We start from the raw sequence: 113,081 nt of genomic DNA on the forward strand, positions 1-113,081 counted from the left end.
GGCCGCTGGCCGGCAACCCCGAGGAATGCCGGCCAGCGGCCGGCACTACCGGGGAACAAAAAAAACCCGGCCGAAGCCGGGTTTTTCGCATGGAACCACAACAGCATTAACGCGCGTCGCGGGCTTCCTGCTCTTCTTCCTTCTGGCGATCGAAGAAGGCCATGATCCGGCTCATGATCGGGAAGGTGCCTTCGCGACCCAGCGCGGAGACCAGGAACCACGGCTCCTTCCAGCCCAGCTCGGCGACGATCTGCTCGGCCGCAGCCTTCGCTTCATCCTCGAACATCAGGTCAGCCTTGTTCAGCACCAGCCAGCGCGGCTTCTGCAGCAGTTCCGGATCGTGCTTTTCCAGCTCGCGCTCGATGGCGCGTACCTGCTCGACCGGAGAAATGCCTTCCACCCCACCCTCCATCGGCGAGATGTCCACCAGGTGCAGCAGCAGGCGGGTGCGCTGCAGGTGGCGCAGGAACTGCGCACCCAGGCCGGCACCGTCGGCCGCGCCTTCGATCAGGCCCGGGATGTCGGCAATCACGAAGCTGCGGTAGTTTTCCACCTTCACCACACCCAGGTTCGGGTACAGCGTGGTGAACGGGTAATCGGCCACCTTCGGCGTCGCCGCCGAAACGGCACGGATCAGGGTGCTCTTGCCGGCGTTGGGGAAGCCCAGCAGGCCGACGTCGGCCAGCAGCTTCAGCTCCAGCTTCAGCGTGCGCTCCTCACCCGGCTCGCCCGGCAGCGCCTGGCGCGGCGAGCGGTTGGTCGAGCTCTTGAAGTGCATGTTGCCCAGGCCACCGCGGCCGCCCTTGGCCACCAGCAGGCGGTCGCCGTGCTGGGTCAGGTCGCCGATGACTTCATCGGTGGCAACGTTGATCACTACGGTGCCGACCGGCACGGTGATGGTCAGGTCTTCGCCGCCCTTGCCGTAGGCCTGGCGGCCCATGCCGTTCTCTCCACGCTGCGCCTTGAAGATGCGGTCATGGCGGAAGTCGACCAGGGTATTCAGGTTTTCGTCGGCGCGGATGTACACGCTGCCGCCCGCACCGCCGTCGCCGCCGTCCGGGCCGCCGAGCGGAATGAACTTCTCGCGACGGAAGCCAATGCAGCCGTTGCCGCCGTTGCCGGCGAACACTTCGATTACTGCTTCGTCTACCAGTTTCATTGTTTCGATGCCTGCGATGGGCGCGGCCTGCCGGCCGCCACCTTGAATGTTATGCCTGCCGATGGCCGGCAGCCCGGCCTGGCCGGTCTTGCTTCAACTCTAACGAAAAGCCCCGCCGAAGCGGGGCTCTTCATGCAGCACCCCCATGCCGAGGCACGGGCGCCGGCGATGCCTGGATCAGGCGTCGGCCGAGACGATGCTGACGGTGCGACGCTTCTTGGCGCCCTTGACCGAGAACTCCACCTTGCCGTCCACGAGGGCGAACAGGGTGTGGTCACGGCCCAGGCCAACGCCGGTGCCCGGGTGGAACTGGGTGCCGCGCTGACGCACGATGATGTTGCCGGCTTCGATGGCCTGGCCGCCGAAGATCTTGACGCCCAGGTACTTCGGGTTGGAGTCGCGACCGTTGCGCGAGGAGCCTACGCCCTTTTTATGTGCCATGACTGCTTCTCCTGATGCTTAGCCGGCGATGCCGGTGATCTCGATTTCGGTGTAGTACTGACGGTGACCCTGACGCTTCATGTGGTGCTTGCGGCGACGGAACTTGATGATCCGGACCTTGTCAGCACGACCCTGGGACAGGACCTTGGCGGTGACGGCAGCGCCCTTCAGCGCATCGCCCAGCTTCACGCCGTCGCTGTCACCCAGCATCAGGATGTTGTCAAACTTGATCTCGCTGCCGACTTCGACTTCGAGCTTTTCAATGCGGAGCTTTTCGCCCTGCGCCACGCGGTATTGCTTACCGCCGGTGACCAGTACTGCGTACATGACCAGGCCTTCCTCTGTAGTTATTGTGGTCTGAGCTGCCGCCATCGAGGGCGGACAGGAGCGGAATTTTACGCAGATCAGCGGGCGCGGGTCAAGTCAACCCCTGAACGTCGAAGGAGACGGCACCGGAAAGGGGTCAGAACCCTTTTCACGCCGTCAGCCAGGGATCTGCCCCCTGGCTGACGGCCTGTCTCACAAGGTGAGACACCGGGCTGGCAATGTCGCCCATTGCCCCCATCTGGTCACCTCGGTAGGCTGACCGATTGCCGTTCCCTGCTGGCCCGGCACCCAGCCAACGCCCCCACAACCGGATCCCCCATGGCGATGGATTTCATCCGCATCCGCGGCGCGCGGACGCACAACCTGAAGAACCTCGACCTCGACCTGCCCCGCGACAAGCTGATCGTGATCACCGGCCTGTCCGGCTCGGGCAAGTCCTCGCTGGCGTTCGACACCATCTATGCAGAAGGCCAGCGCCGCTATGTCGAGTCGTTGTCGGCCTATGCGCGCCAGTTCCTGAGCGTGATGGAAAAGCCGGACCTGGACCACATCGAAGGCCTGTCCCCGGCCATCTCGATCGAGCAGAAGTCGACCTCGCACAACCCGCGTTCGACCGTCGGCACGATCACCGAGATCTACGACTACCTGCGCCTGCTGTACGCCCGCGTCGGCACCCCGCGCTGCCCGGACCACGGCTATCCGCTGGAAGCGCAGACGGTCAGCCAGATGGTCGACCAGGTGCTGACGCTGGACCCGGAACAGCGCTACATGCTGCTGGCGCCGGTCATCCGCGACCGCAAGGGCGAGCATGCGCAGGTGTTCGACCAGCTGCGTGCGCAGGGCTTCGTCCGTGTGCGCGTGGACGGCGAGCTGCATGAAATCGACGCGGTGCCGCCGCTGGCACTGCGCCAGAAGCACACCATCGAGGCGGTGATCGACCGCTTCCGCCCGCGCGAGGACATCAAGCAGCGCCTGGCCGAGAGCTTCGAGACCGCGCTGAAGCTGGGCGACGGCATGGCCTCGGTGCAGAGCATGGACAACACCGGAACCGCGCCGACGCTGTTCTCCTCCAAGTATTCCTGCCCGGTCTGCGATTACTCGCTGCCGGAGCTGGAACCGCGCCTGTTCTCGTTCAACGCACCGATGGGCGCCTGCCCCGGCTGCGATGGCCTGGGCATGGCCGAGTTCTTCGACCCCTCGCGCGTGGTGGTGCATCCCGAACTGTCGCTGGCCGCCGGTGCGGTGCGCGGCTGGGATCGTCGCAACGCCTATTACTTCCAGCTGATCGCCTCGCTGGCCAAGCACTACAGGTTCGACGTCGACGCGGCGTGGAACTCGCTGCCGGCCAAGGTGCAGCAGGCCGTGCTGTACGGCAGCGGCGACGAAGCGATCACCTTCACCTACTTCACCGAAGCCGGTGGCCGCACCCAGCGCAAGCACCGCTTCGAGGGCATCATTCCCAACCTCGAACGCCGCTACAAGGAAACCGAGTCGCCGGCGGTGCGCGAAGAACTGTCCAAGTACATCAGCGAGCAGCCGTGCCCGGAATGCCACGGCGCGCGCCTGAACAAGGCGGCTCGCAACGTGTTCGTGGCCGACCGCCCGCTGCCGGACCTGGTGGTGCTGCCGATCGACGAGGCGCTGAAGTTCTTCAGCGAACTGAGCCTGCCGGGCTGGCGTGGCGAAATCGCCGCGAAGATCGTCAAGGAAATCGGCGAACGCCTCGGCTTCCTGGTCGACGTCGGCCTGGATTACCTGACCCTGGAGCGCAAGGCCGACACCCTGTCCGGTGGTGAGGCGCAGCGCATCCGCCTGGCCAGCCAGATCGGCGCCGGCCTGGTCGGCGTGATGTACGTGCTCGACGAGCCGTCCATCGGCCTGCACCAGCGCGACAACGAACGCCTGCTCGGCACCCTCACCCGCCTGCGCGACCTGGGCAACACGGTGATCGTGGTGGAGCATGACGAGGATGCGATCCGTCTGGCCGACTACGTGCTGGACATCGGCCCGGGCGCGGGCGTGCACGGCGGCGAGATCGTCGGCCAGGGCACCCTGCAGGACATCCTGGAAGCCCCGCGCTCGCTGACCGGCCAGTACCTGTCCGGCAAGCGCGCGATCGAGATTCCGGCGCGCCGGCACAAACCGAACCCGAAGATGACCCTGCACCTGCGCGGGGCCAGCGGCAACAACCTGAAGGGCGTGGACCTGGCGATTCCGTCGGGCCTGCTGACCTGCGTGACCGGCGTGTCCGGCTCGGGCAAATCGACCCTGATCAACGACACCCTGTTCTCGCTGGCCGCCAACGAGATCAACGGTTCCTCGCACCCGATCGCCCCGTACAAGGAGATCGATGGCCTGGACCTGTTCGACAAGGTGGTGGACATCGACCAGTCGCCGATCGGCCGCACCCCGCGTTCCAACCCGGCCACTTACACCGGCCTGTTCACTCCACTGCGCGAACTGTTCGCACAGGTGCCTGAAGCGCGCGCGCGTGGCTATTCGCCGGGCCGCTTCAGCTTCAACGTGCGCGGCGGCCGCTGCGAAGCCTGCCAGGGCGACGGCCTGATCAAGGTCGAGATGCACTTCCTGCCGGACGTGTACGTGCCGTGCGATGTCTGCCATGGCAAGCGCTACAACCGCGAAACGCTGGAGATCCTGTACAAGGGCTTCAACATCAACGACGTGCTGGAAATGACCGTCGAGGATGCGCTGAAGCTGTTCGAGCCGGTGCCGTCGATCGCGCGCAAGCTGGAAACGCTGGTCGACGTCGGCCTGAGCTACATCAAGCTGGGCCAGAGCGCGACCACGCTGTCTGGTGGTGAAGCGCAGCGCGTGAAGCTGTCCAAGGAACTGTCGCGCCGCGATACCGGCCGCACCCTGTACATCCTCGACGAGCCGACCACCGGCCTGCACTTCCACGACATCGAAGCGCTGCTGGGCGTGCTGCACAAGCTGCGCGACGAGGGCAACACGGTGGTGGTGATCGAGCACAACCTGGACGTGATCAAGACCGCCGACTGGATCGTCGATCTGGGCCCGGAAGGCGGGCATCGCGGTGGCACCATCCTGGTCACCGGCACGCCGGAAGACGTGGCGGCCTGCCCGCAGTCGTACACCGGCCAGTTCCTGGCCCGCATGCTGCCATCCACCAGCGCGCGCCCGGAACAGCCGGCCGCCGTGGCCAACAAGCCCGATGCCCGCCCGCCGCGCAAGGTGAAGCCTGAGAAGCCGGCCAAGGTGGCGAAGAAGGCGGTGGCTACCAAGAGCACCGGCAAGGCCAGCAAGAGCACGACCAAGAAGAAGGACGCCTGATGAGCAGCGAACACAAGATCCTGGCCCGCATCCCGATCAGCGTGCGCTGGCGTGACATGGACAGCATGGGCCACGTCAACAACGCCAAGTACATTTCCTACCTGGAGGAAGCGCGCGTGCGCTGGATGCTGGGCGTGGACGGCGTATCGATGACCGACCGCATCGCACCGGTGGTGGCCGCGACCAACGTCAATTACCGGCTGCCGATCGTGTGGCCCAACGACATCGTGGTCGAACTGTTCGTCGAGCGCCTGGGCAACAGCAGCGTGACCATCGGCCACCGCATCGTCGATCAGCAGGACGATTCGAAGCTGTATTCCGATGGCAACGTGGTGGTGGTCTGGATGGATACCCAGACCGGCAAGAGCGCACCGCTGCCGGAGGCGATCCGCAGCGCCTCTACCTGACGCGCCCTGGTGGGTGCCGACCTTGGTCGGCACGCTTTGGCTGCAATGAGGTTGCCGGCCAGCGGCCGGCACGACCGACACTGATCAAAGGACTGACATGATCCACAAGACCGAACTGCGCGACCTGCTGCCCGGCATGGTCCCCTTCCCCACCGACGTCTTTCCCGCCGACCAGGCCTGGCTCGGCCAGCACCTGCTGCCGCTGCTGAAGATCGACCTGGGCGTGCTGCGCCCGGAACTGGCTGGCCAGGTGGCAACGATGCTGTGCCCGATCGAGCCGTACGACGGCTGCATCGGCGAGACCACCGAAGAACACCACAACGATTTCACCGGCACCAACTGGATCGCCTTCGAACTGACCGCCGGCAACCAGATGCGCTTCCTCGGCAACGAGGGCTATTTCATCGGCGATGCGGTACAGGACAAGGACGCACAGGAACACATCGCGCAGATGCGCGAGAGCTACGCCAAGGCCCGCGACTACCATGCCACGCACGGTCGTCTCGCCTGCTACTCGCGCTACGGCAAGGGTGAGGCCAGCGAGCGCGATTATCTGGATACGCTGGGTGGCCCCATTGGTTTCGGCAACTGGACCGAGACCGCGGAGATTCCCGCAGCCTTCGAACTGGGCTTCACCGAGGCGGCCGATGACCCCAACGCTGCGGACGATGCCGAAACGGTGATCATCACCCGCAATGGCAACAAATTCTTCGCCGTGGCCGACGTAGCCGGCTACAACTGGTGCGCCACCGGTGCCGACGCGATCGTGATGCTGTACGAGCCGGTCAGCCGCACGGTGCTGTTCTCTTACGACTGGTCGTAAGCCTGTTTGGTAGTGCCGGCCGCTGGCCGGCATACCGAGTTGCCGGCCAGCGGCCGGCACTGCCATCCCGCTACGGCGCGGCCTTGCGCACGGTCAACGTCGCACTCGCTTCGCTACCACCTTCCAGCTGCAGCCGCAGCGGCAGCACCTGCCCTTCCTTCAACGCACCCTTGCCCTGCATCAGCATCAGGTGCAGGCCACCGGGTTTGAGCTCGGCACGCGCGCCGGCTGCCAGCGGCAGGCGCTCGATCGCGCGCATCCGGCTGACCCCGTCGACAATCGTGGTCTCGTGCAGCGACACATCACCGAAGCTGCTGCTGGTCGCGCCGGTGATCGCCACCGCCTTGCTGCAGCCGTTGTGGATGACGCCGTAGCCGGCGGTCATCGGCATTGCCGGATTCGGAGGCAACCGCGCCCAGCCCTGCTCCACCGTGACGCACGCCGGTTCGGCGGCCGAGGCCGATGCTGCGGTCGCACACAGGACCCACAGTACGCCAACGAATGGTTTGGTTATCATCGCCCAGGTTCCTTCTTCGCAACGAGACCGCAGCATGACGACGCTCATCGAGGTGATCAACCATGGCCCCATCCGCGAACTGCGCCTGGCACGGCCGCCGGTCAACGCACTGGACACCGAACTGTGCCGGCAGTTGATCCATGCCATCGAGCTGGCCATGGCCGAAGACGCGCATGGCATCGTGCTGTCGGGCAGCGAGCGCGTCTTCACCGGCGGCATGGACGTGCCGCACCTGCTCTCGCATGGCGATGACAAGCACAAGTTGCTGGACACCTGGAACGCCTTCTTTGGCGCCGTGCGCACGCTGGCCGAGAGCCGCATTCCGGTGGTCGCGGCGATCACCGGCCACGCCCCGGCGGGTGGCTGCGTGCTGGCCCTGTGCTGCGACTACCGGGTGATGGCGCGCAGCGCCGATCCGTCGCGGCCGTATGCCATCGGCCTGAACGAGGTGCAGGTGGGCCTGATTGCGCCGGAGGGCATCCAGCGCCTGCTGCGCCGCGCGGTGGGCGTGCACCGCGCCGGCGTGCTGCTGACCACCGGTTCGCTGGTGCCGGCCGAACAGGCGCTGCAGATCGGCCTGGTGGATGAGCTGGCCGAGGGAGACCTGGTGGTGGCACGCGCCATTGCCTGGCTGCAGAACCTGCTCAAGCAGCCGCGCCAGCCGATGTTGCTGACCCGCGCGATTGCCCGTGCCGACCTGCATGAGGCGCTGCACCCGGACCTGATCCAGCTGGACCGCTTCGTCGAGGCCTGGTTCGCCCCGGATGCACAGAACGCGCTGCAGGCCCTGGTAGCCCGGCTCGGCAAGTAAACGGTAGTGCCGGCCGCTGGCCGGCAACCAGGCAATCCTTCCGGGACGCCTGTGGCTGCCGGCCAGCGGCCGGCACTACCGATGATGGGCTGGCCTGCACCGGTATAATCGGGGCCTCTTCACTGCTGTGGCCGCCCCCCTTGAACGACACGCCCGAACCCGTCGTCTCCGAGCTGATCGACCTGCTCACGCTGGAGCGGCTGGAGGACAACCTGTTCCGCGGGCAGAGCCGCGACATCGGCACCAAGTACGTGTTCGGCGGGCAGGTGCTGGGCCAGGCGCTGGCCGCGGCGCAGGCCACGGTCGACAACGGCCGCCACGTGCACTCGCTGCACGCCTACTTCCTGCGCGCCGGCAACATCGACCACCCGATCGTCTACGACGTGGACCGCACCCGCGATGGCGGCAGCTTCTCGGTGCGCCGGGTCACTGCGATCCAGCACGGCAAGGTGATCTTCTTCTGCGCGGCCTCGTTCCAGCAGGCCGAAACCGGCGCCGAGCACCAGCACAAGATGCCCGAAGTGCCGCAGCCGGAAGACATCGAACCGAACCGTCCGCTGCCGGCCGAAGTGCTGGAGCGGCTGCCGATCAAGGTACAGCGCTGGCTGTCGCGCGGTGGCCCGTTCGAGTTCCGCCACGTGTACCCGCGCGACGAACTGAACCCACCCAAGCGCCCGCCCTACCACCAGGTGTGGCTGCGCCTGAGCGAACCGGTGGGCGATGCGCCGGAGCTGCACCAGGCGCTGCTGGCCTACGCCTCCGACTTCCACCTGCTGGGCACGGCGACCTTCCCACACGGTATCAGCTACTACCACCCGCACGTGCAGATGGCCTCGCTCGACCACGCGATCTGGTTCCACCGCCCGTTCCGCGCCGACGACTGGCTGCTGTATTCGCTGGACAGCCCCAGCGCGCAGGATTCGCGCGGCCTGGCCCGCGGCCAGTTCTTCACCCGCAATGGCGTGCTGGTGGCCAGCACCGCGCAGGAAGGCCTGATCCGCGTCGTTCCCGACCAGGCCACGGCCGCTGCCGTGCCAGCCAAGGAGTAACCCCATGCGCCAGATCTTCAGCAGCCAGCGCGTGGAAACCGTCGAAGGCGTGGCCGAGCTCCTGCGCGAGCATGGCATCGACGTCAAGGTGACCAACGGGCGCTCGTACAAGACCCGCCGCCGCGGTCAGTTCAGCTATACCGACCTGGGCAACGCCAACGCCTATCCGGCGGTGTGGATCGTACGCGCCGACGACCAGCCGCGCGCGCGTGAAATCCTGCGCGAGGCGCGCCTGCTCGACACCACCCGTCGCGACCACCCGACCGCCGAGTTCGCCTTCCGCGACGCGCCGGAACCGGGCAGCGGCGGCCGCAGCTGGGCCTGGCGCATCCGCATCGCCCTGCTGGTGGTGATCGCCGGCGTGGCGCTGGTGATCGGCCTGCGCCATCGTGGTGCCCCGGCACCGGTCGCACCGGCCCCTGCCCCGCAGGCCCAGCCGCAGCGGGCACAGCCGGCACCGCAGGCCGCGCCGGAAGAGGAAGAAGTGCGGGTCCGCATCCAGCCCTCCAAGTAACGCACGGGTAGTGCCGGCCGCTGGCCGGCACTACCGCACAGAATGTCGGTCACATTGGGCGCGCGGCTCCGTCATGGGACACAATCCCCGCAGGAGAGCCGCCGCCATGACGACGTTCGCCGCATCGATCGACCAGACCCTGGAACGCGAACTGCCGGCCGCCGCCAGCGGTTGCCAGCACGCCTATGGCCGCATCGTGCTGGCCTGCCAGAACACGGTCACCGCCATCGCGCTGGCCATCACCCGCGACCGCCAGGCCAGCGAGGACATCGCGCAGGAGGCTTTCGTCAAGGGCTGGCAGCAGCTGCACCAGCTGCGCAGTTCGACCAGTTTCCTGCCCTGGCTTCGGCAGATCACCCGCAACCTGGCCCGCGATTGGCTGCGTGCACAACGTGGCCGGCCGCTGACCGGCGAGGCCGCCGAGGTGGCGATGGGCATGGCCGCCGACCCTTCACCGGGCGCGGCCGACCGGCTGCAGCGGGTGGAAGAAGAGATCGCCGCCGAGGACATCATCTCCGCGTTGCCGGCCGACAGCCGCGAAGTCCTGCTGCTGTACTACCGCGAAGGGCAGCGCTCGCAACAGGTCGCCGATCTGCTCGGGCTCAGCGATGCGGCCGTGCGCAAGCGCCTGTCACGTGCACGTGCCCTGGTGCGCGACGGCCTGCTGCAGCGCTTCGGTGAGTTCGCGCGCAGCAGCGCGCCGAGCGCCGCATTCGCTACGGCGGTGGTTTCGATGGTACTGGTGGCCGCGCCCGGCACGGCCAGCGCAGCGATCCTGCTCGGCACCGGTGTCGGCGTGGGCGGCAGCAAGCTGGGCCTGGGCGGCGTCAGTGCCGCAGGCGGGGCAGCCATGGGTTCACTGACGGCCGCCGCCAGCCAGCTGCACCTGATTCCCGCCAGCGACTGGGCCACCGTTGCCGGTGGCGTCATCGGCGGCATCATCGGCAGCTACCTGGGTGGCCGCTTCCTGCTGCGCTTCGCAGACACCCAGCAGGAACGAACAGCAGTGCGACGCTTCGTGCACCTCAATACGTTCACCGCGATGGTCGTCTGCACCAGCCTGCTGATCTCGCTGATGCTGCAGGTGCCAATCTGGCTGCAACTTGCGATTCTCGTCATCGGCCTGGGTACGGTGAGCTACCAGTGCCTGGTGCCGCTGCAGCGCGTGATGGCACCCATGATCGCGCGCGATTCAGCGCGGCGCGGCCGCAGCGGAACCAACTGGAAATACGAATCCGTGTACGGGCGCACCGGCATCATCGGGGCGAACGTATTCGTGATCGGCCTGGTGGTATATGCGCTGATGCGCAACGGAAACGCGTAACGGACAACGCCGGCAGTACGCCGGCGTTGTCATCGATCACTGCATTGAACCTCAGCGCTGCGGCTTCGGCGCAGCGCCATCACGCGGACCGCCATGGCGCGGGCCACCGTGCATCGGGCCCTTGGCGGCGTCGAACTCGGCCTTGCTCAGCTGGCCGTCCTTGTTGGTGTCGGCGGCAGCGAACCAGGCGTCACGATGCTGCTTCATGCGCAGCTCGCGGTCGGCCTTGTCCAAGTAGCCGTCCTTGTTCAGATCAAGCTGGTCGAAGCGCGCGGCCAGGCGCGGATCGGCCTTGGCTTCCTCGCGGCTGATGCGGCCGTCCTTGTTGACGTCCAGCTTGGCCCAGCGCTCACCGCCGTGGCCACGTCGTCCATGCTGCCAGCGCGGCAGCTCATCGCGCGAGAGCTTGCCGTCCTTGTTCTTGTCCAGCTCGTCGAACTTCGCGGCCAGGCGCGGGTTGGCGGCGGCCTCGCTGCGGTCGATGACGCTGTCGCCGTTGGTGTCCAGCCTGGCCGGGCGCTGCGCGGGCGTGGTCGGGGTGTCGGCCGCGAGCGCGATACCGGAAGCGGAGGTGCCGAGCAGCAGGGCCAGCAGCAGGGGGGTACGGATCATGAGGTCACTCCTGGGGATGGGAACAGCGTCGGGGTGATCACTTCACCCTCGGGGGACAACAACGCCCGGGCGCGACGTCGGTTGACGCTACTGCCGATTCCATTCATCCGCCGGACAGTCGCCGCCACTGCGACAACCTGGGGCTATGCTGTGCCCATGGCGATACATGGCGACAGAGACGACGAACTGCGACTTTTCCAGACCGGCGAGCACCCCTGCGGGTACTGGTCGGACCGGGTGGCACGCGACCTGGTGCTGGACCCGAACGACCGCCGCCTCGGTGCGCTCTATCCGCTGGCACTGAGCTGGGGCTTCCGCCGCAGCGGCGACCTGGTCTACCGGCCGCATTGCGCGCACTGCCAAGCCTGCGTGGCCGTGCGCATCCCGGTGGCGCGCTTCGCCCCGGACCGCAGCCAGCGCCGGTGTGCCGCCCGCAATGCCGACCTGGAGGTGCGGATCACCGCCGCCACCGCCCGCGACGACCTGTTCGCGCTGTACCACCGCTACCTCACCCACCGCCACGCCAACGGCGGCATGGACGACCATGGACCGCACGAGTTCGAGCAGTTCCTGATCGGCAGCTGGTCGCACACCCGCTTCATGGAAATGCGCCTGCCCGGCCACGACGGCCAGCCCAGCCAGCTGCTGGGGGTGGCGGTGACCGACGTCACCGAGCACGGCCTGTCGGCGGTCTACACCTTCTTCGACCCGGACCACGCCGCGCGCGGGCTGGGCACCTTCGCGATCCTGCAGCAGATCGAATGGGCGCGCCGCGAGGGGCTGCCGCACGTGTATCTGGGCTACTGGATCCGCGGCCACCAGAAGATGGACTACAAGCGTCGCTTCCATCCGCTGGAAGCCTACGATGGCCGCCGCTGGCACGATTTCGACAACGATCTGGACGGGCGCTGACAAACCGCTGACACCGGGCCGGGTGCACAATACGGCCCATGAACATGACCCGCCGCCATCCCCTGATCCTCGCCCTGGCCCTGCTCTGCGGCGCCACGGCCCCCGCCTTCGCCACGTCCCCTGCGATGACCGAAAAGCCGTCCGCTGCGCTGCGCCTGGCCACCTACAACACCTCGCTGTACTCCGATGACGCCGGCGGCCTGATCAAGGAGCTGGAAGGCGACAGCGAGCACGCGCGCAAGATCGCCGCGGTGCTGCAGCAGGTGCGCCCGGACCTGGTGCTGCTGAATGAGTTCGACTTCGACGACGCCCATCGCGCCGCCGACCTGTTCCAGAAGCGCTACCTGGAAGTGGCCCAGCCCGGCGGCGGCAAGCCGCTGCACTTCGCCTACCGCTACCTGGCACCGGTCAATACCGGCGTGCCCAGCGGGCTGGACCTGGACAACAACGGCGTGGTCGGTCGCGAAGGCCGCAGCCGCGGCAACGATGCATGGGGCTACGGCCTGCACCCGGGCCAGTACGGCATGCTGGTGCTGTCGCGCTACCCGATCGATGAAGCCAAGGTGCGCAGCTTCCAGCTGCTGAAGTGGAGCGCGATGCCCGGTGCGATCCGCCCGGTCGATCCGCGTACCGGCAAGAGCTTCTACAACGACCACGTGTGGTCGCAGCTGCGCCTGTCGTCGAAGTCGCATTGGGACGTGCCGGTGAAGACCCCGGCCGGCGTGGTGCATGCGCTGGTCTCGCACCCGACCCCGCCGGTGTTCGACGGTCCGGAGAAGCGCAACGCGGCGCGCAACCACGACGAACTGCGCCTGTGGCAGGAATACCTGTCCAAGGGTGACAAGCCATGGCTGTGCGACGACAAGGGCCAGTGCGGCGGTCTGGCGCAGGATGCGCGCTTTGTGATCCTCGGCGACCTCAACAACGACCCGGCCGATGGCGATGGCCGCCATGAGGCGATCGTCGAGCTGATCGAGAACGCCCGCGTGCTGCGCTACCCCACCCCGCGCAGCGTCGGCGGCGAGCAGACCAGCCTGGCCTATGCGGCCAAGGGCATCGAGCGCAAGGGCGCACCGTTCCACGCCACCGGCGATTTCGGCCCGAAGTCCGGCACGATGCGCCTGGACTACGTGCTGCCCTCGACCGGTTTCGAGTACGTGGGCAGCGGCATCTTCTGGCCGGCCAATGAGAGCCCGGAAGCGAAGATCGCCGACGGCAGCGACCACCACCTGGTGTGGGTGGACGTGCGGTAGCGTCGACTGGGTAGAGGTGACTGTTCGTCGACTGCACGGTGGAAAAAGGGGACGGAGGGGATTAAGTCGTTTGTGCCACAAACGACTTAATCCCCTCCGTCCCCTTTTTTGGTTTACGGGCGCAGTTCGACGCCGATGGCGTCGGCGGCATCACGCGCGATGGCGCGTGCTTCGTCGATGGTTACCGCGCGCGCCAGGGTCACGCCCACGCGGCGGTGGCCATGCACGCTCGGCTTGCCGAACAGGCGCACGGCGGTGTCCGGCACCTGCAGCGCGGCAGCGACGTTGTTGAAGTACGGCACGCCCTCGCCGTGCGCCAGCAGCGCGCACGAGGCCGACGGGCCGCTCTGGCGGATCACTGGAATCGGCAGGCCGAGGATGGCGCGCGCGTGCAGCGCGAACTCGCTCAGTTCCTGCGATACCAGCGTCACCAGGCCAGTGTCGTGCGGGCGCGGCGACACTTCGCTGAACCACACTTCGTCGCCCTTCACGAACAGCTCCACGCCGAACAGGCCCCAGCCGCCGAGGTCGTCGGTGATCGCGCGCGAAATCTCTTCGGCACGCGCCAGTGCCGCGCTCGACATCGGCTGCGGCTGCCAGCTTTCGCGGTAGTCGCCGTCCTTCTGCAGATGGCCGATCGGCGCGCAGAACGAGGTGCCACCGGCATGGCGCACGGTCAGCAGGGTGATCTCGTAATCGAAGTCGATGAAACCTTCGACGATGCAGCGGCCGGCGCCAGCGCGGCCACCGGTCTGTGCGTACTCCCACGCCGGGGCGATGTCCGCCTCGCTGCGCAGGGTGCTCTGGCCCTTGCCCGAGGACGACATCACCGGCTTGACCACGCACGGCAGGCCGATGGCGGCCACGGCAGCACGGTACTCGGCCTCGGTATCAACGAAGCGGTACGGCGAGGTCGGCAGGCCCAGGGTCTCGGCGGCGAGGCGGCGGATGCCCTCGCGGTCCATGGTCAGGCGTGCGGCACGCGCGGTCGGAATCACCCGCAGGCCCTGCTCCTGTTCCAGCTGGACCAGGGTTTCGGTGTGGATGGCCTCGATCTCCGGCACCACCAGGTGCGGCTGCTCCTGGGCGATCAGCGCGCGCAGCGCCATCGCATCGAGCATGTCGATCACGTGCGAGCGGTGCGCGACCTGCATGGCCGGCGCATCGGCATAGCGATCGGCGGCGATCACTTCCACGCCCAGCCGCTGCAGCTCGATGGCCACCTCCTTGCCGAGTTCGCCCGAGCCCAGCAGCAGCACGCGGGTGGCGGAGGGGGACAACGGAGTTCCAAGCTTGGCCATGGCGGTTCCAGCAGCGATGTGAAGGCGGGTGGGCATTCTAGCTGGCCGACCGCCCCGGCCACGGCATCCGACGAACGGTAGCCGACAAGTGATATCACTTTGATATCTTCATTCCGAACCCTCAAGGACGTACCGCCATGAAAGAGAAGTCGCTGTCTTCCCTCAACGGCCTCGGCACGCTGGCCGGCGCCCTGCTCGTCGCCCTCGCTGGCGCCGCCCTGTTCGTACTGGGAGTGGCAGCCAAGGCCAGTGCCGGCTCGCCCAACCTGCTGCTGATGCTGCTGGGCGCCCTGCTGGTGGTGCTGGGCGTGTTCATCCTGGCCGGCCTGTACACCATCCAGCCCAACCAGGCCGCCGTGCTGAGCCTGTTCGGCAAGTACGTGGGCACGGTCAAGGACAACGGCCTGCGCTGGAACAACCCCTTCTATGCCAAGCGCCGGGTCAGCCAGCGCGTGCGCAACTTCGAGAGCGGCAAGCTGAAGGTCAACGAGCTGGACGGCAGCCCGATCGAGATCGCCGCGGTGATCGTCTGGCAGGTGGTCGATGCCTCCGAGGCGGTCTACAACGTGGACGACTACGAGAGCTTCGTGCACATCCAGTCCGAATCCGCGCTGCGCGCGATGGCCACCAGCTATCCCTACGACCAGCACGAGGATGGCCAGCTGGCCCTGCGCAGCCACGCCAGCGAGATCTCCCAGCACCTGAAGAACGAGCTGGCCGAGCGTCTGGCCGACGCCGGCGTGCAGGTGATCGACGCACGCATCAGCCACCTGGCCTACGCCGCTGAAATTGCCCAGGCCATGCTGCAGCGTCAGCAGGCCAACGCGGTGATCGCCGCTCGCACGCGCATCGTGGCCGGTGCAGTCGGCATGGTCGAAATGGCCCTGGCCGAACTGCAGAAGAATGGCGTGGTTGAACTGGACGAGGAACGCAAGGCGCACATGGTCAGCAACCTGCTGACCGTGCTGTGCTCGGACCGCGGCACCCAACCGATCGTCAACGCCGGTTCGCTTTACTGAGCCATCCTCGCAACGGGGCGCCCCACCGCCCCGCCAGGAGTTTTCATGAGTGAGAAGAAAGCCTATCCGCTGCGCATCAATGCCGAGGTCCTGGCCGCGGCACAGCGCTGGGCTGACGACGAGCTGCGCAGCCTCAACGCGCAGATCGAATACGTACTGCGCGACGCCCTGCGCAAGGCAGGACGCCTGCCGAAACCCACGCCATCGCCGGAGGACAAGGAATGAGCAAGCGCTGGAGCTACCAGACCATCGAGGTCAAGACGTCCATGATGGGTGTACTCAAGCCCGAGGACATCCAGGCCGAACTCAGCCGCCAGGGCCAACTGGGCTGGGAACGGGTCAACATCATCATCCCGGCGCCGATGCGCCCGGCGATGCTGGTGTTCAAGAAGGAGGCCTGAACCATGGGCGGCAGCGACCCGAAACCCTTTGACGTGGCCGAGAGCTCGCCGCTGCGCGTGCTCTGGATCGTGCTGCCGCTGCTGGCTGCCTTCGTGGCCTGCCTGTATGCACAGCTGTACAAGGCACCGGCGAGCGCACCCTGGATCGAAGTAACGCTGTCGCCGCCCTGGTTCCGGATGGGCGGCAGTGCGGCATGGAGCCTGCTGGTGATTGCCCTGCTGGGCATTGGACTGGGCACGGCCTTCTTCCGCCGCCGGGTGGAACTGGCCGGCGATGTGCTGGACGTCCGTTCAACGATGTACCGGCGGCGGGTGCCGGTGGCGCAGTTGCGGCTGGACCAGGCCGAGGTGGTCGACCTGCAGCGTGACCGCCGCTATGGCATCCGTGTCAAAACCAATGGCTATTCAATGCCGGGCTTCTACTCGGGCCACTTTCGCCTGCAGGGAGGCGGCAAGGGCTTCGCCCTGGTCACCGACCGTGCGCGGGTGCTCGCCCTGCCGGTCAGTGATGGCAGCACGCTGCTGCTCAGTGTGGACCGGCCGCAGGCGCTGCTCGATGCGCTGCGCAAGGTGGCCGCGTCGGCGCCGCGGCAGTAAGCTGCGGCGATGCAACGACGCGCCCCCCTGCTGATCAATACCGAGGCCATCGAGCTGTGGCCCGCCCACCTGTTGCGCGCACGCAGCAACCTGGATGCACGCCTGCTGTCGCAGGCGCAGTGGGTGCTGCGGCGCAAGCGTGATGGCCGCTATCTGGCGGTGGTACTGGCGCAGGGTGTGCACCCCATGGTGCCGCGCCTGCCGCGCGAACCCGGGGTCGAGGAAGCACTGGCACTGCTGGATGCCGCGGCTGCACGGCCCTTCGGCGCCGGACTGGAAGATCAGTGGCTGCCGCTGGCCGGGTTGCAGCAGCGCCTGCAGCAGCTTGGCCTGGATGGACAGCGCTATGCCGACGACAGCGGCCTGCCGCTGGAATCCGAGCCGTGCCTGCTGCACTTCGCCGGTCGCGACCGCTTTGCACGTCCATTGTGGCTGCGCCGTGGCGCCGCGCAGGGCTGGCGACGGATGCGACTGCACGCGGCACGGGATGGAATTGCGCTGGATGCCATCTCCGGCTTCCGCAGCCATGCCTACCAGTTGGGCATCTTCGAACGGAAGCTGGCGCGCGGCTTGAGCGTGGCAGAGATCCTGAAGGTGAATGCCGCACCGGGTTTCAGCGAACACCACAGCGGCCACGCGCTGGACATCGGCACACCGGGCGACGCCCCGGCCGAAGAGTCGTTCGACGCCACCGATGCGTTCGCGTGGCTGCAGGCGCATGCCGGCGGGCACGGCTTCCATCTGAGTTACCCGCGCGACAACCCGCACGGCATCGTCTACGAACCGTGGCACTGGTGCTGGAGACCGGCCAACGGCTGAGCCCCTCATGGCGAAAGCCTGGAGCGGTCAGCGCATGGCCGCGGGATGGAACAAGAAGGCAAAGACAGAAGCCGGTCGCTTCACTCAAAGCCTCTATAAGGGATCAGCGCGCGGCTGTTGGGTCCGCCTTCAAGCGAGCCGAGCACCGCAGGTCCGGCGAGGGCGAAGAGGTGCGGGTGTCTGAGCGCAGCGAGTTCCCGCACCGCCCCTCGACGGGCCGAGGAGCGCAGGGGACCGGTGCGCAGCGCCGGCTCGCGGCCGGCGGCGCGTTTCTTTTGGTTACTTTTCTTTTCGCGCGAAAAGAAAAGTAACGCCCATGAACCATCACGATCGCATCGGCATGGATCGGAGCGACAGCCCTGCGACCGTCACCGCCTCAACGCATTGATCGCCAGCAACACCCATCCGGCCATCATGCTGGTGCCCCCGATCGGCGCCATCCGCGTCGGCCACTGCCACAAGGCACCGCCCACCAGGCTGCCGGAAAACAGCAACACGCCCAGCAGCAGCACGTACAGCGCCAGGTGCGCGGTCGCCCCCTGCGCACGCGGGCCAAGCGCCACCAGCACCGCGCCATGCGCGAACGCATACAGTGCCGCCATGTTCAGGTGCTGCTGTGAAAGCGGGTCAGCCACACCGTGCGATGCGTAGGCGGACAGGCCGATCGATGCCGCCGCCAGCAGCGCACCAAGGCAGGCCAGCAGGGAAGGCTTACGTGCGCGACGTTCCAGGTTGAACATGGGGGCTCCTTGCACAGCGCCCTTTCCGGGCGCCAGATGAAAAAAAACGCGCCGCAATGAGCGGCGCGTTTTCGTGTCCAACACTACATGGGTCAGCCGAGGCTTACTTGACGGCCCAGTAGATGTCGTAGGTACCTTCCGGGGTGAACGACTTGTCGATGCCATCCTTCCAGGTTTCGTACGGACGGTCGATCACTTCGTTGCCGGAGGTCACAGCCCAGGCGCGCAGGCCGTTGCGGGCAACGTCCAGACCCGCCATGTGGCCGGTGTAGGCCGCATGTGCCGAGCGGTGCGGAGCCACGTGCACGTACTTCACCGGAGCGCCACCGTCGATCTTGACGGTCAGGGCCTCAGCGGTGGCACCTTCAGCACCCTTCTTCTTCACCGGCTGGGCGATGTCGAAGGCGTACTTCTCCTGGCCGAAGTCGGTGGTGATGATGCGGAACGGACCGGCGGCTTCAAGGCCATTGGCCTCCATCACGCGCTTGATCCACTCCTGGTTGTCCTTGATGGACTTGGTGATCGTGTCCTGACCGCGGTCCACGTTACCGGCGTTGACGACCAGCAGATCCTCAGCCGGCACATCGACGATGGCCAGATCGGTCAGCGGGGCTTCCGGCGTGCGGTAGTCGACGTTCGGGACGGTAGCCAGCATGTTGGCCATGCGCGACAGGCCCATCTTGATGTCGTCGCCGATCTGGCGGCTGACATACAGGCCTGCATAACGGCCGAACAGGTCGAAGCCGTACTTCACCGAGTAGTCCTGGGTGATCTTCACGTTGCGGCCACCCTTGCCGGTCGGCTCCAGGGTGAAGGTGGTGACCTTGTCGTGACCCTTGGTGGCGTCTTCGATGGCGATCGCAACGCGCTTGTTCTCTTCGGCGTCGGTGATCTTCCAGGAGCCGGTGCCCAGGTCCTTGGAGGTGAAGTCCAGGGTGGCACCCTTGCCGGAGGCCGGGCCGGACAGCTTCAGTTCAACGGCGGGATCGCGCAGTACCAGCGGGTTCCAGTCCTTGAAGCGGCGCAGGCTGCTGACCGTGTCGTACACGATCGTCATCTTGCGGTTGGTCTCGATGCTTTCGGTGATGTGACGCTCGCCCGGCAGACATACGCCAATGATGACGAACAGGCCAGCCACGATCCCCAAGGCGATCAGGAACTCGATAATACGGGTCATTCAGAGAGTCTCCGGGGCCGATCCCACGGCCGGGTTGATTGAAGCGAAGCGCCAATCCTAGCAGGCTTCGCGGGCATTGTTTATCGGGATTGGCGCACCGGTTTCCCTGCCGGCTGCGTATTTGTATGGACAAAGAATTCGAAGGGTAACGCATACCGCTACCCGGCAAGTAGGGGGGCACCTTGGCCGGAACCCCCTGCCACCACCCAAGTCTTTGTACCGAAACGATTTTCCTCAGACCAGCTGGAGTTCGAACGCCTTCAGTACCGCGCGCGTACGGTCGCGCACACCCAGCTTGGAGAGGATGTTGGACACGTGGTTCTTGATGGTGCCCTCGGCCACGCCCAGCGAGTTGGCGATCTCCTTGTTGGAGAAGCCGCTGGCCATCAGCCGCAGGATCTCGGTCTCGCGGTCGGTCAGCGGGTCCGGGCGGTCCAGGCTGACGAACTCGTTGCGCATGTGCTCCAGGCCCGACAACAGGCGCTGGGTCACCGCCGGCTGTACCAGCGAACCCCCTTCGGCCACGGTACGGATGGCACCGACCAGCTGTGCCAGGGTCACATCCTTGAGCAGGTAACCCTTGGCACCGGCCTTGAGGCCAGCCAGCACCAGCTGATCGTCATCGAAGGTGGTGAGGATGATGGTCGGCGGCAGCTGTTCCTGCCGCGACAGCACCTGCAGCGCTTCCAGTCCGGACATCACCGGCATGCGCATGTCCATCAGGACCACGTCGGGGCGCACCTGCGGGATCAGCTCGACCGCCTGCCGGCCATCGCCGGCCTCGGCCACTACCTCGATGCCATCGTCGAGCGCCAGCAGGGAGCGGATTCCCTGCCGCACCAGGGTTTGGTCATCGACCAGGCAGACGCGAATCATCAACGTACTCCTTCAGGAACCTTGGTAAGGGCGGCCACCAGCACCGTTGCCGGCACCGTTGCCCGCAGGCGGAAGCCTTCACCGGGACGGGTCTCGATCTGCAGCTGGCCACCACATTGTTGCAGGCGCTCGCGCATGCCGCGCAAGCCATTGCCCACATTGACCATGTCCGCGCCGACACCGTCGTCGCGGGCCTCCACCACCACCCGGTCCGGGGCTTCACGGTACACCTTGATCCACAGGTGGCGCGCACCGGCGTGGCGCACCGCGTTGGTGATGATCTCCTGGGTACAGCGCAGCAGGACGTGGGCCCGCTGGGGGTCCTCCACGTTCAGCGGATCCTCGATCTCCAGCTGGATGTCCAGCGAGGGCACGTTCTCGGTCAGCGGGCGCAGCGCCGCGGCCAGGTCGATCGCGCCGGTCTCGCGCAGCTGGCTGACCACCTCGCGCACGTTGCCCAGCAGCAGTTTGGCCAAGGTATGGGAGCGCTTCACGTGCTCCAGCGCCTGCCCTTCGGCCAGGTGCCCGGCCACTTCCAGGTTCAGGGTCAGCGCGGTCAGCTGGTGGCCCAGCAGGTCATGCAGCTCGCGCGAGATGCGGGTGCGCTCATTGACGCGGGCACTCTCGGCAAGCAAGGCGCGGGTGGCACGCAACTCTGAATTGAGCCGGCGCTGTTCGTCGCGCGCCTCGGTCTGCTGCCGGGCAACCAGGCTGGTCACGAAGATGAACATGGAAAAGCCGCCGTACAGCAGCGACTGCATCACCGCTTCGAACAACGGGAAGCGCAGCAGCAAGTAGTAGACCGGGGCCACCGCCAGTTGGCTGACCAGCAGCCACAGCACGCCCAGCCGCACCGACAGCATCCACGGGATGACCCCGGCGGCCACCATCATCAGGATGCTGCCCAGGCCCGAGCCGCTGAGGAAGCTGACGCCCAGCGCCGAAATCGTCAGCAGCAGCAGCAGGCCGCGGTCCAGCCAGCTGGTGGGGCTGTCGCTGCGCAGGATGCGGGTCAGCCAGTAATAGGAGGTGCCGAAGGACAGGTAGGCGACGAACAGCAGGACCGCCCAGCCACCCATGTCACCGCGGCTGTGCAGGTTCTCGAACTGCGAGTACGCCAGGGGCAGACCGACCATGACCCAGGTGAACAGGCCGGCCAGGCGAAGGACGCGGGTATGGCTGAGGACTCCCAACATGCCAGCACTCTACGGGCCCGGCCTGCACACCGCACCCCACGGAAGTCATGCCTGCCCGGTCGCCTGTTCATGCCGCAGCCCACCCCGGGCATGCAATAATCGTGCGCAGGGTCCCTTGATGGACCAACCGCGTTACCCCACGGAGTCACAATGTCGATTGTCATCCGCGACGTGCGCGAGCACGAGCTCGATTCCGTCCTGGCTTTGAACAACAACGCTGGCCTGGCCATCCTTCCCCTGGATGCGGCCCGTCTGCGCCTGTTCTATGAAACCGCTGAGTATTTCCGCGTCGCCGAGCGCGACGGCAACCTGGCCGGCTTCCTGATCGGCTTCGGCAGCGACAGCCAGCACGACAGCAGCAACTTCGCCTGGTTCAAGCAGCAGCTGGACACCCCCTTCTTCTACATCGACCGCATCGTGGTCGCCAGCCGCCGCCGCGGCGGTGGCGTCGGCCGTGCGTTCTATGCCGACGCGCAGAGCTTTGCCGAGCTGCGCTACCCGCAGATGACCTGCGAAGTCTTCCTCGACCACGGCGCCGATGCCGCCCTGCTCTTCCACGGCAGCTTCGGCTTCCGCGAGCTGGGCCAGAACACCATGGCCCAGGTCGATGTGCGTGCCAGCATGCTGGCCAAGGAACTGTGCAGCTACCCGTGGGTCCAGGAGACCTACGGCGGCAAGCTGCCGGATGTGGCATGGACACGCGCCCGGCAGCTGCCGGCGCAGGCACAGCGGCCGACGGGGACCTGAGCGTGGCGGTGAATTTCGATTACGAACAGGCCGGTGAACTGAAGATCGGCCAGGTGGGCATCGCCAACCTTCGCATCCGTACCCTTGATGTCGAACGCCTCGTGCAGGAAATGCGCGAGCGCGTGACCCGTGCGCCGAAGCTGTTCGGCCGCGCGGCGGTGATCCTCGATTTCGGCGGCCTGAGCCAGGTTCCGGACGTGGCCACTGCACAGGCGCTGGTCGATGGCCTGCGCAGCGCCGGCGTGCTGCCGGTGGCGCTGGCCTATGGCACCAGCGCGGTCGACCTGCTCTCGCAGCAGCTCGGCCTGCCGCTGCTGGCCAAGTTCCGCGCCCAGTACGAACGTGCCGAGGCCGAAACGGCCCCGCCGCCGCCCGCACCGGAACCGCGCCGCGCCGCGCGTGCCGAACCGAAGCCAGCCCCGGCCGCACCGGTAGCCAAGATCGCCGATGCAGCCGCGCCGCAGCCGGGCCGCATGCAGCTGGGCAACGTGCGTTCGGGCCAGCAGCTGTACGCGGAGAACTGCGACCTGACCGTGATGGCCACCGTCGGCGCCGGCGCCGAGGTCATCGCCGATGGCAGCATCCATATCTACGGCACCCTGCGCGGCCGCGCGCTGGCAGGGGCCCAGGGCAACACCGCGGCACGCATCTTCTGCCGTGATTTCCATGCGGAACTGGTGGCCATTGCAGGCCACTACAAGGTACTGGACGATGTTCCGGACAACCTGCGCGGCAAGGCCGTGCAGGTGTGGCTGGAACAGGACCAGATCAAGATCGCTGCGCTGGACTGACGCAGCCCCAAACTAATGCAGAACCAGGAGAAGTCCTTTGGCTGAAATCATCGTAGTCACCTCCGGCAAGGGCGGCGTGGGCAAGACCACTTCCAGCGCGAGCCTGGCCTGTGGCCTGGCGCGGCGCGGCAAGAAGGTGGCGGTGATCGACTTCGACGTCGGCCTGCGCAACCTCGACCTGATCATGGGGTGCGAACGCCGCGTGGTGTACGACTTCGTCAACGTCGTTCATGGCGAAGCCACCCTCAAGCAGGCCCTGATCAAGGACAAGCGCTTCGACAACCTGTATGTGTTGGCCGCCTCGCAGACCCGCGACAAGGACGCACTGACCCAGGAAGGCGTGGGCAAGGTCCTGAAGGACCTGGCCGCCGATGGCTTCGATTACATCATCTGCGACTCGCCGGCCGGCATCGAGAAGGGAGCATTCCTGGCGATGTACTTCGCCGACCGCGCCGTGGTGGTGGTGAACCCGGAAGTGTCCTCGGTGCGCGACTCCGACCGCATCATCGGGCTGCTGGACTCGAAGACCCACAAGGCCGAATCCGGCCAGAACGTGCCTGCCTTCCTGCTGCTGACCCGCTACACCCCGCTGCGCGTGGAAACCGGCGAGATGCTCAGCATCGCCGACGTCGAGGAAGTGCTGGGGCTGAAGGCCATCGGCGTGATCCCCGAATCGGGCGACGTGCTCAATGCCTCCAACAAGGGCGAACCGGTGATCCTGGATGTCGAATCCGCTGCCGGCCAGGCGTATGACGACGCCGTCGCGCGCATCCTCGGCGAAGATCGCCCGATGCGCTTCACCAGCGTCGAGAAGAAGGGCTTCTTCAGCAAGCTGTTCGGAGGGTAAGCATGGGCCTGTTCGATTTCCTCAAAGCGAAGAAGACCACCGCCGAAACCGCAAAGAACCGCCTGCAGATCATCATCGCGCAGGAACGCAGCCACCGCGGTGGCCCGGACTACCTGCCGCTGCTGCAGCGCGAGCTGCTGGAAGTGATCAAGAAGTACGTGAACATCGACGTCGATGCGGTGAAGGTCGACCTGGTGAAGGATGGCCAGCACGATGTGCTGGACATCTCCGTGGCGCTGCCTGAAGGCCCGGACAAACCCTGATGCCCCGCCCCGCCCGTGCCTGCATGGGCGGGGCCGCGTGACCTGCATGACCGATACGACAACCGCCGTGGACATCACCTGCGTGGGCGACATCGCCTTCGCCGACGCGCAGTGCCTGCTCGCCGCGCATGGCCTTCGCCTGCACCACGTGGCCGCAGGCGAACCGATTCCCGGCAGCTACTGGGGCGAGCCCGAGGCGGGCATCATCGCCAGCAATGTCTATGTGCGCGATGACACCCCGGTGCATTCGATGCTGCATGAAGCCTGCCACCTGATCGTATTGCCGCCGGAGCGGCGCGCGCAGGTGCACACCGACGCCACCGATTCGGTGGCCGAGGAAGATGCCACCTGCTACCTGCAGATCGTGCTGGCCGGGCGTTTGCCTGGTGTCGGCAGTGCGCGGTTGATGGCCGACATGGATGCCTGGGGGTACACGTATCGGCTGGGGTCGACACAGGCGTGGTTTGAGCAGGACGCCGAAGACGCGAAGGCGTGGTTGATCGAACGCGGGTTGCCGGTGGCGTAACGCATCGGTAGTGCCGGCCGCTGGCCGGCAACCTCATGAACCCGTGAAGCATTACCTGGTTGCCGGCCAGCGGCCGGCACTACCCCATCATCCCTGCCCTGCCAGCGCGCGCAGGGTGATGCCGACGATGTAAGCCAGGTACGTGCCGGTGGCGTAGCCCATCGTGCCCAGCAGCACGCCCACCGGCGCCAGTGCCGGATGGAACGCCGCGGCCACCACCGGCGCCGAGGCCGGTCCACCGATGTTCGACTGCGAACCGATGGCGAAATAGAAGAACGGCACCTTCAGCAGCTTGCCCAGGCACCACAGCAGCACGATGTGCACGGCAATCCAGATCAGGCCGAGCAGGAACAGCCACGGGCGGTCCAGCAGCGCCAGCAGATCCATCTGCATGCCGATGCAGGCGATCAGGAAGTACAGCAGCAGCGAGCCCAGGCGCGATGCGCCCGCGCCTTCCAGCGTGCGCGCACGGGTGAAGCTCAGGCTCAGGCCCAGCGTGGTCGACAGCACCACCACCCACACGAACGGCGCGTCCAGGCTGAACTGCGAGGCCCAGCTGACGTTGGCCTTGAACCATGCTGCCAGCGGCGCGCCGATGGCGTGCGAGAGGCCCACGCCGCCGAAGGCCACCGCCACGATCAGCATCAGGTCGGTGAGGCTGGGAATGCGCTCGTGTTCGGCCTGGAAGCGCGCGATGCGCTCCTTCAGTTCATCGATGGCCGAAGTATCGGCGCCACTGCGCGCGTCGATCTTCGCTGCCCGCCCCGCCAGGAAGATCAGTGCCGCCATCCACACGTAGCCGACACCGACATCGACCACCGCGAACTGGCCGAACGTGGTCGCATTGACGTCGAATACTTCGCGCATTGCCAGCATGTTGGCACCGCCACCGATCCAGCTGCCTGCCAATGCGGCCATGCCGGCCCAGGTGTCACCGGCCACGGTTTCCGGATGCAGCGCGCGCATCGCCAGGAACGCCACCACCGCACCGAGCATGATGCTGGCCGAGGCGCCCAGGTACATCAGCACCAGCTTCGGGCCCAGCCGCAGGATGCCCTTGATGTCCACCGCCAGGGTCAGCAGGATCAGCGCTGCCGGCAGCAGGATGTCGCGTGCGATCGGGTTGTAGAGCTTGGTGTTCTGCCCATCGATCAGGCCGCCGGTGTTGTAGATGCCGGGAATCAGGTAGCACAGCAGCAGCGCCGGCACGAACGTGTAGAAGCGCTTCCACAGGCCCTGCTCGCGCGACGCGGTCCAGAACACGGCGCCAAGGGTGGCGGCGATCAAACCGAAGACGACGATGTCGTTCTGGATCATGCAGGTGCTCTGGGTAGAGCCGGCCGCTGGCCGGCTGCTGTTGGCGGCGGATCATGAGGGTGTGCCGACCAACGGTCGGCCCCCACCGGTAAAGCAGATGGCGAAACAAAAGCGCCGCCCCGAAGGGCGGCGCTGCAGTCATCAGTTGCCGATGTGCTGCTTCAGCCAGGCATTGACGGTGTCATGCCACAGGATGCTGTTGTTCGGCTTCAGCACCCAGTGGTTTTCATCCGGGAAGTACAGGAACTTCGATTCGATGCCCTGACGCTGGGCAGCGGTGAACGCGGCCAGGCCCTGCTCGACCGGAATGCGGAAGTCCTGCTGGCCGTGGATGACCAGGATCGGCTTCTTCCAGTCCGCCACGTGGTTGACCGGGTTGAACTTCTCGTAGTTCGCGGCCTTCTGGTACGGCGTGCCGCCCTGCTCCCACTCGGTGAACCACAGCTCTTCGGTGGCGTAGCCCATCATGCGCTGGTCGAACACGCCGTCGTGGTTGACCAGGCACTTGAACGGGCTGTTCCAGTTGCCGGCGATCCAGTTGACCATGAAGCCGCCGTAGCTGGCGCCCAGCGCACAGGCCTTGTCACCGTTGAGGAAGGAGTACTTCTTCAGCGCCGCGTCCCAGCCCTTCTGCAGGTCTTCCAGCGGGCGGTCGCCCCAGTGCTGGCTGATCGCATCGGTGAAGGCCTGTCCGTAGCCTGTGGAACCGTGGAAGTCGATCATCACCACGGCGTAGCCCTGGCCCGCGTAGGTCTGCGGATTCCAACGGTAGCTCCAGCCATTGCCGAAGCTGCCCTGCGGGCCACCGTGGATCAGGAACGCGACCGGGTAGGACTTGCCTTCCTGGTAGTTGTGCGGCTTGACCACATAGCCATGCACGGTGTCGTTGTTCCAGCCCTTGAACTCGAACTGCTCGTAGTCGCCGAAGCTGACCTCCTTCAGCACCTCACCAGCGGCCGGGGTCAGCGCGCGCAGTTCGCCGATGGCCTCGCCCGCAGCCGGCAGCAGGCCGACCAGCACCTGGTCGTTGCTCTTCAGGCTGTTGCGGGTGATCGCCACGCTGTTGCCGGCCACATCCACCGAGGTCACGCTGCCGTCGCCGATCAGCCTGGTGGCCTTGCCGCTGGCCACGTCGATCTGGAACAGCGGGTGTTCGCCAAGGTCATCGGCCGTGGTGTAGATGCTGGCACCATCGGCGGACAGGGTGATGCCGCCCGCCGAGCGATCCCACTGCGGCGCAATTTCGCGGGTCTTGCCGCTGGCCAGGTCCATCGCCATCAGGCCGAAGCGGTCGGCCTCGAAGCCCGGGCGCTTCATCGCACGGTAGAACAGGGTCTTGCCGTCCGCACTGAACACAGGGCCGGCATCCCAGGCCGGGTTGGAGGCGGTCAGGTTGACCGGTGCCTGCTTGCCGGCGGCGTCGAAGCGGTACAGGTCGAAGTTGGTCGACCACGGCTCCTGCTTGCCGGCCACGCGGATGCTGGCCACCACGCTGGCGCCGTCCGGCGACCACGCGAAGTCATCATTGCCGCCGAACGGCTTGGACGGCGCATCACCATCGATGGTCGCGCTCAGCGCCGACGCGCCCTTGACCGCACCGGCCTTGGCCGTCGGCAGCGGAGCGACGAACAGGGTGTTGCGGCGACCGTCGTTCCAGGTGTCCCAGTGGCGCACGAACAGCGAATCCCACACCTGGCCGCTGGCCTTGGCGTCCTTCTTTTCCTTCAGTTTCTTCTCGGTGCAGGCCAGGTCCGAGGCACAGTCCTGGAACACGCCGGCGCTGAACAGCACGCGGTCGTCCTGCGGCGACACGTGGTAGCTGTCCACGTCGACCGGGAAATCGGTCAGCTGGCGCGGAGCACCGCCGCTGATCGGCTGCGCGTACAGCTGCTGGCTGCCGTTCCTGGCACTGAGGAAATACACGGTCTGGCCATCGGCCGACAGCGAAGCGGAATTGACGTTCCAGCCGGCCGGGGTGATCTGCTTCGGCGGCGCTGCATCGCGGGTGCGCAGGCTGCGCGCGAACAGCGCGGTGGAGGCCTTCAGGTTGGCATCGACGCTGCGCTTGGCGAACACCACGGTGCCACCGTCAGCGGTCAGCACCGGCGCGGAGACGCGGTCCATGGCCACCATGTCGCGGACTTCCAGGCCACGGGCAGCGGCGACGCTGGGCAGGGCGGCCAGCAGGCTCAGTGGCAGCAGGGCATGACGCAGTTTCATCGGGGTCTCCGCAGGACGGCAAAAAACCGATGGTAGGCCCGTGCGGCCGGGGCTGCCAAGGCCATCGGTCATGGCTGCAGACGGACAATCGCCAGAAACAGCAAACCGCGCCGAAGCGGGGTCTGCGGTAGTGCCGGCCGCTGGCCGGCAACCAGGGGTATCACGGGATTCCGGGATTGCCGGCCAGCGGCCGGCACTACCCGTTGAACCCAGGGGCAGAGCCCCCTTACGCCTTGGCGTACTTGCCGGTGCGGTAGATCAGCCAGCCGACCAAGAACAGCACGGCCAGGCCGATCCACTGCGCGCCCGGCAGGTGGAACGGCACGGCCAGCACGTCGGCGCGGCTGCTGACCACGATCGGAATCGCGATGGCGATGCCCATCAGCGCTTCGCCGGTGATCAGGCCGGCGGCGAACAGCACGCCCGGCTTGTGCACGCGGTCGCGGCCTTCTTCGTCATCGGCGCGCACCTTGTGGAAGCGCTCGACCAGGTGGGCGATCAGGCCGCCGAGGAAGATCGGCACCATCAGTTCCAGCGGCAGGTAGATGCCGATGGCGGCGGCCAGCACCGGCACGCGGAAGCGGGCGTTGCGCGCCTTCAGCCAGCTGTCGAAGGCGATGATGGCGGCACCGACCACGGCACCGATGCCGATGAAGGTCCACGGCAGTTCACCACCGAACAGGCCCTTGGCCACCGAGGCCATCAGGTTGGCCTGCGGTGCGGCCAGCGCGTTCGGGTGCAGCTCGGACTTCACGCCGATGCCGTAGGCGGTGGCCAGCAGGTTCAGCACCGGGGCCATGATCAGCGCACACGAGAAGGCACCGATGCCCAGCATCAGCTGCTGCTTCCACGGGGTGGCGCCGACGATGTAGCCGGCCTTGAGGTCCTGCAGGTTGTCACCACCAACCGCAGCGGCGCAGCACACCACCGCGCCGATCATGATGGCGGCCACGGCGCCCAGCGGCGCGCCGCCGGCACCGACCGGCTTCAGGCCGTCGGCGCCCAGCAGCACGACCAGCACGGCCGAGGCGAACAGGATGGTGGAGATGGTGATGCCCGACACCGGGTTGTTGGACGAACCGATCAGGCCGGCCAGGTAGGCCGAGACCGAAACGAACAGGAAGCCGGCGACGATCATGATGAGGGTCATCGGGATCGACACGTGCCACTGGCCGACGATGGCCTGGTACAGGGCCAGCAGCGGCAGCACGAAGACCACCAAGGCCACCAGCATCCACTTCATCGGCAGGTCGCGCTCGGTGTGCGCCAGCACCGGGCCACCGCTCTTGCGGGCGGCGGCAAAGCCGCTCTTGACGCCGTTGAGCAGCGACTTGCGCAGCGAGATCAGGGTCCAGATGCCACCGATCAGCATCGCGCCGACACCCAGGTAGCGCATCTTCGCGCCCCAGATGGCGAACGCCGCCTCGGTGGACGAAGCCGCGGCAACCGACGCGGCCAGTGCCGGATCGGTGTTCATGAAGAACGCCTGGTAGATCGGAATGGCGATGTGCCAGGTCAGGATCGAACCGGACACCACCACGATGCCGACGTTGAGGCCGACGATGTAGCCCACGCCCAGCAGTGCCGGCGACAGGTTGGTACCGATGAAGGCGGTGACCTTGGAGCTGCCGACGTAGGCCGAAGTGGCCCAGGCATCCGGGATCAGGCGCATGCCGCTTTCCGCGGCCAGCTTGACGAAGGCACCGATCACCGCCGACAGGCCGAGGATCTTCAGGCCCGGGCCCGGATTCTCACCGGCCTTGAGCACTTCGGCCGCAGCCTTGCCTTCCGGGAACGGAAGCGGGTCTTCGACGATCATCGAACGACGCAGCGGCACCGAGAACAACACGCCCAGCAGGCCGCCGAGGCCGGCGATGCCGAGCACCCACCAGTACTTGAAGTCCGGCCAGTAGCCCATGATCACCAGCGCCGGGATGGTGAAGATCACACCGGCGGCGATCGACGAACCGGCCGAAGCGCCGGTCTGCACGATGTTGTTTTCAAGGATGGAGCCACCGCCCAGCAGGCGCAGCACGCCCATGGAAATCACCGCGGCGGGAATGGCGGTGGCGATGGTCAGGCCTGCGAACAGACCGAGGTAGGCGTTTGCGGCCGACAGCACCACCGCCAGCACGATGGCCAGGGCCACTGCGCGGAAGGTGAGCTGCTTGGGCGCAGCGTCGTGGTTCATGGAAGCCCCTGCTGGCAAAAAATCCCTTGCACGCTAGCGTTCAGGAGGCAGCAAGTCCAGTGCGGTTCGGGAGGGTTGCGGCCAGGTCGGCAGTGAGATAGTCGCTTCCAGCCAAACTCGGCCAACGCATCAAGCGCATGGGGCACATGCCGGAGGGCTGCCGGGCCTCGCGGTCTCTTTGTCCTGCAGGGGCCCGGCCAACCAGTACTGCAGCATTCCAGCCATCATCGTTTGAAGTGCCTCAACGCCCCGTGCATCGTGTTCATGATCTGAACCGATGACGCTGAGCCGCCCGATGAACAACCCACTGCGGATCCGCCCGATCAAATCACCGGTCGTGGCTGTCGTGACCCTGACCTGCCTGATGCCGCTTTGCGATTACGCATCTGCCTGGAGCCGCATTGGCGCAGTCGAGATCACCGACCACGCCGGCAAACCTTGTTTCGGACTACCCAGGAAGGAGCGCAAGCGTATCGGTAAAACTCCGGAGGTGTTTGGTGTGGAGGTGCATGACGCAATTACTCCACCGCTGCGGCGGCAATGGTCGTTCTACTTTGCCCATCCCGCATCAATCCCACTTCCACCCGGAGCCTGCGTGGTCTACGGAGAAGTGCCAGCCAACGCCATTTCAAGGCAGACGGCGATGCCGCTGCAGCCCGGACGCCTGTACGACGTTTCGCTGTCGGCCACCAGGACCGGCGCCACGCAACACCACAGCGCCCGATTCTGCTTGAAGGCCAACCCCGACGGGAGCCTGCGAGCGATCCAGGTCCACTACGACGAGGCGCTGGGCTGGAGCCCCTCGGTTTGCCTGCCCTGAGCCGACGCGCGCGCTCGTCGGAACCGCCCAGCACGCGCTGGAAAGACGCAATTGTTATGTTATATCCTGTCACGCCGACCGAACCTCGCACGTGGCCCCTTCCCCCACTACCCGCCTGGCCTCCATCGACCAGCTGCGCGGCACCGTGATGCTGTTGATGTTGCTCGACCACGTGCGCGAGACCTTCTTCCTGCAGCACCAGGTGAGCGACCCGATGGACGCGGCGACGGTCTCCCCCGCGCTGTTCGCCTGCCGTCTGCTGGCCCACCTGTGCGCACCCGTGTTCGTCCTGTTGACCGGCCTGTCGGCCTGGCTGTACGGCCAGCGCCAGGCGGATCCGCGCCGGGCCACGGCCGCGTTCCTGCTCAAGCGCGGGCTGTTCCTGGTCGTGCTGGAACTGACCCTGGTGAATTTCGCCTGGACCTTCCAGCTGCCGCCGGAAACCCTGTACCTGCAGGTGATCTGGGCCATCGGGCTGAGCATGATCGCGCTGGCCGGGCTGCTTTGGCTGCCACGCCCGGCCCTGCTGGTGCTGGCAATCGCGGTGGTGGCCGGGCACAACCTGTTCGACGGCTTGCGGGTGCAAGGCGATGGCCTGCTGGCGGTGCTGTGGAAAGTGCTGCACCAGCGCGACTGGATCGAGGCCGGCGCACTGCGCCTGCGCACCTCCTATCCGGTGCTGCCGTGGATCGGGGTGATCGCCCTGGGTTATCTGATGGGGCCCTGGTTCGCCCGCGAGCGCGCGCCGGCGCAGCGCCATCACTGGCTGCTGTGGGCAGGCGTCGGCGCGCTGGCCCTGTTCGCCTTACTGCGGTTCGCCAACGAGTACGGGGATGCTCCTTGGCAGTACCAGACCACAGCACTGCGCACCTGGCTGAGCATCCTCAACATCACCAAGTACCCGCCGTCTCTGCAGTTCCTGCTGTTGACCCTGGGCGTGGGGTTGTTGCTGCTGCGCCTGTACGAATGGCCGCCACTGGCGCGTGCGCTGCGCCCGCTGGCCGATATCGGCGCCGCGCCGATGTTCTTCTACCTGCTGCACCTGTATGTGTTGAAGGCGCTGTACCTGGGCGCGCTGGCGGCCTGGGGGCCGACCCATGGCGAGTTGTATGCCCTGGATTCGGTCAGCGGCCTGCTGCTGGTGGCCTGTGCGCTGGCGGTGGTGCTGTACCCGCCGACCCGGGCATTCGCGCGGTTCAAGGCGCGAAGGCGTGACCTGCCGTGGTTGCGGTACCTGTGATCGCCCAGGCCAGTCCGGCAATCCACGCATGGCGTGGATCTACTGAAAGCGGATCGGGCCACAGGCCTATAATTCCGCGATGAATTCCACCGCTATCGCTTCCGACGACTTCCTGGGCCACCCCAAAGGCGTCTATGTCTGCTTCTTCACCGAAATGTGGGAGCGCTTCTCCTTCTACGGCATGAAGGCGCTGTTGCTGCTGTACCTGACCAAGTACCACCTGTTCGGCGACAAGGCCGGCCTGGACCTGCTCGGCGCCTACGGTGGCCTGGTGTACTGCATCCCTGTATTCGGCGGCATGCTGGCCGACCGCTGGCTGGGCATGCGCCGGGCCGTGCTGTTCGGCGGCATCCTGCTGGTACTCGGCCACCTCGGCATGGCCTTCGAAGGCCACGCTGCGTACCGGGTGAACGGCGAAGTGGTGCGCGACACCTCGGCACTGGCGGTGACCTACCTGTCGCTGGCGCTGATCATCATGGGCGTCGGTTTCCTGAAACCGAACATCTCCACCATTGTCGGCAAGCTGTACGCCAAGGACGATCCGCGCCGCGATTCGGGTTTCTCGCTGTTCTACGCCGGCATCAACCTGGGCGCGCTGTTCTCATCGCTGGTGTGCGGCTTCCTCGGCGAGGCCTACGGCTGGAAGTACGGTTTCGGTGCGGCCGGCATCGGCATGCTGGCCGGCCTGGCCATGTTCCTGTGGGGCCAGAAGTACCTGCAGGGCCACGCCGAGCCGCCGCAACCGGCGGCGTTGAAGCAGAAGGTGCTGGGCCTGCCGCGCGAATGGCTCATCTATCTGTGCGCAGTGCTCGGTGTGTTGCCGGTGGCGTGGCTGATGTGGGCGGCCGGCAACGGCGCGTTCGCGCTGGGCGGTGAAATCAGCCTGGCACTGATGTTGATGGTGGTGGTGCTGGGCGGCGTGCTGGTCTGGTTCGCCTGGTTCACCGGCAGCAAGTGCACGCCGGTACAGCGCCAGCAGATGATCGCGCTGATGGTGCTGATCTTCATGGCGCTGGTGTTCTTCACCATGTACGAGCAGTCCTACGGCTCGTGGGTGACCTTCACCGACCGGCTGCTGACCAAGGACATCGTGCCCTCGCTGGTGATCACCGGCGGTACGCCGCTGCCGTGGTCGATCCTCTCACTGCTGCTGGCACCGCTGGGCTTCGTGGTCAGCGCGCGGTTGTCCGAGCGTCGTCCGGGTTCGGCTGCGCCGCGCACGTTCTTCGCCGCCATCGTCGTGCTGATGCTGGTGCTGCTGGTGCGCGACTGCCTGGTGATTCCGCAGACCGCCGGCTCGCTGACCTATCTCGGCGGCCTGTTCCTGGTGCTGCTGGCACCGGCCTTCGCCGCACTGTGGACGTGGATGGACCGCCGCGGCTGGGAACCGGGCAAGCCGGTCAAATCAGCCTGGGGCCTGGTGATCGGCGCACTGTCGTTCGTGCCGCTGGCACTGGCCGCGCAGCAGGTGGGCGCTACCGGCGAGATGGCCAGCGTGTGGTGGCTGGTGCTGGCCTACTTCCTGCTGGCCAGTGGCGAGATGTGCCTGTCGCCGGTCGGCCTGTCGGCGGTGACCCAGTTGGCCGTGCCGCGGGTGATGAGCCTGATGATGGGCACCTGGTTCCTGGCCACCGCCTTCTCGGAGACGCTGGCCGCGCTGTTCGGCAAGCTGGCCGCGATCGAGGTGCCGGAAGGCGAATCGCTGGACATGGTGGCCGCCGCCGGTGCCTATGCGCACCTGTTCTGGCTGCTGATGTGGATCGGCCTGGGCTGTGCGCTGGCCGCTTTCATTGCCGCACCACTGTTGAAGAAGATGATGCACGGGGTGAAGTAAGCCCACGCACAGGCAGGAACCGGGGCGGCGGTTGGATCATCCGCCGCCCTTTGCGTTACGGCGCCCTGCCCTTGCCGTCCGCAGCCGCAGTCGTGGCGGTCTTGCCACCCAGGCTGCGCGACAGGAACGCCAGCAGCTTGCCGTAGTACTCGCTGCGATGGGCCTGGGTATAGAAGCCGTGCCCTTCGGTCTTGTAGTACAGGCTTTCCACCGGCGTACCGGCACGCTTGAGCGCCGCTTCCATGCGTTCGGTGTGCTGGATCGGGGCGCGCTTGTCCTGACCCCCGGCCGCCAGGAACACAGGCACCTTGATCCGCTCGGCCAGGTTGACCGGCGAGACCGCGCCCAGCGTGGCCGGATCACCCAGCCACTCGCGCAGGTAGCTCATTCCGGAATCGCGGTCCTGGATATCGCCGCCAGTAAACATCAGCGGCAGGTCGTAGACGCCCACATAGCCGGCCGCGCACTGGTACAGCCCCGGTTCGCGCGCGGCGCCCATCATCGCCGAGTAGGCGCCGTAGCTGGCACCGTAGATGCAGATGCGCCGGGCATCGGCGATGCCTTCGCTGATCGCCCAGCGCGTGGCGTCGGTCACGTCGTCCTGCATCGCGCGCCCCCACTGTTTGAGTGCTGCCCGGCTGTGCGCACGGCCGTAGTTGCCCGAGCCGCGGAAATTGATCTGCAGCACGGCGTAGCCGGCAGCGGCCAGCAACTGGTTCTCGTGGTCGAAACTGCCGTTGTCGAATATCCCGATCGGCCCACCATGCGGCACCACCACCATCGGCAGGTCACGGCCAGTGCTGCCATGCGGGACTGTCAGGAATCCATGGAGCTCCAGCCCGTCACGCGCCTTCAGCAGGACCGGCCGCACCGACGCAGTGGTCTCCGGATCAATCCATTCGCTGCGCGCCATCAGGAAGCGCGCCTGGTTGCGGTCGCGGTCGTAGAGGTAGAACTCGCCCGGATTGGAACCGGACCCGGTTTCCACCAGCAGCCGGCGACCGTCGCGGGTACTGGAGGTGATGAATACTGCATGCCCGGGGAAGGCCGCCTCCAGGCTGCGGTACAACCGTGCCTCGTCCGAGCTTTCGTCGAAGAACCGGGTATGCGGCGTGTTTCCCAGGAACAGCGCGCCGACCGGCACGGTGCTGCCCGGGCTGCGGATCAGTCGTGCCGGATCGACAACCTCATCGCGCAGCACGACCTTGCGCTCCTGCGTGGCCGGGTTCCAGCTGACGATGGCATCGGGGCCGCTGGCCTGCTCGCTGAGCAGGTAGGCCAGCTGGCCGTCGGCGGAAAAGCCCAGCGCCGCCTCGCTGCGACCACTCCGTTTCTCATCGTTGACCAGCGCCCAGTCGCCACTGTTGCGGTGGTAGAGCCGATGGACGTTGTCAGTACCGGCGCCCTGTACGAAACGTACGTCGCCGCGGGCATCCACCACATAGGAGGCACCCGGCATCGGCGCGCGGGCCAGCAGCCGCTGCTTGCCGCTTGCCAGTTCCAGCTGGGCCGCATAACCGTTGGCATCCAGCCGCGATCCGCCTACCGCGATGACCACGTGCGCATCGTCGCCAGGCAGGGCGTCACTGAGGAACGCCGCGGCCGACGTCCGGTACTTGGGCCGCACGCGCAGGCCAAGGTCGCGGTAGCCCACCAGTAGTTGCGGTCGTCCGGTGCGTGCATCCAGTGTCAGCAGCTCGCCGGTGGCCCACGGCGCGTCGCGGGTACCGAACTTCTGCGCCAGACCGAACATCACCTGATCGTTGTTGACCCAGTGCAGGCCGAAGACATGCGAATTGAGTGGTGGGCGCAGGTTGCCCACCGGCGTGTTGTCGTCCGTACGAAGGATGATCACAGCGGTGAAGCCGTCCGCAGGCACGGTCGCGGCCAGATAATCGCCCCCGGGAGACAGCATGACATCGCCGAACTTGTCCGCTCGCACATAGGCGCCCAGATCGATCGCAGCAGCGGTTCCACACCACAATCCCGCCACGATGATGGCGGCCAGCCAGCGCTTGTGCATCCTTCTCTCCCCCTGCCTGGACCCCTTGTCCCGGCTGGCCGATTCTAGGCAGGCCAGTGCCCGGCCCGCCAGTGGCGCACAAAAAACGACGGCACCGTTGCCGGTGCCGTCGTTACCACTACCTTGGAGAGAGAGTCAGGACGTGGGTTCGGGGGGCGTGCGCGGGGTCAGTGGACCCCGCGCACCGCCAATGTGAGGGCCAGGATGCTGAGGATCACCGCGATGGTGCCGTCGAGCACGCGCCAGGTGCTGGGCTTGGTGAACAGCGGCGCCAGCAGGCGCGCGCCCAGGCCCTGCGCGGTCAGCCACAGGCAACTGGCGGTGACCACACCGGCAGCGAAGGCCATGCGGGCGTTGCCGAAGTTCTCGGCGATCGAACCGATCACCATCATGTCCAGCCAGAAGTGCGGGTTGATCAGCGAGAAACCGACTGCGGCCATCAGCACCGCGCGGCGGCTGCCGTCGTCGCTGTCAGCCTCGCCCATGCCGCCGCCACCGGCGATCGCGCGGCGCGCCGACTTCATCGCGTACCAGGCCAGGAACGCCACGCCGGTCCACAGCACGGCGGTGGTCAGCCACGGCAGCGTCGAAGTGAGCGTGCGCAGGCCGGCCACGCTGGCAAAGATGAAGATCGCATCGATGGCCGCACAGGTGGCGACCACCGGCACGATGTGCTTGCGCAGGATGCCCTGGCGCAGGATGAAGGCGCTCTGGGCGCCGACCACGGCGAACAGGCCGATGCCGGTAGCTGCACCAGAGAACCAGGCACCGAGGCCGGTGCTGGCGAAGATGACCGAGAACATGGGATTCACTGCCTTTACTTGCTTGGGGGGACGGTGCCTCGCGAAGGCGGACAGCACCGGAACGAGCGCCATTGTCGCGCCGCAACATGAAAAAGACGAGCTAAACTTCCTAAACCAACATTAGCGGAACTTAATTCGATGCGTATCGACCATGCCCAGCTGCGTGCCCTGGCCGCAGTGATCCGCGAAGGCAGCTTCGACCGCGCCGCGCAGTCGCTGAATGTCACCCCGTCCGCCATCTCGCAGCGGGTCAAGGCGCTGGAGGACCGGATCGGCCGGCTGCTGGTCAAGCGCGGCACCCCGGCCACCGCCACCGCCGAGGGGCAGTTGCTGGTGCAGCTGGCCGAGCAGACCGCCCTGCTCGAGCACGATGCGCTGCACCGGATGGGCCTGGCCGACGAGGACCTGCCACAGGCCAGCATCCCGGTGGCGGTGAACCACGACAGCCTGGAAACCTGGTTCCCGCAGGCGGCCTACCAGTTCGCGCAGACCACCGGCACTACGCTGGACCTGCGCGTTGAGGACCAGGACCACACCGTCGAACTGCTGCGCCAGGGCACGGTGCTGGGCGCGGTGACCACCCTGGACGAGCCGGTGCAGGGCTGCCAGATCCATGCGCTGGGCAGCATCCGGTATGCCGCCACCTGTACACCCGAATTCCGCGAGCGTCATTTCGCCAAGGGCGTGACCGCGCAGGCGCTGGCGCAGGCACCGGTGCTGGTGTTCAACCGCAAGGACGACATGCAGTCGCGCTTCGCCCGGCGCATGGCCGGCGACGACCTGCCCAGCACCGCACCGACCTGGTGGATTCCCTCCACCCGGGCCTTCGTGCAGGCCAACCTCGGCGGCATGGGCTGGACGATGAATCCGTTGCCGCTGGTCAAGCGGCACCTGGACGCGGGCCGCCTGGTCTACGTACGGCAGCGCGCATGGGAAGACGTGCCGCTGTACTGGCAGCATTGGAAGGGCGACGTGCAGACCATGGCCTTGCTGACCCGCGCGGTGCTGGAGGCCTCCTCGGCACTGATCCGGCGCAAGCGCTGAAAAGGGGACGGAGGGGATTAGGTCGTATAAGGCCCAAGCGACACATCGGGCAAAGACGACTTAATCCCCTCCGTCCCCTTTTTGCTCCATCCAATCTCCATCAACCCTCCACACCGGGTCCATGCGTGATGCGGATACTGGCGGGCCAATCACTACAAGGGTGTCCGGTATGCCGATAGCCGTCCGCGATGCGCGCCCCGAAGATGCCGCCGCCTGCATCGACCTGCGCGGGCGCACCCGCGAAAACGCCTTCAGCGCCGCGCAGTTGGCAGAGCTGGGCATCACCGAGGGCAGCTGGGCAGCCGGCATCGCCCAGGGCGATTCGATCGGCCGCGTCGCCTGGGAGGGCGAGCGCATGGCCGGCTATTGCTTCGCCGACCGCGACAGCGGCGAGGTGCTGGTGCTGGCCCTGCTGCCCGAGTATGAAGGCCGCGGCATCGGTCGGCAGCTGCTGCAGGACGTGGTCAGCCTGACCCGCGATGCCGGCCACCAACGCCTGTTCCTGGCCTGTTCGGCCGACCCACGCTCGCGCTCGCATGGCTTCTACCGGCGCCTGGGCTGGCGCCCGACCGGGCAGGTCGACGAGGCCGGTGACGAGATTCTTGAGCTGGTCTGAGTGAAGCTGTCGCCAGGGATGGCCCGACGCTGGCAAGGCTTCGTTCGCCGGGTATCACCCGGCGCCAGCGGGTGAGGATGGCGCGAAACGCCGGATGCTGCGTTGCATCAAAAACAGACCGGATCCGGTTAGAATCGCATATGGATGCTGCAAGGCGTTGTTTCTTCACGCCCTTTCCCTGTCCCACGCGCATCCTGACCCCTTCCCCTCCGCCAACGATCCCGCCCCCATGAAGAAATTTGGCAAGGCTCTTCTCGCCCTGCTCGTGCTGCTGTTGCTGGCCGCCGCGCTGTTCCTGTACTGGCCGCTGACCCAGCGCTCGGTGCCCGCCGCCAGCAACGACAAGCCCGTCGACGTTGTGCTGGTCGGCGCCGGCATCATGAGCATCACCCTGGCCACCTACCTGCAGGAACTGCAGCCGGACTGGAACATCCAGGTCTACGAACGCCTCGACGGTGTCGCCGGTGAAAGCTCCGACGGCTGGAACAACGCCGGCACCGGCCACTCGGCCTTCGCCGAACTGAACTACACCCCGGAACTGCCCGACGGCAGCATCGAGACCAAGCGCGCGGTCGGCATCGCCGAATCGTTCGAGGTCTCGCGCCAGTTCTGGTCGCACCAGGTGAAGGAAGGCCGGCTGGGCCAGCCCAGCGACTTCATCAACCCGACCCCGCACATGAGCTTCGTCTGGGGCGATGACAACATCGCCTACCTGCACAAGCGCCAGCAGGCCCTGGTGAAGAATCCGCTGTTCTACGGCATGCAGTACTCCGAGGATCCGGCCCAGATCAAGCAGTGGGCCCCGCTGCTGATGGAAGGCCGTGACCCGAAGCAGAAGGTTGCCGCGACCTGGATGCCGCTGGGCACCGACGTCAACTTCGGCGTGATCACCCGCCAGCTGACCGCCGGCCTGCAGCGCAGCCCGAACTTCAGCCTGCACCTCAACCACGAAGTGAGCGCGCTGCGGCAGAACGCCGACAAGAGCTGGAACGTGACGGTGAAGGACCTCAAGGCCGGTACCGAGTCCACCACCCACGCCCGCTTCGTGTTCATCGGTGCCGGTGGCGCTGCACTGAAGCTGCTGCAGATGTCCGGCATTCCGGAATCGAAGGACTACGCCGGCTTCCCGGTCGGTGGCCAGTTCCTCGCCTTCCAGGGCCAGGACGTGACCTCGCGCCACGGCGTGAAGGCCTACGGCATGGCCGAGACCGGCTCGCCGCCGATGTCGGTGCCGCACCTGGATGCGCGCAAGCTGGACGGCAAGCCGGTGGTCCTGTTCGGGCCGTTCGCGCTGTACAGCACCAAGTTCCTCAAGCACGGCTCGTGGTGGGACCTGTACTCGTCGGTGAACCACAACAACGTCGGCCCGATGCTGGAAGTGGGCAAGGACAACCTGGACCTGGTGCAGTACCTGATGGGCCAGGCGCGCCTGAACGATGCCGACCGCCAGGCCGAGCTGGTCAAGTACTTCCCCACTGCCAAGCCGGGTGACTGGAAGCTGGTCACCGCCGGCCAGCGCGTGCAGATCATCAAGCGTGATCCGCTGAAGGGCCCGGTGCTGCAGTTCGGTACCGAGATCGTGACCGACAAGGACCACACCCTCGCCGCCCTGCTCGGCGCTTCGCCGGGTGCGTCGACCTCGCCGCCGATCATGCTGGACCTGATGGCCAAGGCCTTCCCGGACCAGATGAAGGCCGGCTGGGAAGCCCGCCTGCGCGAGATCGTGCCGTCGTACGGGCGCAAGCTCAACGACAGCGCCGCGCTGGTCAACGAGATCCGTACGCTGACCAGCCAGACCCTGCATCTGCCGTATCTGGAGGTGCCGGTGGATGCGAACGCGGCATCGCCTGCTGCGGCTGCAGTGCCGGCAGCGGCCAAGGAAAAGCGCAACGCCAACGAGGAACTGCAGGCGCTGTAAGCCCGCAGTTTGCTTTCGATGGAGACGGACGGCCACCTTCGGGTGGCCGTTTGTTTTTGTGCGAAATGGGTCGGATTCCTCCCGCACGGGAGGGCTCTGACCTGCACCTGGGCGCCGATGATGGGGTCAGAGCCCATTGCCTGCGGCGACGGGATCCGACCCCGGCCCGCCACTGCTCTGCGCCGGAAAGCCCCTGCGAATGACGCGAATTGTAATGTTGTTAAGAATTATTTACATTTGCGTCCTGTGCAGTGATCGCACCTCCCCAGATGGACCTGACCGTGCCCGAAGCCGCCGCCCCGGGTGCTGGACGACTGTTGCCGCCCTTCCCCGCTTCCGAGCCTCGAGCCCACCATGTCCCTGATCCTCCGTAACCGCCTGCCCCGCCGCGCGTTTTTGCCGGCTGCCCTGCTTTCGTCGCTGACCCTGCTGGCCGCGCCCAGCGCGTTCGCCGCCGCCGATGGCACTGCCGATGCCAAGACCCTGGACAGGGTCAGCGTCCGCGCCGAACAGTCCGCACCCCCGTCGAGCACCACGCGCCTGCCGATCACCCTGCAGGAGACCCCGCAGTCCGCCACCGCAATCAGCCTGCAGCGCCTGCAGGACGAATCACTGTTCAGCATCAACGATGTGATGCGCAACGTAACCGGCGTGAGCGTGTCCTTCTATGACACGCAGCGCCCGCTGTACTACGCGCGCGGCTTCGCCATCACCGACTTCCAGGTCGATGGCATTCCCACCTACAGCGGCTCCACCAACCAGGAGTACGACACCGCCTTCTACGACCGTATCGAAGTGATCCGCGGCGCCAACGGCCTGCTCAGCGGCGCCGGCGTGCCGTCGGCCACGGTCAACCTGCTGCGCAAGCGCCCGGGCAAGGAATTCGATGCGTCGTTCGCGGTCAGCGCCGGCAGCTGGGACTACCGTCGCATGGAGGCCGACGTGACCGCGCCGCTGACCGCCGACGGCCGCTTCCGCAGCCGCGTGGTCGCCGCCTACACCGATCGTGGCCTGTATTACGACCGCTACGACGAGAACAAGATGGCCGGCATGGCGGTGCTGGAAGGCGACGTCACCGACAGCACCACGATCACCCTCGGTTACCAGAGCCAGGACAACAACCCCACCGGCTCGACCTGGGGCACCGTGCCGTTCTTCGACAACCAGGGCCATTTCGCGCACCTGCCGCGCTCGACCAACCTGTCGCCGAAATGGAGCTACTGGAAGCGCGAGAGCAACACCGCCTTCGCCAACCTGGAACAGCGTTTCGGCGACAACTGGCTGTTGAAGATCAACACCGCCTATACCCGTGGCAACGTGCAGAACGTGCGTCTGTACGGCACCGGCAACCCGGACCCGGTGACCGGCTCGGGCATCTACCTGCGCGCGGCCGCCGGTGATTCGAAGGACACCCGCCGCAATGTCGATGCCTACCTGACCGGCAGTTTCGATCTGTTCGGCCGCGACCACGACGTGACCCTCGGCGCACAGTGGTCGGACCTGGAAGGCACGACGAATACCCTGGCACTGAACTTCCCGAGCGACTGGGCGCGCTGCGGCGGCGAGCGCTGCTACTACATTCCCAACGTGTACAACTGGAACGGCGACATCTCCGAGGTGACCTACCGCCGCACCGGCGCGCGCCGCGTGGCCAAGACCACGCAGAGTGGCGTCTACCTGGCCACCCGCCTGCGCCTGGCCGATCCGCTGTCGCTGATTGCCGGCGCACGCCTGAGCCGCTGGGAAACCCTCACCCGCTCCTACAACGCCGCTGGCACCTACACCGGCACCAGCGGCGCGTACAAGGTGAGCGATGAAGTCACTCCCTACGTGGGCCTGGTCTACGACATCACCCCGAACGTGTCGGCCTATGCCAGCTACACCGAGATCTTCAACCCGCAGAACTTCAAGGACCGCAACGAGAACCTGCTGGCACCGGTGCAGGGTTCGAACCTGGAAGCGGGCATCAAGACCCAGTGGCTGGACGGCCGCCTGACCGCCAACGCCGCCGTGTTCGAGGCCAAGCAGGACAACTACGCCGTGCGCGACATGGGCGTGCCGGAAGGTTCGCTGAGCGATGGCACCTCCGCCTACATCGGCGTCAACGGCACCAAGGCACGCGGCTGGGAAGTGGACGTCAACGGCGAGATCCTGCCGGGCTGGACGGTCAATGCCGGCTACACCCACGTCAAGGTCACCCGCGCGGCTACCGACCTGCTGTACGCCAACCCGCCAAAGGATCTGTTGCAGCTCAACACCCAGCTGCAGCTGCGCGGTGCGCTGGAACGCCTGAGCGTTGGCGGTGGCGTGCAATGGCAGAGCAAGGTGCAGGGCTACAACATCGCCTACCCGCTGGGCGGCACGGTGACGGTGAACCAGCCGGCCTACATGCTGGTGCAGTTCAATGCCAACTACCGCATCAGCGACAGCTGGACCGCAACGCTGAGCTTGCGCAACGCACTGGACAAGACCTACTGGGCGAATCTGGACTACAACAACTACGGCGAACCGCGCTTCGTGTCGGCCAGCCTGCGCTGGACGTTCTGAGCAACCCGCGAACCGGTAGGTGCCTGGTGGGTGCCGACCGTTGATCGGCACGCCCTCCGCCACGACCCACCGTCGTGGCATACCTGAATGGGCCCGCCTCCGCGCGGGCCCTTCCTTTTGCTGCACTGCAGGTTGCGGCGCCCTTCGTAATTATGTCGTAATTACATCGACACCAATCGGAAGCCGGTCGATGAACCCGAGCTGGGATACGTTGGAACGCAGCCGCCAGGCCCGCCTGGAACGTGCCGCGCCGTGGGCCCGGGGACGCCAGGTCGCCGCCGGCGACGTAGGCGAGCTGCTGCATGCACTGCTGGAGCCAGGCGACAAGGTCTGCCTGGAGGGCAACAACCAGAAGCAGGCCGATTTCCTCGCCCAGGCCCTGGCCGATCTTGATCCGGCCCGCGTGCACGACCTGCACATGGTGCAGTCGGTGCTGTCGCTGCCCTCGCATCTGGATGTATTCGAGCGTGGCATCGCGTCGAAGCTGGACTTCTCGTTCTCCGGCCCGCAGTCGGTGCGGTTGGCCAACCTGGTGGCTGAAGGGCGCATCCAGATCGGTGCCATCCACACCTACCTGGAACTGTTCGGCCGCTACTTCATCGACCTGACCCCGCGCGTGGCCCTGGTCGCCGCGCAGGCCGCAGACCGGCACGGCAACCTGTACACCGGCCCGAACACCGAAGACACGCCGGTGATCGTCGAAGCCACTGCCTTCGGTGGCGGCATCGTCATCGCCCAGGTCAACGAGATCGTCGACACCCTCCCCCGCGTCGACGTTCCCGCTGACTGGATCAACTTCGTGGTGCAGGCGCCGAGGCCGAACCACATCGAACCGCTGTTCACCCGCGACCCGGCGAAGATCTCCGAGATCCAGGTGTTGATGGCGATGATGGCGATCAAGGGCATCTACGCCGAGTACGGCGTGAACCGCCTCAACCATGGCATCGGCTTCGATACGGCGGCCATCGAACTGCTGCTCCCCACCTACGCCGAATCGCTCGGCCTGAAGGGAAAGATCTGCCAGCACTGGGCGTTGAACCCCCACCCGGCACTGATTCCGGCAATCGAATCGGGCTTCGTCAGATCAGTGCATTCGTTCGGTTCGGAACTGGGCATGGAGAAGTACATCGCCGCGCGAGGCGATGTGTTCTTCACCGGCGCCGATGGCTCGATGCGTTCCAACCGCGCCTTCTCGCAGACCGCCGGCCTGTATGCCTGCGACATGTTCATCGGTTCCACATTGCAGATCGACCTGCAGGGCAACAGCTCCACTGCCACCCGCGACCGCGTTGCCGGCTTCGGTGGCGCACCGAACATGGGCTCGGACGCGCGCGGCCGGCGCCATGCCAGCGAGGCCTGGATCAAGGCCGGCCAGCAGGCCGCGCGCCCGGGTGAGATGCCGCGTGGGCGCAAGCTGGTGGTGCAGATGGTGGAAACCTTCCGCGAGCACATGGCGCCGGCCTTCGTCGAGCGCCTCGATGCCTGGGACCTGGCCGAACGCGCGAACATGCCGCTGCCGCCGGTGATGATCTACGGCGACGACGTCAGCCATGTGCTGACCGAGGAAGGCATTGCCAACCTGCTGCTGTGCCGCACCCCTGAGGAGCGCGAACAGGCGATCCGTGGCGTGGCCGGCTATACCGCCGTGGGCATGGGGCGCGACCGCGCGATGGTGGAGAACCTGCGCGACCGCGGCGTGATCCGCCGCCCCGATGACCTCGGCATCTCCGTGCGCGATGCCAGCCGTGACCTGCTGGCGGCGCGTTCGGTGAAGGACCTGGTGCGCTGGTCCGGCGGCCTGTACGACCCGCCCAAGCGCTTCCGAAACTGGTGAGGAGCTGAGCATGGAAACCCTCGACTATCGATTCGAAGGGCACACCGCGGTGCAGTTTCCGCGCGAAGCGGTGCTGGTCGGCGTGCTGGCCTCGGGCAACCTGGAAATCCTGCTGGAGCCGGCCGCACTGGACGGCGCGATGACGGTGCGCATCATCACCGCCGCGAAGGGCTACGGCAGCGTGTGGCAAGCGGTGATCAGCGACTTCGCACAGCGTCATCCGCTGCGCGATGTACACATCTCGATCAACGATGCCGGTGCGACCCCGGCGGTAGTCAGCCTGCGCCTGGACCAGGCCGTGGAAACCCTGCGTGCTGGAGATCCACGATGAACCGGACGCAGCGCTACAGCTACTACGAAGCCGATGCGCGCGAGCGTATCGCCAGCCTGGTCGATGCCGGTTCCTTCAGGGAATTCCTCGGCCCGGCGCGGCGGATGATAAGCCCGCACCTGGCACAGCTCGACCAGCCCGCGGCGTTCGACGACGGCATCGTTGTCGGCGAAGCCACGCTGCGTGGCCGACGCGTGCTGCTGGCCGCGCAGCAGGGTGAATTCATGGGCGGCGGCGTGGGCGAGGTGCACGGCGCCAAGCTGACCGGGCTGCTGCGCCGCGCAGCCGAAACACATCCCGAAGGTGTGCTTCTGCTGCTGGACACCGGTGGTGTGCGCCTGCACGAAGCCAATGCAGGGCTCATCGCCATTTCCGAGATCATGCGCGCCACCCTGGACGCGCGTGCAACGGGTGTGCCGGTGATCGCGCTGATCGGCAGCGGCAACGGCGCCTTCGGCGGCATGGGCATCGTCGCCCGCTGCTGCAGCACGGTCATCATGTCCGAAGAGGGGCGCCTGTCGCTGTCCGGCCCGGAAGTGATCGAAACCGTGCGCGGCGTGGAAGAGTTCGATTCCCGTGATCGCGCGCTGGTCTGGCGCGTAACGGGAGGCAAGCACCGCTACCTGATCGACCAGGCACAGGTGCTGGTGCCCGATGCCATCGAGGCCTTCGCGCAGGCGGCCAGCAACGCGCTGCAGCCTGATACCAGCAGCACCGATCCGGATACTGCACTGGCTGCGCTGCAGGCCCGCCACGCTGCACTGAAGGCGCGCGTGCAGGCCTGGGGCGATTGCCGCGATGGCCTGGAGATCTGGGCGCGGCTGGGCATTGCCCACCCCGAACGCCTGCCACTGCTCGACACCGATGAATTCCTCATCGCCACCGCCGACCGGAGCCTGCCATGAGCATGCCGTTGCAGACCCTGCTCGATGCCCTGTTCCCGCATGGGCATGCCATTGCGGTGAACGATTCGGTGCTGACCGGCAGCGCTGCCACCGAGGATGGCAAGGTGACCGTCATCGGTACCGCCGACAAACTTGAAGTCGGCGTGGACCACGCACTGGCACTGGCCGAAACCGTGCTTGCCAGCACCGGCGCACATCCACAGCGACCGATCGTGATGCTGGTGGATACCGCCGGACAGCGCCTGGCGCGGCGCGACGAACTGTTGGGCATCAATGGTTGCTTTGCGCATCTCGCGCAGACGCTCGATCTGGCACGCCGCCGTGGTGCGCGCCTGATCACCCTGGTCTACGGCGAATCCGTCAGTGGCGGCTTCCTCTCATTCGGCCTGATGGCCGACCACATCCACGCCCTGCCCGATGCACAGGTGCGGGTGATGGACCTGCGCGCAATGGCGCGGGTGACCAAGCAGCCGCTGGAGAAGCTGCAGGCGCTCAGCCAGAGCTCGCCGGTGTTCGCACCGGGCGTGGAAAACTACGTGGCGATGGGCGCGGTGGACTCGTTGTGGGAGGGCGATCTTTCCCAGCACCTGCTGCAGGCCCTGCGCACGCCCGCTGAAGGCGACCTGCGTGCCGCACGCGGCGCACAGCGCGGCGGTCGTGCCCTGGCGGCAGGGGTTTCGACTGCGGTGGCCCACGGCGATGCCTGAGCGGCCCGCCCGCCACACGCTGGCCTGGCTGTCGGCCGATGCCGACTGGCGGGCTGACGTGACTGCACACGAACCGCGCCTGGCAGCATGGTTCGCACAGGGCCTGCCAGCCATGGTGGCACGCAGTGCGGCGGATGATCCCGACCCGCGGCTGCGCCTGGGGGTGCCGCTGCCGCCAGGCGAAGGCAAGCAACGGCTGGCGTTGCGCGTGGCCCTGCAGGACATCCAGCACCTGCAGCCTCCCCCTGCCCTGGATGAGATTCTCGCCGGCGGCGTTCCGGCTGATTGGCAGGCGGCACTGCAGGCAATGCTGCGGCTTGCACCTGCCCGCGTGTTCGGCGCCTTCGCTTGGCAGCACCTCAGCGGCCTGCCCTATGTGCACGCACGCTCGGACATCGACCTGCTGTGGCAGGTGGGTGACGCACGCCAGGCCGACCTGCTGGTCGAGCGCCTGCAGCACTGGGAAAGCGCCTTCGGGCATCGGGTCGATGGCGAACTGTGCCTGGTGGATGGTGGCGCGGTGAACTGGCGCGAATACGCCGGGCGCAGCCGCGAGGTACTGGTCAAGCGCCTCGATGGTGCCGCACTGGAACTACGTGATGCGTTGTTCGCTTCCACCGGGGTGAGCGCGTGAACGCCCTCGTGCAACCGGCGGTCAGGCCAGCTGCCGTGGACAGCGCGCGTCTGGGGCGCCTCGCCATCGCCAGCCTGCACGCCGAACTCGCCCTTGCACCCAAGCCAGGGTTGGTCACCCCCTTCGACAGCGGCAGCCACCACGACATGGACGCAGGCACGTTCCTGCGCAGCCTGTTCACGCTGCGCCACTACTTCGTCGCCGTGGCCGACGCCGGTGCCAGCGCGGCGCCGTTCCAGACGTTGCGCCGGCACGGCATCGCTGCGGAGATATCGATGCTGCACGCCACTGCGGGCATCAACACACATCGCGGTGCGATCTTCAGCCTTGGCCTGCTGGTGGCGGCTTCCGCTGCCTGTCGGGGCCGCGCGGGCGGCGCCATCGCAGCCGAGCAGGTCTGCCAGGAAGTGCGCCGCTGGGCTGCCGAGCTCGCCGGCGCACCACTGGATGCGAACAGCCCTGGCCAGCGCGCGCGCGCACGGCACGGCGTGCAGGGTGTGCGCGAACAAGCGGCCGCCGGCTATCCGCTGCTGCGCGGCGTGGCACTGCCTACCCTGCGTCACGCACTGGCCAGCGGCCTGCCACGCCAGGCCGCGATGTGCCAGACGCTGATGCAGCTGATCGCGTGCGTGGATGACCTCAACCTGCTGCACCGTGGCGGCGCCGGCGGCCTGCGCTGGGCCCAGCAACAGGCGCGAGGCTTCCTCGATGACGGTGGCGCCTTCGTACCCGGCTGGCAGGCATGCCTGCACAGCATCGGTGATGGATTCGTCGCACGCCGGCTGAGCCCCGGCGGCAGTGCCGACCTGCTGGCCTGTGCCTGGTTCCTGCTGCAGCAGGAGGTTGCATGAGCCTTGCCCTGCTCTGCCCCGGCCAAGGTGCGCAGCATGCGGCAATGTTCGACCGCGTGCGCGATCTGCCCGCCGTGCGCGACGTACTGGAGACCGCCAGCGCAGTGCTGGGACGCGACGTGTTCGCGGCAGCTGCTGACGAATCGCGCTTCGACAATGCTCTGGCGCAGCCCTTGCTGTGTGCAGCCAGCCTCGCGCACTGGCAGGGCCTTCGCGAAGCGGTGCCTGCACCGGTGCTGGTGGCCGGCTACAGCATCGGCGAGCTCGCCGCGCACGCCATCGCCGGCAGCTTCGATGCCACCACCTGCCTGGCGCTGGCTGCGCAGCGTGCGCAGTTGATGGACAGCGCCAGCCCCGCCGATGCAGGCCTGCAGGCAGTGCTCGGGCTGGACCGCCGCAGCCTGCAGTCGCTGTGCGATGCGCAGGGCACCTACGTGGCCATCGCCAACGGGCAGGACCATTTCATCGTGGGCGGCACGCAGGCCTCGTTGCAGCGGCTGGCCGATGCAGCGCGGGCGCAGGGCGCGGACATCCGTCTGCTGCCGGTGCGCGTGCCTGCACACACACCATTGCTGGCAGCGGCGGTCGCACCGTTCGCTGCCGCACTCGATGCATCGCCACTGCAGGCCCCACGCCTGCCGCTGCTGGCCGGCATCGATGCGCGACCGGTGCGGGACCGCGCAACGGCAGTCAGCACGCTGTCGTTGCAACTGGCGCAGACCATCGAATGGGCGCAGGTGATGCGCCAGGCCTTCGAGCGCGGCGCGCGCGTGTTCCTGCAGCTGGGCCCGGGCAACGCGCTGGCGCGCATGGTCGCGCCGGCCTATCCGTGCTGCGAGGTGCGCGCGGTGGAAGAGTTCCAGAGCCTTGAAGGCGCGGCGGCCTGGGTCCGCAGCGCGCTGGAGCGGCTGCAGTAACGGGTTCGAGCAGTACGTATCACGCAACACGCCGTACGTCGCCTTACCCCGGGATGGCGGGTCTCCATCCGCGCTGTACGTGAGTCACGTGTCTGGGAGGGCGCATGAGTCCACAAATCGCAACGATCATCGGTCTGGTGATCATGTTCATCGTCGCCACGGCGATGCCGATCAACATGGGTGCCGTCGCCTTCGCGCTGGCCTTCATCATCGGCGGGCTGTGGGTCGACATGGGCGGCAAGGAGGTCCTGGCCGGCTTTCCCGGCGATCTGTTCCTGACCCTGGTCGGCATCACCTATCTGTTCGCCATCGCGCAGAAGAACGGCACCATCGACCTGCTGGTGCACTGGGCAGTAAAAGCCGTGCGCGGCCATATCGTGGCCATTCCGTGGGTGATGTTCGTGATCACCGCGGTGCTGACCGCCTTCGGCGCGCTCGGCCCGGCAGCGGTGGCCATCATCGGTCCGGTCGCGCTGCGCTTTGCCAAGCAGTACAACATCAATCCACTGATGATGGGCCTGCTGGTCATCCATGGCGCGCAGGCCGGTGGCTTCTCGCCGATCAGCGTGTACGGCAGCATCACCAACGGCGTGGTGCAGAAAGCCGGGCTGGAAGTGACAGAGATGGCGGTATTCCTGACCAGCCTGGGCTTCAACTTCATGATGGCGACGATCTGCTTCTTCGCGTTCGGCGGCATCGCCCTGCTGCGGCGTGGCTCGATCACCGCGGCCGGAACGATCGGCAATGCCGAGCTGGCGATGGCCGGTGGCCCGCAGGCATCGTCGCGGCAATTCGCCATCGAAGGCCATGGCGCGCTGGTCGCGGCCGGCGGCGGCACGCTCAGCAATGATCCGGCGGCACTGGATGCGGTGGGCCTGACCCGCGAGCGGTTGTTCACCCTGATCGGCCTGCTCGGCCTGGGCGTGGCCGCGCTGATCTACAACCTCAACGTCGGCCTGGTCTCGATCACCGTGGCTGTCGCGCTGGCACTGCTGTCGCCACAAAGCCAGAAGGGCGCGGTGGATGGCATCAGCTGGTCCACCGTGCTGCTGATCTGCGGTGTGGTGACCTACATCGGCGTGCTGGAGCATGCCGGCGCGGTGGACTTCATCGGCAATGGCGTGTCCGACATCGGCATTCCGCTGCTCGGCGCGCTGCTGGTCTGCTACGTCGGCGGCATTGTCTCCGCATTCGCCTCGTCGGCTGCGGTGCTGGGCGCCACGATTCCGCTGGCGGTGCCGTTCCTGATGCAGGGTCACCTCAGCGCCGCCGGCGTGATCTGCGCGCTGGCGGTGTCGTCCACCATCGTCGATGTCAGCCCGTTCTCCACCAATGGCGCACTGGTGGTGGCCTCGGCAGCCAAGGAGGAACGCGAGACCCTGTTCCGCCGCTTCCTGGTCTACAGCGGACTGGTGGTGGCCCTGGGGCCGCTGCTGGCCTGGCTGGTATTCGTGGTACCGGGCTGGATGTAACCACCCAACGGTAGTGCCGGCCGCTGGCCGGCAATCCCATGAAGTCATCCAGCGATCATGGGTTGCCGGCCAGCGGCCGGCACTACCTGGCGGTACACTTCCTCCATGGCCATTGCCCCTGCCCCGCGGTCACCGAAGAAGCGCGCCCCTCTGTACGAAGAGGTGGCCGAACACGTGCGCGAGCGCATCTACGACTACCGGCTGCCGCCGGGTGAGTGGATCGACGAGCCCGCACTGTGCGAAGAACTGGGGATCAGCCGTACGCCGCTGCGCGAGGCGCTGAAGCTGCTGGCTGCCGAAGGCCTGGTGCAGATCGATGCCGGTCGTGGCTGCCGGGTCACCCGGTTGACGCTGGAAGACCTCAACCAGCTGTTCCCGGTGATGGCCATGCTGGAAGGCCGCTGTGCGCACGAGGCGGTCAGGCACATCGACGATGCCGGCGTGCAGCAGCTGGAAGACCTGCATGCGGCGATGGAAACCGCGGCAGCCGATGGCAACATCGCCGAGTACTACCGCAACAACTACCTGATCCACGAAACCGTGCAGCACTACGCCGGCAACCCGTGGCTGATCCGCATCACCCACGACCTGCACCGCATCCTGAAGATGCATCGCGGCCGCCAGCTGCTGACCCCGGGCCGCACCGCGCAGTCGCTGGCCGAGCACCGCGAACTGATGGAGTGCTTCCGCCGCCGCGACGCGCAGGCTGCCGAACGCACCATGGAACGCCACTTGCTCAGCCAGGGCCAGGCCTTGGCCGCCTATGTGGCGGCAGGCGGGCTGCTGAACGTACCGGCGCCGTTGCCGACCGAAGGCGGCGGTTGAGCGGATGAGGTTGCCGGCCAGCGGCCGGCACTACCAGGACGTGACCTTGGCCGGCATCCCGGAACATCTCGTCAATCGCCACCGCCGCAGCTGCCGCCGTCACCCCCACCACCATCACTGCTGCAGTCGGAGCTGCTGTGGTTGTGCTGGCTGTCGTTGTCGCCGGAATACCCGCCCGAGTAATCGCAGGCGCCGCCGAGACCGTTGTCCCCCCGGCTGCCCGAGCCATCGGCCGTGGCCACCGCCATGCACAGGATCGCGCCGACCAGCGGCAGCAGCCAGACCAGCAGCAACTGCACCGTCCGGCCACCCGCCGAGAGGCCATCGCGCCTGACGATCACCACGGTAGCCACCACGTTCAGGCCCAGCACCAGCAGGACCAGCAGAAGGGCAACGATCAGCATTCGGCGGTTCCGTGCCTGGACTGGGGGCATTATGGCCTGCCTCCCCGGCGATGGCCCTGCCTGTCATGAAGATGGGACAATGTAGGGCGCGCCGGCCTGCTTCCGGGCCGCCGGCGGCCCCCGCACCACACGGAAGAAGAAGAACAACAACATGCTGAAAGTCATTTTCGATACCGACCCGGGCGTCGACGACGCCCTGGCCCTGCTGTACCTGCACAAGCACGCACAGATCGACCTGATCGGCGTCACCACCACCTTCGGCAATGCCTCGGTGGAGTCGACCACGCACAATGCGCTGTACCTGAAGCAGGCCTGGGGCTTTGCCGCTCCGGTCGCACGCGGTGCCGGCGGCCCGCTGCAGCCGGAAGCCACCCCGGAAGCCTGGCCGGTGCACATCCATGGCCACAACGGCCTGGGCAACCACCCGGTGCCGGCCGAACTGGACGCGGCCGCCGACGCGCGCCCCGCCCACCAGCTGATCATCGACCTGGTCCGCGCCCATCCGGGCGAGGTGACCCTGGTCGCGGTCGGCCGCATGACCAACCTGGCCCTTGCCCTGCAGCAGGCGCCGGACATCGCCGGCTTGGTACGCGGCGTGGTGATCATGGGCGGCGCCTTCCACGTCAACGGCAACATCACCCCGGCCGCCGAGGCCAACATCTGGGGCGACGCCGAAGCGGCCGACGTGGTGTTCACCGCCAGCTGGCCGGTCACCGCCATCGGCCTGGACGTGACCACCCGCGTGGAAATGGACCGTGACGGCCTGGACAAGCTGGCTGCGATCGGCGGTGCCGATGCCGAACTGGTGCGTGCGCTGTCGCAGGATTACGTGGACTTCTACCTGCAGGCCGGCCACAAGGGCATGGTCGTGCACGACTGCTGCGCCTGCATCGCGCTGACCCGTCCGGAGCTGTTCCAGTTCGAGCGCGCCAGCGTGCGCGTGGCCACCGACGGCGTCGCCCGCGGCATGACCATTCCCAAGCCGGAAGGCCTGGCGTTCGGCCCCAGCGTGTGGGACGGCCACGTGGTGCAGTCGATTGCCATCGGCGTGGATGCGGCCGCCGTGCTGGCCGACATCGAGCAGACCCTGAAGGTCTGACCCGCTAGCGCTTGGCCCTGCCCGGGACCGTCTCGGGCAGGGTCCACAGCACCGGCAGCACCAGCACCGCCACCAGCGCGATCATCGCGCCTGGCGCTGCTGCCCAGCCGCTGCGTTCCACCCACCATTGCGCCAGCCAGGGCGTTGCACCGCCGAACACGGCCGTGGCCATGGTCACCCCCAGTGCCAGCCCGCTGACCCGGCCTTCGCCGGGGAACTGCTCGGCCGTGGCCGGGGCCGCCACCGCGCTCACGCCACCGGCCACGCAGGCCAGCAATACCGCGGCCAGCGCGATGCCCAGCGGCGTCGCCTGCGCCATCCACGCGAACAAGGACAGCGGGAGCAGCGCTGCCAGCACGGTCAGGCCCAACAGCACCGGCCTTCGTCCGACTCGGTCGGACAATGCGCCGCACAGGGGCGTGATCGCGATCACCGCCACGGCCGCAATCGTCGACAGCCACAGCGCATCGCCCTCATCGTGGCCCCGCGCATGCAGGAATGCGGGCAGATAGGTGATGCCGACGTAGTAAGTAATCGAGCCCAGCGCCGAGATCGCGAACGTGCGCGCCACCGCCAGCGGATGGTTGCGCAGCACATGCTTCAGCGGCGTCGCGGGAATGCTGCCCTCGCGGCGCTGCCGCTCGAACTCCGGCGACTCGTGCATGCCCGAGCGTGCGACCAGGATCACCAGTGCCAGCGCCGCGCCAACGAAGAACGGAATCCGCCAGCCCCAACGGTCCAGCTGCGCGGTGGGCAGCAGCGCGACGGTAAGTGCAGAGATCGCCACCGCCAGCAGTGCGCCCACTTCGCTGGCCGCCGAAGCCAATGACGTAACCAGGCCGCGTCGGCGCGCCGGTGCGCTTTCCAGCAGGTACGCCACCACGCCGGTATATTCGCCGCCCACCGAGAACGCCATCACGCAGCGCAGCACCAGCAGCAGCACGCCGGCCGTGGCGCCTGCGGTGGCCGCGGTCGGCAGCAGCGCAGTGGCCAGCATTGCCGCCGCCATCAACGCCATCGACGCGAGCAACATCCAGCGTCGGCCGAGCCGGTCACCCAGGTGACCAAAGCACAGCGCGCCCAGCGGACGCATCAGGTAGGACACCGCGAAGCCTGCCAGCGTGACCAGCAGCGCCTGTTCGCCGCCGCCGAAGAACACCCGCGACAGCACCGTGGCGAAATACAGGTACAGGGTGAAGTCGTACCACTCCACTACCGTGGACAGGCCCGCCACCCACATCGAGCGCTGCCGCGCCGCGGTCATTGCGTATTCGCCTTCAACAGCCTCGATCCCGGTTGCGCAGGTTCCGCGCAGCGTGGCATGGACGGGGTGAAATACCGGTCATCGGCTGTCCGCTGCCTGCATGTACTGGGTTTCATGGCCGGTGAAACGCTCGCCGTCAAAGCCGAAGCAGAAGCGGCCTTCCTCGAACACGCGGTAGACCAGCAGCGCACCATCGAGGCAGAACTGCGGCTGGTCCACGCCCGTTTCCAGTGTCCCGTAGCCGGTAGCATCACCGCCCTTCCCCGCCGGCCCGGTGAAGGCATCGAACGGCAGTGGCGTCGCCCTGCCCGTGCGGGTATCGACCAGCACCAGCGTGCGCTGGAAGTACTCGGGTCGATCATCGACCTGCACCAGCAGGTAGTGCTTGTTGAAATTGGGCGCCTGGTGCTGGAGGGCATCTTCGATGGCTCCGCGGTGCCGCGCATCGCAGAAGTCGACCGGGCTGTAGCGGTAGCTGCAAACGTCGTGGTCGTAGGGCAGGTTCATGCCCGAGTAGCTGACGCCTGCCCGGCTGCCCAGGTCGTCTCCCGGTTCAGGGATGCTGCACAGCAGCCACGAACGCTGCGCATCCTCCGGGTCGGCCAGCAGCTTCGGCTCGCGCCCTTCCTCGTAGGCCGCACCACCCGGGAAGTCCTGCCCGAAACGCTGGCGGACGATGGGACGTGCCTTCTCCAGCGGCAGGCCGATCCTGGCCCCACGGAACGAAACAAACGTCATCGTCGGCAGGATCACCTCCTCCACCGGCAGCCCCTTCCATTGCCCCTGCACGCAGAACGTGGCGATCTCGTTCTCCCCGTCCTCCTTGCAGGGCTTCGGCGCGTTCGTCGCCAACCAGGGATGGGCCGGGCGCCCGGTCTGCTGATCGATGTACCAGCCGTCCAGCGCGCAGGTCGGCAGGGCATCGAGCAGCGGAGAGAGGTCTGTTGCGGTGGCCGGGGCGGCAAGTGGTGCGCCCGCTGCGGGTGCCCCGGTCGGCGCATCCGGTGTGCGCTGGCAGGCCGCCAGCGCGAGTAGACCGACCAGCAGCGCGACGTGGCGCGGGCGCCGGATTGAATGCTGCGTTCCCTGCATTGCGTGTTTCCTGGTTTCGACACTCCCTGCAGATGATCGCCGATCCCGAAGCCGTGCAGGAACGCCGCAGATCCCACATCGGGGTCAGAGCCCTTCGCTCCCGCAAAGGGATCCGACCCCGCCCGTTACCCCGGCACCTGCAGTTCCGCCCGCAGGCCGCCGCCCTCGCGGTTGTGCAACCTCAGCGAGCCGCCCAGCGACTGTGCCAGCTGCACCGCGATGGCCAGGCCCAGGCCAGTGCCGCCGGTATCGCGGTTGCGCGAGCTTTCCAGCCGATGGAACGGCGCCAGCACTGCCTGCAGCTGGTCCTCGGGAATGCCAGGGCCACGGTCGGAAATGCTGATCCACACTCTTCCGGCGTCATCACGGCCCGCCTCGACCTCGGCGGCACCGGCGTAACGCAATGCGTTGTCGACCAGATTGCCGACCACCCGGCGCAGCGGCTGCGGCCAGGTCTGCACGACCAGTCCAGCGGGCGCACCACCGCTGACCGGCTTGCCCATGTCCTCGTAATCGCCGACCACACTGGCCAGGAACGCGCCCAGGTCCATCGACATCGGTGCGCCACTGGCGACGTGGCTGCTGCGCGCATAGGCCACGCCCTCACGCACCAGTTGACCCAGGTGGTCGAGGTCGTCCAGCAACCGCTGCTGGGTGCTGTCTTCAGGCAGGGTCTCCACCCGAAGCTTCATGCGCGTGATGGGGGTCTGCAGGTCATGCGAGATCGCGGCCAGGATCTGCAGACGCTCAGTGACATGGCCACGAATGCGTGCCTGCAGTGCGTTGAGCGCGGCCGCCGCGCCGCCCACTTCCGCCGGGCCATCTTCAGGCAGTTCGGGCCCGTCCTTGCCCGGCTGCAGATGCTCCACCGCATGCGACAGCTGCTGCAGCGGGCGCATGGCCAGGCGCACCGCCAGCCACGCGCACACCAGCAGCAGCGCCAGCTGCACCAGCAACACGGCGGGCAGCCAGCGCGCCAGCGGCAGGCCCGACGGGGTGACCTCGATGGTCAAGGGAGTGCCGTCGTGCAGGCGCAGTTCCACCTCGAACCGCTCCGGCAGGCGAGCCACCTGGCGCGCCTCCAACGGATAGCGGCGCTGCAGGCTGTCGTTGATGATCGCGGTGACCTGGCGTGCACGATCGGTCTGCAGTCCCGGCCCGGCCGCAGCCGGGCGCAGCAGGTAACGGTAGGTGCGCCGCTCCAGCCGCGGCACCCAGGCCGCGCGCTGGCCTGCGGGCAGGTGCTCCAGCAGCGCGACACTCACGGCCACGTCTTCATCGAGGTTGCGCAGCATCATGCTGCGGGTGGACTGGTAGCGTTCGAAGAACAGCAGGCCGAAAGACAGTGCGTGGGCCAGCGCCAATCCACCCAGCAGCACCAGCAGCAGCCGCGCCGACAGCGTGCGCGGCCAGCGTGGGCGGTGTGCGGTAGTGTTCATTCGTCCGGCCCCAGCAACTGCACCGGCACGCTGAACACATAGCCTTCGCTGCGCACGGTCTTGATGTAGGTCGGCTCGCGTGCGTCGTCACCCAGGCGCTGCCGCACGCGGCTGACCAGCAGATCGATCGAGCGGTCGAACAGTTCGGCATCGCGGCCCTGGGTGAGGCTGAGCAGCTGGTCACGGCTGAGCACCCGATTGGCGTGATCGAGGAACACGCGCAACAGGCGGAACTCGGCGCCACTGAGCGGATGCGCGGTGTCCTGCGCATCCAGCAGATGGCGTGCGGTGGTGTCCAGGCGCCACTCGCCGAAGGCCAGCTGGCGACCTGCTTCGCTCACCTGCAGATTCGGCGGCAGCATCTGCGTGCGGCGGATCACCGCATTGATGCGTGCCAGCAGTTCGCGCGAAGAGAAGGGCTTGGTCACATAGTCATCAGCGCCCATTTCCAGGCCGATGATGCGGTCGGTCTCGTCGTCGCGGGCGGTCAGCAGCACCACCGGCACCGCACGATGCTTGCCGGCGCGCAGGTTGCGGCACAGGCTCAGGCCGTCCTCGCCCGGCATCATCACGTCCAGCACCACCAGGTCCACGGCATGGGTATCCATCAGCGCGCGCATGGCCCGGCCACCGTCGGCCTGGCTCACGCGCAGGCCGTTGCGCTGCAGGTAATCGGCCAGCATCTGGCGGATCTCGCTGTCATCGTCGACGACCAGGATATGCGTTACGTGGTTCATTGCGTTCTCGATGAAGACGGAGGTCAGGGCCGCGCTGCGCGGCCATGGTAGCGCGGCTCAGGCGTTGGCCAGCAGGCGCTGGATCTCGCTTTCGGTACGTGCGTAGTCGCCCTCGCCGTAATGGCGGTAGACCACCCGCCCCTGACGGTCGAGCAGGTACAGCGCGGGCCAGAAGCGGTTGCGCCAGGCGTTCCAGATCCGGTACTGGTTGTCCTGCACCACCGGCCAGGTGATGTCCAACCGTGCGATGGCCTTGCGCACGTTGCCGGGCAGCCCTTCATAGGCGAACTCCGGCGTATGCACGCCGATCACCCTCAGGCCCTGCGACGCGTAGCGTGCATGCCACTGGTGGACATGCGGCGCCACGTTGAGGCAGTTGCTGCAGGTGTAGGTCCAGAACTCGACCAGCACCACCTGCCCCCGCAACTGCTCCAGTGTGAGCGGTGGGCTGTTGTGCCAGGGTCCGCCACCGTCGAACCCGGCGGCGGGAACGGCCTGTGCCGGCTGCGCATCGGCCTCCGGACTGGGCCAGGCCATCAACAGCGCAGCCCCACCCAGCACGCCCATCAGCAACGGCAGCACGTACGCACGCAGTGCGGCCATCGCTCAGCCCCCCTGCTCGGCCAGTGGCAGTTCCGCCGGCTTCACCCCCGCCGCTTCCAGGATGCTGTCGGCCACCTGCGCCGGATGCGAAAGCAGCGACACATGGCTGCTGCCGATCGATTGCAGCTGTGCACCGATGCGACGTGCGGTCGCGGCCTGCAGCTGCGGCGACAGCATGCGGTCATCGCGGCTGAGCACGTACCAGCTCGGCTTGCTGCGCCACGCCGCAACGTTCACCACCTCGCCCAGCGCGCTGGCCTTCAACGGGACCTGCGTGCTGTACAGCAGTGCGGCCGATTTTTTCATCACGTCCGGCGCGAAGTCCTGGGCGATGGCATCAGCCGGCAAGGTCAGGTACCCATCCCTTTCCCGCAGTCGGGTCAGACCCGGACCGACCGGGAAACCTTCGCCCTGTTGCGCCGAAGACTGCCCTGCATCCGGTGCGAAGGCCGCCACGTACACCAGCGCCTGCACCTTCGGGTCATTGCCCGCTTCGGTGATGACCGTGCCACCCCAGCTGTGGCCGACCAGCACCACCTTGCCAGGCGCGGCGGCAATCGCGCGGCGGGTGGCGGCGACATCGTCGGCCAACGAGGTGAGCGGATTCTGTACGGCCACCGCCGGCAGCTTCCAGTCATGCAGGGTACTGATGACCTTGCTCCAGCTGGAGCCATCGGCGAAGGCGCCGTGCACCAGGATGACGGTGGGCGGTGCAGCGGTATCGGCCTGGCTAGCGAAGGCGGGGGCGGCTGCGCCGGCAAGGGCGAGAGCAGCGGCAAGCAACGAGGTACGGATCATGGGTGGCACTCCGGTGTTGGGAGTGGCCATTTCCGCCTGCCGGTGTATCACCGCTGTTTCTCCGCGGCGCGGAGTTGTACCGGACTGTAGGGCGCAGGCGGGTTTCTACAGTGGGATACATTCGGGCGCCGGTCCTGGCCGGGCGCTACCGGGTGGATATCGCTCCCCGCAAGCGGGCGCGCAACGCCCCGATGTGCGTCAACGCATCGTCTTTGTATCTGACTGTACGAAACCCGGCCGCGGCCACAGTCGCTGACAAAATCCCGGGCAACGGCACACGTTGCCGATACCTGCGCCGCCTGGAATGGCCTCCATCGACCACTGGCCCGCAGGACACCACCATGATCAGCACCGCCTCTTCCATGTATACCCCCCGCCTGGACGCCGTCGGCCGCTGGCTCTCGCCATTGGCGCTGCGCACCCTGCTGGCCTGGGAGTTCTTTGAATCCGGCCGCGAGAAGCTGGGCGGCCAGAACTGGTTCGCCGACCTGGAAGGCCGCTTCCCGTTCCCGTTCTCCGCCCTGCCCGCCTCGCTGAACTGGCAGCTGGCGACCTGGCTGGAACTGGTGGGCGCGGTGATGCTGCTGCTCGGCCTGGCCACGCGCTCGGTGGCCTACGTCTTCTGGGTCCTCACCATCGTTGCCATCGCCGCCGTGCACTGGCCCGACCAATGGAACGGCCTGGGTGAACTCTGGCAGGGCTATGCGATCACCGACCAGGGCTACGGCAACTTCAAGCTGCCGCTGCTGTTCCTGGCCATGTTGCTGCCGCTGATCCTCAACGGCGGTGGCGCGCTCAGCGTGGACCGGCTGTTGGCCGGCTCACAGCATGCCGCTGTCGGCAATGACGGCCTGGGCTGGGGCGTCAGCCTGATCGCCCTGCTGCTGCCGGTTGCCGCGCTGCTGCCCGGCATCGGCTTCGGCGGTGCTCTGCTCGGCGGCGTGCTGCTGCTGGGCTATCTGCTGCGCCGTCGCCACGCCGCCTGAGCTGATTCCCCTGTTCCCGCGCCTTTCGCTTTCCGTCGCCTCCTCGGCGGCGTCCATCCCGCACGCCCCGCGTGCTTTCCCAAGGAGTCATCACCATGTCCATCTCGACCAGGAACACCCCCTCCTCCCGCCTGCCGCGCATTGGTGCCATCGGCATCGCCCTGGCCGGTGGCCTGCTGCTGGCCGGCCAGGCCGCAGCGATCCAACCGCTGGCGATCAGCGCGGTGGCCATGAGCGCCGCCGCCGAAGGCAAGTGCGGCGAAGGCAAGTGCGGGGCCAACAAGGCCACCACCGGCAAGCCCGCCGGCAAGGCCAAGGTGGCCGAGGGCCAGTGTGGCGAAGGCAAGTGCGGCGACGCCTCGTTTGCCCGCACTGACCGCGACCACGACGGCAAGGTCTCGCGTGCCGAGTTCAACGCTGTGGCCGCCAAGCGCGCCGCCGAGTTCGACCGCATCGACACCGACCACGACGGTTACATCAGCGAGCAGGAAGCGCACGACTACCTGCGCAGCGTCTACACCGCCAACGGCAAGCCGATGCCGAAGGGCCTGTTCTCCCGCGTTGCCGATTGATCGACGTTCACCCGGCGCCGCCTTCAAGGCGGCGCCCTCTCTCTGGAGCATCCACCATGTCCCTGCCCCTGCCCGCCCATGCCGCCGGTCTTGGCCTGCGCCGTGGGCTGATCGACGAACTGCTGGCAATGCCGGCCGGAGCCATCGACTTTCTCGAAGTCTCCCCCGACAACTGGATCGGCATCGGCGGTGCACACGGCGCTGCGCTGCGCCAACTCAGCGAACGCCACCCCCTGACCTGCCATGGCCTGTCGCTGTCGCTGGGCGGTCCTGATCCGCTGGACCGCACCCTGCTGGCACAGACCCGTGCCTTCCTCGACCTGCACCAGGTGCAGCTGTACAGCGAACACCTGAGCTACTGCGCCGCCGGCGGCCATGTCTACGACCTGCTGCCGCTGCCGTTCACCGCCGAGGCCGTTCACCATGTCGCCGGTCGCATCGCCCAGGTGCAGGAGATGCTGGGCCGACGCATCGCAGTAGAGAACATCTCCTACTACGCCGTTGCCGGCGCGGACATGAGCGAGATCGACTTCATCAACGCCGTGCTCGCCGAAGCCGACTGCGACCTGCTGCTGGACGTCAACAACGTCTTCGTCAACGCCTGCAACAACGGTTACGACGCCTTCGAATTCCTGGCCCGCGTGCCGGCCCACCGTATCGCCTCGCTGCACGTAGCAGGCCACTTCGATGAAGACGATGGCTTCAAGATCGATACCCACGGTGCGCCGGTGAAAGGCGTGGTCTGGGCACTGTTGCGCGAGGCCTATGCGCGGGTGGGCGTGCGCCCCACGCTGCTCGAACGCGACTTCAACTTCCCCCCGCTTGCCGAATTGCTGGCCGAGGTCGGGCAGATCCGCCAAGCGCAGGCCGAGGCACGTTGGCCCGAGGTGACCCATGGCTGAGCCGCTGGCGATCCTGCAACGGCGCTGGGCCGATCGTGTGCGCGACCCTGCAAAGACCGCACCCGATGGCATCGAGGCGCGGCGGATGGCGGTCTACTGCCGCCTGTGCATTGACAGTCTGGACAGCCTGCTGGCGGGCAGCCTGCCGCGGCTGAAGTCGCAGCTGGGCGATGCCTGCTGGCGCAACACCGTCGAGCACTACTACGCGAGGCACGCCTGCCGCACGCCGTTGTTCCCACGGATCGCGGGCGAGTTCGCGGCCTGGCTGGCGGTGCAGGACACGCTGGCGCTGCCGGGCTGGGCAGCGGAACTGGCGCACTACGAGAGCACGCAGCAGTCGCTGCACATTGAAGCGCGTGACGGCGGGCGGCCGCTGCAGCGCGCTCCCGTAGGCAATGATGTGCTGGCGATTTCGCCGTTGGTGCGGGTGCTTGGCTACCAGTGGCCAGTACATGAGGACGGGGCGCTGGAGCCGGTGTTGAGCACGGCTCCCACGCTGCTGGTGATCCAGCGCCTCGCCGATTTCAGCCTGCAGACCGAGGAACTGTCACCGCTGGCCTACGCGCTGCTGTCGGTGTTCGGTGACGACAGCGCGTCGGTGGATGAAGCACTGCAGCTGCTGTCCGAAACACATGGCGTGGCAGCGGACGCATTGCGCATGGCCTGCGTGCCTGTTCTGGGCGAGCTGTGCGCGGCGGGCGTGCTGGTTGCATTGCCTGCTTTCTGAGGTTGCCGGCCAGCGGCCGGCACTACCCGTTCCTTGGCCGGCCAGCGGCCGGCACTACCGTCCCCCTACTTCGAGGTCTCATCATGGCTCCTTCCAACACGTCCTTCCTGCATGGCTGGCGCCTGTTCGTGGCCGTAGCGGTGGTCCTGATCGCCTTCGCGCTGGCGGCCTTCGCCCTGTATCCCGATGCAGCCGAAGGCAGCCGAGCCGCGATCCGGGTCACTGCGCGCACATCGTTCCTGCTGTTCCTGGCAGCGTTCACGGCATCGTCGTTCGCCAGCCTTCTGCCCGGCCCGTTCACCCGCTTCCTGCTGCGGGAACGGCGCATCATCGGCCTGTCCTTCGCGTTCTCGCACCTGTTGCATGCAGTCGCGATCACCAGTTTCGGCGTCCTCAACCCGGCGTTCTGGCCAGCACGATCCGCGCTGGCCAACCTCCCGGGCACGGTGGGCTACATTGCCATCCTGGCGCTGGCCATAACCTCGCACCGGGGGCTCGCCCGGCGCATGGGACCCACCGCCTGGCGTCGCCTGCACGTCACCGGCATGTGGATCATCGCGGCGGTGTTTACCTACTCGTACTTCAAGCGCGTTCCGGGCAACTTCTGGTATGCGGTGCCGTCGGCGCTGCTGTTCACCGCCTTCGTGGTGCGCTGGATTGCCAAGCGGGCGCAGGCGCTGCGCCGAAGTGCGCATGTGCGGCCGCCGCTGCGGGCGGCCTGAGGGGCTGGGGCCAGATACCTTTACCTGCGAAAATGGGATATGACCCCACTTCAGGTCAAGGCGCGCGGCGCAGCGTGATCAGGGTGATCTCCGACGGCACGCCGATGCGCGCCGGGAAACCGGCCCAGAGGCCCGCACCGTTACCCACGTAAAGCGTCATCCCATCCACGTCGTAGCGGCCGGACACAAAACCGCCATTGGCTCGCTTCACCAGCTGGTCCATGCCGATGATCTGCCCGCCGTGGGTATGCCCGGACAATTGCAGCTTCACGCCGCGCGCGGCCGCCTCGCGCGCATTGCGCGGGCGGTGATCGAGCAGGATCACCGGTGCAGAGGGATCGGCACCGGCCAGCGCGGTCTCCAGATCCGGCAGCGGCAGGCCATAGCGTGCCGCCACCGGATCGGTGACGCCGGCGATGGTCAGCGCAGCATCGCCGCGCCGCACCTGCAGGTGGCTGTTCTCCAGCACCTGCATGTGCAGCGCGCGGAACGCCTGCATCCACGCCTGGTACTGCGCGTAGTACTCGTGGTTGCCGGTGATGGCGACGACGCCGTCCGGCGCCCGCAGGTCCGCGAGCGGGCGCGCGTCGTCACGGCGGGCCTCGACGCTACCGTCGATCAGGTCGCCGGTGATCACGATCAGGTCCGGTGTCAGTGCGTTGCTCTCGTCCACAACCCTGCGCACCCAGTCGCCGGTCAGCAGGCGGCTGGCATGGATGTCGGTCAGCTGCAGCACGCGATAGCCGTCGAACGCAGCGGGCAGATCCTTGATCGCCACCTCGATCTGCCGAGGCTGGGGCACGGCCATGCCCTGGCTGATGCCATAGCCACTCACAAGCAGCGCCAGCAGGCCGGCCAACGGCCGCAGCTTCAAGGCGCGCAGGACCGATACGATGCGCGGCCAACGCAGCAGGCGCGAAAGCAGCAGGCCGGCATCCAGTACCAGCATCATCAAGGCCAGCAGCAGTACCGCCGTGGAGCCGGTGGCCAGAACGGCGATGGTCAGCTTCGGGATCTCCGGCGAGGCCATCGTGCCCCAGAACATGGCGACGATGCGCAGCTGCACGGCAACGCCCACCAGCAGCAACGACAGCACGACCTTCATCCAGATGGGCATGCGCAGTGGCCAGAACAGGCGCCAGGCCACATACAGGCCCATCAACAAACCGATCGTACTCAGCACTGCAACCATCCATGACAGAAAGCGGGCCCGCCATGGTGACGGCTACGGGTCGTGTTGTGTAGAGCCGGGCCCATGCTCGGCTGCTCAGGAAGCCGTCGAGCATGGCTCGACGCTACAGAACCCCGATCGCGCATGGCTCGACGCTACGGATGCCCCAGGCGCTCCACCCGCAGGCGGGCGATGCGACGCTTCTCCATCGCCAGTACGGTGATGCGAACATCCGCAATCTCCACCGCGTCACCGATGTCCGGCAGGCGCCCCAGACGCTCCAGCACCAGGCCGGAGATGGTCATGTAGTCGGCACTGCGCGGCAGCGATACCCCGGCCAGCCGCTGCAGGTCGTCCAGAGTCAGCGCACCATCGGCCTCCCACTGGTCCTCGCCCTGCGCGACCACGCCATAGCGCTCGTCCTGGGTATCGACCAGGTCACCGGCAATGGCCGCCAGCAGGTCGTTGGCGGTCACCAGGCCTTCCACGCTGCCGTACTCGTCCACCGCCACCGCCAACGGCACCGGGTGCTGGCGGATCAGTTCCAGCGCCTGCAGCGCGCTGGCACTGGACAGCACGTACTGCGGCTCGCGCAGGTTGCCTTCCAGCTGCAGCGGCCTGCCCTGCAGCAGGTCGGCCAGCAGGTCGCGGCTCTGCACCACGCCACGCAGGCTGTCCAGGTCGCCATCACCCACCAGCAGGCGGGTGTGCGGCGACGCCACCAGGCGTGCCACCACATCCTCCTGCCCACGGGCCAGGTCGATCCACTGCACGTCGGCACGCACCGTCATCACGCTCGACACCGGGCGATCGGCCAGCCCCAGCACGCTGCGGATCATCTCGTGCTCCGCCGGCTGCAGGCGCTCTTCGGCATCGACGTGTTCGTCCGCGCTTTCGTCGTCGTGGCCATTGGCCGGGCGCGCGCCCAGCATGCGCAGCACGGCGTCGGCGGTACGCTGGCGGAACGGCTGGCGGCGCTCGTTGCGCTCACGGTTGAAACGCACCCACTGGTTGAACGCCTCGACCAGGATCGAGAAGGCAATCGCCGCGTACAGGTAACCCTTCGGAATCTTGTAGCCCAGGCCCTCGGCCGCCAGGCTGAAACCGATCATCAGCAGGAAGCCCAGGCACAGCACCACCACCGTGGGATGCTTGTTGACAAAGCGCGTCAGCGGCTTGCTGGCCAACAGCATCAGCGCCATCGCGATGGTCACGGCGGCATACATCACGCCCAGGTTGTCGACCATGCCCACCGCGGTGATCACCGAGTCCAGCGAGAACACCGCGTCGAGCACTACGATCTGTGCCACCACCATTGCGAAGCTGGCGTAGACCTTCTTGCCATCCTCGTGGTGTTCGCGGCCTTCCAGCCGTTCGTGCAGCTCCATGGTGCCCTTGAACAGCAGGAACAGGCCACCGCCCAACAGGATCAGGTCACGCCCGGAGAAGCTGTGGTCGAACAGCCTCAGCAGCGGCTCGGTCAGTTTCATGATCCACGCCAACGCCGCCAGCAGCACCAGCCGCATCAGCAAGGCCAGCGCCAGGCCGATTACCCGCGCGCGGTCACGCTGGTGCGGCGGTAGCTTGTCGGCAAGGATCGCGATGAACACCAGGTTGTCGATGCCGAGAACGATCTCCAGCACGACCAGGGTTGCAAGGCCCATCCAGATCGAGGGGTCAGCCAACCATTCCATTTCAGGTCCGTTTCGTCAGTAGGTAAGGAAAAGAGCGACCGCTCAGTCAGCGTCCTGTGCCTGCGCCGGGTCGTGCCCGAGCAGGTCGCCGGGCGTGCACTGCAGCTCGCGGCAGATCGCATCAAGGGTGGAAAAGCGGATGGCGCGCGCCTTGCCGGTCTTCAGGATCGACAGATTGGCCAGGGTGATGTCGATGCGCCCGGCCAGCTCGGACAGGGTCATGCCCCGTGCCTGCAGCATGCGGTCCAGGGTGATGACGATCGCCATCAGATGACACCGTCGAGGTCGTCGCGCATCGCTGCGCCCACGGCGAAGACGCGCGCCAGCACGAACAGCATCAGCACGGCCACCAGGCCAGTGATCGACATGCCACCGCCGACCTCCATCCAGGTGAAATCCGGGCCCATCCAGGCCGAATAGGCACCGATCAGGATCGACAGCAGTTCCATTGCCAGCATCAGCCAGGCCATGCGCTGCAGGCGCCGTGCATTGGCGTGGGTGAACGGCCGCTCGCGCGCCGCCGACTTCAGCAGCCTCAGCAGATGGCGCAGGAACAGCAGGCACAGCACCAGCAGCGCGATGATCGCGCCCAGGCCCAGGCAGAAGTGCAGGAACAGATCATTGCCGTGCGCGGCAGCGGCCTCGGCGTCATGCACGCTGTCGAGCAGCCAGCGGCGGTCGTGGGCGACCAGCGGCACCGCCAGCAGTGCGGCCAGGATGCCCAGCCAGCACATCGCCCGGACGGCCTGTACGGCGGCCTGGGCCAGGGCAAACAGGCCTCGCGCGGGTCTGGCGCGGGCGGGACGAGCGGTCAAGCGGCCTCCGGTGTTGGGGTGGACGCGCCGCCCCGGGATGGATTTATCGATAAACGATATATCACACGCTGCGTGAAAGGCTGAACCGCAGGCGTGGCCCCTGTCAGGGCCCGGGCGCGCCCCGCTCCAGCATCGCCTCACCCGGCGTCGCAGAGGCCATCGCCTGCACACCGGCATCGGCGGCCTGTCGCGTGACCAGGCGGAAGCGCACCTGCAGCTTGCCCTGCCCCGGGGTGGCCCAGCCGTACTGGATCGCCACCTGATCGGCCGACAGCGGCCCACGTCCCGGCAGCGAGCGCACCTGCAACGGCATCGGCGCGGCCTGCACCAACCGGGCGAATCCCTTCTGCACGACCGCCGCGTCGGCCTTTTCGGCGTAGACCGTGCACGTGCCATCGTCAGCCCAGCTCACCGCATAACGGCCACTGGCCAGGGGCACCATCCAGGCCACGCCCGATTGCCCCTGCAACAGCGCGGCGGCTTCGGCGGGCTGCAGCGGCGACAGCCCATTGGATTCCATCAGCGACTGCAACCGCGCCGGGGCCCCGATGTGCTGCATGCAGGCGGTATCGAACAACTCGCTGAAGGGATCCTGCGCCGGAGCCTTGGCCTTGGGCGTGCGCGCGGGTTGCGCCGCCGCCAGGGTGGGCAGCAGGGCCAAAGCCAGCCAGAACGCAGGACGCATCGGGATTCCACGCTACGGAAAACAGCAGGGAGGATGGCAAAGCCCGGGCGTGCCGCGCAATGGGTCATGGCTTGACAGCCGCCACCGGCGGGAGCAGTATCAGTTAACGAATTAGTTAATTAGCTCGCCATGGACCGCATCTTCGAAGCCCTTGCCTCCACCGCCCGCCGGCAGATCCTGGCCTATCTCAGTCCCGGCGAACTCAGCGCGGGCGAGCTGGCCGAGCGCTTCGACTTCAGCAAGCCGGCGTTGTCCAGCCACCTGCGCATCCTCGAGGAAGCCGGGCTGATCGAACGCGAGAAACGCGGCCAGTTCGTGTACTTCAGGCAGGTACCCGACCGTTTGGCCAACACGTTGTTCTCGTGGGCGGCCGAAGTCTGCCCGGTCGGCGGCCCGCTCAAGCGTGAAGCCCGCGCCCGCCGCAAGTCCCCCGCCCGCTGATCCGCCCCGCCAAGGAGCATGACGATGCCTGGTTCGACCCGCGATCGCCGTTCGTTTCCAGCAGTGCAGTTTCCGGCACAGGACGGCGGCAGTCCGACCGAAGTCACCCTGATCGCGCAGCTCGGCATCGGTGCCGGTGACGCGCTGGTGAGTGACGCCGGCCAGCGTCAGCGCCACCACCCGGCGTTCATCGATGCGTTGGATGAACCTTCGGCGCGACTGGGTGGAATGCACCTGCAGCATGGGGATGCCTCCTCGCTGTACAGCTTCACCGTCGGTGCCGGTGGCCACCCGTTTCATCGCCATGCAGGCCCGCGCATGTTCACCGCCATCGCCGGCAGCGCGGGAGCCGAGCTGCGTTTCGCCGCCGCCTCCGACACGCAGCTGGCAGCAGATCCCGGTGCCTTCGCGCGCACGCTTCGGCGCATCCGCATCCCACCGGACTGCCTGTTTACCGTGCGCTTCGGCGGCGGCACCTGGCACCAGTTCGCGTCGAACCATCCTGCACATCCAGCGCTGTTCGCGTTGTCCTGCCACAGCAATGAACTGGCCGGCGCGATGAGCGAGCAGGCGCGTGCGCAGGTGCAACGCAATGCCGCCGATATCCCCAGCCTGACCGAGGTGCTTCCGGAATCGCACTGGCCTTCGGGCACTTCGCTTGCGGCGGCACCGCTGTTGCAACTGTCGCTGCAGGCGGCGCCTCCCAGCCTGTGCGCACACCTCTGCGCGCGTAACCGTGCCCTGCTCGGCCCGCTGCGCCGCATCCCCATGCGGCCGCTGCGCGGGTTCGTCGAACGTGCCACACCGGCCTATCCCATCCGTTCGCGGCCCGCCGCCACCCATGGCATGCTGCCCACAGCGCTGCCGCACAGCCACTACCAGGACCTGACCACCCTGTGCCTGGACCCCTCGCAGGTGGTCCACCGTTCCGCGTCGGCACTGCTGGCCGATGTACTGGACGGCTTCCTGCGCAATCCGCCCAGCGGCGTAGGCCATCTGATGGCGCTGCGAAACCGACTGGTGGCGCCGTTGCGGTTGCGCACGTCGCCGCTGGGATGCCCGGTGTCGTCACTGCTGTCCACCGATCGCAGCCGGTTGTTCGCTGGTCGATTTCCGGTGCTGGATTCGCACATCGATACGCAGGACAACGACGCCGAAGTCCTGCTCGGCGCCGACGATCGGCACCTGCGTTTCCGCAGCAGCGTGCGCGTGCAGCGGCGTAGCGATGGACATGTCGAGATCAGCCTGGGCTCTCGCGTGCAGACCCTCAATGCGTTCGGCGGCATGTACATGGCACTGATCGACGCCGGGCACCGGCACTATGTCGCGCCGGCACTGCTGCGGCGTGCGGTGGAACACGCCTTGGCACCGGAGCTGGCCAATGTTGGGAATCCGGCAGCACACCCTGCGCACTGCTGACCCTGGAACACGATGCGCCGGGCCCTGCACGGTTCCGCTCAGATAACGATTTCGCCCTCGTCCTCGCCATCCCAGTAGTGGATGCGGCTGGCGCGCACGTGAATCAGCACCAGTCCCGGTGTATCCACGCCCTGTTCGAACCATCGCTCCAGGTCCTTCACCCAGTGCTGGCTCATCGTGGCCCGGTCGCGCACCAGCGCTGCCCTTCCCTGCACGTGCACGAACAACGGTGGCTTGCCCAGCAGCGACTTGCTGCCGGAAAAACCCAGCGCGACGGCGGGGTCAGCTTCAATCTCGCGCACCATGTCGGTGTCTTCGGTGGTGAAGAACCAGCTGTCACCGTCATAGTCCACGTCGCCGTTGTTGCTCATCGGACGACCGGCAATCTCTCCGCCGGCGTGGGTCTGCAGCATCGTGAAATCGATGCCGGCCATTTTCCTGGACAGTTCAGGCAGGGTGAGCTGGGTCATGTCGTCGTCCCTCGTCGGATGGAGTCCCAGCGTCTGCGCAGAGCGGTGACCGAAGCGTGGATGGGCAGTTGCGACCTCTTCACAGAAAACGCGATAGGGCGCATGACACGTGTGTGACGCATTCCTCACCACCACACCCGCGTTAACCGCGGATGGAGGAACGGTCCTCCACGCCGCGACACGCCTCAAACAGGGCATTGCCCGAGAATCGCGCAACCTCGCGATGCATCCGGCATGGCCGCCGGCATCACCGGGGCTCCCCTCCGCAACCGCATGGCCCCCACATGGACCTGTTCGCCTGGCTCGCGTTCGGCTGCTACCTGTTGACGTTCTTCATTGTCTCGCTGTTTGCTGCGGCCTACCTGAAACGCTCCGACTTCATGCCCTACCACGGCCAGGCCGTGGGCCTGCCATGGAAGGAGGTCGAACCGCGCATGCAGTTGCTGCTGATGGCACTCATCCGCGTGGTCGGCGCCGGTTGGATCGCACTGGCCGGCGCTGGCGTGATGCTGGCCTGGCTGATCTTCTTCGGCGGACACTTCGCGCTGCCGCAACTGCTGGCCTTCCAGTTGTTCTGCCTGTTCGCCACCGTACCGCCGGTACTGGTCGCTTCCGGCGTGCGGCGACGCACCGGTGCGCGTACACCGGTGCCCGCCGGCGCCGCGGTGGTGCTGCTGTCGGTCATCGGATTCGTGCTGGCCCTGTTGGCACTGTCCTGATGCGTGCTCCCTCCTCTCCCTCCATCGAGGCTCCCATGAATCCCGAATCGATCTTCTACAGCGTGGTCAACGGTGATCTGCCGCCCTCCCAGGCGGGCACCCTGCTCGGCTGGCGATTCGTCGACTACGACGACGCACTGCGCCGCATCCATGTCGAGTTCGACGCCGGGCCGATGCTGACCAACCCGATGGGCAACGTGCAGGGAGGCTTCCTGTCGGCGATGCTGGATGACTGCATGGGGCCGGCGATCTACGCCACTCTGCCCGCCAACCGCATCGCGGTCACGGTGGAATCCAAGACCAGTTTCGTCAGTCCAGCACGACCAGGGCGCATCATCGGTTGGGGCGAAGTCGAGCACAGCAAAGGGAGCATCGCCTTCACGCGTGGCTGGCTGACTGACCCGGCAGGCAACGTACTGGCCACCGCCACCGCCACCTTCCGGGTGGGTGCGCTGCGCTGGCGTGGCTTATCGGTACCACGTCCCATCGCGCGCCGGATGATCGCGCGGACGCTGCGGCGGGTGCATGCACGCATCGGCTGAGGCGTGCCCTCAGCGCATGATGCGACCGCCACCCGCCACCCGTACCCGATCACGCCCCTGCGCCTTGGCCCGGTACATGGCCGCATCGGCGGCACGCAGCAGGGTGCGCCAGCCCAGCGCGTCGGTGCCGCCCTCGGCCACGCCGAAACTGGCGGTCACCCGCAGCACGGTGCCGCCGGCCAGCGCGATGTCCATCTGCTGCAGGGCCAATCGCAATGACTCGGCCAGCTGCCGGCCACCGGCCAGATCACCGTCGGCCAGCAGCACCAGGAATTCCTCGCCGCCATAACGGGCGATGCTGTCGCTGCGGCGCAGGTGGCGCTGCAGCAGCTGTGCCACCTGCACCAGCACCTGATCGCCAGCAGCGTGCCCATGGCCGTCGTTGATGGCCTTGAAGCGATCGACGTCAAGCAGGATCACCACCGCGCTGTTGCCACCGTCGGCATGGCGCTGCTGCACCCTCTGGTCCAGCGCGCGCCGGTTCAACAACCCGGTCAGTTCATCGGTGCCGGCCAGCTGGCGCAGCTCGCTGGTCAAGGCCGAGCGCTCGCGCGACTTCTCGCGCAGCACTTCGATGGCATCGAACAGGCGCTGCATCTCGGCCAGCGGGTGGGTCACATGCTGCTCCGGGCCGGGGGCTTCCGAGGCGATCTGGATGACCTGCTTCTGCGCCTGCAGCAGCGGCCGCAGGATCTGCAGATGGGCAATGCGCAGCGCCACGCCCAGCACCACCAGTGTGCCCAGCGCGGTCGCCACCAGCACGGCCAGGCGCATGGCCTCGCGATTGCGGGTGCGTTCAAAGCGGGCGATGGACACGCTCAGGTAGCCATCACGCAGCGCCTCAAGCGACTGCAGGGTCGGCACGTAGCGCGTGGTGAATTCGGCGGCGGTCCATGGCGGCGGCAGGCCTCGGCGGCCATCTTCGATCAACTGCTCGATCATCGGCAGCGATTCGCCGAAGAACTGCCGACGCGCCATGTCCCAGTGCCATGACAATTCCGGGTCACTGCGGAACACCGACTCGTGGCTGCCTGCCAACCGCCACAGCTCCAACAGGCGACCCTCGGTCTGCAGTGCAGCGCGTACCTGTTCCTCCCGCCATGCCCCTGGCACCGCCACCGGCGCCATCACATTCGAGGCCAGGCGGCCGCCATGCTCGCGAAGATCGATCAGCACCTGGCCCTGCATCGCCGGAATCGCTGCTTCACGGTCGGCGCTGACCAGCACGTTGATCTGTGCCGAGGTCAGCAGGTGCAGGCGATCGACCACGGCGAACATGCCACTGATCGCACGCTCCACCTCCTCCACGCGGCGTGCGTCATGGGGTTGCGCCACGACCCGGTCGACCGCAGCCCGCGCCGATTGCAGGCGACGTTGCGCGTCGGCCAGCAGCCCATGCTCGTCGACCACTCCCGGATCAGCCTTGAACACGGTGTCCAGCTGCAGCAGGGCAGCGTCGACCCGCTTGCGCGCGGCCGCCAGCTGCGCGGCCAGCGGTGCCTGCTCGGCCGCATCGGCCGGGTCGGCCCCCAGCAGGCTGTTGGCGGGGCCGCGTTCGGCCGACACCAGGTTGGCCAGGTCGAAGGTCTGCCGCAGCTGGCGCAGGCTGGCCAGGTTGTCCTCGGCGGCCGTGAAGCGCAGCGTGCCCTGCACCAGTGCGATGACCATCAGCGGCAGCGTACAGACTACGAACAGCCCAGCCAGGATCCAGACCCAGGTCCGCAATCCGATGGGCGACGCCTTGCGGGCCATGCACATTTCCCCTGTAGTGCCGAACACTGTAACGGCCGGCTACAAAGGCGCCAAGCCACTCGCGGGCCAACCGTGGCGGTGGGTATACCCTGCCGACCGCGAACGCACCGACAAGGCCGTGCGGGCATTCGAACCGGGACAAATACGTCATGCCCAGCCGCGTCAGATCCAGCGCTGGTCGACCAGTTCGCGCTTCACGTAGGCATAGAACACCGGCGCGGCGACCAGGCCCGGCAGGCCGAAGGCCGCCTCCATCACCAGCATGGCCAGCAGCAGCTCCCAGGCACGCGCCTGGATCTCGCCACCGACGATGCGCGCATTGAGGAAGTACTCCAGCTTGTGGATCACGATCAGGTACAACAGCGCGGCTACGGCCACATAGAACGAGACCGACAACGCGACGATGCTGATGATCGTGTTGGAGATGATGTTGCCCACCACCGGCAGCAGGCCGGCGATGAAGGTGATCAGCACCAGCGTCTTGGAAAGGGGCAGGTGCACGCCGAACAACGGCAGCACGCCCAGCAGGAAGATGGCGGTGAAAAGGGTGTTGAGCAGGGAGATCTTCACCTGCGCGAACACCACCTGGCGGAACGCGGTGGCCAGGCGGCTGGTGCGCCCGATCAGCTCCTGCGCCAGCGGCCCCATCGTCGGCAGCGGCAGTTCGTCGTACAGCGCGATCATCGCGCCCAGCACCATGCCGATCAGTACGCGTACACCCACCTGCACCACCGAGGTACCGGCCACGCCCAGCTGGCGCTGGTGCTCGGCGGCCCAGTCATTCAGCGCCGCACGCAGCGCCGGCATGTCCTCGGGGATATACGGCTGCAGCAGCGCCGGTACCTGGTGGCGCGACGAATTGAGGATATCCATCAGCCGTGCCAGCAGGGCGTCCGGCCCACCGGTCTCGTTGCGGAAGAACGACGCCACACCGATCCCGGCCAGCACCAGCGCGCTGATGATGATTGCCGACAGCACGATCACCGCGATCGCCCGCGCCCGCCCCGGCGGCAGCTTGCCTTCCACGGTGGACGCCAGCACATGGGTCAGCTGGAACACCAGCAGGCCCGACAGCAGCGTTACCACCAGGCCGAGCTTCAGCGCCAGCCACATGCCCAACAGCATCATCAGCCAGGCCGCGATCCTCGCAACGGGGGGCTTGGGCTGGGCAACGAGGGCGTCTTGCATGGGCGGCGCGTCCGGGCGGGGTGGCCCATGGTAGAGGATTGGCGTGCCGATTCCGCGTGCAGGATGAACGGGCGTTTCGGCCTCGTTCGGCGGCAGCCGTGCCGCACTCACTCACCGTAGCTGGCTGTGTTCTTGCCCTGCCGCTTGGCGTGGTAGAGCGCGCGGTCGGCCAGTGCCAACCAGTCCTCGACACTACCGCGACGCGGCGTCGCGGCAATACCGATACTCACGCTGAACTCCACGCCCGGCGTGGCCTGCCGCGCGGCCTCCAGCAGGTGCAGGCGCACCCGCTCGGCCACGTGCATCGCATCGGCGGGCGCGCAGTCGCACAGCAGCACCACGAACTCATCGCCCCCCAGCCGCGCGGGCGTATCACCGGGCCGGGCAAAGGTGCGCAATGTCGCCGCGATATGCCGCAGCACCTCGTCACCGGCGCGGTGGCCATGCGAGTCATTGATGCGCTTGAAATCATCCACATCGAGCATCATCAGGCAGGCAAAGCCGCCCTGGCCCTGGGCCCGGTCCAGCGCCTGCTGCGCACGCAGGATCAGGAAGCCACGGTTGGCCAGCTCGACCAGCGGGTCCATCCGGCTGAGCCGCTGCAGCTGACGGTTCTGCGATTTGACCCGGCGCGCCAGCTGCCAGCTGAGAATGCTGAGGCCGATGCCATACACGAACAGGAACGGGACACTCAGCACGATCGTGCGCTGCGAGGTGACCGGCTGGTAAGGGAAGCCGAGCAACCACCAGGTGAGTGCGAAGCCCAGCAGCAGGGCCAGCGTGGCGCGCATCGCCAGGCGCACGCCACCGGCAGCGATCTTGTCGGCCACCAGCAGCGCGGCGAACAGTGCGCTGGGCACCGCGCTCAACGCCATGAAGGCGATCCAGCCACCGCCGAAGAAGGAGTCGGCCACCATGCAACGGAACTGGACGACCGCCGGCTGGCGGGAGCGCTGGGTCAGCAGCAATGCCAGTGCCGGCCACGCCAGCGCGTTGAGCAGCAGCAGGACCCACGCCAGCCCGCCATCCTGGCGTTCAAGCATGATCGAGGCGATGGGGATCGCTCCCAGTCCATTGCCGACGAAACGCATCCAGCCGATGCGACGTGCCGCGCCAATGCCTTCGACCGCGCCTTCCGCCGAATCGGTGAAGAATGGCATTGCCGCCCCCCTTGCGCGATCGCACCTGCTGCTAAGGCCCTTGCCGGGCTGCCTGCGATGAGTCTGACAGCTTTGCGTCAATTCGGGATCAAGGTTGCACGATATCGCGCGGGCCGGCTGCCACGCTCCGCGGCCCCACCCCGTGGTCACCTGCGTCGGGGCGCAGCCGTCGATCCCCGCACCATCAGGCTGAAATCCAGCGTCTGTTGAAGCGGAACATCCACCTGTTCGATGATGGCGAGCAGCAGGTTGACCGCGCGCGCGCCGATTTCCCGCATCGGCTGCCGGATGGTCGTCAGCGGCGGCGTGAGGTAGCGGGAAGACGCCAGATCATCAAAGCCGACGATGGACAGGTCTTCCGGCACGCGGATGCCCAGCTCCCGGCAGGCCGCCAGGGTGCCCAGCGCCATCTGGTCGCTGAAGCAGAAGATCGCCGTTGGTGCGGACGTGCCGTCCAGCAGCGCCATGGCAGCCGCATGGCCGGATTCCACTGAAAAATCCCCCGGCACGATGCTCAGCTGGCGCAGGCGGCCACGCACCTTGCCGGCCCCCCGTACCCCTTCCAGGCGCTGCTGGTGCAGGGGATTGTCCGGCGGCCCACCGACCACGGCGATCCGTTCATGGCCCAGTGCGTACAAGTGCTCCATGACGGCGCGTGCGGCGGCGGCATTGTCGATGTGCACACTGGGCAGGCCCAGCGCGGGATCGAACTCGCAGCCGTTGACCACCGGCGCGGCAGCCCCCCTCTGCTGGACAATCTCGCGCGCCGTCGGTGGCAGGCGATGGCCAAGCACGATCATGCCGTCGGCCTCGTTGCGCCGGAGCATCTGCGCGTAGCGTTCCTCGCGGTCGGGTTGGTCCTGCGTATCGCCCAGCAGCACCGCATAGCCGACAGCCTGCGCGGCGTCTTCCGCCCCTTGCAGGATCTGCGCGAAGAACGGGTTGGCGATATCCGGCACCGTGACCAGGATCTTGCCGCTGCGCTGGGTCTTGAGCGTGCGGGCGACCGTGTTGGGCACGTAGCCCAACGCCGCGGCGGCCTGCTCGATGCGCGTGCGCGTGGCCGGCAGCACTTTGTCCGGCCGCGAAAGTGCACGCGACACGGTGCCGGCGGAGACGCCGACGTGCTTTGCGATGTCGTAGATGGTGGCCATGGCGTTAGTTCTCCCGCCCGCTGTGCAGTGCACAACAGGTCCTGCGTGCGCCCCTGCTAGGATAATGCAATCGATTGCATCGAGGGCGAATCACGTTGAAGACGCTCAAGGGTCCAGCGCTGTTCCTGGCGCAGTTCATCGGCGACACGGCTCCTTTTGATCGGCTGGACACGCTGGCCGGATGGGCCGCGGGTCTGGGCTATTCTGGCGTACAAGTCCCCACCACGGCGCCCCACCTGTTCGATCTGGCCGAGGCCGCACGCAGCCAGGCGTACTGCGACGACCTTGCCGGCATGCTGGCCGGGCATGGCGTACAGATCACCGAGCTGTCCACCCATCTGCAGGGGCAGCTGGTCGCGGTCCATCCGGCCTACGACAGCTTGTTCGACGGATTCGCACCCGCGGACAAGCGCGGCGATCCCACGGCCCGCCAGGCCTGGGCGGTGGAGCAGCTTCTGTTGGCCGCCAAAGCCAGCCAGCGGCTGGGGCTGACCGCGCATGCCACGTTCTCCGGCGCATTGGCCTGGCCCTATTTCTATCCCTGGCCGCAGCGCCCACCGGGACTGGTGGAAGAAGCCTTCGCCGAACTCGGCCGCCGCTGGCGCCCGATCCTCGATGCCTTCGATGCCTGCGGCGTGGATCTCTGCTTCGAGATCCACCCGGGCGAGGACCTGCACGATGGCGCGACCTTCGAACGCTTCCTCGATGTGGTGGATCATCACCCCCGCGCCAAGATCCTGTACGACCCCAGCCACCTGCTGCTGCAGCAGATGGACTACCTGGGTTTCATCGACCGCTACCACGCGCGCATCGGCATCTTCCACGTCAAGGACGCGGAGTATCGCCCCAGCGCAAGCAGCGGCGTGTATGGCGGCTACCAGGACTGGATCGAGCGTCCGGGCCGCTTCCGTTCGCTCGGTGATGGCCAGATCGACTTCAAGGCGATCTTCTCGAAGTTCGCCCAGTACGACTTCCCCGGCTGGGCGGTACTGGAATGGGAATGCTGCCTGAAGCACCCCGAGGACGGCGCACGCGAGGGTGCCGCCTTCATCCGCGACCACATCATCCACGTGACCGACCGCGCCTTCGACGACTTTGCCGACAGTGGCACGGACGCCGCATCACTGCACCGCATGCTGGGAATCTGAGCCAAGACCGCCCCGGGAGGGCAAGCCATGACGCACGCCATGTCGCGCCTGGGCGCGATGATGTTTCTGCAGTTCTTCATCTGGGGGGCGTGGTTCGTCACCCTCGGAACCTACCTGGTGCAGGGCCCGCTGCAGGCCAGCGCCAGCCAGGTGGCCACCGCCTTCCTCAGCCAGTCCATCGGCGCGATCGTTGCGCCGTTCCTGGTCGGCCTGATCGCCGACCGCTACTTCGCGGCGCAGCGCATCCTCGCGGTGCTGCACCTGACCGGCGCGGTGCTGATGTGGCTGGCGTCCACCGCCACCAGCTTCAGCGTGTTCTCGGCCTGCGTGATGGGCTACATGCTGCTGTTCATGCCGACGTTGGCACTGGCCAACAGCGTGGCGATGCGGCACATGCAGTCGCCCGAGAAACAGTTCCCGCTGGTACGCGTGGCCGGCAGCATCGGCTGGATCATTGCCGGTGTGCTGATCGGCTGGCTGGGCTGGGAACAGGCCCATCGGCTTGAACTCACCTTCCGCATGGCCGCGCTGGCATCGCTGGTGCTGGGCCTGTATGCATTCACCCTGCCGCACACGCCGCCACTGGCACAGCAGCGCGATGCCGGACTGGGGCAGATCCTGGGGCTGGATTCGTTGCGACTGCTGAAGTCGCGCGCCTACCTGGTGTTTTTCCTGGCGTCCATCGCCATCTGCATCCCGCTGTCGTTCTACTACAACTTCACCAATCCGTATCTCAACGACCTGGGCGTGCGCGGCGCAGCAGGCCTGCAGTCGCTGGGCCAGGTCTCCGAAGTGCTGCTCATGCTGGCCATGCCGTTCCTGTTCGTGCGGCTGGGGGTGAAGACCATGCTGGCGGTCGGCATGGCCGCCTGGGTGGTGCGCTACGCCATGTTCGCCTTCGGCGATGCGGGCAGCGGCTTCTCGCTGCTGGTGATCGGCATCGTGCTGCACGGCATCTGCTACGACTTCTTCTTCGTCACCGGCCAGATCTACACCGATGCGCATGCCGGCCCCGCCGCGCGCAGCAGCGCGCAGGGCTTCATCACCCTGGCTACCTACGGCGTGGGAATGCTGATCGGCACCTTCCTGTCCGGCGCGGTGGTGGAGCACTTCACCACCGAGGCCGGCCCCGACTGGCAGCAGATCTGGCTGTTCCCGGCCGGCGTTGCACTGGTGGTGTTGATCGCCTTCCTGCTGCTGTTCCGCGACCGGCCGACGGTCACGGCCGCGCCCTCCACACCCTGAGGATCCCCGTCGATGCCCAAGCTTGGAATCGCCATCGTCGGCGCCGGCATGATCGGTGCAGTGCATCGTCGTGCGGCACTGCTGGCCGGTGCCGAGGTGCGCGGCGTAGCCGCCTCGTCAGCGCAGCGCGCGCATGAGGCCGCGCAGTCCTGGAATGTCCCGCGCGCCTACCGCGATATCGAGGAGGTGATCGCCGATCCGCAGGTACAGGTCGTGCACGTGTGCACGCCCAACCATCTGCACCGCGCCATGGCACAGGCTGCGCTGGAAGCCGGCAAGCACGTGATCTGCGAGAAACCGCTGGCGACGACGCTGGACGATGCACAGGCGCTGGCGGCGCTGGCCGCATCGACCGGATTGGTTGCCACGGTGCCCTTCGTCTACCGCTACCACCCAGTGGTCCGGGAGGCGCGCGCACGCATCGCCCAGGGCGATCTGGGGCCGTTGCACCTGATCCACGGCAGCTACCTGCAGGACTGGCTGCTGGATCCGGCCAGCAACAACTGGCGCGTGGACCCCGCGCTGGGAGGCACGTCGCGCGTGTTCGCCGACATCGGTTCGCACTGGTGCGACCTGGTCGAATGGGTCAGTGGCGAGGGCTTCGCCGAAGTGAACGCGGCGTTCTCCACGGTAATCGCCGAGCGTGGCGCCGTCAGCGGGCAGAGCTTCAGCACGCCAACGGCCGCCAGTGCGATGCAGGCTGTCACCAGCGAAGACGTGGCCGCAGCGATGTTCAGGACCGGCGCCGGCACGCTGGCGTCATTGACGGTCAGCCAGGTCTCGGCCGGACGCCACAACCGCCTCTGGTTCGAGATCGATGGCGCCAAGGCCAGCGTGGCCTTCAACCAGGAGGATGCCGAACGACTCTGGATCGGCCTGCCCGATCAGCGCGAGGAAACCTTCATGCGCGGCCCCGGTGCCGGCAGCGCCGAACAACGCCGCCTTTCCATGCTGCCGGCCGGGCATGCACAGGGCTACGCCCAGTGTTTCGAGGCGTTTGTGGCCGACACCTATCGCGCCATTGAAGGCGAGCGGCCGCAGGGCCTGCCCACCTTCGAAGACGGCCTGCGCTCGGCACGGATCGTCGATCGCGTCATTGCATCAGCCAGGTCACGTACCTGGACCACCATCGGTTGAATTCCGGGAGGATCTGTTGATGAAAGCTCTTTTCCGTAGAAGTGCAAGTCTCGTCCTGCTGCTCGCTGCCCTGCCCGCCTTCGCGAGCGAAGCCGCCACCACGCAGAAGCCGATCGCGGTGCAGATGTACACCCTGCGCAATGCAGGCCCGCTCGATCAGCAGTTGAAGATCGTCCACGACGCGGGCGTCCGTGCGGTGGAAACGGTCGGTACGCAGAACACCAGCGCCACCGAACTCAAGCAGCTGCTGGACCGGTATTCGATCAAGGCGGTTTCGTCGCACGTGCCACTGGCCGAGCTGCGGGGCAACCTGGATGGTGTGGTGACGTTCAACCGGTCGATCGGCAACAGCACGCTGGTGGTGCCTTACCTGGACCAGAAGGACCGCCCAACCGATGCCGCGGGTTGGACCGCATTGGGCAAGGAGCTGGGCCGCATCGCCAAGCAGGTGCGCGGCAAGGGCATGCGCCTGGCCTATCACAACCACGACTTCGAGCTGGCCGACTTCGACGGCCAGACCGGGCTGGAGCTGCTGTTCGCAGCGGCCGGCCCCGACCTGCAGACCGAGCTGGACCTGGCCTGGGTCGCACGCGCGGGCCTGGACCCGGCGGTGATGCTGGGAAAATTCCGCGGTCGCGTGTTCGCGGTGCACGCCAAGGACAATGCGCCCAAGGGCCAGGCCCAGGACGAAGACGGATTCGCCGCCGTGGGCCAGGGCGTGCTGGACTGGAACGCGATCCTGCCCGCCGCTGCGGCGGCCAAGGTGCAGTGGTACATCGTCGAGCACGACCAGCCACGCGACCCGGCCAAGGTCATCCAGACCGGCGCGGACTACCTGCGTGAACACCTGCCCGCCAACGTGCCCACCCGTGCACGGCGCTGACGCATCAAGGAGCCCCACATGAAGATGATCCTGGCAGTGGCCCTGGCCCTGGGCGGCATGAGCACTTCAACGGCAGCCCGGGCCAAGGACGATCCTGCCGCCGGCGCGAAACTCTATGCCCAGCACTGCACTGCCTGCCACGGTGCTGAACGCGCCGGCGTACCGCCTACCTTCCCGGCGCTCACCGACGTCGGCAAGCGGCTTCAGCCCGCCCAGGTCAAGGACAAGATCAGGAAGGGCGGAGGATTGATGCCGCCCTTTGCCCAGCTGTCGCAGCAGGAGATCGACGACCTCGCCAGCTATCTGGCGAAGTAGGCGGCCGGCGACCACGCCGGCCGCGTGCCGCTACAGTTCGCGCACCCAGATGTTGCGGTAGCTGACCTTGGAGTCATGCTCCTGCAGATAGAGCGGCGCGCACGCATGGGGTGCGTACGAAGGCGCACCGATGTACTCGGTCCTGCCTGCCAGCACGGTGTCGTCCTGCACGAGTACGCCGTTGTGCAGCACGGTGATGCGCGCGGGCGACGTCAGGCCGCCGCCCTGCGAGAAGCGCGGTGCCTTCCAGATGATGTCGTAGACCTGCCACTGGCCCGGTGCGCGCGAGGCGTTCACCCGTGGCATGGCCTGCTTGTAGATCGAACCCGTCTGGCCGTTGGCATACGTCGGGTTGTTGTAACTGTCCAGCACCTGCAGCTCGTACAGTTCCTGCAGGAAGATGCCGCTGTTGCCCCGGTTCTGGCCGTCGAAGCCCTTCGTCTCGGTGGGGGTACGCCATTCGACATGCAGCTGGACATCGCAGAAGCGTTGCCGGGTGCGGATGCCCTTGCTGCCCGGAACGACGGTCATGGCGCCATCGGCAACCGTCCAGGGCACGCGCCCGCCCTGCTCTGCCTCCCACGCCGAGACATCCTTGCCATCGAACAGCACGATGGCATCGGAGGGGGCCTTGCCTGGCGGCGTGGCCACGACTGCGGGCACGGGCGTCCACACTTCGGTCTTCTTCGGGTCACGCGCAGCGTCGGTACCGTCCTGAGCGAATGCGGATGCAGCGGCCAGCAGGCCGGCCGTGATCAACGCAGGGCGGATCATCAGGATGGTGTCCATCAGCTGGTCCCCCACGCGGGCGTACCGGGGACATAGGCCAGGTCACCGTCGTAGCGGCCCGGCACGGCGACGTACTGCAGCACACCGGTCGCCCCGACCTTTGAAGTGAAGAAGCCGAAGATGGCCAGCTGCTTGATCATCGTGAAGTAATGCGGCATGGCCTCGCCTTCCTCGGGAGTGCCGGTCTCGGTCACGTCGGCATTGCGTGCCTTGGCTTCGGCGTCCAGCGTTCGCAGCAACCCGGTGCGGGCTTCCGGCGTGAGCGATACGAAACGGCCACCGGCGCGCGTGTCGATGTCGGCCAGGCCGGCGCGGAACGTCGCCTGCTGCCGGGCCGTGTAACAGTCGCTGACGAACGTCGCCATGAACGCACCGGCACCCGCGTCCTTGGCCCCGGGCGTCCTTGTCCGCGGCAGGATGGTTTCGGCGATCTCGTCCAGCATGCCGATGTCGGCATCGGAGAACGCGGGCATCGCCCCGGCAGCCGGCACCTTGCCATGCACCAGCGCAGGCAGGCCAACCATGGCCGCACCGGTAGCGGCAACGATCATCTTCAACAGTTCGCGGCGATCCATCAGAGGTTCCCCGCTTTCAGTTCGCGTACCGCATGGTCGGCCGCGCGCGCGGTCAGCGCCATATAGGTCAGCGAGGGATTCACGCAGGCGCTGGAGGTCATGCAGGCACCGTCGGTCACATAGACGTTGGGGGCATCCCAGACCTGGTTGTGCTGGTTCAGCACCGAGCTCTTCCGGTCACGTCCCATGCGCGCGGTTCCCATTTCGTGGATGCCCTTGCCCGGGGCGTAGTCGTTGTCGTGCATCTTCACGTCCTTGACCCCGGCTGCCTCCAGCATCTCGGCGGCATCGGCGGCCATGTCCTTGCGCATCGCCAGTTCATTGGCGCGCATGGACACGTCCATCGCCAGCACCGGCAGTCCCCATTTGTCCTTGCGGTCGTGGTCCAGGCGGATCGTGTTGTCGTGGTGCGGCAGCATTTCACCGAACCCGGTCATGCCGATGCGCCAGTCACCCGGCACGGTCAGTGCCTCCTTCAGATCGGCGCCGATGTTGAGCTCGGCAATCTCGCGCGACCATCCGGTGCGGCTGGCACCGCCCTGGTAGCCGAACCCGCGCAGGTAGCCGCGCTTGTCGGCCGCGACGTTGCGGAATCGCGGAATGTAGAAGCCGCAGGGACGGCGGCCGAAGTAGTACTTGTCTTCGTAACCCTCGACCCGGCCCGAGGCGCCGGCCCCGAAATGATGGTCCATCACGTTGTGCCCGAGCTCCCCCGACGAGGAGCCCAGCCCCCCTTCCCAGACATCGGTGGCCGAATTCATCAGCAGCCACGTCGAGTTGAACGACGACGCGTTGAGGAAAATGACCTTGGCCGTGTACTGGTAGGTCTGCCCGGTCTCGGCATCGATGACCTCCACGCCGCGCGCGCGCTTGCGGTCCTTGTCGTAGAGCACTTCCTTGACGATCGAGAACGGCCGCAAGGTCAGATTGCCGGTCTTCATCGCCGCCGGCAGCGTCGCCGCCTGGGTCGAGAAGTAGGCACCGAAGGGACAACCCAGGATGCACTTGTTGCGGTACTGGCAGTTGACGCGCCCCTGCTCGGGCATCGGTTGGGTGATGTTGGCAGTGCGCGAGTGGATCATATGGCGCGTTCCGCCGAAGGCCTTCTTGATGCGCGCGGCCACATCCTTCTCGACGATGTTCAAGGGAATCGGCGGCAGGAACTCGCCGTCCGGCAGCACGTCCAGTCCTTCGCGCGTGCCGGCGATGCCGGCGAACTTCTCTACATGGTCGTACCACGGCGCGATATCGGCGTAGCGGATCGGCCAATCGGTGGCGATGCCGTCCTTGAGGTTGGCCTCGAAATCCAGATCGGAGAAGCGATAGCTCTGCCGCCCCCACATCAAGGAACGACCACCGACGTGGTAGCCACGGAACCAGTCGAAGCGCTTGGTCTCGATGTAGGGCGATTCCTGTTCGTTGGCCCACATCCCTTCCAGGTTCTCGGCCAGGCCGTAGTCGCGCATCAGCACCGGGAACTCGGCCTTCATTGCCTGCGTTGGCCGGTTGCGGTGCGGGAAATCCCACGCCTCCTTCATCGCGTTGACGTAGTCCTTGACGTGCTCGATGTTGCGCCCGCGTTCCAGCATCAGGACCTTCAGGCCCTTCTCGGTCAGCTCCTTCGCCGCCCAACCGCCACTGATTCCCGAGCCAACAACAATGGCGTCGTAGTGATTATCTGCCATGGGTTTCTCACCTGGGTGGATATCGTTTCAGACGTCGCAGAGGCGGATCGCCTCGCGCAATGAGGCAACGGGATCGGGCGCTGCAGGCGTGAACTCCTGCGCCAGATACCCCTTGAAACCGGTGTCGCGGATCGCGCGACAGATGGCTGGATAGTGGAGCTCCTGCTGGTCTCCGATCTCGTTCCGGCCAGGCACGCCTGCGGTGTGGTAGTGCTTGAAGCAGGCGTGATGCTTGCCGATGGTGGCGATGATGTCGCCCTCCATGATCTGCATGTGGTAGATGTCGTAGAGCAGGCCGAAATTGTCCGAGCCGAGCCGCTGGCACAGCTCTACACCCCACGCGGAGTGGTCGCACAGGTAGTCGCGATGATCGACCTTGGAGTTGAGCAGTTCCATCACCAGCACCACGCCGCGCTTCTCGGCATGTCCGAGGATGCGCTTGAGCCCGGCCTCGGCATTGGCCATGCCGTCCTGCGGGTCCATACCGTTGCGGTTGCCGGAAAAGCAGATGAGGTTTCGATAGCCGGCATCGGCGACCAGATCGATGTGCCGCGTGTAGCGTTCCACCAGCTGGTCGTGGAACTCGCGGCCGGCAAAGCCCTTGGTCAGGCCCAGTTCCGCGCCGTTGCACATCGAGCTGTACACGCCATTCGCCTTCAGCGTGGGCCAGTCTTCCGGGCCGACCAGGTCGATCGCGGCAAAGCCGATGTCCTTCACCGTCGTGCAGAGCTGGGCAACGGACAGCTGCGGGAAGGTCCAGCGTGCGACGGAATGCTTCAGGTTGCCCTTGAGTGGCGCCGTGGCGGCGAATGCGGGCAATGCGCCCGCGGTTGTCGCGGCCCCCAGGCCAATGCTGCCGGCAACTGCGATGCGCAGCGCATCGCGCCGCGTGAGCCCCCTCGAAGGAGCCGGTCTGATCGAATGGATGGACATCCACCTTCCGGCCTCCCAACCGGTATCAAACGCAACGATTCACAGCAATGCAATCGATTGCACCATAGGGGAGGAAATTGTCTGTTTGCAAGTCGCGGTGCACGAAAAACTGATGGTGCGAGGCACAACGCAGATGGCATCGCGCAAAAAGAAAAGCCCCGCATGAGCGGGGCTTTCTTTTCTGCTGCGAACGAGCGTTCGATCAGAACGGAATATCGTCGTCAGCGAAGTCATCCATCGGCGGCGCCTGCTGCGGCTGCGGACGCTGGTTGCCACCCTGGTTGCCGTAACCGCCGCCTTGGTTGCCATAGCCGCCGCCCTGGCCACCACGCTGGCCGCCACCGCCACCACCGCCGCCATACTCCTGGCGCGGAGCCTGCTGGCGCTGCGGACGATCGCCGCCGTAGTTGCCACCACCGCCGCCGCCACCGCCTTCACCGCGGCCGCCCAGCATCTGCATTTCATCGGCAATGATGTCGGTGGAGTACTTCTCCACGCCGTCCTGGCCGGTGTACTTGTCGTAGCGCAGGCTGCCTTCGACGTAGACCGAGCTGCCCTTGCGCAGGTACTCGCCGGCGATCTCGCCGAGCTTGCCGAAGAACACCACGCGGTGCCATTCGGTGCGCTCCTGCTGGTTGCCATCCTTGTCCTTGCGGACGCTGGTGGTGGCCAGGCTGATGCGGGTGATCGCCATGCCGCCCTGGGTGTACTTCACGTCCGGGTCGTTGCCGAGATTGCCGACCAGGATGACTTTGTTGATGCCGCGCGCCATAGGTACCTTCGTCCGTTGTCCAGGGGCAGACCGCCAGTGATAGCACAGCCCCGGGCGGGGGTGCAGTAGGCGAGGCCGCCCCTGTTGAAATTTGGGGGAATGCGAGAACGATGCATCTTAGCATTGCCGCCGCCATCCGCCCGATCAGAAGACCCCGGCCGCGCAGGAGGATTGAACTGATTTCCTTGTCCGGCAATGACTTACCCTCGCTTCAGTGGACATCCGGAGGGGCATTGCCGTCTGCCCATGGCATCATGCCCAGGCTCCTCCCCCTGCCCCCTCCCGCGTTCCCATGACGATCAAAGGCAAAGCCACCTCCCTGGACATCGCCCACCTGGCCGGGGTCTCCCAGCCGACCGTGTCGCGGGCCCTGCGGGGCAGCCCGATGGTCAACGCCGAGACCCGCGAGCGCATCCTGCGCATCGCCCGCGAGCTGAACTACAAGGTCGACAAGAACGCCTCCAGCCTGCGCCTGCGCAATGCCGGCACCCTGGCCCTGCTGTTCTTCGAGGACCCGACCAACGACGACTCGCTGATCAACCCGTTCTTCCATTCGATGCTCGGCTCGATCACCCGCGCCTGCGCCCTGCACGGGCAGGACCTGCTGGTCTCGTTCCAGCAGCTGTCCACCGACTGGCAGGCCGATTACGAGGACAGCAACAAGGCCGACGGCATCATCCTGCTCGGCTACGGCGACTACCACGAATCGCGCGATCGCCTGCAGCGGCTGGTTGAACAGGGCACGCACTTCGTGCGCTGGGGCGCCGCCCTGCCCGGCCAGCCCGGCGTGTCGATCGGCAGCGACAACTTCCAGGGCGGGCATGACATCACCACCCACCTGCTGCTGCAGGGCTGCCGCCGCATCGCCTTCCTCGGCCATGCCTCCAGCCATTACCCCGAATTCCAGGAGCGCTACCGCGGCCATGTCGCGGCCCTGCAGGACCACGGCCTGGCCGCCGAACCGGCACTGCAGCACGATGCGATCACCACCGAGGCGTCGGGCCAGCAAGCCTGCCAGGCGCTGCTGGCACGCGGTGAACCGATCGATGCGATCTGCGCCGCCAGCGACCTGATCGCCATCGGCGCGATGCGGGCCCTGCGCGAGGCGGGCCTGCGGGTGCCACAGGACGTGGCGGTGACCGGCTTTGACGACATCCCGCTGGCGGCCTCGGTATCCCCGGCGCTGACCACGGTGCAGCAGGACACCAAGCAGGCCGGGCAGCTGCTGGTGGAACGCCTTTTGGCCCTGATCGGGCGGCAGCCGGTGGAGAGCCAGAGCATCCCGGTGAAGCTGGTGGTGCGGGAATCGTCACTGCGCCGGTAAGCGCCGCCAGGCCTCCCGCCACGCCCCAACGTGCGACGGCGGAATTCCCCCCCCCCCCCATGACCAACGGCGGATGCGCACGGAGGCTGATGCGCGGATAACGCGCAGACATCGCCCATGGAAAGGTGTACGTCGCATGCTGAAGATCGATTCGCTGTCCAAGACGTACGCCAACGGCGTGCATGCGCTCAACAACGTCACCCTGGACATCCCGCGCGGCATGTTCGGCCTGCTCGGCCCCAACGGCGCCGGCAAGTCCTCGCTGATGCGCACGCTCTCCACCCTGCAGGAGGCCGACAGCGGCACGGCGACGCTCAGCATTCCAGACGAGGCGCCGATCGACGTGCTGCGCGACAAGGACGCGGTGCGCCGCCGGCTGGGCTACCTGCCGCAGGATTTCGGCGTGTACCCGAAAGTCAGCGCGCTGGACCTGCTGGAGCATTTCGCCGTGCTCAAGGGCCTGACCCAGCGCGCGCAGCGCCGCGAGGTGGTCGATGGGCTGCTGCAGCAGGTGAACCTGTGGGACGCGCGCAAGCGCAAGCTGGGCACCTACTCCGGCGGCATGCGCCAGCGCTTCGGCATTGCCCAGGCGCTGCTGGGTGACCCGCGGCTGGTGATCGTCGATGAACCCACCGCCGGCCTCGACCCGGAAGAACGCAACCGCTTCCTCAACCTGTTGGCGGCGATCGGCGAGAACGTGGCGGTGATCCTCTCCACCCACATCGTCGAGGACGTGACCGATCTGTGCCCGACGATGGCGATCATGAACAAAGGCCAGGTGCTGCTGACCGGGCGCCCGGCCGATGCCATCGACGCCCTGCAGCAGCAGGTCTGGCGCAAGCAGGTCGATCCTTCGGAACTGGCCGACCACGAGGCACGCTACGTGGTGCTGTCCACCCGCCTGGTCGGTGGCCGCCCGGTGATCCACGTGCACAGCGCCAACGACCCTGGCGACGGCTTCGCGGCCGTGGCTCCCGACCTCGAGGATGTGTACTTCCAGCGCCTGCGCCTGCAGGCCCGTGCCCGCGCGGCAGCCTGAGCGGAGCACGCCATGATCTTCAATTTCTTCCGCTTCGAACTGCGCGAGCAGCTGCGTTCCCCGCTGCTGTGGCTGCTGGCCGGGCTGTTCGCCCTGCTTGCCTTCGCCGCCGCCTCCAGCGACGCCGTGCAGATCGGTGGCGGCGCCGGCAACGTGCACAGCAACGCGCCCACCGTGATCGCGCAGATGCTGGGCATCTTCACCCTGCTCGGCATGCTGGTCACCGCGCTGTTCGTCAGCAACGCGCTGTTGCGTGACTTCGAACTCGGCACTGCCGAACTGATCTTCGCCAGCCCGGTGAAGCGCCGCGATTACCTGGCCGGGCGCATCGCTGCCGCCCTGGCGGCCGGGCTGCTGGTCTACATCCTGATCGCGTTCGGCCTGTGGCTGGCGCCGTTCATGCCATGGGTCGATCCCGAGCGCATGGGCCCGATCAGCTGGCAGGGCTATGCCTGGACGTTCGCGGTCATCGTCATTCCGAACCTGTTGTTCACCACCGCACTGCTGTCGCTGCTGGCAGCGCTGACCCGCTCGATCCTGTGGGTCTACATCGGCCTGGTGGCCTACCTCGTCCTGTACGGCGCCAGCGCGGCCCTGCTGCGCGACATCGACAATACGTGGATCGCGGTGCTAAGCGAACCGCTGGGCATGCGCGCACTCGGCCGTACCATCCGCTACTGGTCCACTGCCGAACGCAACGACGGGATTCCCGAGCTGGCCGGTTACCTGCTGGCCAACCGCGCCCTGTGGTTGGGCGTGGCTGCCGCGCTGTTCGCCGCCACCTTCGCGCTGTTCCGCACCGAACGCAGCGGCAGTGGCCGTCCGCGCTGGGGCCGCAGACAGGCGCAACCGGCTGCCGATGCCAGCGTGGTCCGCCCCACCCGCGCGACACTGCCGCGCGTGATACCGGCGTTCACTGCCAGCACGGCGTGGCAGCAGTTCCTGCGCCAGGTCCGCTTCGATACACGCGGCGTCCTGCGCAGCGTGCCGTTCATCGTGCTGCTGGTATTGGGCCTGGCCAACTTCCTGCCCAGCGCGCTGTTCCGGCAGACCCTGTACGGCACCTCGATCTGGCCGGTCACCTCGCAGATGATCATGGGCCTGCAGGGGGCCTTCAGCTGGCTGCTGGTGATCATCGTGCTGTTCTTCGCCGGTGAGCTGGTCTGGAAGGAACGCAGTGCGCGCATCAATGAAGTGACCGATGCCATGCCGGTGCCGAACTGGGTGCCGCTGCTGGCCAAGTTCACCGCACTGCTGGCCGTGATCATCTGCTTCCAGGCCGCCGGCGCGCTGGCGGCGATGGGCGTGCAGCTGGCCAAGGGCTACACGCATCTGGAGCCGCTGCTCTACCTGCGCAGCCTGGCGCTGGATTCGGTGGTCTACATCCTCATGGGGGGTCTGGCGCTGGTGCTGCAGGTGCTCACCAACAACAAGTTCGTCGGTTACGCATTGCTGATCGTGGTGATGATCGGCCAGGGCGTGCTCGGCCTGCTCGACTACACGCAGAACCTGTACAACTTCGGCAGCTGGCCCAACGCGCCCTATTCGGACATGAACGGCTACGGCCACTTCCTGACCGGGCAGCTGGCGTTCCAGGGCTACTGGGCGCTGTTCCTGCTGACCTTGATGTGCCTGGCGTCGGCCTTCTGGGTACGAGGTGTCAGCCAGAGCCTGCGCCAGCGCCTGGCCCTGGCCGGCCGTCGCCTGCGCGGCCCGACCGGTGCCTTCGCCGCAGTGGCCGCCCTTGCCTTTGTCGCCGTGGGCGGCTGGCTGTACTGGAGCACCAACATCCGCAACGAGTTCATCTCGCCCGACCAGCAGCTGGATCTGCAGGCCCGCTACGAGCGCGAGCTGTCGAAGTACCGCAACCTGCCGCAGCCCCGCATCGTGGCGGTGGACAACCGCGTGGACCTGTTCCCGGAATCGCAGTCGATGGTGATCGATGCAAACTGGACGGTGCGCAATACCCACGCCACGCCGATCCAGGACGTGCACGTCTCGATGGGCGATGACAAGCAGCTGGTCGCGGTCGACCTGGGTGGGCAGACACTATCGATGCATGACGCCGATCTCGGCTACCGCATCTACCGCCTGCAGAAACCGCTGCAGCCGGGCGAAAGCCGACGTGTCCATTTCCGGGTGGTGCAGAAAACCCAATGGCATCACCGCCGGCCAGGCACCGAGCAACATCGTGGGCAACGGCACGTTCTTCAACAGCCGCGTACTGCCGTCGTTCGGCTACAACGAGGGCGCGGAGATCACCGACCGCAACGAGCGGCGCAAGCGCGACCTGGGTGAGCCGCGGCGCATGCCCAAGCTGGAAGACCAAGCCGCGCGTGCCAACACGTACATAGCCAACGATGCCGACTGGCTCGACTTCCGCACCACGGTCTGCACGGCACCGGACCAGGTGGCGTTGGCGCCGGGCTACCTTCTGAAGGAGACCACGGTAAATGGCCGGCGCTGCTTCAGCTATGCCATGGATCGACCGATGCTGAACTTCTACGCCTATCTGTCGGCGCGCTGGGAGGTGCGCAAGGCAAAGTACAAGGACATACCGATCGAGGTCTACTTCGATCCGGCGCACGGCTACAACGTGGACCGGATGATCGAAGCGGTGCAGAAATCGCTGGCCTACTACGAGGCGAACTTCACCCCGTACCAGCATCGCCAGGTGCGCATCATCGAGTTCCCAGGCTATGCGCGCTTCGCGCAGTCGTTCGCCAACACCATCCCCTACTCCGAGGCCATCGGTTTCATCGCCGACCTGCGTGACCCGGACAAGGTGGACTACGTGTTCTACGTGACTGCGCACGAGATCGCACACCAGTGGTGGGCGCACCAGGTGATCGGTGCCAACGTGCAGGGCGCGACGGTGCTGTCCGAATCGTTGTCGCAGTACTCTGCGCTGATGGTGATGGAGCAGGAGTACGGCCGCCAGCACATGCGCCAGTTCCTCAAGCGCGAACTGGACGGCTACCTGTCCGGCCGCGGCGGCGAGGCCATCGAGGAACAGCCGCTGGAACGTGTGGAGAACCAGCAGTACATCCACTACCAGAAGGGTTCGCTGGTGTTCTACCGGCTGCGCGAGGAGATCGGCGAGCAGGCGCTTAACCGCGCATTGAAGCGCTTCCTGCAGGACAAGGGGTACCAGCAACCGCCGTACACCACCTCACGCGAGCTGCTGGACTACATCCGCGCCGAGACCCCGGCCGACCGCCAGCAGCTGGTCACCGACCTGTTCGAGAAGATCAGCTTCTACGACAACCGCGTGATGGCCGCCAGCGCCCGCAAGCGCGATGACGGCCGCTACGACGTGACCCTGGACCTGCACGCCGCCAAGCAGTACGCCGACGGCAAGGGCAAGGAGAGCGACGGAAAGATGGATGACTGGGTCGAGGTCGGCGTGTTCGCCAATGGGCCGTCGGGCAAGGAGCGCGACCAGAAGGTGCTGTACCTGCAGCGCCACCACATCACCAGCGCCGATCCGAAGATCACGGTAACGGTGGACGAAAAGCCGGATGAAGCGGGCTTCGACCCGTACAACAAGCTGATCGACCGGGTGAGCGATGACAACCGGCGCAAGGTAACGATGTGAGGTATGCGGTGGTGCCAGTCAAATGGCTGGCATCACTGCTGCAGACAGAAACGACATGCCACGCCCAATTGCGTCATTTAAATTCCTGATTGGCCAGAGATGCAGGGACACCACCAGATTCCATTTCAAGGCAAGCGATACTCTCCGTGAACCTTCGAGAGGCCGCGATGACATCCAGCCATATCTACTTCGCCGCACACGGAATCTCCGCATCAGTGAACTGGGCAGCCGAGGTATTGGCCGACTGTGGTCTTGAGCTCGAATTGGAGCTGGATGGGAACAGTGTTCTCATTACGGGCGATGAAGACGTTCGCCTGCGGCTCTCTCTCAACGACGCGCCCCATGTCCTCCAGGAAGCCATCGAGCTAGCGCATGGCACTGGACACGTACATGCCATGAGCCAGTGCACGGCCAGATTCGAGATCTCAATCACCGACCTGGAGGCGGTTTTGGATGAGATGAACACGCTGATCGAGGTCCAGCAGACACTGCTCACCGCCGTGGACGGTGTCCTGTGGAACGAGTGGAACGAAGCACTCAGCCGGTGATTTCCGGCTGAGGCCTGGCCTTCGGCCCCAGCAACGCCAGCAGCACATAGACCACGATCGAGGCGACGGTACCGAGCGCCGCCGGCAACCCGAATGCCCACGCCGAACGGCGCTGCTGGCGCGCCCACTGGGCCAGATGCCAGGCCGCGCCCAGGTTGATCAGCCAGGCAATGACGAACACCGGCCATAGCACCATGCCCACCGCGCGCAGCAGGGGCATGGACACCAGCGCGGCAGCGATCGCCGCGATCAGGAAGATCAGGGCCGAGCGGGAATGGCGTGATCGTGCCGGTGCGTCGGCGGGTGATTCGCTGAATTCCATGGAGAGAGCCTCGATGCCGATGTTGTCCAAAGGGGATCACGTACGGTGCCCGAAGAGAAGCTCTCTGTAGTATCGAGCCGTGCTCGACTGATCCGGCATTGCGCGAACGGCAGCCGAGCATGGGCTCGGCTCTACATGACAATCAACCCTGGGCGAAGTCCTTCAGGATCTCGCCAACGCCGCTGGGCGAGATCTCAAAGCCCAGCGAAGTACCCGGGTTGATCACCACGCCGTAGCCACCCGGCACGCGGCGCAGCACGTCCAGCATCAGCCAGCGGATCTGGTGTTCGGCCTGCTGGCTGTAGACGCCCACCCGCGACGGATCGGTGAACACCGCCACATGCAGGGTGCCCTGCTTGTCGAACAGCAGCGGGTCGAAGCCGCTGCCGTCCGGGGTGACCAGGCTGCCGGTCAGCAGCACTACCTCGGAAGCGACGAAGGCTTCCATGAAGGTGCGGATCGGCACCGCCTCGTCCATCGCCGCCTTCAGCAGGGTTTCGATCGGGGTCTGCGGGGCGAGGTCGGTCATGGCGATACGGCGGGGCGTGAGGGGTGCCTATTGTGCCGGATATGGTCACCCCGGTAGTGCCGGCCGCTGGCCGGCACCTGAAGGTGCCGTTGATCCATGGGTTGCCGGCCAGCGGCCGGCACTACCGCCCCAGACGCACGTCCCGCGCCCGCTGGTCGGCCATCGCCTTGTCCAGCTCGGCCTGCAGGGCCGGCTGCTGCACGGCGGCATCGAGCACGTACACCTTCACCCCGTGCGCCGGCACTTCGGCCCTCAGGGAGGCATCCACCTGCAACGAACCGCCGTCCAGCGCATCACGCCAGCGGCCTGCCTGGACGTACCGCGCCACGGTGAAGGTCTTCGCACTGTCGCCCTTGTTCAGCAGCACCAGCGCGGTCTGCGCCACCTCGCCATGCTGCAGCACGCGGAAGAACACCGCCTCATCACCCTGCAGGCGCTCGTTCACCTGCAGGCCGCGCTGCAGCGCCGGGGTGGCTTCGCGCAGCCTGGCGATACGCTGCAGCGGCGCGAAGATCGGGCTCTTCGGCGCCGCATCCACACGCGGCTGGCCGAAGTACGCACGATTGCCGGCATGCTCGGCACGGCCACGCATGAAGCCCGTCTCCGAACCGTAATAGACCACCGGAATGCCGCGCGCGGTGAACAGCCAGTTGTGCGCATCGATGAAGCCATCGTCGCTGGCCTGCAGGCGCGGCATGTCGTGGTTGTCGTAGAAGCTCATCAGCTCGTACGGGTTGGCGTACGGTCCGCCGCTCAGGTGCAGCGGCTCGGCCAGGGTCTCGAAGCCCTTGTTGGCGGTGCCGAAGGTCTGCTCCAGCGCGCCGCGCAATGGGAAATCGAGCACGCTCACGTTCGCGTTGGCGGGCCAGGTGTGCTCGGCGATGCGCGCGGCATCGTAGTCGAACGCTTCGCCGAACATGAACATGCCCGGATGCTCGGCGCGGATGCGCTTGACGAATTCATGCCACCACGGGTGCGGCAGCCAGCCGATGGTGTCGATGCGCAACGCGTCCACGCCCTGCGCGGTCCACTGCAGGTAGGCGCCGACCAGGTAGTCCATCACCGCCGGATTGTCCTGGTTGAAGTCCGACAGCTCGGCCAGATTGCCGTCGAAGATCGAGCCGTCCTTGCTGTCGACCGGACCGATGTTGTTGTAGAACGCGTGCAACGGGTTGTGCTTCGGATCCAGTTTCTGCGGTGGCAGGTTCTGGTGGTCGGCGATCAATTTTCCGTCCTTGTCGAAGATCTGCCCGAACTGGGGCTGCCGTGTCGGCATGGTCCAGGCCGGCGAACCGTGGTTGCCTACGATATCCAGCACCACCTTCAAGCCAGCACCGTGCAGGCCCTTGGTCAGCCCGGCGAAGTCCAGGTCCCTGCTCGGCAGGTGCTCGTCGAGCTTGTAGAAATTGATGCCCCAGTAGCCGTGGTAACCGGTCTTGCCGCGGTCGGTCAGCGTGCTGGTGCAGCTGATCGGCTTGCTGCCGGTAAAGGCCTCGTCCGGGTTGTCGACGATGGGCGTGATCCACACCGCACCGAAGCCCAGGTTGCGGATGTACTGCGCATTGTCGAGCACGCCACGGAAGTCGCCGCCGAGATAGCCGATGTTGCCGTCCACCTTGTCCGGGCACGGCACCGGGATATCCAAGGTGCGGTGCGCGCCACCCTGGTCACGATGGTCGTTGGACGGATCACCGTTGACAAAGCGGTCGGTGACCACGAAGTACACCGCATCGCTGGCGAACGGCTCGGTGGTGCCGACGTAGTCCGGGCGCGGCGCGGCCGCGGCCTGGCCGGCGAACAGGGCAAGGGAAACAGCAACAGCCAGGACACCACGCATCACACCACCTCCGGACGGGACGGAACCCGCAGCACGCACAGGCCGGCCAGGAACAGGCTGCAGCCGCCCAGCACCAGCACATGCATCGGCTGGCCACCCAGCCATGCGCGCAGGGCAAAGCCAAGCGCACTGGCCGCCACCAGCTGCGGAATCACGATGAAGAAATTGAAGATGCCCATGTACACACCCATCTTCGACGCCGGCACGCTGTCGGACAGCAGTGCATACGGCAACGACAGGATCGAGGCCCAGGCAAAGCCCACACCCACCATCGACAGCAGCAGCCAGTGCGGGTCGCGGATGAACATCAGCGAGACCAGGCCGGCGCCGCCCAGCCACAGGTTGACCAGGTGGCTCCAGCGCAGGCCGATCGCACGCGCCATCGGCGGAATCAGCACCGCCGCCAGCGCAGCGAAGCCGTTGTAGGCGCCAAACAGCACGCCCACCCAGTTGGCACCTTCGTTGTAGGCGGCCGACTGTGGATCGGTCGAACCGAAGTGGGTACCGGCCACCGCAGCGGTGGTGTAGATCCACATGGCGAACAGCGCGAACCACGAGAAGAACTGCACCCACGCCAGGCGGCGCATGGTGACCGGCATCGCGCGCAGGTCGCCGACGATGGCGGCCAGCATATGCGTGGCCGGCAGCGCGCGCGCCGCCGCCAGCAGCAGGCCGTAGCCGGCGCACAGGCCGGCCAGCACGTACAGCATCCTGTCGCCTTGCCGCCAGGTGATCAGCAGCGCCAGCAACACACCCAACCCAAGCCACAGGGTCACCCGCGTCCATGAAGCCGGGCCGTTGATCGCGGCCGCCGCGTGATGTTCCGGTGGCTCGGCATCATCGAACCCGGCCAGCTCCGCTGGTGAATATTCGCGGGTGCTGACCACCGTCCAAGTGATCGCCGCGAGCAGCACCACCGCGCCGAAGTAGAACGCATAGCGCACAGTGTCGGGCACTTCCCCGGCGGCCGCGGTGTTGGCAACGCCGAAGTGGGCCAGGATGAATGGCAGGAAGCTGGCGACGATGGCGCCCACGCCGATGAAGAAGCTCTGCATCGCGTAGCCGGCCGGACGCTGGCGTGGCGCCAGCTGGTCGCCGACAAAGGCACGGAACGGCTCCATCGATACGTTGATCGAGGCATCCAGCACCCACAGCGTGCCGGCCGCGATCCACAGCGTCGGCGAGTTCGGCATCACCAGCAGCGCCAGCGTGGTCAACACCGCACCGATCATGAAGTACGGACGACGACGACCCCAGCGGGTCCAGGTGCGGTCGGACAGGTAACCGATCACCGGTTGCACCAGCAGGCCGGTCAGCGGCGCGGCAATCCACAGCCCGGGTACCGCGTCGATGTCCGCACCCAGCGTCTCGAAGATGCGGCTGGCGTTGGCGTTCTGCAGGGCGAACCCGAACTGGATGCCGAGGAAGCCGAAACACATGTTCCAGATCTGCCAGAACGACAGCTGCGGTTTGGCGGGACGATTCATCGTGCCCCCTCTTCCATCGCCACCGGCGCCACCGTCAGCGCCTGCACCTGGGCCTGGTTGAGCACGCCCTCGCGGCCGCCCTTGCCACCGGTGTAGTGCGCGAAATGTTCAAGCGCGCTCATGTTGAAGCCCTCTTCAAGCGCAACCGTGCATTGCCCCTTTGGCACCGTGAATGTTGCCGAGGTCGAGTCCTGCACGGCCACGCTGTGCGGCAGCGTGACCGTATGCCGCTGCAACGGCTGGCCCGGGCACTGCAGCACCAGCTGCTTGACCGCAGCCGTGACGCCGGTGTTGATCGGCCCGTTCGGGTTTCGATATTGCAGGCGCAGGCGAACCTGCCCGGCCTTGGCCGAGGTGAATTGCCAGCGCTGCGCACCCTTCAGCACCTGCTGCGGACCGACGCAGACCATTGGGCTGTGCAGCGATTCCAACGCGCCTTCGCGTCGGGTCAGGCTGAGGCAATGCTGCAGCCCATCGTCGCTGATCTGCACCTGGCCATTGCTGGCGACGACGGCCCTGCCGTCCTTCCACAGAACCTGCCCGGCTTGCACCGGAACGTTCCAACCCGTGCCCCTGCGCAGGGCCTGCGGTGCCGCCGGTGTTGCGGGCGCACGCGCGTTGGCATCCGCAGTCGTGGCAGCGAAGCCTGTTGCTGCCGGGGCAGTCACCAGCTGCACCGTGGTGGTCGTGCCGCGCGTGGTGGTCCAGCCCGCCACCAGCAAGCCATCGCCCACGCTCTGCGGACGCTCCAGCACATAGCGCTTGCCAGTGACTTCCAGGCTGATGCTGCGCTGCGTGCCGAACAGTTCCGGCACCAGCGCGGCCGGCAGCTTGGGCTGCACGCGGCCATCGTCCTGCACGCCGAACACGCCTTCGACCACCATCGACAGATACCCGGCCACCGACCACAGCTGGCGTTCGGAGTTGACCACCGGGCCGCTCAGCGCGCCTTCCTCGACATGCACGGCCTGGCTGACCAGCTCGTAGTTCTCCATGTTGGAACCGGCCAGCGCGGCGCCCCGCATCAGCGAACGGATCTCGGCGGCGATGCGCGGCGCATCGTCCAGCTGCCGCGCCGCACGCAGCGAGTAGGCGCTGACAAACGGCCAGATCGCACGGTTGTGGTAGATCGGCTGCTGCGCTTCCTGCGGCCAGACCACGGGGCTGCCGGCTGGCCCCATCGGGTAAGCAGCCAGTGCACGGCGCGCGCGCTCGGGCGGCAGCACCTCGGCGAGGATGCCCAGCGACAGGCCCAGCAGATCGACCTTGGCGTACGGCACCGGGTGCGCGGCTTCGCCGATGTAGCTCATGTACTGGTCGATATCCTCGCGCCAGAAGCGCGCATCGATCTGCTGCGCCAACGCATCGGCCCACGCCTTGTAGTCGGCCGCGCGGGCGTCGCCGTGCTGGCCGGCCAGGCGTTCGGCCAGGCGCAGTGCCTGGTAGTGCAGCACGTTGGTGGACAGTGCGTAGGAATCACCGATGAAGCGCACGTCCTCGCGGGTCCAGTCCGGATAGGTCTGCTCGCGCCAGTCCAGGAACGAGGTCTCGCCACGATACAGGCCCACCTGCGCGTCGAACACCATCGCGCGGTCCTGCGCCAGCGTGCCCTTCAGCGCCTGCCAGACCTGGTCGGCAAACGCGCGATCCTCCAGCAGATGACGTGCCGCCAGGAACCACACCACGCGATCGCTGCTGATCGGCCAGCTGCCACCGGAACCGGTGTCCTGCGCCACGAACAGGCCGGGCGTGTGCCCGTCGCGCGCCACCGACAGCTTGAACTGCAGCGACTGCCGGGTGCGCTCCGGGTCCAGCCGCGCCAGCGCCAGATCGGCGGCGAAGCTGACATCGCGGGTCCACACATAGGGCCAGCGCGCGCCGGTCTGGAAGCACTCGCACGGCACCGGTCGGCCTTCGTCGAACGCGGGATCGCGAATCGCGTCCACGCGGTCCTGGTCCATCTCCTGCTGGGCCAGCGCGAACAACGCGTCGAACATCGCGCTGCCGGTCTGGCTGCGCATCGGTGCGGGTGCGATCTGCACTGCGCCCTTCGGCGCATGCAGCACGAAGCTGCCGTTGGCAGCGGCTTCGGCGCGCGCATGGCGGCCGTCGAATTGCAGGTCGGCCGCCTGCGCGGTCGATCCCAGCGCTGCCCCCAGGGCAGCGGTCAGGCAAATGATCTTCAGCATCGAAGCGGCGGACCGGCTTGCGCCCGTCGGCCTCCCTCCCTCTCTGCACGCGTTGTAGGTCCGCACCGTCGTTGCCGACGGGCGGGCGCGGCCCCTCCCTCAAGGTGCCTTGGCCCCATGGTAGACGCGGGGCTGTCGGCTGCGTCCAGCTGCATACGTATTCATGGCGCCACGCGGTAGCGCGCCTGCTGCGCTGGCTTATGGTCCGGGTCTGCCAACGGCGCCTTGGGAGGGGAAATGCCGATGTCACACACGGTTGTACGCGCGCTGTTCGCGCACATGTTCGGCCTGGCCCTGTTGGGCGTGGCCACGCTGGCGCAGGCCGCGCCACAGGTCGCCAGCGTCGAATCACCCGGCAAGGTGCTCAAGGTCAGCCTCGTGCTGGACGGCGGCACCGCCCGCTACCGCGTCGAGCGTTTCGGCGAACCCGTGGTGGAGGATTCCAAGCTCGGCTTCGCCCTGCGCGACGGCCGCCTGGACCGCGATTTCGCCCTGCTTGGCCAGCAGCGGCGCAGCGTCGACGACCGCTGGGAGCAGCCGTGGGGCGAGCGCCGGCTCACCCGCAACCACTTCAACGAGCTGACCGTGCAGCTGGCCGAAACCACCGGCAGCAAGCGTCGGCTGGATGTGGTGTTCCGCGCCTACGACGATGGCCTGGGCTTCCGCTATGTGTTCCCCGAACAGCCGAACCTGCACGAGGCGATCATCGATGACGAACTGACCGAGTTCGCCATCGCGCCTGAATCCACCGCCTGGTGGATCCCCGCCGGCGAGCCGATCCACTACGAATATCTGTACCAGCGCACGCCGCTGCGCGAGGTGCCGCTGGTGCATACGCCGATGACCGTGCGCAGCCGCGATGGCCTGCATGTGGCCATTCACGAGGCCGCTCTGGTGGACTACGCCGGCATGTGGCTGCGGCGCACCGAGGGACAACGCCTGCGCGCGCAGCTGTCACCCTCGGCCGAAGGCTGGAAGGTGCGTCGTGCCCTGCCCTTCGCCACGCCCTGGCGCACGCTGCAGATCGCCGACCGCGCCGGTGGCCTGGTCGAATCGGACCTGATCCTCAACCTCAACGAGCCCAATGCGCTGGGCGATGTGAGCTGGGTGAAGCCGGCCAAGTACGTGGGCGTGTGGTGGTCGATGCACCTGGACAACGAGAGCTGGGCCACGGGGCCGAAGCACGCGGCCACCACCGCCAGGACGAAGAAGGTGATCGACTTCGCCGCCGCGCATGGCTTCCGCGGCGTGCTGGTGGAGGGCTGGAATCCGGGCTGGGACGGCATGTGGGTGGGCAACGGCTACGACTTCGATTTCACCCGGGCCACGCCTGATTTCGACATCGAGGCGCTGTCGGCATATGGCCTGAAAAAGGGTGTGCACCTGATCGGCCACCATGAAACCGGCTGCGCCATCGAGCACTACGAGGATCAATTGGGCGCCGCGCTGGACCTGTACGCACGGCTGGGCGTGGACCAGTTCAAGACCGGCTACGTCTGCGACGATGGCCAGGTCGACCGCCGCAATCCCACGGGGGGCCCGCTGTGGCGCGAGTGGCACGACGGGCAGTTCATGGCCCGCCATCACCTGAAGGTGGTGCAGGAGGCTGCGCGCCGGCACCTGTCGGTGAACCCGCATGAGCCGATCAAGGACACCGGCCTGCGCCGCACCTACCCCAACTGGATCTCGCGCGAAGGCGCGCGCGGCATGGAGTACAACGCCTGGGGCCAGCCGCCGAACCCGCCGGAGCACGAGGTCAACCTGGTGTTCACCCGCATGCTGGCCGGGCCGATGGATTACACCCCCGGCATCCTCAGCCTGAAGGGCCGCCACGGCCAGGCCATCCCCAGCACGCTGGCCCGCCAGCTGGCGCTGTACGTGGTGCTGTACAGCCCGATCCAGATGGCCGCCGACCTGCCCGAGCACTACCTGCAGCACCGCGAGGCATTCCGCTTCATCGAGGACGTGGCGGTGGACTGGGAGCAGAGCCGCGTGCTCGATGGCGAAGTGGGCGACTACGTGACGATCGTGCGCCGCGACCGCAACAGCCGTGACTGGTTCCTTGGCAGCATCACCGACGAACACGGCCGCGTGCTGCCGGTATCGCTGGGCTTCCTGGAGCCAGGCGTGCGCTATCGCGCCGAGATCTACCGCGATGGCGAAGGCGCTGATTTCCGCAGCAATCCGTTCGCGTTCGCGCGCGAAACCCGCGAGGTGACCAGCGCCGATGCACTGACGCTGGTGCTGGCACCGGGCGGTGGGCAGGCCATTCGCTTCACGCCGCTGTGAATGCCCCGGTAGTGCCGGCCGCTGGCCGGCACCACCGCAAGCAGGATCTGAAAGCGATTACACCCCTGCAAACGCCATTGAATACGTATGCAGGGTGATTCCCGCGAAGAATGCGCTGCCTACCATAGCGGCGACGACAGCGGCCACCGCGTCGCACGTTCACGGCACCGCCGGGACGTTCACGAATCGATCTGCAACATTGCCTGGGAGGGGAAAATGTTGAACCACAAGCGCAGTGCGCTGAGTCTCGCGCTGGCCGTTGTGCTGGCGCCGACGCTGGCGTCGGCACAGTCCACGCAGAGCACCACCACGCCGGCCGGCACCGCCGCCACCAACCTGGATACGGTGCAGGTCACCGGTATCCGCCGCGGCATCGAGAGCGCGATCGCGGTCAAACAGGACGCCACCTCGGTGGTCGAGGCGATTTCCGCCGAAGACATCGGCAAGCTGCCCGACGTCAGCATCGCCGAATCCATCTCGCGCCTGCCCGGCCTGGCCGCCCAGCGCGTGGCCGGCCGTGCGCAGGTGATCAGCGTGCGCGGCCTGTCACCGGACTTCGCCACCACCCTGCTCAATGGCCGTGAAGTGGTCAGCACCGGCGACAACCGCGGTGTCGAGTTCGACCAGTACCCGTCCGAGCTGGTCAACGGCGTGACCGTCTACAAGACCCCGGACGCGGCGCTGGTCGGCCAGGGCCTGTCGGGCACCATCGACATGCAGACCGCGCGCCCGCTCAGCTTCGGCGAGCGCGTGATCGCGGTCAGCGGCCGCTACCAGAAGAGTTCGCTGGGCCGCGCCGCCAACGTCGATCCGTACGGCAACCGCTTCAGCGCCAGCTACATCGACCAGTTCTTCGACAACACCCTGGGCATCGCCATCGGCTACGCGCACAGCGACATGCCGATCCAGGAGAACCAGGTCGGCCTGTACGAGCCCTGGACCACCGAACACACCGACAAGGGCGAGCGTCGCGGAATCGCGCCAGGCACCTACTTCACCGACGGCATCAAGGCACTGCGCCGTACCGGCAACAACAAGCGCGACGGCGTGATGGCGACGATCCAGTTCCGCCCGAACAACAGCTGGACCAGCACCTTCGATGCGTTCCACACTGAAGCCGAGCAGATCGACACCGCCAACCAGTTCGAACTGAGCCTTAGTGGCAATGGCGAAGACGGCAACAATCCCAACGCGATCCTGCCTGTGTTCAGCAATGTCGGCCGCAATGCCGATGGCAGCTTCACCGGTGGCACGATCAGCAATGCGTACCCGCTGGTGCGCGGCATGTACAACAAGCGCAAGGACAAGATCGATGCGTTCGGCTGGAACAACGAGTTCAACGTCGGTGGCGTGAAGCTGGTCGCCGACCTGAACTACTCCAAGGCGACCCGCCGTGAGATCAACCTGGAAAACAACCTGCAGCTGGTGCCGCGCCCGCAGTTCGACACGATCGGCCTGGTGGTGAACAACAACAGCTTCTCGCAGATCACGCCGGGGCGTGACTACTCCAATCCGGACAGCCTGTTCCTGACCAACACGATCTATGGTTCCGGCTACGGCAAGGTGCCGGAGGTCGAAGACCGCTTGAAGGGCGCCAAGCTGGCGGCGACGTTGCCGGTTCCCGAGGCCATGTCCAGCTGGTTCTCGGATGTGGACGTGGGCGTGAACTATGCCGACCGTCGCAAGCAGAAGGCCCAGGCCGAAGGCAACATCCTGCTCGGTGCCCAAGGCGAATCCACCATCGCCCCGGACCTGCAGTACCGCCCGGTCAACCTCGGTTTCGCCGGCATCGGCTACATCCCCTCGTGGAACGTGCCGGCAGCCGTGGGTCGCTACATGACCTTCAACCCGGTCGACAACCTGGACTACCTGATTCCCAAGTCGTGGACGGTCGAGGAGAAGATCACCACCGCGTGGGCACGCCTGAACATCAACACCGACATCGGCGTGGTCGGCGTGCGCGGCAACATCGGCGTGCAGATGCAGCACACCGACCAGAGCTCGGATTCACGCTACTGGGACAGCTCGCAGCCGGCGGGCAGCAACATCCAGCCCTTCTCTGCCGGCAAGACCTACAAGGATTGGCTGCCGAGCTTGAACCTGGTGTTCATGTTCCCGCACCAGCAGACGCTGCGCTTCGCCGCCGCCAAGCAGGTCGCGCGCCCGCGCGTGGACCAGATGCGTGCCGGCCTGGAATTCGGCGTGGACACCAACAACGGCCGCCCCGGCGGCAGTGGCGGCAACCCTTTGCTGGACCCGTGGCGCGCCACCGCACTGGACCTGTCCTATGAGAAGTACTTCGGCGAGAAGGCCTACGTGGCTGCGGCCATCTTCTACAAGGACCTGAAGAGCTACGTCTACACGCAGTCGGTGGACAACTACGACTTCAGCGGCCTGCTGGGCAACTACGTGCCGCCGCCGGGCATGACCGCGCCGGTGCTGACCACCGGCACCTTCTCCACGCCGCAGAACGGCAAGGGCGGCACGTTGAAGGGGCTGGAGCTGACCGGGTCGTTCCCGCTGGAGATGCTGACCGACAGCCTGCGCGGCTTCGGCGTGCAGGCCAGCGCGACCTTCAACAAGAGCGACATCACCATCCTGGATCCGGAAAGCGCCTCCAGCGTGGGCACCGACCCGATCAGCCTGCCGGGCCTGTCCAAGCGCGTCTACAACTTCACCGCCTACTACGAACGCAGTGGCTTTGAAGCACGCGTGAGCCAGCGTCGCCGCTCGGACTTCATCGGTGAGATCGGCAACTTCAACGGCAACCGCACACTGCGTTACGTAGTGGGCGAGAACGTGACCGATGCGCAGATCAGCTACACCTTCAGCGACAGCAGCAGCCTGCGCGGGCTGACCCTGCTGCTGCAGGGCAGCAACCTGACCAACGAGCCGTACCGCACCTACGCCGGCAGCAAGGACCGCCCGCTGGAGTACATCGAGTGGGGCCGCACCTACATGCTGGGCGTGAACTACAAGTTCTGACCACGACCGGGTAGTGCCGGCCGCTGGCCGGCAACAGAAAACAGGGAGCAGGACCGGAAAACCCGCTGCGCAGGCAGCGGGTTTTCTTTTGCGCGAATGCCCATCCACGCAGAGCGTGGATCTACCTAGGGACACCCCAACCAGTAGATCCACGCCATGCGTGGATGCCCTTCACCGCAATCCCACCCACAAAAAAGGGACGGGGCGCTTCGGCCCCGTCCCCGCAAGTACCGCCACCGGAGAAAACGGTCAGCTGCGTCGGGCGCAATACACCGCACGCGGCGGCAGCTGGAGTTCATTGCCCTGCACCGTGCCCGCATCCGGGCCCGGTACCGCCACCTGCTGCCAGTTGCCCGGCGGCAGCGGATGGCTCACCGCCTCGGCCGACAGGTTGAAAGCCAGCAGGAGGGTTTCATCTGCAAGCATACGCTCGAAAAGCAGCACTGGCTCGGCGCTTTCGATGAACCGGATGCTGCCATGCAGGAGCGCCGGCTGGCTACGCCGCCAGGCCAGGAAGGCGCGGAACGCCGCCAGGACCGAGTGCGGGTCGCCCTCCTGCACGGCCACCGCCGCCGCCCGGTGCTCGGCCGGGATCGGCAGCCAGGGCGTGCCGGAGGTAAAGCCAGCCAGCGGAGCGTCGGTCCACGGCAGCGGGGTGCGGCAACCGTCGCGGCCCTTGAAATTCGGCCAGAAGGTGATGCCATACGGGTCCTGCAGCGCCTCGAACGGCACCTCGGCCTCGGCCAGGCCCAGCTCCTCGCCCTGGTACAGGCACACCGAGCCGCGCAGCGAGCACAGCATCGCCACCAGCATCCGCGCCAGGCGCGGATCGGCCGGATAGCCGCCCCAGCGGCTGACCGCGCGTTCCACATCGTGATTCGAAACCGCCCAGCACGGCCAGCCTTCGGTCATCGCCGCTTCCAGCCGGGAGACCGTGTCGCGGATGTAGGCCGCGCTGTAGTCGTCCACCAGCAGCTCGAAGCTGTAGCCCATGTGCAGGCGGCCGTCCTGGGTGTACTCGGCGGTGGTGGCCAGCGAGTCTTCCGACGAGATCTCGCCCAGGCTCACCGCGCCCGGATACTCATCCAGCAGCGCGCGCAGCTGCTCCAGGAATGGCAGGTTCTCCGGTTGGGTGTTGTTGTAGAAGTGGTACTGGTAGGCGTACGGGTTGTCCGGACTGAAGCCGCGGCCCACGCGCTTGTCCGCCGGCTTGGGCGGGTTATCGCGCAGCTGCGCGTCGTGGAAGCAGAAGTTGATCGCATCCAGGCGGAAGCCGTCCACGCCGCGGTCCAGCCAGAACCGCACATTGTCCAGGGTGGCCTGCTGCACGTCCGGGTTGTGGAAGTTCAGGTCCGGCTGGTCGACCAGGAAGTTGTGCAGGTAGTACTGCTCACGGCGCGGTTCCCACTGCCAGGCGCCGCCGCCGAACAGCGACAGCCAGTTGTTGGGCGGGGTGCCGTCCTCGCGCGGGTCGGCCCAGACGTACCAGTCGGCCTTCGGATTACTGCGGTCCTGGCGGCTCTCGCGGAACCAGGCGTGCTCGATCGAGGTATGGCTCAACACCTGGTCGATCATCACCTTCAGGCCCAGGTCGTGCGCCTTGGCCAGTAGACGGTCGAAGTCGTCCAGGCTGCCGAACAGCGGGTCGACGTCGCGATAGTCGGCGATGTCGTAGCCGAAGTCGGCCATCGGCGACTTGAAGAACGGCGAGATCCAGATCGCGTCCACGCCCAGCGCGGCAATATGGTCCAGGCGCTGGATGATGCCCGGCAGGTCGCCCACGCCATCGCCGTTGGCATCGAGGTAGCTGCGCGGGTAGATCTGGTAGATGACGGCTCCGCGCCACCATGGATAGTGCGACATCGACAGCCCCCCTCCGGGCATGCGGGACCCGCCAGAAGCGGGCCGAAATCCTGTCCGGCAAGCTTAGCGGCGGCCTCGCGGGCATGGCGCAACCTGCATACGTATTCACGCAGGCGGCAGCGTTTGCGGGGCCGGGAACGCCGGCCAGCCCCGTTTGCGCCCGAATTCACGGCCAGCGCCTATAATCGGTGGTGAGCCTGAAAGCCTGATCGCATGACCATCACCGAAGACACCCGTCCCGCCCTGGGCCTGCCCCAGATCCAGTCGCTTGCCGCGGCCGACATGGCCGCCGTCGACGCCCTGATCCGGCGCCGCCTGTCCTCGGACGTCGTGCTGATCAACCAGATCGCCGACCACATCATTTCCGCCGGCGGCAAGCGCCTGCGCCCGATGCTGGTGATGCTGGCGGGTCACGCGGTCGGCCAGGCCGGTCCGGAGCACCACCAGCTGGCGGCGATCATCGAGTTCATCCATACCTCCACCCTGCTGCACGATGACGTGGTGGACGAATCCAGCCTGCGCCGTGGCCGCAGCACCGCCAACGCGCTGTGGGGCAACGCGCCCAGCGTGCTGGTCGGCGACTTCCTGTACTCGCGCAGCTTCCAGCTGATGGTCGAGCTGGAGCGCATGTCGGTGATGCAGATCCTGGCCGATGCCACCAACCGCATCGCCGAGGGTGAAGTGCTGCAGCTGCTGCACGTGCACAACCCGGATACCGACGAAGCCGCCTACCTGCGCGTGATCGAGCGCAAGACCGCGGTGCTGTTCGCCGCCGGCACCCGCTTGGGTGCGCTGGCCAGCGGCGTGGACGAAGCCACCCAGCAGGCCTTGTTCGACTACGGCATGCACCTGGGCTACGCGTTCCAGATAGCCGACGACGTGCTGGACTACTCGGCCAATGCCGAGGAACTGGGCAAGAATCTGGGCGACGACCTCGCCGAGGGCAAGGCCACGCTGCCGCTGATCCACGCGATGGCCCACTCCGACGACGCCACCCGCGAGCGCCTGCGCACCATCGTGCAGGACGGCGACGCTTCGGCGATGCCGGAAGTGCTGGCCGCGATCCGTGCTACCGGCGGCCTGGAGTACAGCCGCGCGCGTGCCGAGGAATATGCCGAAGCCGCCGAGCGTGCGCTCGATGGTCTGGGCGACAACGACGCCGTCGCCGCCCTGCGCGGCCTGGCGCGTTACGCGGTGCAGCGCTCGCATTGATCGGTTGAGGTGTGCCGACCAACGGTCGGCACGGAAACGCTCGCATTGACCGCATCCGGTAGTGCCGGCCGCTGCGCGGATCAACGTTTCTCGAAGCGCTCCTCGAAGAACTCATCCAGCGCCTTCCACGCGCGCTTGGCCGCCCGCTCGTTGTACTGGCACCCCGGCGGGCTGTTGGCATCGCGCTCGGCGAAGCAGTGCACCGCCCCGCTGTAGTTGGTGAACTCCCAGTCGACCTTGGCCGCGTTCATTTCCCTCTGGAAACCGGCGATATCCTCGGCGGTCACGCTCCTGTCGTCGGCACCGTTGAGCACCAGCACCGACGGGTGACTGCCACCGGCCTGCGCCGGCAGCGGTGAACCCAGCCCGCCGTGCAGGCTGACCACACCGGCCAACGGCGCACCTGCACGGGCCAGCTCCAGCACCGTGGTGCCGCCAAAGCAGAAGCCCACCGCACCGATCCGGCTGGCATCGAGCGGCACCTTGCCGGCCTGCGCCTTGAGCACGTTCACCGCTTCCAGCGCACGTGCCCGCAGCAACGGCCGGTCGTTGCGCAGCTTGGTCGCCACCGGCCCGGCCTCGGCATCGGTCTTCGGCCGCACGCCCTTGCCGTACACATCGGCCACCAGCACCACGTAATCATCGCCCGCCAGCTGCTTGGCCTTCTCGATGGCCGACTCGTTCACACCCTTCCAGTTCGGCACCATCACCAGCCCCGGACGCTTGTCGTTGTCGCCATCGTCATAGACCAGCACGCCACCGAAGGTCGTGCCCTGGTGTTTCCACTCCACCGGCTGGGTCTTCATCGCCGCCCACGCCGGCATCGCCGCCAGCCCCAGCATCACCGCCAGACCGCATCGCCAACGATTCATGCGCCTGCTCCGCAAGAAAAAAGGGGACGGAGGGGATTAAGCCGTATTCGCCCCTCCCGCGTCGCATTCTGCATTGGCGACGTGACGCAGGTGTGGTTGGATACGACTTAATCCCCTCCGTCCCCTTTTTCGCATGAACCTTGTTGACCGTTTTCTGTCTGGCCTGATCCCACGCCTGCCTGCCGACGATGCCCCACAATGGGCTCACGTCCAGGGCGCCAGCGCAGAAGACCTGCAGCGTCTGCGCGCGCAGTGGCCACAGGTCCCTGACAGCCTGCTCACGCTGCTGTCCCAGGTGGATGGCACCCATTTCCGCGAATACCCCGGCGGCGAGGTCTGCGTGCTGATGCTGGGATCGGACGTGGAGGACGGCGGCTACCCGTACTACCTGCGCTCGGTGGCGCAGATCTTCGAGGACCAGCAGCAGTGGGACGACAGCATTCGTTCCATCTACGAGGAATGGCTGGATGACGAGCCGGAGATCCTCGGCGATGGCATCGACGCCGATCTGCCGATGAACCGCCGCCTGTGCTTCTCGCACTGCATGAACAACGGTGGCACATCAATGCTGTATCTGGATTTCGATCCCGCACCGGGCGGCAGCGTGGGCCAGGTGGTGCGTTATCTGCACGATCCGGACAGCTATGCGGTCATCGCGCCTAGCTTCGATGCGTACCTGCAGCAGCTGATCGACGGCGGCTACGCGTTCATCGACGAGGATCAATGAAGGCAGCCGAGCGTGGGCTCGGCTCTACAGTAGATCCACGCCATGCGTGGATACGGTACCCCGGGTTGCCGGCCAGCGACCGGCTCTACCCGATGCCCAACCCCGGAATCGCGCTGATGCTGTCCGGATCGAATCCGGCCAGTTCGGCGAAATGACGGCCACGCGCCACGTAATCGCGGTAGGCACCAAAACTGGGCGCACCCGGCGACAGCAGCACCACCCCGCCCTGCGCACCCAGCGCGGCACGCGCCAGCGCCATTGCCTCCGGCAGATCAGCGGCGGCGTGCAGGCCGAAGCGGCCGGCATCGGCCAGCGGCTGCAGCATGGCGTGGATGCGCGGGCCGTTGCTGCCCATGGTCACGATCTCCACCGGCGGCACGTCGTGCGCCATGTGCTGCATGAAATCGGTCCAGTCCAGGCCGCGGTCATGCCCGCCCACCAGCAGCGCGATGCGCTGGCCGGCAAAGCACTCCAGCGCGGCCAGGCTGGCATGCGGCGTGGTGCTGATCGAATCGTTGACGTAGGTCAGGCCATCGGCCACGCCGATGCGCTGCAGGCGGTTCGGCAGCGGACGGAAATCCTGCACTGCCGGTGCCAGCGTCACCGCATCCAGGCCCAGTGCTTCCAGTGCAGCCAGCACCGCGCACAGATTGCCGCGGTTGTGACGGCCCGGCAGCGGCGTGTTGCGGGTATCGAATACGGGCTGCTCGCCGCGATGCACGATGTCACCGCGCATATGCCAGCCCTGCGGCTGGTTGAACCAGACCACCTCGCTGTCAGGCAACGACAGCGCGGCCAAGTGTGGATCGGCCGCGTTGAGCACGGCAATGCGCGGCGCAGCTTCGGTCACCAGCCGCAGTTTGTCTTCGATGTATCGCTGTTCGCTGCCGTGCCAGTCCAGGTGTTCGGGGAACAGGTTCAGCACCACCGCCACCTGCGGGTGGGCGCCACTGCGCGCCACTTCCCCGGTCTGGTAACTGGACAGTTCCACCGCCCAGTACTCGGGCGCGGGCTGCGGGTCCAGCACTTCCAGCAGCGGCAGGCCGATGTTGCCGACCAGGCCGGTACAGTGGCCGGCGGCACGCAGCAGGTGCGCGACCAGCGCGGTGGTGGTGCTCTTGCCCTTGGTACCGGTCACGCACACGGTGTCGTGCACGATGCCATCGTCGGCCGCGTGTTCGGCGAACCACAGCGCGGTGCCACCAATGAAGCGGGTGCCCTGCCCTTCCGCCGCCAGCGCGATTGGCTGGTAGGGGCTGATGCCGGGAGACTTGATCACCACGTCAAACGCGGCCAGCGCTTCAGCGGAAGGCTCGCCACGCACGTCCAGGGCGCCCTGTGTTTCAACGCGTGCGGCCTCGACTTCGGCCGCCGGGCAGAACAGGCTCAGCGGCAGCGTGGGCAGGCGCTCTCGCAGTACCGCAAACGCGGCGCGGCCCTCACGACCCCAGCCCCACAGCGCAACGCGCTTTCCTTCAAGCTTCGAAATCTTCACGCACCCGTTCCCACAGCGCAGCCGGAACCCGGTGCTCGCCCTGCAGCTGCAGCAGCGGTGCCAGTTCCAGTTCGGCGGCATCCAGCTGCGGCTGGATCTCGTTGCAGAAGCGCTTCACCAGCACGTCTTCCTTCCACTCCGGGCGCTGCGCCAGGGTCGCCATCGCCGCACGCGATTCGCGGCCTTCGCCCACGCATTCGAACGGCTTGTGGTCCTGGAATTCCAGCAGCGCATCGAAGCCACCGGCCTGCTCGACATCATCCAGCAGGTTGCGGCCGAAGATGCGCACCAGGCGCGTCTTGGGCATGAACGGGGCCAGCGCCAGGAAAACGAAGTGGCACTTCGGGCAGACGCCGCACCAGCGGTTCACCGGGCGCTCGCCGAGGATGTGGAAGTTGCGGTTGCAGCTGGAGAAATGCGCGTCGTAGAAGTCACTCTTGGCGAACTGGCGGGCCACCGCCAGCTCGGACATCGGGCGCAGCAGCGAGTAGTACTGCAGGTCCGCCGCCACGTACTTCTGCACATGGCTGCCGAACGCCTGCTCGCAGGCCCAGCCCTTGGACCACTGATGATTCACTTCGCCGGTGCCTGGAATCTGGCTGCCGTAGCTGGCCGAGCGCTCGTTGGAGAACACCACCTGGTCCACGCCGTGCAGCAACGCGGCCAGCACCATGATCGCCGAGTTCACCACCGTCACCGGGATATGGCCGTTCCATGCGCCCTGGCGATTCAACTCGAACAGTTCAGGTGCCAGCGTGCGGCCCAGGTTCAATGTCGGCAGGCCGGTGCGCTCGGCGCACGCACGGATCAGCTGCGAGCCACCGATCCAGGTCACGGTCTCGTCCACGCCGGCACGGCGCAGCGCTTCGATGCTGACCAGCGAATCCTTGCCGCCGCCGATGGCCACCAGCGCGTGCGGCTGCAGGCCCAGCGACGGCGCCTGCACGGCCTCGCCCTGCACCGGCAACCGGAAGCGGCCGCGCAGGTTCAGGCCATTGCGGTAGGCGAATTCGCCCAGGCCGTTGAGGTAAATGGTCTCCACCAGTGCGGCGGTATCGGCATCGATGCTGTAGCTGTCGATGCTGACCGTCTCCGGCACGCCCGCCTTGTAGTAGCTGACACCGGCGATGAGGTGCAGCAGCTGCAGCGCGCGCTGCACGGCGGCGGTACGCGCCTCGTCCAGCACGAACGGGGCGCCGGGCACGGTGATGGTCTCCACCATCTCCGGGCCGTCATCAAAGGCATAGACCAGCCTGGCCACGCCGGTCTCCGCGGCGAATTCGCAGCGGACGAAGCGGAAGCGGGAAATCTGGTGTTTGTCGAAAGCAGTCATGGTGTATCCGTTCAGGCACGGGCCCGCGCGAGGGCGCGGGGCGTGTCGGTGGGCGGGTGCAGGGCGGCGATCATTCGATCACGTCTTCGCGCGGCAGCATCCGCTGGTTGTAGGTGTTGGCCATCGAATAGCCGTAGGCGCCGGCATCGGCGATCAGCATCACGTCGTCCGGCGCGGTCGACACCGGCAGCTTGCGGCGCTTGCCGAACACGTCGCTGGACTCGCAGATCGGGCCGACCACATCGAATGCGGCCTCAGCGTAGCCACCCTGGCGGCTGAGGTTCTCGATGTCGTGCCAGGCGTCGTACAGGGCCGGGCGCATCAATGCATTCATGCCGGCATCCAGGCCGACGCGGCGCACGCCGTCCTTTTCCACCACCTGGGTGGCGTGGGTCAGCAGCACGCCGGATTCGGCTACCAGGTAGCGGCCCGGCTCGATCGCCAGGCGGAACGCCGGATGCAGCGCCTTGACCTCGGCCAGGCCCTCGGCCCAGGCATCCAGGTCGAACGGCTCGTCCTCGGCGGAATACGGAATCGGCAGGCCGCCGCCGATGTCGATGGTCTGCACGCTGCCGATGCGGCGGGCGAAACCGGCCAGCTCATCGCACATCAGGCGCCAGTGCTGCGCGGTCTCCACACCGCTGCCCAGGTGCGCGTGCAGACCGACCACGCGGCTGCCCAGATCAGTGGCCGCGCGCACGAACTCATCGACACGGGCGATCGGCAGGCCGAACTTGGACTCCTTGCCACCGGTACGGACCTTGGCGTGGTGGCCTTCGCCACGGCCCAGGTCGACGCGCAGCCACAGCTCGCGGTTGCGGAACAGGTCCGGCCAGCGCTGCAGTGCCTCGACGTTGTCGACCGTCACGGTCACGCCCAGCGCGAATGCGGCTTCGTACTCGCTGCGCGGGCAGAAGCTGGGAGTGAACAGCACGCGCTTGGGCGACAGTTCCGGCAGGTGCTGGAACACATGCTTCAGTTCGCCATGCGACACGCACTCCAGGCCGAAGCCTTCGGCTTCCAGCAGCTGCAGGATGGCGGGGTGGCTGTTGGCCTTGATCGCGTAGTAGCGCTGGTCGATCGGCTTGATCGCGGCCAGCGCGCGGGCGCGGGCGCGCACGGTCGGCAGGTGGTAGACGTAGCGCGGCGTACCGGCATCGGCCAGCTGCAGCAGGTGCGCACGCTGGCCCCGCCACCACGGCGTGCCACGCGGGCGCACGGTGCCGGCGATCTCGCGCCAGCGCGGGCCGAATACTTCGGTCTCTTCCACCGGCATCGCGCCGCTGTCGATCAGCTCGGCGTGCAGCACCGGCAGCAGGCCATCGGCATCGGCCTCGTCGATGACGAAGGTCAGGTTCAGGTCATTGGACGACTGCGAGATCATGTGCACGCGCTCGCGGCCGAAGGTGGCCCACACGTCCGACAGCTTGTGCAGCAGCGAACGCATGCCACGGCCCACCAGGGTGATCGCCGCACACGGCACGATCACCTTCACCTTGCAGATCTGCGACAGGTCGGCCGACAGCGCGGCCAGCACATCGGTATTGACCAGGTTCTCGGACGGATCCAGCGACACGGTGACGTT

The 113,081-nt window shown here is 66.9% G+C and carries 104 protein-coding genes and 1 pseudogene (1 of these 105 running past the window's edge); 58 read left to right on the forward strand and 47 right to left on the reverse strand.

Annotated elements, in window-relative coordinates:
* Nucleotides 1-106: 106 nt before the first annotated feature.
* From cgtA to rplU, 3 genes are all read right to left on the reverse strand, one after another.
* Nucleotides 107-1,159: an Obg family GTPase CgtA gene (cgtA, locus tag H4O10_RS12540; RefSeq protein WP_049454957.1), complete on the reverse strand. Its 1,053-nt coding sequence runs from the start codon at nt 1,157-1,159 to the stop codon at nt 107-109.
* A 177-nt stretch (nt 1,160-1,336) separates the two neighbouring features.
* The gene (gene rpmA, locus H4O10_RS12545) at nt 1,337-1,600 is read right to left on the reverse strand and encodes a 50S ribosomal protein L27 (RefSeq protein WP_005408558.1); all 264 of its coding nucleotides are present in this window, start codon (nt 1,598-1,600) and stop codon (nt 1,337-1,339) included.
* An 18-nt stretch (nt 1,601-1,618) separates the two neighbouring features.
* Nucleotides 1,619-1,927: a 50S ribosomal protein L21 gene (rplU, locus tag H4O10_RS12550; RefSeq protein WP_005408557.1), complete on the reverse strand. Its 309-nt coding sequence runs from the start codon at nt 1,925-1,927 to the stop codon at nt 1,619-1,621.
* Between the two features lie 318 nt (nt 1,928-2,245).
* Between rplU and uvrA the strand changes: the two genes are divergently transcribed.
* The 3 genes from uvrA to H4O10_RS12565 all read left to right on the forward strand — a co-directional run bounded on the left by uvrA (nt 2,246) and on the right by H4O10_RS12565 (nt 6,469).
* Nucleotides 2,246-5,239 carry an excinuclease ABC subunit UvrA gene (uvrA, locus tag H4O10_RS12555; RefSeq protein ID WP_180845735.1) on the forward strand — a complete coding sequence of 998 codons (2,994 nt, stop codon included), beginning with the start codon at nt 2,246-2,248 and terminating at the stop codon, nt 5,237-5,239.
* Nucleotides 5,239-5,646 carry a thioesterase family protein gene (locus H4O10_RS12560; protein ID WP_033833359.1) on the forward strand — a complete coding sequence of 136 codons (408 nt, stop codon included), beginning with the start codon at nt 5,239-5,241 and terminating at the stop codon, nt 5,644-5,646. The genes uvrA and H4O10_RS12560 overlap by 1 nt, the downstream gene beginning before the upstream one ends.
* 97 nt (nt 5,647-5,743) lie before the next feature.
* Nucleotides 5,744-6,469, forward strand: coding sequence for a hypothetical protein (locus tag H4O10_RS12565; protein ID WP_005412626.1), 726 nt, complete (start codon nt 5,744-5,746; stop codon nt 6,467-6,469).
* A gap of 70 nt (nt 6,470-6,539) precedes the next feature.
* On the opposite strand, the gene H4O10_RS12570 is transcribed toward H4O10_RS12565, so the two are convergent.
* Nucleotides 6,540-6,986, reverse strand: a complete 447-nt coding sequence (locus H4O10_RS12570) for a copper chaperone PCu(A)C (protein WP_005412625.1) — start codon at nt 6,984-6,986, stop codon at nt 6,540-6,542.
* A gap of 34 nt (nt 6,987-7,020) precedes the next feature.
* On the opposite strand from H4O10_RS12570, the gene H4O10_RS12575 reads away from it, so the two are divergent.
* The 4 genes from H4O10_RS12575 (at nt 7,021) to H4O10_RS12590 (ending at nt 10,684) form a co-directional block, all read left to right on the forward strand.
* Nucleotides 7,021-7,797 carry an enoyl-CoA hydratase/isomerase family protein gene (locus tag H4O10_RS12575; protein ID WP_012479449.1) on the forward strand — a complete coding sequence of 259 codons (777 nt, stop codon included), beginning with the start codon at nt 7,021-7,023 and terminating at the stop codon, nt 7,795-7,797.
* A gap of 140 nt (nt 7,798-7,937) precedes the next feature.
* Complete coding sequence (gene tesB, locus H4O10_RS12580) at nt 7,938-8,846, forward strand: acyl-CoA thioesterase II (RefSeq protein WP_033833355.1); 909 nt, start codon at nt 7,938-7,940, stop codon at nt 8,844-8,846.
* A gap of 4 nt (nt 8,847-8,850) precedes the next feature.
* On the forward strand, nt 8,851-9,360 hold the full coding sequence (locus tag H4O10_RS12585) for a pathogenicity-like protein (protein WP_033833354.1): 510 nt from the start codon (nt 8,851-8,853) through the stop codon (nt 9,358-9,360).
* Between the two features lie 106 nt (nt 9,361-9,466).
* Nucleotides 9,467-10,684: a sigma-70 family RNA polymerase sigma factor gene (locus H4O10_RS12590; RefSeq protein WP_049454740.1), complete on the forward strand. Its 1,218-nt coding sequence runs from the start codon at nt 9,467-9,469 to the stop codon at nt 10,682-10,684.
* Between the two features lie 51 nt (nt 10,685-10,735).
* Here H4O10_RS12590 and H4O10_RS12595 read toward each other — a convergent pair whose 3' ends face one another.
* Nucleotides 10,736-11,296, reverse strand: coding sequence for an EF-hand domain-containing protein (locus H4O10_RS12595; RefSeq protein ID WP_049454738.1), 561 nt, complete (start codon nt 11,294-11,296; stop codon nt 10,736-10,738).
* Nucleotides 11,297-11,452: 156 nt separating this feature from the next.
* Here H4O10_RS12595 and H4O10_RS12600 point away from each other — a divergent pair, with 156 nt between their 5' ends.
* Nucleotides 11,453-12,208: an arginyltransferase gene (locus H4O10_RS12600; RefSeq protein ID WP_005408547.1), complete on the forward strand. Its 756-nt coding sequence runs from the start codon at nt 11,453-11,455 to the stop codon at nt 12,206-12,208.
* 38 nt (nt 12,209-12,246) lie between these two features.
* Nucleotides 12,247-13,461, forward strand: a complete 1,215-nt coding sequence (locus H4O10_RS12605) for an endonuclease/exonuclease/phosphatase family protein (protein ID WP_049454736.1) — start codon at nt 12,247-12,249, stop codon at nt 13,459-13,461.
* 113 nt (nt 13,462-13,574) lie between these two features.
* On the opposite strand, the gene purT is transcribed toward H4O10_RS12605, so the two are convergent.
* Nucleotides 13,575-14,762 (reverse strand): formate-dependent phosphoribosylglycinamide formyltransferase, encoded by a 1,188-nt coding sequence (gene purT, locus H4O10_RS12610; protein WP_049452589.1) that lies wholly within the window; start codon nt 14,760-14,762, stop codon nt 13,575-13,577.
* Between the two features lie 137 nt (nt 14,763-14,899).
* Here purT and H4O10_RS12615 point away from each other — a divergent pair, with 137 nt between their 5' ends.
* The 5 genes from H4O10_RS12615 to H4O10_RS12635 are packed head-to-tail and all read left to right on the forward strand — an operon-like array spanning nt 14,900 to nt 17,598.
* Nucleotides 14,900-15,781 carry an SPFH domain-containing protein gene (locus tag H4O10_RS12615; protein ID WP_049431765.1) on the forward strand — a complete coding sequence of 294 codons (882 nt, stop codon included), beginning with the start codon at nt 14,900-14,902 and terminating at the stop codon, nt 15,779-15,781.
* A 45-nt stretch (nt 15,782-15,826) separates the two neighbouring features.
* Complete coding sequence (locus H4O10_RS12620; protein ID WP_005408543.1) at nt 15,827-16,006, forward strand: hypothetical protein; 180 nt, start codon at nt 15,827-15,829, stop codon at nt 16,004-16,006.
* A complete protein-coding gene (locus tag H4O10_RS12625) occupies nt 16,003-16,182 on the forward strand; it encodes a DUF4177 domain-containing protein (protein WP_049431768.1) in 180 nt (59 codons plus the stop codon). Before H4O10_RS12620 ends, H4O10_RS12625 begins: the two co-directional genes overlap by 4 nt.
* 3 nt (nt 16,183-16,185) lie before the next feature.
* Complete coding sequence (locus tag H4O10_RS12630) at nt 16,186-16,779, forward strand: PH domain-containing protein (protein WP_024956285.1); 594 nt, start codon at nt 16,186-16,188, stop codon at nt 16,777-16,779.
* Between the two features lie 9 nt (nt 16,780-16,788).
* Nucleotides 16,789-17,598 (forward strand): M15 family metallopeptidase, encoded by an 810-nt coding sequence (locus H4O10_RS12635; protein WP_033833349.1) that lies wholly within the window; start codon nt 16,789-16,791, stop codon nt 17,596-17,598.
* Nucleotides 17,599-17,966: 368 nt separating this feature from the next.
* On the opposite strand, the gene H4O10_RS12640 is transcribed toward H4O10_RS12635, so the two are convergent.
* The 4 genes from H4O10_RS12640 to H4O10_RS12655 all read right to left on the reverse strand — a co-directional run bounded on the left by H4O10_RS12640 (nt 17,967) and on the right by H4O10_RS12655 (nt 21,587).
* Nucleotides 17,967-18,338 carry a DUF423 domain-containing protein gene (locus H4O10_RS12640; RefSeq protein ID WP_033833348.1) on the reverse strand — a complete coding sequence of 124 codons (372 nt, stop codon included), beginning with the start codon at nt 18,336-18,338 and terminating at the stop codon, nt 17,967-17,969.
* 103 nt (nt 18,339-18,441) lie between these two features.
* Nucleotides 18,442-19,515 (reverse strand): SRPBCC family protein, encoded by a 1,074-nt coding sequence (locus H4O10_RS12645; protein ID WP_005408538.1) that lies wholly within the window; start codon nt 19,513-19,515, stop codon nt 18,442-18,444.
* A 234-nt stretch (nt 19,516-19,749) separates the two neighbouring features.
* A complete protein-coding gene (locus tag H4O10_RS12650) occupies nt 19,750-20,391 on the reverse strand; it encodes a response regulator transcription factor (protein ID WP_005408537.1) in 642 nt (213 codons plus the stop codon).
* Nucleotides 20,391-21,587 (reverse strand): sensor histidine kinase, encoded by a 1,197-nt coding sequence (locus H4O10_RS12655; RefSeq protein ID WP_005408536.1) that lies wholly within the window; start codon nt 21,585-21,587, stop codon nt 20,391-20,393. The genes H4O10_RS12650 and H4O10_RS12655 overlap by 1 nt, the downstream gene beginning before the upstream one ends.
* A 150-nt stretch (nt 21,588-21,737) precedes the next feature.
* Here H4O10_RS12655 and H4O10_RS12660 point away from each other — a divergent pair, with 150 nt between their 5' ends.
* From H4O10_RS12660 to H4O10_RS12680, 5 genes are read left to right on the forward strand one after another with little or no spacing between them, the layout of a single operon-like run.
* Nucleotides 21,738-22,334 (forward strand): GNAT family N-acetyltransferase, encoded by a 597-nt coding sequence (locus H4O10_RS12660; RefSeq protein WP_005408535.1) that lies wholly within the window; start codon nt 21,738-21,740, stop codon nt 22,332-22,334.
* Complete coding sequence (gene minC, locus H4O10_RS12665) at nt 22,280-23,125, forward strand: septum site-determining protein MinC (protein WP_049403214.1); 846 nt, start codon at nt 22,280-22,282, stop codon at nt 23,123-23,125. The genes H4O10_RS12660 and minC overlap by 55 nt, the downstream gene beginning before the upstream one ends.
* 37 nt (nt 23,126-23,162) lie before the next feature.
* Complete coding sequence (gene minD / locus H4O10_RS12670) at nt 23,163-23,972, forward strand: septum site-determining protein MinD (RefSeq protein WP_005408533.1); 810 nt, start codon at nt 23,163-23,165, stop codon at nt 23,970-23,972.
* A 2-nt stretch (nt 23,973-23,974) separates the two neighbouring features.
* Nucleotides 23,975-24,235, forward strand: coding sequence for a cell division topological specificity factor MinE (gene minE, locus H4O10_RS12675; protein WP_005408532.1), 261 nt, complete (start codon nt 23,975-23,977; stop codon nt 24,233-24,235).
* Nucleotides 24,236-24,281: 46 nt separating this feature from the next.
* Nucleotides 24,282-24,761 (forward strand): hypothetical protein, encoded by a 480-nt coding sequence (locus H4O10_RS12680; RefSeq protein WP_049430359.1) that lies wholly within the window; start codon nt 24,282-24,284, stop codon nt 24,759-24,761.
* Nucleotides 24,762-24,848: 87 nt separating this feature from the next.
* On the opposite strand, the gene H4O10_RS12685 is transcribed toward H4O10_RS12680, so the two are convergent.
* The 3 genes from H4O10_RS12685 to H4O10_RS12695 form a co-directional block, all read right to left on the reverse strand.
* Complete coding sequence (locus H4O10_RS12685; protein ID WP_049454813.1) at nt 24,849-26,078, reverse strand: DUF819 family protein; 1,230 nt, start codon at nt 26,076-26,078, stop codon at nt 24,849-24,851.
* 141 nt (nt 26,079-26,219) lie between these two features.
* Nucleotides 26,220-28,298, reverse strand: a complete 2,079-nt coding sequence (locus tag H4O10_RS12690) for a S9 family peptidase (protein WP_049454815.1) — start codon at nt 28,296-28,298, stop codon at nt 26,220-26,222.
* A 226-nt stretch (nt 28,299-28,524) separates the two neighbouring features.
* Nucleotides 28,525-30,489 (reverse strand): oligopeptide transporter, OPT family, encoded by a 1,965-nt coding sequence (locus tag H4O10_RS12695; protein WP_005408528.1) that lies wholly within the window; start codon nt 30,487-30,489, stop codon nt 28,525-28,527.
* Nucleotides 30,490-30,766: 277 nt separating this feature from the next.
* Here H4O10_RS12695 and H4O10_RS12700 point away from each other — a divergent pair, with 277 nt between their 5' ends.
* The 3 genes from H4O10_RS12700 to H4O10_RS12710 all read left to right on the forward strand — a co-directional run bounded on the left by H4O10_RS12700 (nt 30,767) and on the right by H4O10_RS12710 (nt 34,383).
* Nucleotides 30,767-31,309 (forward strand): hypothetical protein, encoded by a 543-nt coding sequence (locus H4O10_RS12700; RefSeq protein ID WP_239667832.1) that lies wholly within the window; start codon nt 30,767-30,769, stop codon nt 31,307-31,309.
* Nucleotides 31,310-31,400: 91 nt separating this feature from the next.
* Nucleotides 31,401-32,549, forward strand: coding sequence for a heparan-alpha-glucosaminide N-acetyltransferase domain-containing protein (locus H4O10_RS12705; RefSeq protein WP_033833345.1), 1,149 nt, complete (start codon nt 31,401-31,403; stop codon nt 32,547-32,549).
* Between the two features lie 79 nt (nt 32,550-32,628).
* Nucleotides 32,629-34,383, forward strand: coding sequence for an oligopeptide:H+ symporter (locus tag H4O10_RS12710; protein ID WP_033833344.1), 1,755 nt, complete (start codon nt 32,629-32,631; stop codon nt 34,381-34,383).
* Nucleotides 34,384-34,438: 55 nt separating this feature from the next.
* Here the strand turns inward: H4O10_RS12710 and H4O10_RS12715 are convergent, their stop codons facing one another.
* Nucleotides 34,439-36,406: a prolyl oligopeptidase family serine peptidase gene (locus H4O10_RS12715; protein WP_182681055.1), complete on the reverse strand. Its 1,968-nt coding sequence runs from the start codon at nt 36,404-36,406 to the stop codon at nt 34,439-34,441.
* A gap of 167 nt (nt 36,407-36,573) precedes the next feature.
* Entirely contained in the window at nt 36,574-37,209 is a 636-nt protein-coding gene (locus H4O10_RS12720; RefSeq protein ID WP_049454819.1) for a LysE family transporter, read from the reverse strand.
* A gap of 138 nt (nt 37,210-37,347) precedes the next feature.
* On the opposite strand from H4O10_RS12720, the gene H4O10_RS12725 reads away from it, so the two are divergent.
* The 13 genes from H4O10_RS12725 (at nt 37,348) to H4O10_RS12785 (ending at nt 51,810) form a co-directional block, all read left to right on the forward strand.
* Nucleotides 37,348-38,253 (forward strand): LysR family transcriptional regulator ArgP, encoded by a 906-nt coding sequence (locus tag H4O10_RS12725; RefSeq protein WP_005408522.1) that lies wholly within the window; start codon nt 37,348-37,350, stop codon nt 38,251-38,253.
* 169 nt (nt 38,254-38,422) lie between these two features.
* Nucleotides 38,423-38,869: a GNAT family N-acetyltransferase gene (locus tag H4O10_RS12730; RefSeq protein ID WP_049454821.1), complete on the forward strand. Its 447-nt coding sequence runs from the start codon at nt 38,423-38,425 to the stop codon at nt 38,867-38,869.
* Nucleotides 38,870-39,098: 229 nt separating this feature from the next.
* Nucleotides 39,099-40,787, forward strand: coding sequence for a malate dehydrogenase (quinone) (mqo, locus tag H4O10_RS12735; RefSeq protein WP_049454823.1), 1,689 nt, complete (start codon nt 39,099-39,101; stop codon nt 40,785-40,787).
* Between the two features lie 354 nt (nt 40,788-41,141).
* Nucleotides 41,142-43,334, forward strand: coding sequence for a TonB-dependent siderophore receptor (locus H4O10_RS12740; RefSeq protein ID WP_111118745.1), 2,193 nt, complete (start codon nt 41,142-41,144; stop codon nt 43,332-43,334).
* 190 nt (nt 43,335-43,524) lie between these two features.
* Nucleotides 43,525-45,168 carry a malonate decarboxylase subunit alpha gene (gene mdcA, locus H4O10_RS12745; RefSeq protein WP_182681056.1) on the forward strand — a complete coding sequence of 548 codons (1,644 nt, stop codon included), beginning with the start codon at nt 43,525-43,527 and terminating at the stop codon, nt 45,166-45,168.
* Nucleotides 45,169-45,178: 10 nt separating this feature from the next.
* Nucleotides 45,179-45,499 carry a malonate decarboxylase acyl carrier protein gene (gene mdcC, locus H4O10_RS12750; protein ID WP_049453073.1) on the forward strand — a complete coding sequence of 107 codons (321 nt, stop codon included), beginning with the start codon at nt 45,179-45,181 and terminating at the stop codon, nt 45,497-45,499.
* Entirely contained in the window at nt 45,496-46,404 is a 909-nt protein-coding gene (locus tag H4O10_RS12755; RefSeq protein ID WP_049403223.1) for a biotin-independent malonate decarboxylase subunit beta, read from the forward strand. The genes mdcC and H4O10_RS12755 overlap by 4 nt, the downstream gene beginning before the upstream one ends.
* A gap of 2 nt (nt 46,405-46,406) precedes the next feature.
* A complete protein-coding gene (gene mdcE, locus H4O10_RS12760) occupies nt 46,407-47,111 on the forward strand; it encodes a biotin-independent malonate decarboxylase subunit gamma (protein WP_049453244.1) in 705 nt (234 codons plus the stop codon).
* Nucleotides 47,104-47,745 (forward strand): malonate decarboxylase holo-[acyl-carrier-protein] synthase, encoded by a 642-nt coding sequence (mdcG, locus tag H4O10_RS12765; protein ID WP_049453239.1) that lies wholly within the window; start codon nt 47,104-47,106, stop codon nt 47,743-47,745. Before mdcE ends, mdcG begins: the two co-directional genes overlap by 8 nt.
* A gap of 35 nt (nt 47,746-47,780) precedes the next feature.
* Nucleotides 47,781-48,596: a triphosphoribosyl-dephospho-CoA synthase MdcB gene (gene mdcB / locus H4O10_RS12770; RefSeq protein ID WP_080353441.1), complete on the forward strand. Its 816-nt coding sequence runs from the start codon at nt 47,781-47,783 to the stop codon at nt 48,594-48,596.
* Complete coding sequence (gene mdcH, locus H4O10_RS12775) at nt 48,593-49,513, forward strand: malonate decarboxylase subunit epsilon (protein WP_049453235.1); 921 nt, start codon at nt 48,593-48,595, stop codon at nt 49,511-49,513. Before mdcB ends, mdcH begins: the two co-directional genes overlap by 4 nt.
* A gap of 104 nt (nt 49,514-49,617) precedes the next feature.
* A complete protein-coding gene (locus H4O10_RS12780) occupies nt 49,618-50,985 on the forward strand; it encodes an SLC13 family permease (RefSeq protein WP_049445977.1) in 1,368 nt (455 codons plus the stop codon).
* A 105-nt stretch (nt 50,986-51,090) separates the two neighbouring features.
* Nucleotides 51,091-51,810: a GntR family transcriptional regulator gene (locus H4O10_RS12785; protein WP_049453233.1), complete on the forward strand. Its 720-nt coding sequence runs from the start codon at nt 51,091-51,093 to the stop codon at nt 51,808-51,810.
* Between the two features lie 71 nt (nt 51,811-51,881).
* Here H4O10_RS12785 and H4O10_RS12790 read toward each other — a convergent pair whose 3' ends face one another.
* The gene (locus H4O10_RS12790) at nt 51,882-52,214 is read right to left on the reverse strand and encodes a hypothetical protein (protein ID WP_049453231.1); all 333 of its coding nucleotides are present in this window, start codon (nt 52,212-52,214) and stop codon (nt 51,882-51,884) included.
* 151 nt (nt 52,215-52,365) lie between these two features.
* Here H4O10_RS12790 and H4O10_RS12795 point away from each other — a divergent pair, with 151 nt between their 5' ends.
* Complete coding sequence (locus H4O10_RS12795; RefSeq protein WP_049453229.1) at nt 52,366-53,313, forward strand: nucleoside hydrolase; 948 nt, start codon at nt 52,366-52,368, stop codon at nt 53,311-53,313.
* A 4-nt stretch (nt 53,314-53,317) separates the two neighbouring features.
* Here H4O10_RS12795 and H4O10_RS12800 read toward each other — a convergent pair whose 3' ends face one another.
* From H4O10_RS12800 to H4O10_RS12825, 6 genes are all read right to left on the reverse strand, one after another.
* Nucleotides 53,318-54,577, reverse strand: a complete 1,260-nt coding sequence (locus H4O10_RS12800; protein ID WP_049453227.1) for an MFS transporter — start codon at nt 54,575-54,577, stop codon at nt 53,318-53,320.
* A gap of 78 nt (nt 54,578-54,655) precedes the next feature.
* Nucleotides 54,656-55,669 (reverse strand): hypothetical protein, encoded by a 1,014-nt coding sequence (locus H4O10_RS12805; RefSeq protein ID WP_049453226.1) that lies wholly within the window; start codon nt 55,667-55,669, stop codon nt 54,656-54,658.
* Nucleotides 55,670-55,794: 125 nt separating this feature from the next.
* Nucleotides 55,795-57,108 (reverse strand): HAMP domain-containing sensor histidine kinase, encoded by a 1,314-nt coding sequence (locus H4O10_RS12810; protein WP_049453224.1) that lies wholly within the window; start codon nt 57,106-57,108, stop codon nt 55,795-55,797.
* Nucleotides 57,105-57,845, reverse strand: coding sequence for a response regulator (locus tag H4O10_RS12815; RefSeq protein WP_049453222.1), 741 nt, complete (start codon nt 57,843-57,845; stop codon nt 57,105-57,107). Before H4O10_RS12815 ends, H4O10_RS12810 begins: the two co-directional genes overlap by 4 nt.
* 57 nt (nt 57,846-57,902) lie before the next feature.
* Nucleotides 57,903-58,448, reverse strand: coding sequence for a redoxin family protein (locus H4O10_RS12820; RefSeq protein WP_033833327.1), 546 nt, complete (start codon nt 58,446-58,448; stop codon nt 57,903-57,905).
* Between the two features lie 3 nt (nt 58,449-58,451).
* On the reverse strand, nt 58,452-59,246 hold the full coding sequence (locus H4O10_RS12825; protein WP_049453220.1) for an alpha/beta hydrolase: 795 nt from the start codon (nt 59,244-59,246) through the stop codon (nt 58,452-58,454).
* A gap of 341 nt (nt 59,247-59,587) precedes the next feature.
* Between H4O10_RS12825 and H4O10_RS12830 the strand changes: the two genes are divergently transcribed.
* The 5 genes from H4O10_RS12830 to H4O10_RS12850 all read left to right on the forward strand — a co-directional run bounded on the left by H4O10_RS12830 (nt 59,588) and on the right by H4O10_RS12850 (nt 63,155).
* Nucleotides 59,588-60,232 carry a DoxX family protein gene (locus H4O10_RS12830; protein ID WP_033833325.1) on the forward strand — a complete coding sequence of 215 codons (645 nt, stop codon included), beginning with the start codon at nt 59,588-59,590 and terminating at the stop codon, nt 60,230-60,232.
* A 95-nt stretch (nt 60,233-60,327) separates the two neighbouring features.
* On the forward strand, nt 60,328-60,804 hold the full coding sequence (locus H4O10_RS12835) for an EF-hand domain-containing protein (RefSeq protein ID WP_033833324.1): 477 nt from the start codon (nt 60,328-60,330) through the stop codon (nt 60,802-60,804).
* A gap of 56 nt (nt 60,805-60,860) precedes the next feature.
* Nucleotides 60,861-61,706 carry a DUF692 domain-containing protein gene (locus tag H4O10_RS12840; protein ID WP_049453218.1) on the forward strand — a complete coding sequence of 282 codons (846 nt, stop codon included), beginning with the start codon at nt 60,861-60,863 and terminating at the stop codon, nt 61,704-61,706.
* Nucleotides 61,699-62,433: a putative DNA-binding domain-containing protein gene (locus H4O10_RS12845; RefSeq protein ID WP_049453217.1), complete on the forward strand. Its 735-nt coding sequence runs from the start codon at nt 61,699-61,701 to the stop codon at nt 62,431-62,433. The genes H4O10_RS12840 and H4O10_RS12845 overlap by 8 nt, the downstream gene beginning before the upstream one ends.
* A gap of 83 nt (nt 62,434-62,516) precedes the next feature.
* Nucleotides 62,517-63,155, forward strand: coding sequence for a ferric reductase-like transmembrane domain-containing protein (locus H4O10_RS12850; RefSeq protein ID WP_043034153.1), 639 nt, complete (start codon nt 62,517-62,519; stop codon nt 63,153-63,155).
* A 55-nt stretch (nt 63,156-63,210) separates the two neighbouring features.
* Here the strand turns inward: H4O10_RS12850 and H4O10_RS12855 are convergent, their stop codons facing one another.
* From H4O10_RS12855 to H4O10_RS12875, 5 genes are all read right to left on the reverse strand, one after another.
* On the reverse strand, nt 63,211-64,347 hold the full coding sequence (locus tag H4O10_RS12855; protein ID WP_049453215.1) for a metallophosphoesterase: 1,137 nt from the start codon (nt 64,345-64,347) through the stop codon (nt 63,211-63,213).
* Between the two features lie 134 nt (nt 64,348-64,481).
* A complete protein-coding gene (locus tag H4O10_RS12860; RefSeq protein ID WP_049453213.1) occupies nt 64,482-66,020 on the reverse strand; it encodes a TerC family protein in 1,539 nt (512 codons plus the stop codon).
* Nucleotides 66,021-66,062: 42 nt separating this feature from the next.
* On the reverse strand, nt 66,063-66,287 hold the full coding sequence (locus H4O10_RS12865; RefSeq protein ID WP_012479411.1) for a helix-turn-helix transcriptional regulator: 225 nt from the start codon (nt 66,285-66,287) through the stop codon (nt 66,063-66,065).
* On the reverse strand, nt 66,287-66,754 hold the full coding sequence (locus H4O10_RS12870; RefSeq protein WP_005412578.1) for a DUF2975 domain-containing protein: 468 nt from the start codon (nt 66,752-66,754) through the stop codon (nt 66,287-66,289). Before H4O10_RS12870 ends, H4O10_RS12865 begins: the two co-directional genes overlap by 1 nt.
* A gap of 184 nt (nt 66,755-66,938) precedes the next feature.
* Complete coding sequence (locus tag H4O10_RS12875; protein WP_012479409.1) at nt 66,939-67,520, reverse strand: hypothetical protein; 582 nt, start codon at nt 67,518-67,520, stop codon at nt 66,939-66,941.
* Between the two features lie 129 nt (nt 67,521-67,649).
* Between H4O10_RS12875 and H4O10_RS12880 the strand changes: the two genes are divergently transcribed.
* A complete protein-coding gene (locus tag H4O10_RS12880; RefSeq protein ID WP_049453210.1) occupies nt 67,650-67,961 on the forward strand; it encodes a metalloregulator ArsR/SmtB family transcription factor in 312 nt (103 codons plus the stop codon).
* 24 nt (nt 67,962-67,985) lie between these two features.
* A complete protein-coding gene (locus H4O10_RS12885) occupies nt 67,986-69,380 on the forward strand; it encodes a DUF2867 domain-containing protein (RefSeq protein ID WP_049453208.1) in 1,395 nt (464 codons plus the stop codon).
* A 38-nt stretch (nt 69,381-69,418) separates the two neighbouring features.
* On the opposite strand, the gene H4O10_RS12890 is transcribed toward H4O10_RS12885, so the two are convergent.
* On the reverse strand, nt 69,419-69,850 hold the full coding sequence (locus H4O10_RS12890) for a pyridoxamine 5'-phosphate oxidase family protein (RefSeq protein WP_005412573.1): 432 nt from the start codon (nt 69,848-69,850) through the stop codon (nt 69,419-69,421).
* A 284-nt stretch (nt 69,851-70,134) separates the two neighbouring features.
* Between H4O10_RS12890 and H4O10_RS12895 the strand changes: the two genes are divergently transcribed.
* Together H4O10_RS12895 and H4O10_RS12900 are read left to right on the forward strand one after the other, a co-directional pair.
* Nucleotides 70,135-70,569, forward strand: a complete 435-nt coding sequence (locus H4O10_RS12895; RefSeq protein ID WP_033833318.1) for a hypothetical protein — start codon at nt 70,135-70,137, stop codon at nt 70,567-70,569.
* A 35-nt stretch (nt 70,570-70,604) separates the two neighbouring features.
* Complete coding sequence (locus tag H4O10_RS12900; RefSeq protein ID WP_024956981.1) at nt 70,605-71,111, forward strand: PaaI family thioesterase; 507 nt, start codon at nt 70,605-70,607, stop codon at nt 71,109-71,111.
* Nucleotides 71,112-71,120: 9 nt separating this feature from the next.
* Here the strand turns inward: H4O10_RS12900 and H4O10_RS12905 are convergent, their stop codons facing one another.
* From H4O10_RS12905 to H4O10_RS12920, 4 genes are all read right to left on the reverse strand, one after another.
* Complete coding sequence (locus H4O10_RS12905; RefSeq protein WP_049453206.1) at nt 71,121-72,863, reverse strand: GGDEF domain-containing protein; 1,743 nt, start codon at nt 72,861-72,863, stop codon at nt 71,121-71,123.
* Between the two features lie 162 nt (nt 72,864-73,025).
* The gene (locus tag H4O10_RS12910; protein WP_005408485.1) at nt 73,026-74,051 is read right to left on the reverse strand and encodes an AI-2E family transporter; all 1,026 of its coding nucleotides are present in this window, start codon (nt 74,049-74,051) and stop codon (nt 73,026-73,028) included.
* A 107-nt stretch (nt 74,052-74,158) separates the two neighbouring features.
* Entirely contained in the window at nt 74,159-75,211 is a 1,053-nt protein-coding gene (locus H4O10_RS12915) for a sensor domain-containing diguanylate cyclase (protein ID WP_049453204.1), read from the reverse strand.
* A gap of 146 nt (nt 75,212-75,357) precedes the next feature.
* A complete protein-coding gene (locus tag H4O10_RS12920) occupies nt 75,358-76,365 on the reverse strand; it encodes a LacI family DNA-binding transcriptional regulator (protein WP_024956977.1) in 1,008 nt (335 codons plus the stop codon).
* Between the two features lie 95 nt (nt 76,366-76,460).
* On the opposite strand from H4O10_RS12920, the gene H4O10_RS12925 reads away from it, so the two are divergent.
* Genes H4O10_RS12925 through H4O10_RS12945 form a run of 5 tightly spaced genes read left to right on the forward strand, consistent with a single transcriptional unit; the run spans nt 76,461 to nt 81,093 of the window.
* On the forward strand, nt 76,461-77,513 hold the full coding sequence (locus H4O10_RS12925) for a sugar phosphate isomerase/epimerase family protein (protein WP_049453202.1): 1,053 nt from the start codon (nt 76,461-76,463) through the stop codon (nt 77,511-77,513).
* Nucleotides 77,514-77,540: 27 nt separating this feature from the next.
* On the forward strand, nt 77,541-78,758 hold the full coding sequence (locus H4O10_RS12930) for a nucleoside permease (protein ID WP_049453200.1): 1,218 nt from the start codon (nt 77,541-77,543) through the stop codon (nt 78,756-78,758).
* 12 nt (nt 78,759-78,770) lie between these two features.
* Nucleotides 78,771-79,895, forward strand: coding sequence for a Gfo/Idh/MocA family oxidoreductase (locus H4O10_RS12935; protein ID WP_049453198.1), 1,125 nt, complete (start codon nt 78,771-78,773; stop codon nt 79,893-79,895).
* Between the two features lie 19 nt (nt 79,896-79,914).
* On the forward strand, nt 79,915-80,778 hold the full coding sequence (locus H4O10_RS12940) for a sugar phosphate isomerase/epimerase (RefSeq protein WP_049453196.1): 864 nt from the start codon (nt 79,915-79,917) through the stop codon (nt 80,776-80,778).
* 18 nt (nt 80,779-80,796) lie between these two features.
* Entirely contained in the window at nt 80,797-81,093 is a 297-nt protein-coding gene (locus H4O10_RS12945) for a cytochrome c (RefSeq protein ID WP_005412561.1), read from the forward strand.
* 30 nt (nt 81,094-81,123) lie between these two features.
* On the opposite strand, the gene H4O10_RS12950 is transcribed toward H4O10_RS12945, so the two are convergent.
* The 5 genes from H4O10_RS12950 to H4O10_RS12970 form a co-directional block, all read right to left on the reverse strand.
* The gene (locus H4O10_RS12950; RefSeq protein WP_049453242.1) at nt 81,124-81,882 is read right to left on the reverse strand and encodes a DUF1080 domain-containing protein; all 759 of its coding nucleotides are present in this window, start codon (nt 81,880-81,882) and stop codon (nt 81,124-81,126) included.
* On the reverse strand, nt 81,882-82,457 hold the full coding sequence (locus tag H4O10_RS12955) for a gluconate 2-dehydrogenase subunit 3 family protein (protein ID WP_005412559.1): 576 nt from the start codon (nt 82,455-82,457) through the stop codon (nt 81,882-81,884). Before H4O10_RS12955 ends, H4O10_RS12950 begins: the two co-directional genes overlap by 1 nt.
* Complete coding sequence (locus H4O10_RS12960) at nt 82,457-84,142, reverse strand: GMC family oxidoreductase (protein WP_033833418.1); 1,686 nt, start codon at nt 84,140-84,142, stop codon at nt 82,457-82,459. Before H4O10_RS12960 ends, H4O10_RS12955 begins: the two co-directional genes overlap by 1 nt.
* A gap of 27 nt (nt 84,143-84,169) precedes the next feature.
* Complete coding sequence (locus H4O10_RS12965; RefSeq protein WP_033833417.1) at nt 84,170-85,075, reverse strand: TIM barrel protein; 906 nt, start codon at nt 85,073-85,075, stop codon at nt 84,170-84,172.
* A 202-nt stretch (nt 85,076-85,277) separates the two neighbouring features.
* Nucleotides 85,278-85,847 carry a single-stranded DNA-binding protein gene (locus tag H4O10_RS12970; RefSeq protein WP_033833413.1) on the reverse strand — a complete coding sequence of 190 codons (570 nt, stop codon included), beginning with the start codon at nt 85,845-85,847 and terminating at the stop codon, nt 85,278-85,280.
* Between the two features lie 292 nt (nt 85,848-86,139).
* Between H4O10_RS12970 and H4O10_RS12975 the strand changes: the two genes are divergently transcribed.
* From H4O10_RS12975 to H4O10_RS12990, 4 genes and pseudogenes are all read left to right on the forward strand, one after another.
* Nucleotides 86,140-87,171 (forward strand): LacI family DNA-binding transcriptional regulator, encoded by a 1,032-nt coding sequence (locus H4O10_RS12975; RefSeq protein ID WP_049453193.1) that lies wholly within the window; start codon nt 86,140-86,142, stop codon nt 87,169-87,171.
* A 136-nt stretch (nt 87,172-87,307) separates the two neighbouring features.
* A complete protein-coding gene (locus H4O10_RS12980) occupies nt 87,308-88,210 on the forward strand; it encodes an ABC transporter ATP-binding protein (protein ID WP_049452250.1) in 903 nt (300 codons plus the stop codon).
* Between the two features lie 12 nt (nt 88,211-88,222).
* A pseudogene (locus H4O10_RS12985) lies at nt 88,223-91,808 on the forward strand (ABC transporter permease subunit).
* Nucleotides 91,809-91,954: 146 nt separating this feature from the next.
* On the forward strand, nt 91,955-92,356 hold the full coding sequence (locus H4O10_RS12990; RefSeq protein ID WP_227860021.1) for a hypothetical protein: 402 nt from the start codon (nt 91,955-91,957) through the stop codon (nt 92,354-92,356).
* Here H4O10_RS12990 and H4O10_RS12995 read toward each other — a convergent pair.
* The 5 genes from H4O10_RS12995 to H4O10_RS13015 all read right to left on the reverse strand — a co-directional run bounded on the left by H4O10_RS12995 (nt 92,346) and on the right by H4O10_RS13015 (nt 98,720).
* Nucleotides 92,346-92,678 carry a hypothetical protein gene (locus tag H4O10_RS12995; RefSeq protein ID WP_033833424.1) on the reverse strand — a complete coding sequence of 111 codons (333 nt, stop codon included), beginning with the start codon at nt 92,676-92,678 and terminating at the stop codon, nt 92,346-92,348. The genes H4O10_RS12990 and H4O10_RS12995 overlap by 11 nt on opposite strands.
* Nucleotides 92,679-92,820: 142 nt before the next feature.
* Nucleotides 92,821-93,207, reverse strand: coding sequence for an SseB family protein (locus H4O10_RS13000; protein ID WP_033833409.1), 387 nt, complete (start codon nt 93,205-93,207; stop codon nt 92,821-92,823).
* A gap of 121 nt (nt 93,208-93,328) precedes the next feature.
* Nucleotides 93,329-95,044: an alpha-amylase family glycosyl hydrolase gene (locus H4O10_RS13005; protein ID WP_049452249.1), complete on the reverse strand. Its 1,716-nt coding sequence runs from the start codon at nt 95,042-95,044 to the stop codon at nt 93,329-93,331.
* Nucleotides 95,044-96,531 carry an MFS transporter gene (locus tag H4O10_RS13010; protein WP_033833407.1) on the reverse strand — a complete coding sequence of 496 codons (1,488 nt, stop codon included), beginning with the start codon at nt 96,529-96,531 and terminating at the stop codon, nt 95,044-95,046. Before H4O10_RS13010 ends, H4O10_RS13005 begins: the two co-directional genes overlap by 1 nt.
* Nucleotides 96,528-98,720: a Six-hairpin glycosidase-like protein gene (locus tag H4O10_RS13015; protein WP_049452248.1), complete on the reverse strand. Its 2,193-nt coding sequence runs from the start codon at nt 98,718-98,720 to the stop codon at nt 96,528-96,530. Before H4O10_RS13015 ends, H4O10_RS13010 begins: the two co-directional genes overlap by 4 nt.
* Nucleotides 98,721-98,957: 237 nt before the next feature.
* Between H4O10_RS13015 and H4O10_RS13020 the strand changes: the two genes are divergently transcribed.
* Together H4O10_RS13020 and H4O10_RS13025 are read left to right on the forward strand one after the other, a co-directional pair.
* Nucleotides 98,958-101,009: a glycoside hydrolase family 97 protein gene (locus H4O10_RS13020; protein ID WP_033833405.1), complete on the forward strand. Its 2,052-nt coding sequence runs from the start codon at nt 98,958-98,960 to the stop codon at nt 101,007-101,009.
* Between the two features lie 216 nt (nt 101,010-101,225).
* Nucleotides 101,226-103,994 carry a TonB-dependent receptor gene (locus H4O10_RS13025; RefSeq protein WP_033833423.1) on the forward strand — a complete coding sequence of 923 codons (2,769 nt, stop codon included), beginning with the start codon at nt 101,226-101,228 and terminating at the stop codon, nt 103,992-103,994.
* 249 nt (nt 103,995-104,243) lie between these two features.
* On the opposite strand, the gene H4O10_RS13030 is transcribed toward H4O10_RS13025, so the two are convergent.
* Nucleotides 104,244-105,857 (reverse strand): alpha-glucosidase, encoded by a 1,614-nt coding sequence (locus H4O10_RS13030; RefSeq protein WP_049452247.1) that lies wholly within the window; start codon nt 105,855-105,857, stop codon nt 104,244-104,246.
* Between the two features lie 213 nt (nt 105,858-106,070).
* Between H4O10_RS13030 and H4O10_RS13035 the strand changes: the two genes are divergently transcribed.
* The gene (locus H4O10_RS13035; RefSeq protein ID WP_049452246.1) at nt 106,071-107,069 is read left to right on the forward strand and encodes a polyprenyl synthetase family protein; all 999 of its coding nucleotides are present in this window, start codon (nt 106,071-106,073) and stop codon (nt 107,067-107,069) included.
* Nucleotides 107,070-107,149: 80 nt separating this feature from the next.
* Here the strand turns inward: H4O10_RS13035 and H4O10_RS13040 are convergent, their stop codons facing one another.
* Complete coding sequence (locus tag H4O10_RS13040; protein ID WP_049452245.1) at nt 107,150-107,941, reverse strand: dienelactone hydrolase family protein; 792 nt, start codon at nt 107,939-107,941, stop codon at nt 107,150-107,152.
* A 133-nt stretch (nt 107,942-108,074) separates the two neighbouring features.
* On the opposite strand from H4O10_RS13040, the gene H4O10_RS13045 reads away from it, so the two are divergent.
* Nucleotides 108,075-108,668: an SMI1/KNR4 family protein gene (locus H4O10_RS13045; protein ID WP_049452244.1), complete on the forward strand. Its 594-nt coding sequence runs from the start codon at nt 108,075-108,077 to the stop codon at nt 108,666-108,668.
* 85 nt (nt 108,669-108,753) lie between these two features.
* On the opposite strand, the gene murD is transcribed toward H4O10_RS13045, so the two are convergent.
* The 3 genes from murD to H4O10_RS13060 all read right to left on the reverse strand — a co-directional run.
* Nucleotides 108,754-110,163 (reverse strand): UDP-N-acetylmuramoyl-L-alanine--D-glutamate ligase, encoded by a 1,410-nt coding sequence (gene murD, locus H4O10_RS13050; protein ID WP_033835576.1) that lies wholly within the window; start codon nt 110,161-110,163, stop codon nt 108,754-108,756.
* Entirely contained in the window at nt 110,144-111,496 is a 1,353-nt protein-coding gene (gene murL, locus H4O10_RS13055; RefSeq protein ID WP_049452243.1) for a UDP-N-acetyl-alpha-D-muramoyl-L-alanyl-L-glutamate epimerase, read from the reverse strand. The genes murD and murL overlap by 20 nt, the downstream gene beginning before the upstream one ends.
* A gap of 70 nt (nt 111,497-111,566) precedes the next feature.
* On the reverse strand, nt 111,567-113,081 hold the 3' portion of the coding sequence (locus H4O10_RS13060; protein ID WP_033835574.1) for a bifunctional aspartate kinase/diaminopimelate decarboxylase. 1,080 nt of this gene lie beyond the right edge of the window; only the last 1,515 of its 2,595 coding nucleotides appear in the window; the start codon falls outside the window, past its right edge; it ends in the stop codon at nt 111,567-111,569.

Origin of the sequence: Stenotrophomonas sp. I18B00994 (assembly GCF_014145825.1) — a bacterium.
GTDB classification, from domain to species: domain Bacteria; phylum Pseudomonadota; class Gammaproteobacteria; order Xanthomonadales; family Xanthomonadaceae; genus Stenotrophomonas; species Stenotrophomonas maltophilia.

Coding starts and splice junctions, on each gene's coding strand:
- H4O10_RS12700 (WP_239667832.1), top strand. CDS start 30,767: ATGACGCTGAGCCGCCCGATGAACAACCCACTGCGGATCCGCCCGATC.
- H4O10_RS13020 (WP_033833405.1), top strand. CDS start 98,958: ATGCCGATGTCACACACGGTTGTACGCGCGCTGTTCGCGCACATGTTC.
- H4O10_RS12980 (WP_049452250.1), top strand. CDS start 87,308: ATGCTGAAGATCGATTCGCTGTCCAAGACGTACGCCAACGGCGTGCAT.
- H4O10_RS12780 (WP_049445977.1), top strand. CDS start 49,618: ATGAGTCCACAAATCGCAACGATCATCGGTCTGGTGATCATGTTCATC.
- H4O10_RS12810 (WP_049453224.1), bottom strand. CDS start 57,108: ATGAACACTACCGCACACCGCCCACGCTGGCCGCGCACGCTGTCGGCG.
- H4O10_RS12965 (WP_033833417.1), bottom strand. CDS start 85,075: ATGTCCATCCATTCGATCAGACCGGCTCCTTCGAGGGGGCTCACGCGG.
- H4O10_RS12820 (WP_033833327.1), bottom strand. CDS start 58,448: ATGGCCGCACTGCGTGCGTACGTGCTGCCGTTGCTGATGGGCGTGCTG.
- mdcA (WP_182681056.1), top strand. CDS start 43,525: ATGAACCCGAGCTGGGATACGTTGGAACGCAGCCGCCAGGCCCGCCTG.
- H4O10_RS12955 (WP_005412559.1), bottom strand. CDS start 82,457: ATGGATCGCCGCGAACTGTTGAAGATGATCGTTGCCGCTACCGGTGCG.
- H4O10_RS12950 (WP_049453242.1), bottom strand. CDS start 81,882: ATGGACACCATCCTGATGATCCGCCCTGCGTTGATCACGGCCGGCCTG.
- H4O10_RS12655 (WP_005408536.1), bottom strand. CDS start 21,587: ATGTTGGGAGTCCTCAGCCATACCCGCGTCCTTCGCCTGGCCGGCCTG.
- H4O10_RS12725 (WP_005408522.1), top strand. CDS start 37,348: ATGCGTATCGACCATGCCCAGCTGCGTGCCCTGGCCGCAGTGATCCGC.
- mdcE (WP_049453244.1), top strand. CDS start 46,407: ATGCCGTTGCAGACCCTGCTCGATGCCCTGTTCCCGCATGGGCATGCC.
- mdcC (WP_049453073.1), top strand. CDS start 45,179: ATGGAAACCCTCGACTATCGATTCGAAGGGCACACCGCGGTGCAGTTT.
- H4O10_RS12565 (WP_005412626.1), top strand. CDS start 5,744: ATGATCCACAAGACCGAACTGCGCGACCTGCTGCCCGGCATGGTCCCC.
- H4O10_RS12895 (WP_033833318.1), top strand. CDS start 70,135: ATGGACCTGTTCGCCTGGCTCGCGTTCGGCTGCTACCTGTTGACGTTC.
- H4O10_RS12585 (WP_033833354.1), top strand. CDS start 8,851: ATGCGCCAGATCTTCAGCAGCCAGCGCGTGGAAACCGTCGAAGGCGTG.
- H4O10_RS12605 (WP_049454736.1), top strand. CDS start 12,247: ATGAACATGACCCGCCGCCATCCCCTGATCCTCGCCCTGGCCCTGCTC.
- rplU (WP_005408557.1), bottom strand. CDS start 1,927: ATGTACGCAGTACTGGTCACCGGCGGTAAGCAATACCGCGTGGCGCAG.
- H4O10_RS12710 (WP_033833344.1), top strand. CDS start 32,629: ATGAATTCCACCGCTATCGCTTCCGACGACTTCCTGGGCCACCCCAAA.
- purT (WP_049452589.1), bottom strand. CDS start 14,762: ATGGCCAAGCTTGGAACTCCGTTGTCCCCCTCCGCCACCCGCGTGCTG.
- mdcG (WP_049453239.1), top strand. CDS start 47,104: ATGCCTGAGCGGCCCGCCCGCCACACGCTGGCCTGGCTGTCGGCCGAT.
- H4O10_RS12755 (WP_049403223.1), top strand. CDS start 45,496: ATGAACCGGACGCAGCGCTACAGCTACTACGAAGCCGATGCGCGCGAG.
- H4O10_RS13030 (WP_049452247.1), bottom strand. CDS start 105,857: ATGTCGCACTATCCATGGTGGCGCGGAGCCGTCATCTACCAGATCTAC.
- H4O10_RS12600 (WP_005408547.1), top strand. CDS start 11,453: ATGGCGATACATGGCGACAGAGACGACGAACTGCGACTTTTCCAGACC.
- H4O10_RS12685 (WP_049454813.1), bottom strand. CDS start 26,078: ATGATCCAGAACGACATCGTCGTCTTCGGTTTGATCGCCGCCACCCTT.
- H4O10_RS12630 (WP_024956285.1), top strand. CDS start 16,186: ATGGGCGGCAGCGACCCGAAACCCTTTGACGTGGCCGAGAGCTCGCCG.
- H4O10_RS12570 (WP_005412625.1), bottom strand. CDS start 6,986: ATGATAACCAAACCATTCGTTGGCGTACTGTGGGTCCTGTGTGCGACC.
- H4O10_RS12645 (WP_005408538.1), bottom strand. CDS start 19,515: ATGACCCGTATTATCGAGTTCCTGATCGCCTTGGGGATCGTGGCTGGC.
- H4O10_RS13045 (WP_049452244.1), top strand. CDS start 108,075: ATGAACCTTGTTGACCGTTTTCTGTCTGGCCTGATCCCACGCCTGCCT.
- H4O10_RS12960 (WP_033833418.1), bottom strand. CDS start 84,142: ATGGCAGATAATCACTACGACGCCATTGTTGTTGGCTCGGGAATCAGT.
- H4O10_RS12620 (WP_005408543.1), top strand. CDS start 15,827: ATGAGTGAGAAGAAAGCCTATCCGCTGCGCATCAATGCCGAGGTCCTG.
- H4O10_RS12720 (WP_049454819.1), bottom strand. CDS start 37,209: ATGTTCTCGGTCATCTTCGCCAGCACCGGCCTCGGTGCCTGGTTCTCT.
- H4O10_RS12640 (WP_033833348.1), bottom strand. CDS start 18,338: ATGTTCAACCTGGAACGTCGCGCACGTAAGCCTTCCCTGCTGGCCTGC.
- H4O10_RS12785 (WP_049453233.1), top strand. CDS start 51,091: ATGGCCATTGCCCCTGCCCCGCGGTCACCGAAGAAGCGCGCCCCTCTG.
- H4O10_RS12910 (WP_005408485.1), bottom strand. CDS start 74,051: ATGCAAGACGCCCTCGTTGCCCAGCCCAAGCCCCCCGTTGCGAGGATC.
- cgtA (WP_049454957.1), bottom strand. CDS start 1,159: ATGAAACTGGTAGACGAAGCAGTAATCGAAGTGTTCGCCGGCAACGGC.
- H4O10_RS12865 (WP_012479411.1), bottom strand. CDS start 66,287: ATGGCGATCGTCATCACCCTGGACCGCATGCTGCAGGCACGGGGCATG.
- H4O10_RS13035 (WP_049452246.1), top strand. CDS start 106,071: ATGACCATCACCGAAGACACCCGTCCCGCCCTGGGCCTGCCCCAGATC.
- H4O10_RS12815 (WP_049453222.1), bottom strand. CDS start 57,845: ATGAACCACGTAACGCATATCCTGGTCGTCGACGATGACAGCGAGATC.
- H4O10_RS12625 (WP_049431768.1), top strand. CDS start 16,003: ATGAGCAAGCGCTGGAGCTACCAGACCATCGAGGTCAAGACGTCCATG.
- H4O10_RS12795 (WP_049453229.1), top strand. CDS start 52,366: ATGCTGAAAGTCATTTTCGATACCGACCCGGGCGTCGACGACGCCCTG.
- H4O10_RS12560 (WP_033833359.1), top strand. CDS start 5,239: ATGAGCAGCGAACACAAGATCCTGGCCCGCATCCCGATCAGCGTGCGC.
- H4O10_RS12715 (WP_182681055.1), bottom strand. CDS start 36,406: ATGCACAAGCGCTGGCTGGCCGCCATCATCGTGGCGGGATTGTGGTGT.
- H4O10_RS12940 (WP_049453196.1), top strand. CDS start 79,915: ATGAAAGCTCTTTTCCGTAGAAGTGCAAGTCTCGTCCTGCTGCTCGCT.
- H4O10_RS12880 (WP_049453210.1), top strand. CDS start 67,650: ATGGACCGCATCTTCGAAGCCCTTGCCTCCACCGCCCGCCGGCAGATC.
- H4O10_RS13040 (WP_049452245.1), bottom strand. CDS start 107,941: ATGAATCGTTGGCGATGCGGTCTGGCGGTGATGCTGGGGCTGGCGGCG.
- H4O10_RS13015 (WP_049452248.1), bottom strand. CDS start 98,720: ATGCTGAAGATCATTTGCCTGACCGCTGCCCTGGGGGCAGCGCTGGGA.
- H4O10_RS12885 (WP_049453208.1), top strand. CDS start 67,986: ATGCCTGGTTCGACCCGCGATCGCCGTTCGTTTCCAGCAGTGCAGTTT.
- H4O10_RS13025 (WP_033833423.1), top strand. CDS start 101,226: ATGTTGAACCACAAGCGCAGTGCGCTGAGTCTCGCGCTGGCCGTTGTG.
- H4O10_RS12835 (WP_033833324.1), top strand. CDS start 60,328: ATGTCCATCTCGACCAGGAACACCCCCTCCTCCCGCCTGCCGCGCATT.
- H4O10_RS12930 (WP_049453200.1), top strand. CDS start 77,541: ATGACGCACGCCATGTCGCGCCTGGGCGCGATGATGTTTCTGCAGTTC.
- H4O10_RS12740 (WP_111118745.1), top strand. CDS start 41,142: ATGTCCCTGATCCTCCGTAACCGCCTGCCCCGCCGCGCGTTTTTGCCG.
- H4O10_RS12690 (WP_049454815.1), bottom strand. CDS start 28,298: ATGAAACTGCGTCATGCCCTGCTGCCACTGAGCCTGCTGGCCGCCCTG.
- H4O10_RS12830 (WP_033833325.1), top strand. CDS start 59,588: ATGATCAGCACCGCCTCTTCCATGTATACCCCCCGCCTGGACGCCGTC.
- H4O10_RS12850 (WP_043034153.1), top strand. CDS start 62,517: ATGGCTCCTTCCAACACGTCCTTCCTGCATGGCTGGCGCCTGTTCGTG.
- H4O10_RS12650 (WP_005408537.1), bottom strand. CDS start 20,391: ATGATTCGCGTCTGCCTGGTCGATGACCAAACCCTGGTGCGGCAGGGA.
- mdcH (WP_049453235.1), top strand. CDS start 48,593: ATGAGCCTTGCCCTGCTCTGCCCCGGCCAAGGTGCGCAGCATGCGGCA.
- H4O10_RS12695 (WP_005408528.1), bottom strand. CDS start 30,489: ATGAACCACGACGCTGCGCCCAAGCAGCTCACCTTCCGCGCAGTGGCC.
- rpmA (WP_005408558.1), bottom strand. CDS start 1,600: ATGGCACATAAAAAGGGCGTAGGCTCCTCGCGCAACGGTCGCGACTCC.
- H4O10_RS12900 (WP_024956981.1), top strand. CDS start 70,605: ATGAATCCCGAATCGATCTTCTACAGCGTGGTCAACGGTGATCTGCCG.
- H4O10_RS13005 (WP_049452249.1), bottom strand. CDS start 95,044: ATGCGTGGTGTCCTGGCTGTTGCTGTTTCCCTTGCCCTGTTCGCCGGC.
- H4O10_RS12970 (WP_033833413.1), bottom strand. CDS start 85,847: ATGGCGCGCGGCATCAACAAAGTCATCCTGGTCGGCAATCTCGGCAAC.
- H4O10_RS12805 (WP_049453226.1), bottom strand. CDS start 55,669: ATGCAGGGAACGCAGCATTCAATCCGGCGCCCGCGCCACGTCGCGCTG.
- H4O10_RS12790 (WP_049453231.1), bottom strand. CDS start 52,214: ATGCTGATCGTTGCCCTTCTGCTGGTCCTGCTGGTGCTGGGCCTGAAC.
- H4O10_RS13010 (WP_033833407.1), bottom strand. CDS start 96,531: ATGAATCGTCCCGCCAAACCGCAGCTGTCGTTCTGGCAGATCTGGAAC.
- H4O10_RS12615 (WP_049431765.1), top strand. CDS start 14,900: ATGAAAGAGAAGTCGCTGTCTTCCCTCAACGGCCTCGGCACGCTGGCC.
- H4O10_RS12635 (WP_033833349.1), top strand. CDS start 16,789: ATGCAACGACGCGCCCCCCTGCTGATCAATACCGAGGCCATCGAGCTG.
- H4O10_RS12680 (WP_049430359.1), top strand. CDS start 24,282: ATGACCGATACGACAACCGCCGTGGACATCACCTGCGTGGGCGACATC.
- minE (WP_005408532.1), top strand. CDS start 23,975: ATGGGCCTGTTCGATTTCCTCAAAGCGAAGAAGACCACCGCCGAAACC.
- murL (WP_049452243.1), bottom strand. CDS start 111,496: ATGACTGCTTTCGACAAACACCAGATTTCCCGCTTCCGCTTCGTCCGC.
- H4O10_RS12595 (WP_049454738.1), bottom strand. CDS start 11,296: ATGATCCGTACCCCCCTGCTGCTGGCCCTGCTGCTCGGCACCTCCGCT.
- H4O10_RS12890 (WP_005412573.1), bottom strand. CDS start 69,850: ATGACCCAGCTCACCCTGCCTGAACTGTCCAGGAAAATGGCCGGCATC.
- H4O10_RS12860 (WP_049453213.1), bottom strand. CDS start 66,020: ATGGAATGGTTGGCTGACCCCTCGATCTGGATGGGCCTTGCAACCCTG.
- H4O10_RS12660 (WP_005408535.1), top strand. CDS start 21,738: ATGTCGATTGTCATCCGCGACGTGCGCGAGCACGAGCTCGATTCCGTC.
- mqo (WP_049454823.1), top strand. CDS start 39,099: ATGAAGAAATTTGGCAAGGCTCTTCTCGCCCTGCTCGTGCTGCTGTTG.
- H4O10_RS12875 (WP_012479409.1), bottom strand. CDS start 67,520: ATGCGTCCTGCGTTCTGGCTGGCTTTGGCCCTGCTGCCCACCCTGGCG.
- H4O10_RS13000 (WP_033833409.1), bottom strand. CDS start 93,207: ATGACCGACCTCGCCCCGCAGACCCCGATCGAAACCCTGCTGAAGGCG.
- uvrA (WP_180845735.1), top strand. CDS start 2,246: ATGGCGATGGATTTCATCCGCATCCGCGGCGCGCGGACGCACAACCTG.
- H4O10_RS12730 (WP_049454821.1), top strand. CDS start 38,423: ATGCCGATAGCCGTCCGCGATGCGCGCCCCGAAGATGCCGCCGCCTGC.
- H4O10_RS12845 (WP_049453217.1), top strand. CDS start 61,699: ATGGCTGAGCCGCTGGCGATCCTGCAACGGCGCTGGGCCGATCGTGTG.
- minC (WP_049403214.1), top strand. CDS start 22,280: ATGGACACGCGCCCGGCAGCTGCCGGCGCAGGCACAGCGGCCGACGGG.
- H4O10_RS12905 (WP_049453206.1), bottom strand. CDS start 72,863: ATGGCCCGCAAGGCGTCGCCCATCGGATTGCGGACCTGGGTCTGGATC.
- H4O10_RS12945 (WP_005412561.1), top strand. CDS start 80,797: ATGAAGATGATCCTGGCAGTGGCCCTGGCCCTGGGCGGCATGAGCACT.
- H4O10_RS12800 (WP_049453227.1), bottom strand. CDS start 54,577: ATGACCGCGGCGCGGCAGCGCTCGATGTGGGTGGCGGGCCTGTCCACG.
- H4O10_RS12855 (WP_049453215.1), bottom strand. CDS start 64,347: ATGGTTGCAGTGCTGAGTACGATCGGTTTGTTGATGGGCCTGTATGTG.
- H4O10_RS12575 (WP_012479449.1), top strand. CDS start 7,021: ATGACGACGCTCATCGAGGTGATCAACCATGGCCCCATCCGCGAACTG.
- H4O10_RS12915 (WP_049453204.1), bottom strand. CDS start 75,211: ATGCCATTCTTCACCGATTCGGCGGAAGGCGCGGTCGAAGGCATTGGC.
- H4O10_RS12920 (WP_024956977.1), bottom strand. CDS start 76,365: ATGGCCACCATCTACGACATCGCAAAGCACGTCGGCGTCTCCGCCGGC.
- H4O10_RS12975 (WP_049453193.1), top strand. CDS start 86,140: ATGACGATCAAAGGCAAAGCCACCTCCCTGGACATCGCCCACCTGGCC.
- H4O10_RS12995 (WP_033833424.1), bottom strand. CDS start 92,678: ATGGAATTCAGCGAATCACCCGCCGACGCACCGGCACGATCACGCCAT.
- H4O10_RS12825 (WP_049453220.1), bottom strand. CDS start 59,246: ATGATCCGTACCTCGTTGCTTGCCGCTGCTCTCGCCCTTGCCGGCGCA.
- H4O10_RS12840 (WP_049453218.1), top strand. CDS start 60,861: ATGTCCCTGCCCCTGCCCGCCCATGCCGCCGGTCTTGGCCTGCGCCGT.
- H4O10_RS12870 (WP_005412578.1), bottom strand. CDS start 66,754: ATGTGCTGGCTGGGCATCCTGGCCGCACTGCTGGCGGTGCCGCTGGTC.
- H4O10_RS12590 (WP_049454740.1), top strand. CDS start 9,467: ATGACGACGTTCGCCGCATCGATCGACCAGACCCTGGAACGCGAACTG.
- H4O10_RS12935 (WP_049453198.1), top strand. CDS start 78,771: ATGCCCAAGCTTGGAATCGCCATCGTCGGCGCCGGCATGATCGGTGCA.